General features: G+C 55.1%; 89 protein-coding genes and 4 tRNA genes (1 of these 93 running past the window's edge). 44 read left to right on the plus strand and 49 right to left on the minus strand.

Annotation, left to right across the window (positions count from 1 at the left end; translation table 11 throughout):
* Positions 1-399: 399 nt before the first annotated feature.
* A complete protein-coding gene (locus FYC48_RS25600) occupies positions 400-2,184 on the plus strand; it encodes an ABC-F family ATP-binding cassette domain-containing protein (RefSeq protein WP_149499656.1) in 1,785 nt (594 codons plus the stop codon).
* Positions 2,185-2,762: 578 nt separating this feature from the next.
* Positions 2,763-3,398, plus strand: a complete 636-nt coding sequence (locus FYC48_RS25605; RefSeq protein ID WP_149499657.1) for a proprotein convertase P-domain-containing protein — start codon at positions 2,763-2,765, stop codon at positions 3,396-3,398.
* Positions 3,399-3,574: 176 nt separating this feature from the next.
* Here FYC48_RS25605 and FYC48_RS25610 read toward each other — a convergent pair whose 3' ends face one another.
* Positions 3,575-5,152 (minus strand): aldehyde dehydrogenase (NADP(+)), encoded by a 1,578-nt coding sequence (locus tag FYC48_RS25610; protein WP_149499658.1) that lies wholly within the window; start codon positions 5,150-5,152, stop codon positions 3,575-3,577.
* Between the two features lie 94 nt (positions 5,153-5,246).
* Entirely contained in the window at positions 5,247-6,101 is an 855-nt protein-coding gene (locus tag FYC48_RS25615) for a fumarylacetoacetate hydrolase family protein (RefSeq protein ID WP_149499943.1), read from the minus strand.
* A gap of 1 nt (position 6,102) precedes the next feature.
* Here FYC48_RS25615 and FYC48_RS25620 point away from each other — a divergent pair, with 1 nt between their 5' ends.
* Positions 6,103-9,993: a CRTAC1 family protein gene (locus tag FYC48_RS25620; RefSeq protein ID WP_149499659.1), complete on the plus strand. Its 3,891-nt coding sequence runs from the start codon at positions 6,103-6,105 to the stop codon at positions 9,991-9,993.
* 455 nt (positions 9,994-10,448) lie between these two features.
* Here the strand turns inward: FYC48_RS25620 and FYC48_RS25625 are convergent.
* The 6 genes from FYC48_RS25625 to FYC48_RS25650 all read right to left on the minus strand — a co-directional run bounded on the left by FYC48_RS25625 (position 10,449) and on the right by FYC48_RS25650 (position 13,664).
* Positions 10,449-10,530 (minus strand) — tRNA-Leu (locus tag FYC48_RS25625).
* Between the two features lie 95 nt (positions 10,531-10,625).
* Positions 10,626-11,162, minus strand: coding sequence for a 50S ribosomal protein L9 (gene rplI, locus FYC48_RS25630; protein ID WP_149499660.1), 537 nt, complete (start codon positions 11,160-11,162; stop codon positions 10,626-10,628).
* Positions 11,163-11,244: 82 nt separating this feature from the next.
* A complete protein-coding gene (gene ssb / locus FYC48_RS25635) occupies positions 11,245-11,739 on the minus strand; it encodes a single-stranded DNA-binding protein (RefSeq protein ID WP_149499661.1) in 495 nt (164 codons plus the stop codon).
* Positions 11,740-11,983: 244 nt separating this feature from the next.
* Positions 11,984-12,379 carry a 30S ribosomal protein S6 gene (gene rpsF / locus FYC48_RS25640; RefSeq protein WP_149499662.1) on the minus strand — a complete coding sequence of 132 codons (396 nt, stop codon included), beginning with the start codon at positions 12,377-12,379 and terminating at the stop codon, positions 11,984-11,986.
* Positions 12,380-12,391: 12 nt separating this feature from the next.
* On the minus strand, positions 12,392-12,982 hold the full coding sequence (gene pth, locus FYC48_RS25645) for an aminoacyl-tRNA hydrolase (RefSeq protein ID WP_149499663.1): 591 nt from the start codon (positions 12,980-12,982) through the stop codon (positions 12,392-12,394).
* A gap of 88 nt (positions 12,983-13,070) precedes the next feature.
* Positions 13,071-13,664 carry a 50S ribosomal protein L25 gene (locus FYC48_RS25650; RefSeq protein WP_149499664.1) on the minus strand — a complete coding sequence of 198 codons (594 nt, stop codon included), beginning with the start codon at positions 13,662-13,664 and terminating at the stop codon, positions 13,071-13,073.
* 853 nt (positions 13,665-14,517) lie between these two features.
* Here FYC48_RS25650 and FYC48_RS25655 point away from each other — a divergent pair.
* The 4 genes from FYC48_RS25655 (at position 14,518) to FYC48_RS25670 (ending at position 19,252) form a co-directional block, all read left to right on the plus strand.
* On the plus strand, positions 14,518-15,351 hold the full coding sequence (locus FYC48_RS25655) for an MBL fold metallo-hydrolase (protein ID WP_149499944.1): 834 nt from the start codon (positions 14,518-14,520) through the stop codon (positions 15,349-15,351).
* 158 nt (positions 15,352-15,509) lie between these two features.
* On the plus strand, positions 15,510-15,776 hold the full coding sequence (locus FYC48_RS25660; protein ID WP_149499665.1) for a DUF485 domain-containing protein: 267 nt from the start codon (positions 15,510-15,512) through the stop codon (positions 15,774-15,776).
* Positions 15,773-17,704, plus strand: coding sequence for a sodium/solute symporter (locus FYC48_RS25665; protein WP_149499666.1), 1,932 nt, complete (start codon positions 15,773-15,775; stop codon positions 17,702-17,704). Before FYC48_RS25660 ends, FYC48_RS25665 begins: the two co-directional genes overlap by 4 nt.
* 54 nt (positions 17,705-17,758) lie before the next feature.
* Positions 17,759-19,252, plus strand: a complete 1,494-nt coding sequence (locus FYC48_RS25670) for a PQQ-binding-like beta-propeller repeat protein (protein WP_235034436.1) — start codon at positions 17,759-17,761, stop codon at positions 19,250-19,252.
* Positions 19,253-19,322: 70 nt separating this feature from the next.
* On the opposite strand, the gene FYC48_RS25675 is transcribed toward FYC48_RS25670, so the two are convergent.
* The 3 genes from FYC48_RS25675 to FYC48_RS25685 all read right to left on the minus strand — a co-directional run bounded on the left by FYC48_RS25675 (position 19,323) and on the right by FYC48_RS25685 (position 23,205).
* Positions 19,323-20,510, minus strand: coding sequence for a cysteine desulfurase family protein (locus tag FYC48_RS25675; protein ID WP_235034437.1), 1,188 nt, complete (start codon positions 20,508-20,510; stop codon positions 19,323-19,325).
* A gap of 527 nt (positions 20,511-21,037) precedes the next feature.
* The gene (locus FYC48_RS25680) at positions 21,038-21,649 is read right to left on the minus strand and encodes a phosphoesterase (protein ID WP_149499667.1); all 612 of its coding nucleotides are present in this window, start codon (positions 21,647-21,649) and stop codon (positions 21,038-21,040) included.
* Between the two features lie 194 nt (positions 21,650-21,843).
* On the minus strand, positions 21,844-23,205 hold the full coding sequence (locus FYC48_RS25685; RefSeq protein ID WP_149499668.1) for an outer membrane protein assembly factor BamB family protein: 1,362 nt from the start codon (positions 23,203-23,205) through the stop codon (positions 21,844-21,846).
* A gap of 212 nt (positions 23,206-23,417) precedes the next feature.
* On the opposite strand from FYC48_RS25685, the gene FYC48_RS25690 reads away from it, so the two are divergent.
* On the plus strand, positions 23,418-26,381 hold the full coding sequence (locus FYC48_RS25690; protein WP_149499669.1) for a tetratricopeptide repeat protein: 2,964 nt from the start codon (positions 23,418-23,420) through the stop codon (positions 26,379-26,381).
* Between the two features lie 296 nt (positions 26,382-26,677).
* Here the strand turns inward: FYC48_RS25690 and FYC48_RS25695 are convergent, their stop codons facing one another.
* Positions 26,678-27,664, minus strand: a complete 987-nt coding sequence (locus FYC48_RS25695; RefSeq protein WP_149499670.1) for a DUF502 domain-containing protein — start codon at positions 27,662-27,664, stop codon at positions 26,678-26,680.
* 484 nt (positions 27,665-28,148) lie between these two features.
* Entirely contained in the window at positions 28,149-29,153 is a 1,005-nt protein-coding gene (locus tag FYC48_RS25700) for a ComF family protein (protein ID WP_149499671.1), read from the minus strand.
* Positions 29,154-30,233: 1,080 nt separating this feature from the next.
* Between FYC48_RS25700 and FYC48_RS25705 the strand changes: the two genes are divergently transcribed.
* Entirely contained in the window at positions 30,234-30,815 is a 582-nt protein-coding gene (locus FYC48_RS25705; RefSeq protein WP_149499672.1) for an RNA polymerase sigma factor, read from the plus strand.
* Positions 30,816-31,073: 258 nt separating this feature from the next.
* Here FYC48_RS25705 and FYC48_RS25710 read toward each other — a convergent pair whose 3' ends face one another.
* Positions 31,074-31,811, minus strand: coding sequence for a UvrB/UvrC motif-containing protein (locus tag FYC48_RS25710; RefSeq protein ID WP_149499673.1), 738 nt, complete (start codon positions 31,809-31,811; stop codon positions 31,074-31,076).
* A 611-nt stretch (positions 31,812-32,422) separates the two neighbouring features.
* Between FYC48_RS25710 and FYC48_RS25715 the strand changes: the two genes are divergently transcribed.
* Entirely contained in the window at positions 32,423-32,656 is a 234-nt protein-coding gene (locus FYC48_RS25715) for a carbon storage regulator (RefSeq protein ID WP_149499674.1), read from the plus strand.
* Between the two features lie 142 nt (positions 32,657-32,798).
* Here the strand turns inward: FYC48_RS25715 and FYC48_RS25720 are convergent, their stop codons facing one another.
* The 3 genes from FYC48_RS25720 to FYC48_RS25725 form a co-directional block, all read right to left on the minus strand.
* Positions 32,799-33,584 (minus strand): ThuA domain-containing protein, encoded by a 786-nt coding sequence (locus tag FYC48_RS25720; RefSeq protein ID WP_149499675.1) that lies wholly within the window; start codon positions 33,582-33,584, stop codon positions 32,799-32,801.
* Positions 33,585-33,996: 412 nt separating this feature from the next.
* The gene (locus FYC48_RS28025; protein WP_160149770.1) at positions 33,997-34,161 is read right to left on the minus strand and encodes a hypothetical protein; all 165 of its coding nucleotides are present in this window, start codon (positions 34,159-34,161) and stop codon (positions 33,997-33,999) included.
* Positions 34,161-35,618 carry a YeiH family protein gene (locus tag FYC48_RS25725; protein WP_149499676.1) on the minus strand — a complete coding sequence of 486 codons (1,458 nt, stop codon included), beginning with the start codon at positions 35,616-35,618 and terminating at the stop codon, positions 34,161-34,163. The genes FYC48_RS28025 and FYC48_RS25725 overlap by 1 nt, the downstream gene beginning before the upstream one ends.
* Before the next feature lie 401 nt (positions 35,619-36,019).
* On the opposite strand from FYC48_RS25725, the gene FYC48_RS25730 reads away from it, so the two are divergent.
* A tRNA-Cys gene (locus FYC48_RS25730) sits at positions 36,020-36,090 on the plus strand.
* Between the two features lie 224 nt (positions 36,091-36,314).
* Here FYC48_RS25730 and FYC48_RS25735 read toward each other — a convergent pair.
* Positions 36,315-37,370: a hypothetical protein gene (locus tag FYC48_RS25735; RefSeq protein WP_160149771.1), complete on the minus strand. Its 1,056-nt coding sequence runs from the start codon at positions 37,368-37,370 to the stop codon at positions 36,315-36,317.
* Positions 37,371-37,476: 106 nt separating this feature from the next.
* On the opposite strand from FYC48_RS25735, the gene FYC48_RS25740 reads away from it, so the two are divergent.
* Positions 37,477-38,715: a hypothetical protein gene (locus FYC48_RS25740; RefSeq protein WP_149499678.1), complete on the plus strand. Its 1,239-nt coding sequence runs from the start codon at positions 37,477-37,479 to the stop codon at positions 38,713-38,715.
* Positions 38,716-38,888: 173 nt separating this feature from the next.
* Here the strand turns inward: FYC48_RS25740 and FYC48_RS25745 are convergent, their stop codons facing one another.
* The 3 genes from FYC48_RS25745 to FYC48_RS25755 form a co-directional block, all read right to left on the minus strand.
* Positions 38,889-40,304 (minus strand): arylsulfatase, encoded by a 1,416-nt coding sequence (locus FYC48_RS25745; protein WP_149499679.1) that lies wholly within the window; start codon positions 40,302-40,304, stop codon positions 38,889-38,891.
* A 97-nt stretch (positions 40,305-40,401) separates the two neighbouring features.
* Complete coding sequence (locus FYC48_RS25750; protein ID WP_149499680.1) at positions 40,402-40,668, minus strand: (2Fe-2S)-binding protein; 267 nt, start codon at positions 40,666-40,668, stop codon at positions 40,402-40,404.
* Positions 40,665-41,852, minus strand: coding sequence for a M20/M25/M40 family metallo-hydrolase (locus tag FYC48_RS25755; RefSeq protein ID WP_149499681.1), 1,188 nt, complete (start codon positions 41,850-41,852; stop codon positions 40,665-40,667). Before FYC48_RS25755 ends, FYC48_RS25750 begins: the two co-directional genes overlap by 4 nt.
* Before the next feature lie 219 nt (positions 41,853-42,071).
* Between FYC48_RS25755 and rlmN the strand changes: the two genes are divergently transcribed.
* From rlmN to FYC48_RS25805, 10 genes are all read left to right on the plus strand, one after another.
* On the plus strand, positions 42,072-43,166 hold the full coding sequence (rlmN, locus tag FYC48_RS25760) for a 23S rRNA (adenine(2503)-C(2))-methyltransferase RlmN (protein ID WP_230775983.1): 1,095 nt from the start codon (positions 42,072-42,074) through the stop codon (positions 43,164-43,166).
* Between the two features lie 327 nt (positions 43,167-43,493).
* Positions 43,494-43,979 carry an Hcp family type VI secretion system effector gene (locus FYC48_RS25765; RefSeq protein ID WP_149499683.1) on the plus strand — a complete coding sequence of 162 codons (486 nt, stop codon included), beginning with the start codon at positions 43,494-43,496 and terminating at the stop codon, positions 43,977-43,979.
* Between the two features lie 163 nt (positions 43,980-44,142).
* Complete coding sequence (locus FYC48_RS25770) at positions 44,143-46,107, plus strand: type VI secretion system Vgr family protein (RefSeq protein ID WP_149499684.1); 1,965 nt, start codon at positions 44,143-44,145, stop codon at positions 46,105-46,107.
* 114 nt (positions 46,108-46,221) lie between these two features.
* The gene (locus FYC48_RS25775) at positions 46,222-47,325 is read left to right on the plus strand and encodes a DUF2169 family type VI secretion system accessory protein (RefSeq protein ID WP_149499685.1); all 1,104 of its coding nucleotides are present in this window, start codon (positions 46,222-46,224) and stop codon (positions 47,323-47,325) included.
* Between the two features lie 24 nt (positions 47,326-47,349).
* On the plus strand, positions 47,350-48,822 hold the full coding sequence (locus FYC48_RS25780; RefSeq protein WP_149499686.1) for a DUF2169 domain-containing protein: 1,473 nt from the start codon (positions 47,350-47,352) through the stop codon (positions 48,820-48,822).
* Positions 48,819-49,238 (plus strand): hypothetical protein, encoded by a 420-nt coding sequence (locus FYC48_RS25785; RefSeq protein WP_149499687.1) that lies wholly within the window; start codon positions 48,819-48,821, stop codon positions 49,236-49,238. The genes FYC48_RS25780 and FYC48_RS25785 overlap by 4 nt, the downstream gene beginning before the upstream one ends.
* 5 nt (positions 49,239-49,243) lie before the next feature.
* Positions 49,244-50,008 carry a hypothetical protein gene (locus FYC48_RS25790; RefSeq protein ID WP_149499688.1) on the plus strand — a complete coding sequence of 255 codons (765 nt, stop codon included), beginning with the start codon at positions 49,244-49,246 and terminating at the stop codon, positions 50,006-50,008.
* Positions 50,009-50,044: 36 nt separating this feature from the next.
* A complete protein-coding gene (locus FYC48_RS25795) occupies positions 50,045-53,650 on the plus strand; it encodes an RHS repeat-associated core domain-containing protein (protein WP_149499689.1) in 3,606 nt (1,201 codons plus the stop codon).
* A 10-nt stretch (positions 53,651-53,660) separates the two neighbouring features.
* Complete coding sequence (locus tag FYC48_RS25800) at positions 53,661-53,912, plus strand: hypothetical protein (protein WP_149499690.1); 252 nt, start codon at positions 53,661-53,663, stop codon at positions 53,910-53,912.
* Positions 53,913-53,958: 46 nt separating this feature from the next.
* A complete protein-coding gene (locus FYC48_RS25805) occupies positions 53,959-54,858 on the plus strand; it encodes an Imm26 family immunity protein (protein WP_149499691.1) in 900 nt (299 codons plus the stop codon).
* Positions 54,859-54,894: 36 nt separating this feature from the next.
* Here the strand turns inward: FYC48_RS25805 and FYC48_RS25810 are convergent, their stop codons facing one another.
* From FYC48_RS25810 to mnmD, 5 genes are all read right to left on the minus strand, one after another.
* A complete protein-coding gene (locus tag FYC48_RS25810) occupies positions 54,895-56,730 on the minus strand; it encodes a trypsin-like peptidase domain-containing protein (protein WP_149499692.1) in 1,836 nt (611 codons plus the stop codon).
* A gap of 377 nt (positions 56,731-57,107) precedes the next feature.
* Positions 57,108-58,289: a cysteine desulfurase family protein gene (locus tag FYC48_RS25815; RefSeq protein WP_149499693.1), complete on the minus strand. Its 1,182-nt coding sequence runs from the start codon at positions 58,287-58,289 to the stop codon at positions 57,108-57,110.
* An 8-nt stretch (positions 58,290-58,297) separates the two neighbouring features.
* Complete coding sequence (locus FYC48_RS25820) at positions 58,298-58,921, minus strand: hypothetical protein (RefSeq protein WP_149499694.1); 624 nt, start codon at positions 58,919-58,921, stop codon at positions 58,298-58,300.
* A 200-nt stretch (positions 58,922-59,121) separates the two neighbouring features.
* Positions 59,122-60,759 (minus strand): methyltransferase regulatory domain-containing protein, encoded by a 1,638-nt coding sequence (locus FYC48_RS25825; protein WP_149499695.1) that lies wholly within the window; start codon positions 60,757-60,759, stop codon positions 59,122-59,124.
* Positions 60,760-60,767: 8 nt separating this feature from the next.
* Positions 60,768-61,520, minus strand: coding sequence for a tRNA (5-methylaminomethyl-2-thiouridine)(34)-methyltransferase MnmD (mnmD, locus tag FYC48_RS25830; protein WP_149499696.1), 753 nt, complete (start codon positions 61,518-61,520; stop codon positions 60,768-60,770).
* Positions 61,521-61,709: 189 nt separating this feature from the next.
* On the opposite strand from mnmD, the gene FYC48_RS25835 reads away from it, so the two are divergent.
* Both FYC48_RS25835 and FYC48_RS25840 read left to right on the plus strand, forming a co-directional pair.
* A complete protein-coding gene (locus tag FYC48_RS25835; RefSeq protein WP_149499697.1) occupies positions 61,710-63,086 on the plus strand; it encodes a hypothetical protein in 1,377 nt (458 codons plus the stop codon).
* Between the two features lie 249 nt (positions 63,087-63,335).
* Positions 63,336-64,967 (plus strand): outer membrane protein assembly factor BamB family protein, encoded by a 1,632-nt coding sequence (locus FYC48_RS25840; RefSeq protein WP_149499698.1) that lies wholly within the window; start codon positions 63,336-63,338, stop codon positions 64,965-64,967.
* A 164-nt stretch (positions 64,968-65,131) separates the two neighbouring features.
* Here FYC48_RS25840 and FYC48_RS25845 read toward each other — a convergent pair whose 3' ends face one another.
* The 7 genes from FYC48_RS25845 to FYC48_RS25875 all read right to left on the minus strand — a co-directional run bounded on the left by FYC48_RS25845 (position 65,132) and on the right by FYC48_RS25875 (position 72,936).
* The gene (locus tag FYC48_RS25845) at positions 65,132-65,545 is read right to left on the minus strand and encodes a hypothetical protein (protein ID WP_149499699.1); all 414 of its coding nucleotides are present in this window, start codon (positions 65,543-65,545) and stop codon (positions 65,132-65,134) included.
* A gap of 437 nt (positions 65,546-65,982) precedes the next feature.
* A complete protein-coding gene (locus FYC48_RS25850; RefSeq protein ID WP_149499700.1) occupies positions 65,983-68,334 on the minus strand; it encodes a transglutaminase-like domain-containing protein in 2,352 nt (783 codons plus the stop codon).
* On the minus strand, positions 68,331-69,503 hold the full coding sequence (locus FYC48_RS25855) for a DUF58 domain-containing protein (protein ID WP_149499701.1): 1,173 nt from the start codon (positions 69,501-69,503) through the stop codon (positions 68,331-68,333). Before FYC48_RS25855 ends, FYC48_RS25850 begins: the two co-directional genes overlap by 4 nt.
* Positions 69,504-69,727: 224 nt before the next feature.
* On the minus strand, positions 69,728-70,870 hold the full coding sequence (locus FYC48_RS25860; protein ID WP_230775914.1) for an AAA family ATPase: 1,143 nt from the start codon (positions 70,868-70,870) through the stop codon (positions 69,728-69,730).
* Positions 70,871-71,230: 360 nt separating this feature from the next.
* Entirely contained in the window at positions 71,231-71,569 is a 339-nt protein-coding gene (locus FYC48_RS25865) for a rhodanese-like domain-containing protein (RefSeq protein WP_149499703.1), read from the minus strand.
* Between the two features lie 53 nt (positions 71,570-71,622).
* Positions 71,623-72,492 carry an ATP phosphoribosyltransferase gene (gene hisG, locus FYC48_RS25870; protein ID WP_230775915.1) on the minus strand — a complete coding sequence of 290 codons (870 nt, stop codon included), beginning with the start codon at positions 72,490-72,492 and terminating at the stop codon, positions 71,623-71,625.
* A 102-nt stretch (positions 72,493-72,594) separates the two neighbouring features.
* Positions 72,595-72,936, minus strand: coding sequence for a phosphoribosyl-ATP diphosphatase (locus FYC48_RS25875; protein WP_149499705.1), 342 nt, complete (start codon positions 72,934-72,936; stop codon positions 72,595-72,597).
* 275 nt (positions 72,937-73,211) lie between these two features.
* Here FYC48_RS25875 and hisH point away from each other — a divergent pair, with 275 nt between their 5' ends.
* The 6 genes from hisH (at position 73,212) to FYC48_RS25905 (ending at position 80,712) form a co-directional block, all read left to right on the plus strand.
* A complete protein-coding gene (hisH, locus tag FYC48_RS25880) occupies positions 73,212-73,844 on the plus strand; it encodes an imidazole glycerol phosphate synthase subunit HisH (RefSeq protein WP_149499706.1) in 633 nt (210 codons plus the stop codon).
* 420 nt (positions 73,845-74,264) lie between these two features.
* Positions 74,265-74,882 carry a CAP domain-containing protein gene (locus FYC48_RS25885; RefSeq protein WP_235034439.1) on the plus strand — a complete coding sequence of 206 codons (618 nt, stop codon included), beginning with the start codon at positions 74,265-74,267 and terminating at the stop codon, positions 74,880-74,882.
* 32 nt (positions 74,883-74,914) lie between these two features.
* A complete protein-coding gene (locus FYC48_RS25890) occupies positions 74,915-75,748 on the plus strand; it encodes a hypothetical protein (protein WP_160149772.1) in 834 nt (277 codons plus the stop codon).
* Positions 75,749-75,982: 234 nt separating this feature from the next.
* Complete coding sequence (locus tag FYC48_RS25895) at positions 75,983-78,403, plus strand: hypothetical protein (protein ID WP_149499708.1); 2,421 nt, start codon at positions 75,983-75,985, stop codon at positions 78,401-78,403.
* A gap of 49 nt (positions 78,404-78,452) precedes the next feature.
* On the plus strand, positions 78,453-79,454 hold the full coding sequence (locus FYC48_RS25900) for a hypothetical protein (protein ID WP_149499709.1): 1,002 nt from the start codon (positions 78,453-78,455) through the stop codon (positions 79,452-79,454).
* A 295-nt stretch (positions 79,455-79,749) separates the two neighbouring features.
* Positions 79,750-80,712: a GyrI-like domain-containing protein gene (locus FYC48_RS25905; protein WP_160149773.1), complete on the plus strand. Its 963-nt coding sequence runs from the start codon at positions 79,750-79,752 to the stop codon at positions 80,710-80,712.
* Positions 80,713-80,856: 144 nt separating this feature from the next.
* Here FYC48_RS25905 and FYC48_RS25910 read toward each other — a convergent pair whose 3' ends face one another.
* Complete coding sequence (locus FYC48_RS25910; protein ID WP_230775921.1) at positions 80,857-81,108, minus strand: hypothetical protein; 252 nt, start codon at positions 81,106-81,108, stop codon at positions 80,857-80,859.
* A gap of 317 nt (positions 81,109-81,425) precedes the next feature.
* Positions 81,426-82,496 carry an FAD:protein FMN transferase gene (locus tag FYC48_RS25915; RefSeq protein WP_235034440.1) on the minus strand — a complete coding sequence of 357 codons (1,071 nt, stop codon included), beginning with the start codon at positions 82,494-82,496 and terminating at the stop codon, positions 81,426-81,428.
* A 226-nt stretch (positions 82,497-82,722) separates the two neighbouring features.
* Here FYC48_RS25915 and FYC48_RS25920 point away from each other — a divergent pair.
* Positions 82,723-82,811 (plus strand) — tRNA-Ser (locus FYC48_RS25920).
* A gap of 190 nt (positions 82,812-83,001) precedes the next feature.
* Positions 83,002-83,074: transfer RNA gene (locus tag FYC48_RS25925), tRNA-Lys, on the plus strand.
* A 257-nt stretch (positions 83,075-83,331) separates the two neighbouring features.
* On the opposite strand, the gene FYC48_RS25930 is transcribed toward FYC48_RS25925, so the two are convergent.
* Both FYC48_RS25930 and FYC48_RS25935 read right to left on the minus strand, forming a co-directional pair.
* On the minus strand, positions 83,332-83,787 hold the full coding sequence (locus FYC48_RS25930; RefSeq protein ID WP_149499712.1) for a hypothetical protein: 456 nt from the start codon (positions 83,785-83,787) through the stop codon (positions 83,332-83,334).
* Positions 83,788-83,869: 82 nt separating this feature from the next.
* Positions 83,870-84,412: a hypothetical protein gene (locus FYC48_RS25935; protein ID WP_149499713.1), complete on the minus strand. Its 543-nt coding sequence runs from the start codon at positions 84,410-84,412 to the stop codon at positions 83,870-83,872.
* A 115-nt stretch (positions 84,413-84,527) separates the two neighbouring features.
* On the opposite strand from FYC48_RS25935, the gene FYC48_RS25940 reads away from it, so the two are divergent.
* The 5 genes from FYC48_RS25940 to FYC48_RS25960 all read left to right on the plus strand — a co-directional run bounded on the left by FYC48_RS25940 (position 84,528) and on the right by FYC48_RS25960 (position 91,226).
* Positions 84,528-84,932, plus strand: coding sequence for a DUF2294 domain-containing protein (locus tag FYC48_RS25940; protein WP_235034441.1), 405 nt, complete (start codon positions 84,528-84,530; stop codon positions 84,930-84,932).
* Between the two features lie 565 nt (positions 84,933-85,497).
* The gene (locus tag FYC48_RS25945; RefSeq protein WP_149499714.1) at positions 85,498-87,102 is read left to right on the plus strand and encodes a proton-conducting transporter transmembrane domain-containing protein; all 1,605 of its coding nucleotides are present in this window, start codon (positions 85,498-85,500) and stop codon (positions 87,100-87,102) included.
* Positions 87,103-87,166: 64 nt separating this feature from the next.
* A complete protein-coding gene (locus FYC48_RS25950) occupies positions 87,167-89,827 on the plus strand; it encodes a YbcC family protein (protein ID WP_149499715.1) in 2,661 nt (886 codons plus the stop codon).
* A gap of 148 nt (positions 89,828-89,975) precedes the next feature.
* Positions 89,976-90,584 (plus strand): carbonic anhydrase, encoded by a 609-nt coding sequence (locus FYC48_RS25955; protein ID WP_149499716.1) that lies wholly within the window; start codon positions 89,976-89,978, stop codon positions 90,582-90,584.
* A 120-nt stretch (positions 90,585-90,704) separates the two neighbouring features.
* The gene (locus tag FYC48_RS25960; RefSeq protein ID WP_149499717.1) at positions 90,705-91,226 is read left to right on the plus strand and encodes a DUF4240 domain-containing protein; all 522 of its coding nucleotides are present in this window, start codon (positions 90,705-90,707) and stop codon (positions 91,224-91,226) included.
* 54 nt (positions 91,227-91,280) lie between these two features.
* Here the strand turns inward: FYC48_RS25960 and FYC48_RS25965 are convergent, their stop codons facing one another.
* The 6 genes from FYC48_RS25965 to FYC48_RS25990 are packed head-to-tail and all read right to left on the minus strand — an operon-like array spanning position 91,281 to position 98,385.
* Positions 91,281-92,885, minus strand: a complete 1,605-nt coding sequence (locus FYC48_RS25965) for a permease (RefSeq protein WP_149499718.1) — start codon at positions 92,883-92,885, stop codon at positions 91,281-91,283.
* 1 nt (position 92,886) lies between these two features.
* Entirely contained in the window at positions 92,887-93,357 is a 471-nt protein-coding gene (locus FYC48_RS25970; protein WP_149499719.1) for a hypothetical protein, read from the minus strand.
* Positions 93,357-94,325 carry an AAA family ATPase gene (locus FYC48_RS25975; RefSeq protein WP_149499720.1) on the minus strand — a complete coding sequence of 323 codons (969 nt, stop codon included), beginning with the start codon at positions 94,323-94,325 and terminating at the stop codon, positions 93,357-93,359. The genes FYC48_RS25970 and FYC48_RS25975 overlap by 1 nt, the downstream gene beginning before the upstream one ends.
* The gene (locus FYC48_RS25980; protein WP_149499721.1) at positions 94,322-96,565 is read right to left on the minus strand and encodes a transglutaminase-like domain-containing protein; all 2,244 of its coding nucleotides are present in this window, start codon (positions 96,563-96,565) and stop codon (positions 94,322-94,324) included. Before FYC48_RS25980 ends, FYC48_RS25975 begins: the two co-directional genes overlap by 4 nt.
* Positions 96,546-97,781 (minus strand): DUF58 domain-containing protein, encoded by a 1,236-nt coding sequence (locus tag FYC48_RS25985; RefSeq protein ID WP_149499722.1) that lies wholly within the window; start codon positions 97,779-97,781, stop codon positions 96,546-96,548. Before FYC48_RS25985 ends, FYC48_RS25980 begins: the two co-directional genes overlap by 20 nt.
* Before the next feature lie 52 nt (positions 97,782-97,833).
* Positions 97,834-98,385, minus strand: a complete 552-nt coding sequence (locus FYC48_RS25990; RefSeq protein ID WP_149499723.1) for a hypothetical protein — start codon at positions 98,383-98,385, stop codon at positions 97,834-97,836.
* A gap of 345 nt (positions 98,386-98,730) precedes the next feature.
* Between FYC48_RS25990 and FYC48_RS25995 the strand changes: the two genes are divergently transcribed.
* The 3 genes from FYC48_RS25995 (at position 98,731) to FYC48_RS26005 (ending at position 103,470) form a co-directional block, all read left to right on the plus strand.
* Positions 98,731-99,909 (plus strand): DUF1611 domain-containing protein, encoded by a 1,179-nt coding sequence (locus tag FYC48_RS25995; protein WP_235034442.1) that lies wholly within the window; start codon positions 98,731-98,733, stop codon positions 99,907-99,909.
* Complete coding sequence (locus FYC48_RS26000) at positions 99,906-100,952, plus strand: dipeptide epimerase (protein ID WP_149499724.1); 1,047 nt, start codon at positions 99,906-99,908, stop codon at positions 100,950-100,952. Before FYC48_RS25995 ends, FYC48_RS26000 begins: the two co-directional genes overlap by 4 nt.
* Before the next feature lie 133 nt (positions 100,953-101,085).
* Positions 101,086-103,470, plus strand: coding sequence for a serine hydrolase (locus FYC48_RS26005; protein WP_149499725.1), 2,385 nt, complete (start codon positions 101,086-101,088; stop codon positions 103,468-103,470).
* An 844-nt stretch (positions 103,471-104,314) separates the two neighbouring features.
* On the opposite strand, the gene FYC48_RS26010 is transcribed toward FYC48_RS26005, so the two are convergent.
* From FYC48_RS26010 to FYC48_RS26020, 3 genes are all read right to left on the minus strand, one after another.
* A complete protein-coding gene (locus tag FYC48_RS26010) occupies positions 104,315-104,950 on the minus strand; it encodes a hypothetical protein (protein ID WP_149499726.1) in 636 nt (211 codons plus the stop codon).
* Between the two features lie 167 nt (positions 104,951-105,117).
* On the minus strand, positions 105,118-106,557 hold the full coding sequence (locus FYC48_RS26015) for a multiheme c-type cytochrome (protein ID WP_149499727.1): 1,440 nt from the start codon (positions 106,555-106,557) through the stop codon (positions 105,118-105,120).
* A 509-nt stretch (positions 106,558-107,066) separates the two neighbouring features.
* The gene (locus FYC48_RS26020; RefSeq protein WP_149499728.1) at positions 107,067-107,348 is read right to left on the minus strand and encodes a hypothetical protein; all 282 of its coding nucleotides are present in this window, start codon (positions 107,346-107,348) and stop codon (positions 107,067-107,069) included.
* A gap of 177 nt (positions 107,349-107,525) precedes the next feature.
* On the opposite strand from FYC48_RS26020, the gene FYC48_RS26025 reads away from it, so the two are divergent.
* Positions 107,526-108,278: a sulfite exporter TauE/SafE family protein gene (locus tag FYC48_RS26025; protein WP_149499729.1), complete on the plus strand. Its 753-nt coding sequence runs from the start codon at positions 107,526-107,528 to the stop codon at positions 108,276-108,278.
* A 112-nt stretch (positions 108,279-108,390) separates the two neighbouring features.
* Here the strand turns inward: FYC48_RS26025 and FYC48_RS26030 are convergent, their stop codons facing one another.
* Positions 108,391-108,954: a DUF4416 family protein gene (locus tag FYC48_RS26030; RefSeq protein WP_149499730.1), complete on the minus strand. Its 564-nt coding sequence runs from the start codon at positions 108,952-108,954 to the stop codon at positions 108,391-108,393.
* A gap of 79 nt (positions 108,955-109,033) precedes the next feature.
* Here FYC48_RS26030 and FYC48_RS26035 point away from each other — a divergent pair, with 79 nt between their 5' ends.
* The 3 genes from FYC48_RS26035 (at position 109,034) to FYC48_RS26045 (ending at position 113,417) form a co-directional block, all read left to right on the plus strand.
* Entirely contained in the window at positions 109,034-110,146 is a 1,113-nt protein-coding gene (locus FYC48_RS26035) for a pyridoxal phosphate-dependent aminotransferase (protein ID WP_149499731.1), read from the plus strand.
* Between the two features lie 111 nt (positions 110,147-110,257).
* Positions 110,258-111,478, plus strand: a complete 1,221-nt coding sequence (locus tag FYC48_RS26040) for a cofactor-independent phosphoglycerate mutase (RefSeq protein WP_149499732.1) — start codon at positions 110,258-110,260, stop codon at positions 111,476-111,478.
* A gap of 148 nt (positions 111,479-111,626) precedes the next feature.
* Positions 111,627-113,417 carry an aspartate kinase gene (locus FYC48_RS26045; protein WP_149499733.1) on the plus strand — a complete coding sequence of 597 codons (1,791 nt, stop codon included), beginning with the start codon at positions 111,627-111,629 and terminating at the stop codon, positions 113,415-113,417.
* A 131-nt stretch (positions 113,418-113,548) separates the two neighbouring features.
* Here FYC48_RS26045 and surE read toward each other — a convergent pair whose 3' ends face one another.
* Together surE and FYC48_RS26055 are read right to left on the minus strand one after the other, a co-directional pair.
* On the minus strand, positions 113,549-114,307 hold the full coding sequence (surE, locus tag FYC48_RS26050; protein WP_230775953.1) for a 5'/3'-nucleotidase SurE: 759 nt from the start codon (positions 114,305-114,307) through the stop codon (positions 113,549-113,551).
* Positions 114,308-114,416: 109 nt separating this feature from the next.
* Positions 114,417-115,343, minus strand: the 3' portion of a protein-coding gene (locus tag FYC48_RS26055; protein ID WP_149499735.1) for a flavodoxin/ferredoxin-dependent (E)-4-hydroxy-3-methylbut-2-enyl-diphosphate synthase. 219 nt of this gene lie beyond the right edge of the window; 927 of the gene's 1,146 nt are visible here — the last part of the coding sequence; its start codon lies beyond the right edge, outside the window; the stop codon is at positions 114,417-114,419.

Raw genomic sequence — 115,343 nt, forward strand, 5'->3', positions numbered from 1 at the left:
GCACCCTCCCCGGCCGTTTGCTCGTCCGACCCTCCCGCAAGCGGGAAGGTGTTATCCAGATGTTTAAACCCAAAGACTCGTGTTTGCCTGCTTACCGGTCGCTTACGATTCTCGGGCGACCAGTGGTTTCGTCGATATCTGAAATGGGGATCCGCCGGATGGATTTAGCACTAGTTTCAGCGCAATAACCGGGACTGATACCAGTTGGCGAACCGATCCCAAGCCGATGGATCACAATTGGTTTGCCAATTGAAACAATGCACTCGTCGCCGTGGCTTTCGCTCGCAGTGGACGAGCAAAACAATGGATGATGCACCCAGACGAGCGTGCACAGACGAAGGAACAAGTAGACACCGGCCGACGGTATCAGTTGGCCGGCAGACAAGGGACCAGACCGACATGGCAGTTTTAATTCAAGTACGCGACGCTCATAAACGCTTCGGAGATCAAGTTCTCCTTGATGGTGCCGAAGTCTCTTTGGTTGACGACGTCAAAGTTGGGTTTATCGGCCGCAACGGTGCGGGAAAGAGTACCTTCTTGCGAGCAATACTCGGTGACGAAGAACTCGAACGCGGTGAGGTCACCCATCACCCTTCGCTACGAATCGGTTACCTGAGGCAGCACGATCCCTTCAAGGAAGGTGAGTCGGCACTTGATTTTTTAATGCGCGAAAGCGGCCAGCCGGATTGGAAGTGTGGTGAGGTTGCGGGCCAGTTTGAACTCAAGGGCGATTACCTGGAAGGTCCCGTCAAGGCGCTTTCGGGTGGTTGGCAAACACGGGTCAAGCTTGCCGGCTTGTTGCTCAACGACCCGAATCTGTTGATGCTCGATGAGCCGACAAACTTCTTGGACTTGCGGACTCAGATTTTGCTCGAACATTTTTTGAAGAGCTTCAACAAGGCCGCGTTGATTATCAGCCACGACCGGGCCTTTCTGAAAGCGACCTGTTCCCACACGTTAGAACTGTCTCGCGGCAAGCTGACGATGTTCAGTGGTCCGATCGACCGATTCTTAGAGCACCGTGAAGAGCGGCGTGAGCACGATCGTCGTGTGAATGCGACGGTGATCGCCAAACAAAAACAGTTGCAGCGATTCATTGACAAGAATCGTGCGAACGCATCGACCGCCAGTCAAGCACGCAGCAAATCGAAACAGCTTGAACGACTTCAAACGACTGAGGTCGAAGTCGACGAACCGACCGTTCATATTCGTGCGCCGTTGGTTCCGAACCCTCGACAAGGGACCGTGATGCGTTGCGAAGAACTCGCGATCGGTTACCCAGGACACACCGTGGCCGATCAGATCTCCCTCGAAATCGAACACGGCCAGCGCGCCGCGATCGTCGGAGACAACGGCCAAGGTAAAACGACGTTGCTAAGGACCCTGGTCGATTCTCTTTCGCCGATCGAAGGACACATCAAATGGGGGCATGGAACTGAATTGGGGACTTATGCGCAGCACGTCTACACCAGTTTGGACGAACGACGCACGGTCCTCGAGCATCTTGAGTATGAATCCAACGCAGACACCACGCGGCAAGATTGCTTGAACATGGCCGGCGCTTTGTTGTTCCGTGACAGTCATATCAATAAAAAGGTCAAGGTGCTGTCCGGAGGCGAGCGAGCTCGCTTGTGCATGGCCGGTTTGCTACTGGGGACGGCCAACGTGTTGGTCCTTGATGAACCGGGCAACCACTTGGATGTCGAAACGGTCGAGGCGCTTGCCGAAGCACTGCTCGAATACAAAGGTACCGTGATCTTTACCTCACACGACCGTCACTTCATGAGTCGTGTCGCGACAAACATTATCGAAGTCCGTGACGGTACGGTAAAGAATTACTTTGGTGACTACGATTCGTATTTACAAAGTGTCGAATCAGAAATCGATCAAGGCGAACGAGATCGAGCGTCCGGCAATCAAACGTCATCCTCCGGACCGCCTCCGAAAGGCAAGACGCAAAATTATCGCGAGAATCAACGCGAGTCGCGAAAGGCCGAGAAAGAACTCAAAAACCTTGAAAAGAAAATCGCTCGCTTAGACGACGAGAAAAAGTCGATCAATGATCAGTTGATGACGGAAACTGATCCCAAAAAAGCTGTCGAGCTGCACGAAGAATTGACCAAGCTGGGCGAGGAACTGGAAGCCGCCGAAGAACGCTGGTTGGAACTGAGTGACTTTAGTTAAGCAGTTGAACATGAATGATTCAGCTTAAATCATTTCACTCTCCCACTGGGTGAGTCGGGCTTTCAGGCCCGGAGAGCGCAACGTCTCCGGCCGTTTGCACGACCTCCGAGCGGAAGAAGGTTATCCAGATGCTTGAACCCAAAGACTGTTGTTTACCTGCTTAGCATCGATCACAAGGTCATTCGATGCCGGTTCGTGGGCCGATGCCACGCGGCAAGAAAATCGTTTTTAAAGGAGGGGGACGGGAACCGATTAGGCCCACCGATTAGGCGCCACGACAGTGCGTTCCGGTCACGCTCTTCTGATCTGTATTTCGACCTGTGATCACGAAACGGCGATCAAATGGCAATGACTTTTAATGCTACAAACGGCCGCAAATGCTGATTCGGGACAGCGTCGGACCCAAAAAGGCATCGATTCGACGCGTTGCAATCGATACGACCCTTACGTCTGGATTTTCAGTCGATCATTCAGTGCTAATCGACTCGATTCTACTGGAAAACGCTCAACTTCAATGAGGGAAATCCCTAACGTTTGCCGCTGACGTTTTGAACGTAACTCAGCACGAGGGGAACCCAGTGAACAGACTCTTGATTGGCGCATGCGCGATTGCGTGTGCCTTGACCGTCCAAAGTCAATCGCACGGCGACGTTGTCGTTGCGAACGGTGATGGATTCTTGATACCGGACGACTCGCCGGCCGGAATCAGTTCGGTGATTACGATCACGCAAAATGAAATGGTCAGCGACATTCAAGTCGACTTGGTGGGGCTTTCGCATTCTTGGGCGGGAGATTTGGTCGCGACATTGACTTCGCCCAGTGGTACCAAGGCCGACTTGTTTTATCAAATCGGTGTCGGCGTTTACGGCGACGGTTCTGACTTTAGCGGCGACTATAGCTTTGCCGACGGTGGCGCGGATCTCGATGCGACGATGGCGGGACTTAACGGCGGGACGGCCGCACCATCGGGGCTCTATCAAGCCGCCACGGACAACGGTAACCCGGTGTTCTTGACGGCGACATTCGCTGGTGAGACCACGGCCGGCGATTGGATACTCAATATTCGTGACGATGCGTCGGCCGACACAGGATCGCTCGACAGTTGGGGATTGCGATTCACATCGACTCGTATCGCTGCCGTACCGGAACCAGGACATGCGTCTTTGTTGATCCTCACGGGATTAGCGGTGTTGAAACGTCGACGCCGTCGGTAGATCAGCGACATGGCAATCGGAAACAAAAAAGCCGCTCGCGATGATTCGCGAGCGGCGGATGCGAAATGGCTATTTCGATTTCGCAAGCGGCCTAGCGTTAGCCACGGTTAATGCGAAGTAAAGATGCCGCGACCAACACCGTTCGGTAGGTCGTTGGGGCGAGAGGAAACAGTCCGCTAGGACACATCGTTGGTCGTCCATGATCCGTCAATCCGTCGTGGTGTTGATCCGGTCGGGTTCTTGTCGGCAAGTAACGCCGGCAGACGCCCCGGGCGGACGTTGTCATAGCTAGTTAATTTGGCAAACCGAATCAAACTTGCCGGAATCCCCACGGCAGTGAAACCGGGATGGCCGGTCGAAGGGTACGGACCGCCATGGTTCATCGCTGCCGACACGGCAACGCCAGTTGGCATTTTGTCGTTCAGGATTCGCCCTACCTTGGGCGTCAGTTCGAAGGCGACTGCGTCATAGGAATCGTCATCACTGCCGTTGGGATCGCTGTAGACACAGCCGGTCAGATTGCCTTCCAAACTTGCAATCACCTGGCAAAGCTGATCCAGGTTATCTGCGACGACTACCAAGGATGCATTGCCAAACGCTTCGGTTTGGAATCCTTCCGGATTGGCAAGAAATTGCTCGGCGGATGCACGCAGCAGCGTGTTCGCAAGTGCACAGCGTCCCGATTCAATCTCGCCGCCACCGACCAAAAGTTCGGCGCCGAACCCACAAAGCGTTTCTACGCTGGACTTCAGGCTTGTCGCCACTGCCGGAGAAAGCAAGGTTCCGGCGGCGGTCCCACCGAAGCGTTCCTTCACCTGTGAGATGAAGGCTTCGGATGCGTCGTCGGCGAGCAACAAGACCAAGCCGGGGTTGGTGCAGAACTGGCCGGTTCCCATCAGCGCGCTGGTAATGAATTCATCGACCAACTCGTCCTTACGAGCCGCCAAGGCACCGGGCAGAATCACGACCGGGTTGACACTGGAAAGTTCCAAGTAGATTTGCTTTCCGGCAGCATCGGCGGCGGCTTTAAGCTTCAGTCCCGCGTTGCGACTTCCGGTGTAGCCGGTTGCCCCGACGCGTGGATCGGCGACCAAGCGTTCCCCGTCGGCATGACTGGTTCGGTAAATCAACTGGACGATTGAAGTCGGCACACCGGTTTCTTCGGCCGCGGCCAAAGCCAACTCAGCAAACAAGCGAGTGGTCTCCGGATGCGAGCTATTCGCTTTTCCGATGACCGGGTTTCCGGCAGCGATCGCGGCGGCGAAGTCGCCACCGGAAACGCTTCCGAAGGCAAACGGAAAATTGTTGGGGCCAAACACGCAAACCGGGCCGAGAGGTTCGTAGCACGAGCGGATACCGGTTGCGGTATCGATCGTTGCGTGGGCCCAATCACCGGATCGGCAGGATGCTGCCGCGGAACGGAGTTGGTTACTGGTTCGAGGTAACTCAACGTCCGCAAGTCGAGGTGACTTCGCAAGTCCGGTCTCTGCGAACGCCGCTTCGGAGAGCGAATCTTTGGCCGCATCGATCTTGTCCGCGTAGCACTCCAGAAACGCGGCGATTTGGTCGGCCGAAAGTCGACGCATCGCAACGGCCGCTTCCGCGGCGGCTTCAAGTGCGGCATCGCAGTCGGCCCATGAGCTAATCGGAAATTCGGCCGGCAGCGTTTCGGCGGTGTTGGGGTTGGTCGCTTGGAAGGTTCCGGTCGAATCGGCGTCTCGCCAGGTACCGGCGATTAGGACTTTGGCTGGCATAAAATCAACGTTGTATGGGTTTAAGTATTCTGAAGCAGATGGCGAATGATGGGATGGCACGTCAACCTGTTACGGGGCATACCCGTTGGCAAGCTTAACCTTGCACGATGGGATTGCTAAGCGTGCCGATTTCAGCGATCGAAATATGGACGACGTCGTTCGGCCGCAGTGTAAAATCGCTCGTGGGAACGATTCCGGTGCCGGTCATTAGGAATGCGCCCTGGGGAAAGGAGTTGTCTTTTCCCAGCCAGCCGACCAAGTCGTTAAAGCTCCGCGCCATCTGGTCGCCCGAAGTTTGCTGGTCAAAAACCGTTTCGCCGCTACGCTCAATTTTCAAGTCGACTTTCAGGGCTTCCGGTGCCGGAAGTTCGTCAAACAATGCAACCCAAGGTCCTAGCCCCGCGCATTGGTCGTAACATTTTGCCTGAGGTAGATAAAGCGGATTTTCGCCTTCAATGTCCCGTGAGCTCATATCGTTGCCGACCGTCAACCCGACTATTTTCAGCGATGGGCTGAGCACGAGTGTAATTTCCGGTTCGGGAACGTTCCAAGTCGCATCGGTGCGAATTCGTAGTGGTTGAAGGTGGCCGGCAACGCGGTGTGGGGTGGCTTTGAAGAACAGCTCTGGTCGGTCTGCGTTGTAAACTCGATCGTAGCAGGAGGCGGCGGCCTCAGACTCTTCCATTCGGGCCGTTTGGCTGCGTTTGTACGTCACACCGGCGGCCCAAACCTCTTGCCGGTCGATCGGCGGTAACCAGCGAACGCTAGGAGCGACGGCGATTGCCGGTTCGGATTGCAAACTTCCGGCAGCCTCGATCGGTGACGGAGCCGCCAGGATTGCGGCAAGCGTTGGGTAGGTATCGCTAGCAACCAGCGGAATTAATTCACTTTCAACCACGCGACCGAACCGTACCGAGTCGGAAGAGTCGATAAATTTTGCTAACTTCATCATGAATCGATTTTCAATTCTTTTCTTGCGGGACCTGACCGAGATCGGATTTATGCACCGAAGCCACATTGCCGTGTTCGCGTTGTGCTTGTTCACCGCCTTGGGGACCAGCAGCGGTTGTCGCAAAAAAACGGCAAATACAAACGGTACCACGCCCGGCCGCTCGGGTGAATCCGAGGCAACTTTGGTCAAATTGAATAAGGCGCTGGCCGCGACAGAAAATCTGGAAACCGATCAGGCGATTACGCTCTGGCAACAGCTCGGCCAACAGCTACCCGAGGATCCCTCGGTGGAACTCAATCGTGCTTTGGCTTCGGTATTGCAAGTGGACGCACTGACCTCGGTTGCGACCGATTCGGTCAAGACAAAAGATGAACAGCGCGCCGCACGCTCGCAACTTCCCAACGCCATCGATGTGGCTCGGTCGGCGATCGAAGCCTACCAAAATGTCTCCGGTGATGACGTCACCAAGCTGTGGTTGGCTGCCCGGATTGATGCCCATGAGGCTGCCCTGTTGGGAACAACGATTGGCAAGTCACTGCGCCGTGAATTACTTAGCCGGCTTACGCAGGCGATGACCGGGGCGATCGGTCAAGATCCTAACGCTGTGATCCTTGGCGGACCACTGGTCGAATTGCTTGACAAAATGTCCGATCCCGTTGATGGCTTGCCCGAACAGGTTCGGCGTCCTGCGACGGTTGCACTCAAACAGTTGTCTGACACCAATCCGGACAACCTATTCGTTGCGATGCAGGCCTTGCGGCTGGCAATCGAAAGTCAAGAAAAGACTGCCGCGGCACTGGTCGATCGAACGTGGCAACTCGCTGCGGCTGTCGAGCCGACATTGCGAGCCTACACTAAACCGATCGGAATCGAACCCAAGGAACTTGCCGACCGCATCAAAGCGGCGATCGAATCCGGGGATTGGGCCAAAGCGAACCAGTCGTACGTGCTGTGGTCGAACGTCTTGAACCCTTTGGAAATCGTTCGGACTGATCGTCGTCGTGCGAACCCACACCCGCTAGATCGACTGAACTTTGACGCCGTTCGTCGTCTGTCGACAGAGATCACCAAGACGGCACCTTTGGCCGCTTCCCGGGATACGTTGACGTTTGATTCCGACGATATCGCACTTGCGGGCACTGTCACGACGGTGCTGGCCATCGATTTTGATCTCGATTTGGATTTGGATCTCGCTGTGGTGACCGCGGACGGAAAACTGCAGCTGATCGAAAATGCTTCCGATCAGTGGACAGCGTTCGCAACACTCGACTTGGGCGAACAGGTGTCCGGCATGATTGCCGCCGACTTATTTATGGTCGATAGCAGCGATACCGATCGGATCAAGCAATCGCAGCCTCCGGCTAGTGATCAAAATGGCGACGCCGGCAAAGCAGCCGTCTCCAAGGCTAGGCACAATACGTTTCAGGGGATCGTCGTTTTTGGCGAGTTCGGATTGCAAATGATCGGCGTCGACGCCCGTAAGTCATCCGATTCCAGTCAACGGTTGCGCCGATTGGAGATCGAAACGGGGCTCGAATCGGTAGGGGCGGTGACGGCTGCAATCGCTGGTGATCTCGAAGGCGACGGTGATCTCGACCTGATCGTCGCGACACGAAGCGATGGTCTGCGAACGTTTATCAACCGCGGCAATCGAACCTTTTTTGAAGCTCCCGTTGCGACGTCGACGGTTCCCACTGACGACCCAATTGTCGATATGGCGATCGGTGATCTCGACCGAGACATCGATTTGGATGTCGTCGCGATTCATCGTTCCGGTCGAATCAGCCAACTCGAGAATCTGCTGCACTTGCAGTTCCGTCACCGCGAACTTAGCGAAGTCCCCGCCTTGCCGGTCGGCGATGACCAGCATGCGCTTTCGATCGCGATCGAGGACATCGACGCAAATGTGGGTTGGGATATCGTCGCAACAAGTGATCAGCAATCTCTGATTGCCTTTGCCAACTCATCCGATATCGGTGTGTGGTCGGTAGATCGGGTGGAAACCGGCCCGGGCTTTTCGTCACAGCCTGCACTGGCTGATTTGGACGGAGACAGTTACTTCGAATTGGTTGCCAAGAACGCGTTCACTCGGCTTGGGCCTTGGGGGCTCGCCAGGCTTGACCAGGCTCCGAACATTCCGGCAGGGAACTTGATCGCTGGCGATACGAACAACGATGGCGTCGTTGATCTGGTTTCCATCGACGGCGAGTTAAAAGTACATCGGAATCGAGTCGGAGGTCAGGGCAAATCAACCGCGGGTGGCTTTGTCAAAGTTCGTTTCAAAGGCATCGCAGACAACGCTGCGGCAAGTGGCCGAGTCAATCATTATGCGATCGGATCGGTGTTGGAGCTACGAAGCGGTCCGTATTATCGAAGCCGGATCGTGACGAGCCCAGAGACCTACTTCGGTTTGGATGGTTTGAAGTCGATCGATAGCATCCGTGTGATCATGCCGAACGGTTTGACGCAAACGCTAAGGGATCCAAAGATCAATTCGGTGATCGAAGAAGAGCAGACGCTCAAGGGGTCGTGCCCCTACTTGTATAGCTGGGATGGTGAAAAGTTCGCCTTCCAAACCGATTGCCTCTGGGCGGCACCGCTGGGATTGCAGGTCGCCGCCGGTGTGGTCCAGCAGGATCGCCCTTGGGAATACTTGATGCTCGACGGCCAATCAATCGCCAAGAATGCTGACGGGAACTACGATTTGCGATTGACCGAAGAACTCTGGGAGGTCGCTTATGTTGATCATGTTGAACTGATCGCGGTCGATCATCCGGAGGATATTCAGGTCTGGACGAACGAAAAAGTCGGACCGCCGACGATCGCGACACCGACCGTGTTCGCCTTTCAAGAGGATGGGCGTTTCGCGTTAGAAAACGCAGTCGGAACGACCGGCCAGGACATCACTTCGCTGCTTTTGAAGTCAGATGACAACTATGTCAAAGGGTTCGACCGCCGTATTCGTCAGGGACTTTGCCCGCCGCATTGGATCGATCTAGATTTTGGCGACCGCGGTGCTAAGGGCGTCCAAAAAGCAAAGGCAGAGCAGCGTGTATGTCTGATCTTGCGTGGATGGATCTTGCCGACGGACACCTCTCTGAATATCCAAATCGATCAGAATCCGGAATTGCCACCGATCGAGTTTCCGTCTGTCTGGGTGCCACAAGAAAGTGGCTCGGATGAATGGACCGAGGTGATCGAATTCATGGGATTCCCTGGCGGCAAAACAAAGACGATCGTCGTCGATGTTACCGAACACTTATTAAAAGATGATCCCCGGTTTCGTGTTCGCACGAGTGCGCAGATTTACTGGGACAGTGCCGAACTCGCGATCACCGAACTCGGCGCCGATGTCATCCAGCAGGCCTTGCCACTACGTCAAGCGTCGCTCGCGTATCACGGGTTTAGCGCCCGTCAAAAAACGAGTGACCTACATCCGGAAACCTATGACTATTCCAACGCATCGCAGGTGCCCCGTTGGCCACCGCTGCGTGGCGCTATCACAAGTTTTGGTGAATGCACCGACAAACTACAACAGTGGGACGACCAGATGGTGGTGATCAGCGGAGGCGACGAGATTCAAATGTTATTTAAAGCGCCACCGAACGACCCTCCCGAAGGCTATCGCCGCGACTTTATTCTGCACTGTGTCGGCTGGGACAAGGATGCGGATCTCAACACGCTCACCGGGCAAGAGATCGGTCCGCTTCCGATCCGCGACATGCGATCCTATCCACCAACGTTGGCGTCGTCCGATCAATTCGAAGCGGTGCGTAGCAGTCATCAGGACTCACGTCGCCGCCGTCAATCGTTTCGAGCGTTCTGGAGACGTCCCCAGCAAACGGGAGCACCATTCCTTCCGCTGAATGCCCCACCCGCCCTGCCATGATCGAAAGGGCAGGAAGCGAAAGAGCGCGATCTATTTCGGAGATTTGGAGTTAGAGCGGATCTATCCACCGATTCACTAAAACCCAACCCTGAGTGTGCCGGAGCAATTCGGTACATAGATGTCGCGATGTGCTACCCGACCGACGTACTTACTTTCGCGATCAGCACAGGATCGAGATCCGCTCTTAAGGCCGTCTTGCCCAGTTGATAGAGATCGGGTCTCACAAGAGCAGGGGCCGCAACGCTTGGAACCGGTTGGCTACAAGGGGAAATAGCAAGTGACCGAAACCTTTCATCCCAGTTTTTCGGAGCCAGCGCTCGACTTCCATGATCGAGTTTCGGCGGCTGACCGAAGTCCACTTTAAGCGAATCTAGGCAACAGAAATGGGGAAATCGGTAACCCCGAGGTAACCCGGCGCATAAAAAAAAGCCGTTTCCCTTATAGGAGAAACGGCATAGGGCTGACAGGAGTCGAACCTGCACTTCCGAAGAAACTGGAACCTAAATCCAGCGCGTCTGCCAGTTCCGCCACAGCCCCTTGTTAGTCGTTGATTGTCTACGCGGCATCGGTGGGTTGCCGCAAGATGTTTACTGGGCACCCCAATGCTATCGGGGTGGCCGTGTCAAGTCGCTCTAGCTGGCAGCAGGAGCGTCTTCGGTCGCCGTCGGGACAACCCAGACCTTAAGACTCGCATCGACTTCACTGTGAAGGTGAATTTTGACCGTGTAAAGACCGAGTTCACGCAGTGGCCCGTCGAGGCGGATCTGATCGTTGGCGAGGCTGAAGCCGGCTTCCTTGAGTGCGCCGACGATCTCATGTGGGCCGACGCTGCCGTAGAGATGCCCTTCGTCGTTAGCGTTCGCTTCGATCGTGATCGATTGCTTACCGAGTTCGTCGGCGAGGTCACGGTAGCTCTTGAGTTTTTCAAGCTCGATCGCACGAAGTTTTTCGCGGTGCTTCTCGACCATTCGCTTGTGGTGCTCGGTCGCGATCGTCGCCATGCCTTGTGGGAGCAGGTAATTACGCGCGAATCCGGGCTTCACTTCGACGATTTCACCTTGCTTTCCGAGGTGTTCGACGTTGTGAATCAGTAGCAATTGAATCCCGCCATTAGGACCTTGTGGAAGCCGTTTGAAGGGTCGTTTGACGGTGCGTCCGTGACGTGGCATCGTTCTGTATCTGGGCGAGTGGTTGGTGGAAGTTCAGTGGATCGTCGTCGTCCGGTGCGAACTGCTTCGCAGTGACGCTCGATCAAAAAGGAATGTTTGGATCTTCGTATCCGGCTCCGCCGCCGGTGGGTTGGGCATCGCGGGCACCGGCGTCACGCTGTTCGTGCTCGCCGGAGCCGTAGCTGCTTTCGTATTCGGCCGTGTGCTGTCGTGAAGATCCGGATGACGGAGGTGAGCCCCCCGATCCAGATCGGCCGCCGAGCATTTGCATTTTTTCGCAAATCACACGGAGTTTGCTGCGTTTTTGACCGTCGGTTTCCCAGCGATCCAGTTTCAATCGGCCTTCGATCAGCACCGGAGAACCTTTCGAAAGGTACTCACTGGCGACTTCGGCGTTGCGACCCCAGAGGGTTACATCGACAAAACAGGGTTCCTCGACCCAGTCACCGTTGGCAGTTTTTCTACGGTCATTGACCGCGATCGTTACATCCGAGACGGCCTGACCGCTTGGAATGTACCTCAATTCAATGTCGCGTGTCAGATTCCCGACGAGAATCACTCGGTTGAAGCTGGCCATGACGATCTCGGTTATCCGGGCGAAGTCGGTTGGGTGAGCACGCTGTGCCGGCTGTCATCGTTAAACCAGCGGTAGCGAAACGAGGGATCTATTCTAGGCATCAAATCCGATCTGAACAGACCCTTCATCGAACTCCCATGTGCCAAGGCGTCTTGACTGGATTCGCGAGGTCGCCCGAGCATGGTCGTTCGCTCAAACTCTCGCGTTGCCAGTCGGTGTGACGCAGGGCGACAATAGTCTCGATTTACTCGCTCTCTTTTTCGTCGCCTTCTTCAGCCGCCGCAGCTTCTCCGGCGGCCGATACCGGCCCGGCTCCACGTGCGTTCGCCAGGATAGGCTCGACCAGACGAGGGTCCAGTTTGATCGTCATTTGACGCAGGACTGGCTCGCAAAGCTGAAATGCGCGGTCCAACTTCGGGACTTCGCGACCTTCCATTTCGAAGTAGGTCAACCAATAGGTTCCCTTCTGGTGACCTTCGATGGGGTAGGCCAGCTTTTGCTCCATCCACAATCGATTGACTTCGACCTTGCCACCAGCTTCGGTGATCAGATCTTCGATTTGTTTGCTGACACCACCGGGATCCCGGGCGTAATGGTTGCTATCCAGGATGCACAGTGTTTCGTAAGTATTCTTCGCCACGACTTTGCTCTTTCACTTTTCAGGTTGCTTTGGAGAAGCCTGTGCCGCATTGAACTGGCTCATCGTTGAATCGACTCCGTCGGTGACAAAGCTGATCGCAGCATGAGCCGCCCGGGTGGTGGCTGCTTCAAAGGTCTCTTGTTCTTGCTTGGAGAATTTCCCCAAGACGTAGTCGGTTACTGCCCAGCCTTCGGGAGGGCGTCCGATTCCGACTCTTAGCCGTGGAAACGACTCTGAGCCGAGGTGTCGGATGATGTCCTTCAGTCCGTTTTGGCCACCGGCACTACCCGACGGCCGCAATCTTAGTTTGCCGCTGGGGAGATTCAGGTCATCACAGACAACCAATAAATCCGACAGCGACAGCTTGTAAAAGTCCACTGCCTTTCGAACGCTTTGCCCGCTGGCATTCATGAACGTTTGCGGCAGGAGGATCGCCGCCTTTTGTCCTCCGATCGAAGACTCGTTAAGTTCGCCTTCGAATTTTGTTTTCGCTGTCCCGGCCGAGGTCAACACCGCGACCTTGTGGGCAACGATAAAGCCGACGTTGTGTCGAGTCATCTCGTATTTCCGGCCTGGGTTACCAAGCCCAACGATCAGCTTCATTGTCTCTTCGCTCGTCTTGGCGGTGTTCGGCAGACGAACACTAAGTCGCCTGAGAACCCGTCAGTGAAGGCAAATCTGTGAAGGCAGCTTATTCGTCGCCTTCGCCTTCTTCGCCATCAGCGTCGGCCGCAGTCTTGGCGCCCTTAGGCTTTTCGATGTGGAACACGACAGTGTCCGCAGGGGTGACCAGCTCGACATTTTCCGGAAGTCCCAGATCGCCAGCGGTGCGATTTTCCCCTGCATTGACCGATGTGACGTTCAGTGCAATCGAATCGGGAATCGCAACGGCTGGGCAGCTGATTTCGACTTCGTGAGCATTCTCGATCACGATCCCGCCTTGCTTCGCCCCTGCCGGGTCGCCCTTGAACTGAATCGGGACCGTCACGGTGACGCGCTCGTTCATGTCGACACGCTGAAGGTCGATGTGAAGCACCTCGATTCCCAACGGATCAAATTGCAAGTCGCTGACCAGGGCGGTTTCTTTGACCGCGCCCTCGAGCTCGACAATCTTGCTGTGATGGCGCAAGATCAATTCGACAGTCTTGCGATCGATCGAGAGGTGTTCGTTCTCTTGTTTGTGCCCATACAAGACTGCGGGCACTTGGCCGCTCTTGCGCAGCCGCTGCGATGCCGCCGTGCCGAGCTTGCCATCTCGTTTTTGGACCTGTACCACTTCCGCCATCGCGGATCACCCTGACAAATTGGTCTGTTCTGTTGATTCCATGCCCACCGCCGAGCAAACTCCATCGGATCGGTGCCGCCCATCAGGCAGCTCCACAATCCGTTATCTCCGGCTCAACGGGGCCCTTATCCTCGCCGCAACTCGCAGCGAAGCGGGTAAGTATGTCACGGTTGCGATTCTTCGCAAGCCCAAACGGCACGGAGATTGCCGTCATTGTTGAATGCGGCACTCCTCGGCGAATGATCAGGCACGTTCGAGGCCCCGGATTGCCAGCAAACCAACTTCAGATTGCCAATTAATCCAATTGTCTGCGGGGTCTGTCCCCGTCCGCTCGGTTATGCCATCAAACGGTGGGCGGGCGAAACGTGAAATCTGTTGCTATGTCCCCGGGATTTCAGGTGCTATGTCCCCGGGAGTTCAGGTGCTGTGTCCCCGGGAGTTCAGGTGCTGTGTCCCCGGGAGTTCAGGTGCTGTGTCCCCGGGAGTTTGGGCAGGGCGAAGTTCATGTGAGCTGTTGCCGGTGGTCTGCTCTGCCATGAAAGCAAATCGGCAAGCCAACGCTATGCTCTGGCCCCCGGCTGCAACGCTCTGCTCTGGCCCTCGATCACCCTGGCCCTCGATCACCGGTGCCGCTCGGTCCCCGGTCGCCCATTGACCTTGTTCCCCGTGGCGTTATTCCACGTTAGCCAGCCCCAGTTGATTTTGGGTGCCCCGTTTCACTGACGGCTTTGCTTGCTTACGCTTCCAGTGGGGCTGTATTCATGTGACGGAACCGGGTGATTGTTCCGCAGCGTGTCAGTGAGCCGCCGGGTGTCAATGCGGAGAAGTGTGCGACGTGACCGTAAATGCGGGGATGCAAATGGCGTTTGTTCCGGAAGCGAGTGATCCAGGTCAGGGCGTGGCGACATTTCTGGGGACCGGAACCAGTGTCGGCGTTCCGGCGATCGGATGTGATTGCGAGGTTTGTCAAAGCAACGACCCGAAAAATAATCGTACTCGCTGTGCCATCACCGTTCGATTGCCCGGCGGAACGTTGCTGATCGATACGCCCCCGGATCTGCGTCACCAATTGATTCGCGAGCGGATCCGTTTGATCCATGCGGTGCTTTACACCCATGAGCATGCCGATCACCTGTTCGGTCTCGATGACTTGCGTCTAATGCCGTTTCGCCTGGGGCATCCCGTTCCGATGTACTGCACCGAGGTGGTTGAGCGACAGATTCGCGCCGCGTATAGCTATGCATTTAGTGATCGCGAGGACACTCATCCCGGCGCCACACCGAAACTTGAGCCGGTTCGCATCGATGAGTCTCCGCAATCGATTTTAGGTGTCCGTGTTCTTCCCATCCCCATGAAACACGGACCGCATTTCGATGTGTTTGGTTATCGAATCGGTGACTTCGCTTACTGTACCGATACCAATTCTATCCCCGCAGCCTCGATCGAACGACTTCGCGGCGTACGGACATTCGTCGTCGGTGCGCTTCGCGACGAACCACATCCAACGCACTTCAATATCGATCAAGCCATCGAAGTGGCCCGTAAAGTCGGCGCCGAACGCACATTGTTAACCCACACCGGGCATCAGCTCGAATATTCAGTGACGAACAGCCGATTACCTGACGGGATCGAGATGGCATTTGACGGATTGCAGGTGCCGATCGTTCTGGAGTCAGCGTCGGCGTAGTCCAGGTCGTCTGTTGCCAGTCGTCAATCGTTCCTTTTGCTTTCACGATTTTGGGTGAACACATCCGCAGTCCACATCTGCTATACTACGCGTCCCACCGCTTCGAGTTCCCCACCTTTTTTCATCTCCCACCTTCCTCTTCCCCGCCTGAGGTTTCGATGTCATCGCTGCCTGATGCCAGTCGTTTCAATGCACGTTTGGGACTTTGGTTGTTCGCGATCTACCTGGCGTTGTATCTCGGCTTTGTTCTGCTGAGTGCGTTTGCAGCGTCGGTCATGGAACGGCCCGTGTTGGCCGGATTGAATCTCGCGATCGTCTACGGTTTTGGATTGATCATTGGCGCGTTGGTGATGGCACTGATCTATGGTGCGTTTTGCAAACGTGAATCCGAATCGACAACAGGGACGGTGGGAGACAACGAGTGATATATGATCCTTCTTGGGTTGCCGTTTTCGTTTTCTTTTCTTTTGTCGGGGCAACGGTCGGCCTAAGTTTTTACCTGGGGCGAAAAGCCAAGTCATCGGAAGGTTACTTCGCCGCACACGGGCAGATTCCTTGGGCGGTCAACGGCATCGCGTTTGCCGGAGATTACCTTTCCGCCGCGTCATTTCTTGGCATCTGCGGCATGATTGCCTCGTACGGTTACGATGGCTTCTTATATTCGATCGGCTTCTTGGCTGGCTGGATCGTCGCGTTGTTTGTGATCGCCGAACCGATGAAGCGAATGGGGCGATTTACCTTTGCCGACGCGCTCGATTCGCAGTTTGATTCGCGTGGTATCAAGGCCGCAGCGGGAATCAGCACGCTCGTGGTCAGTGTGTTTTACTTGATCCCGCAAATGGTCGGCGCCGGGTCGCTCATCCAGCCACTGCTCGGGTTTCCGCATTGGGTCGGTGTCGTTTTGGTTGGGATTGTGGTGATCACGATCGTCGTCACCGCCGGAATGGTCTCGACCACATGGGTTCAGTTCTTAAAGGGATCGCTGCTAGTCGTTTTTAGCGCGATTTTGGTATTCCTGCTGATTGGACGCGGCTTTGTAGCCCAACCAGAAGCGTTCGACTCCATCGGCCCACTCAGCGAGTCAGAACTGGGTGGCGAGATGATTGCGGGACGTACGGTCATCGCGGCAGCCGATGGTTGGGAAGAACATCCCGACTTGGTCCGGTTCGTTGACCAGCAGGGAGGCGGTTTTGATGTCTATCAAGCTCAGCCGACCGAAGTTGAGGGGCAAGTTATTCTGCGTCAGGCCCAGGCAATTCGAAAAGCAGATGACGGAACCTTCGTCGACGGAGCCCCGCTAGGACGTGAAGCCGGGGAAAAGCAATTCCAGCCGGTCGGTACGATCCACTCACTTCCCGACGGCAAGCAGGAAACCGGTGGGCTTGGATTGGTCAGTTTCTTTACGACGCTTAACGATAGCAAGGTCGTGTTGTGGCGAAACAAAACGGTTGCCCATGCCGATGGGACAAAGTCGACAATCCACTTTCAGAAGTTGACGCCGGGTAACGAGGTTCTGCGTCCCGGTGAGCACCCCAAGTTTGCGGGCATCCGAGGCACCGAAATGCTCGGCAAGCTGAACTTCTTGTCGTTGATGCTGGCCTTGTTTTGCGGCACGGCATCGCTTCCCCACATCTTGATTCGGTATTACACCGTCAAGGACGGCGCCGCGGCTCGTAAGAGCACGATCGTGGGAATCGCCAGCATCGGCTTTTTTTACGTGCTCACGCTCTACATCGGACTCGGCGCGATGACCAGCGGTTCGATGGATTTGACCGACAGCAACATGGCCGCGCCCTTGCTTGCACGAAGCATCAGCACATGGTTGTTTGCGATTATTTCCGCGATCGCTTTCACGACGGTGCTCGGTACCGTTAGCGGGCTGATCCTTGCCAGCAGCGGCGCGGTCGCTCACGATTTGTTGGTCGGCGTCTGCGGTATCAATCTCTCCGAAGATAAGAAAGTGCGGATCGCTAAGATCGCCGCCGTCGTTGTCGGTGGCATTGCGATCGTCCTCGGCGTGTTGTTCAAAGAGATGAACGTCGGCTACCTGGTCGGCTGGGCATTCAGCGTGGCGGCAAGTGCGAACCTGCCCGCGCTGGTGATGCTGTTATTCTGGAAAGGTACAAGTAAGCAAGGAATCGTAGCAAGCGTTTTGGTCGGTATGATCAGTTCTCTAGGATGGATCCTTGTTTCCAGCGATACCTACAAATCGGTTTATGGTTGGGATCCCGAGACCGCGATCGCCCCCTTCAGCCAACCCGGAATTGTCACGATCCCGTTGGCGTTCGTGACACTGGTCGTTGTTTCACTAATGACCAAACCTGCTTCGGCGAACGAACCGGCAGCGACTTAGGTTTCTGGGTTCGTTCGTCATCGGTCACTTTCGCACCACGGTCCAGATACAGCGATGCGTCACCAAAAGACATTCAGGTCGATCGTAAGTCTATTGATTGGCTGCGTCATGATCGGCTGCGAGGGTGCCGATTCTCGCTCGGAGGATTCGGCAACGTCTGATCCCATTGCGGTGCGGTCAACAGTGACCGCCGAACCCGTCGTGGCGCAGGCCGAGCAGCAAATCGTCGATTCTGACAAGGCTTCCACAAGCGAGGTAAGCGACGGCCAAACGATCCCTATGCGAGGCACCGAAGTAAGCTGGCCTCGGCTGTTAGGAAGTCATTTCGACGGGGTCGCGCCGGCGTCGCAAGTTAGCGTTGATTGGACCTCGCCACCGCAGGTGACGTGGACGTTATTTGTCGGCGAGGGCTACGGCCTGGGAAGTGTCAGCGACCAAACATACTATCACTTTGATGCGACGTCGTCGGGCGGTCGGGCCGTGCAGCGAATCAGAGCGATCGACTTGGAAACAGGAACGGAGGATTGGTCGGCCGAGAAACCGTTCTCCTACAACGACTTGTATGGCTATGAAAACGGTCCGCGTGGAACTCCGGCAATCGCCAATGATCGGCTTGTGTCGTATGGCGTCGACGGCGAATTAACGTGCCGCAGACGAAGTGATGGCAAAGAGCTTTGGAGTGTTTCAACAAGCCAGACGTACGGTGTCGTGCAAAACTTTTTCGGTGTCGGCGCTTCACCGCTGATTCTCGACGGCCGAGTCATCGTGACCGTCGGTGGTAGTCCGCCGGAAGACCAGCAAATCGCACCGGGGCGACTGGACCGTGTGATTTCAAATGGTTCGGCACTCGTCGCGTTCGATCTCGAATCCGGTGACGAGCTTTGGAAAGCCGGCGAGGACTTGGCAAGCTACAGCAGCCCGCGTCCGATGATGATCGACGGAAAGCAAGCGATCCTGGCGTTTTGTCGTGACCATTTGATGGCGATAGAACCAAGCGACGGGACTGTGCTTTGGAAATTCAAGCATCGGGCGGACAAGCTGGAAAGCGTCAACGCGATGATTCCAATCGTTAACAACGATCAGGTTTTCATCAGCGAATGCTATGACATCGGCAGTGCCCTGCTGAAGGTAACTCAAAGCGACGCGTCGGTGGTTTGGAAAGATGAGTCGCCCAGCCTACGCGATCATTCGATGCGATGTCATTGGTCGACACCCGTGCTGATCGACGGTCGCCTTTACGGGTGCAGTGGACGCAATAACCCAGATAGTGATTTCCGGTGTGTCGACCTGGAATCCGGAAAAGTGCTGTGGAGTGACGGGCGTCGGCGACGGAGTTCGGTGACACAGGTGGGCGACGTCTTGTTGGTGATGGGGGAATTCGGGCGACTGCAGGTCGTGCGACCTAATCCAGAACGCTTTGAATTGATCGCCGAATACGACTTGCGTGATCGTTTGACATCGCCAAGTTGGGCAGCCCCAGTCGTGATCGGTAACCGAGTGTTGGTCCGCGGCAATCACCGCGTTTTATGCCTCGCGTTCAAGTCCTAGGACGCCGTTGTGCTAATAATGACTCGGGCAATAGTTCGCGATCGTGGCTAACGTCATTCGGCAAATCCTGTCAGCGGATGCGTTCGTAGGCTTCCGATAGAAGGCGGATCGCTTGTTCGAGTTCGGCGGCGGTGTTGAACTTTCCGATCCCAAAGCGAACACTGCGGCGTGCTTCGCTTTCGCTGCGTCCAAGTCCCATGATGACATGGCTGGCGTTCGCATCGACGCTACTGCAAGCCGATCCGCTGCTGAACGCAACGTCCCGGCAGGCCGCCATCCACGCTTCGCCTTCTACATCGGGAAGAAGGATGTTGAGGTTTCCGGCGAGTCGATCGGAGTTAAGTTCGCTACCGTTGAGTTCCAGCGGATCAATCGCATCGCAGAGTGATTCGAAAAGTTGATCTCTTAGCTTCCGGGTCACTTCGGTTGTGGCTTCTATCTCCGAAGTTGCCAAGCGTAGCGCGGTTGCCATTCCAACCACGTTTGCCGGCGACATGGTCCCACTGCGCAAGTTGCGTTGTTGGCCGCCGCCGACCAGCATCGGCTTCAGACGCACACGTCGTCGTTGGACGCCTCCACCAAAGGTAAGTAGTCCAACACCTTTGGGGCCGTAGAACTTATGAGCCGACGCGCTGATCAAATCAACATCCGTCGCATGTAGGTCGACCGGCAATCGACCGACAGCTTGTGTCGCGTCACTGTGCAGCAGTGCTCCAAAACGATGAGCTAGTTTCGCAATCGCGGCGATTGGCTGCAGTGTCCCGATTTCGTTGTTGGCCCAGTGAATCGAAACGAGAGCGGTATCATCGTCGAGGGCTGTTTCGAGTTGCACGAGATCGACTTGACCGGCCAGGGCGTGTCCTTGAGGGTGGACTCCGATTTCCGTCACGCGAAAGCCGTCTTTCCTCAACCGTCTGGCAACGTCAAGCACCGCGGGGTGCTCGATGGTCGAGGTGATGAGGTGGCGACGTTTTTGTCTTGGGTGACGGCAGATTCCATCGATCGCCAAGTTATTGCTTTCGGTCGCGCCGCTGGTCACAACGACGGTGTCATCGGGCACTCGAAGTGTTTCCGCGATGACCGAAAGCGAAGCTGCGACGGCGTCCGCGGCTTGTCGTCCCATTTCGTGCGATGTGCTGTGCGGATTGCCAAAGCGTTCCACTAACCACACCATCATTTCGTCGGCGACCCGCCGGTCGCACGGCGTGGTGGCATGATTGTCGAGGTAGATCACCGTTGTTAGCTGCAGAGGTTTCAAGCTGAGGATGGATCACGACAAGGGCGAAATGCCAATGGAAATGGACATCCCGGCTGCGAGTGCCTTGGCGGCAGCCTCGATAGCTCCGTAGCGAGGTTGCTCGAATTGCCGTAGCTCTAGTACGGCCTCTTGTATAGCTCGGCAGTTCTTGCTTGGGCAACTCTAAAAGATGGATTTGCAAGGCAATCAGTGAGACGCTCGTCAGTCCTTGCTCGAAGCTGAAGATCGAGGTGCAGGCTCGCCGACTCTCTGAAAAGCAGCGCATCGAGAATGCAAATTCCGTGTCGAGGGACGCAGGTCTCGGTCGCAAAGATGTTCAAAATCGACAGCGTGTCCTCATCGAATCGTTTGCCGGTGATCGTAATGCGGATCTGCACCTGAGCGATTTTTGGCTCACCTCCGAGAACGGCGGTGAGAAAGTGGATTGTGATCGCCGGGTGGTCCGGGCTACCGAGCGAGCGATAGCTTGCACGCAAAGTCGACGTGGGGGGCGATTCCCAAGGCCACGACTAAGCAACGTGAAAGCGTTATGCGAACAACGCATCGAGCGCGAGCTGGCTCCAGGTTTCAAGCTCGGCTCGTTCGGCACGAAGTGTTTCTACGGGGACGAAGCCACCGTCGGCTAAATCCTCTTCGTTGCTTGTGACATCTGGTGAGTGAAGAACGAATCGATGCACGACCCCAAGATGGACTTGGCCGACTTCATTCGATGGATCGTAGATCAGGCCCTCGCGGGTTTCGGTGTAGTCGGATTCAAGGCAAATTTCTTCGTCCAGTTCGCGTTGCATGCCGGAATCATAAGCCTCTTGACCTTCACCGGCGTCTTCGCGACTGATGTGGCCGCCGATTCCGATGCTACGTTTGGCGTGCAAGCGTTTCTCCCCGCCGCCGCCACCGCGAGTGTAAGTGAAGACGCTCGTTTGTCCGCTATCGTCGGTGTGTTGTAGCACGACGTAGGGAATCAATTGTTTAAAGCTTGGGTCAACTTCCATCGCACCACGCGGTCGATAGGCGAGTTGTTCGCTGCGCAAGATTTGATCTAAGTAGCGTTCCGCGTCTGCTTCGAAGCCTTCAAACGCTCCGATGGAGTCGATCACAGACGCCGGGATGACGAGGACGTGTTCTTCTTGTTGGGGCATTGCGGCAGAATCAGAAAGTTAATCGTTGCGTAAATTTGAATAGGAATGGATGCACAGCAAATGTGAGCAACCATAATTAACCGACGGTACTCAGCTCCGGAGAGACGGAGCCCCGCCTTGGGCACGGCGGGGCAACTAGTCGGTTTCAGCGGCCTGGCATTCAATTAGCGCAGGCCGCTATCGGCATACGCCGGTTATTTGCCGAACAAGTAAAGCATGTTGCGAGTTCGCTGCAGCAATGCCGTACCGTTGTAGGGCACCATGCTGGAAACGGTGAACTGTGCGTCATCCCCAACGGGATTGGTGGAGACAAGCCGCGGTTCGGTTCCGCTCAGTGGCCCGACCACAAAGGTCGTGCCGTTTTCGGCGGTGATGTAAAGGTGGTCCTGCGCAACCAGAGGCGAACTGCTGAAGTCGATTCGTGACTTGTCTAATTCATATTCCCAGATGGTCTTGCCGGTTTTTAAGTCCAAGGCGGTGATGATCCCACGGCGTTTTTTGTCACCGGCGACATACACACGGCCGTCTTCGATGGCTGGCGTCGGGACATCGCTGCCAAGATCGTCTCGTTCCCAAACGATGCTGTCACGGCCTTTGCCGGCGATGACGTCGCTAATTTTGCACGCGGTGATCGTTTCGCCGCGAGCATAAGGGCAGACGACGATGTCACCAGAAACAACCGGCGATGAAATCGATCGGAAGTATTGGTCTTGACCGGGGTTGAAGCCACCGACGCGTCCGAGTTCATGCCCGTCTTTAGCAGAGTGGATCGTCAGGTGATCCGCACCCATGACCGCGATCAAGCCTTGGTCTTCGATCGCGATTGGCGTGGTGTAACTTTGTGCCGCTTCGCTCGGAGCTCCCAATTCGCGGCTAACCTTCCAAGCTTCCTCACCCGTCTTTCGATTAAACGCAACGAGATAGCTCGCATCGCCGGTGCGATTGGCTGCCGAGCCATCTTTTTTCTCCGGAGACTGCATGACGGCGATGACGATTAAGTTGTCAATCAACGTGGGGCTTGATCCCAAATCCCACCACAAGGTGTCATCACCATAGCGTTCTTGGAGGTTGATGTGCCAAACCTGTTCGCCGTTCAGCCGCGCACAGCCAAGGTCACCGCTGCGATAGTACGCGAAGACAAATTCGCCATCGGTTACCGGCGAAGGGTTTGAGCCGCTGCCCTTTTTATGTTTACCTTTCGTGTCTTCACCGAACTCGGTTTTCCAAGCAACCTTGCCGCCTTCGTTAAGCTGAAAAGCCAGGAGCGAATTGTTTCCGTCAATTCCCGATGTCAGAAAGGCCAGGTCGCCCGCGATGACCGGTGTGCTTCCACCACGCCCCTCGACTGGCTGCTTCCAGCGGACCCCGGCGTCCTCCGCCCACTCGGCCGGGTAGGTACCAGCCGGGGCAACGCCATTTTGGTTCGGACCACGCCATTGGGGCCACGATGCGGGGGGAGCGGCTTGGAGTGTTGCGACGCAACACAGTGTGGCCGCGGACAGTGCTGCGACGGACAGTGCGGCGGTGGAAAAAGACAAAAATCGAGTGAGACGCATGGCGGGATTCCTGCAATGTGATTCGCCGGAAATGGCTGACGGCTGTCGTTCTGCCGAACGGACGATTCGGGTCGCCAAACCAACTTCACGGGGCGGCAATTGAGTAACCAGTCAGATCGACAACCAGTCGGTGGGTTGAAGCCGTTATGGTATGATGGATCAACCCGAATGATAACACCGCAGTGGGCATTCCGTTGTTCGAAGAAAGAAAAATGAAAAGGCTGCTCTCCCGTGTCGTCAAGCTCGGAAAAGTTCCTCGCTCAGCACGACGCGTTTGCCCGCCGGTCAACTCGCAAGCGATGCGGCCGATTGTCGGAACGATTCGCGGCATCGTGTTGCTTCTCCTGCTTTTTCAATCGTCCGTTGATGGCCAAAGTTCCGCCGACGCCTCGCAGAATGAGGCTCAGACAAACAATGTTCCCGCGAACCGTTCATCATCGCCGTCTTTAACACAGTCATCTGACGCCGCCGCGGAGCAACGAATGGGCTCCGCTCGATCGTTGACGCCACAGCGTTTGTCGACGGGAAGCTACTCGGAACGACAGCGTGCGACGCTAGAGATGTGGCGCCAGCGGACGTTGTCGCGACAAATGGTTCAGGACGCGGCACGCGACGAAGATCCGGAGATCGCCGAGCGGGCCCAGTGGATTTTGCGTCAATGGCGAAGCGGCAACCTTCCCGGACCCCAAGGTGAAAAAACAAGGCCGACCGGCGGCAGTCGCCCCACGGCGCTTGCCACGGTGCTTGAACAAGGGGCGTTCGAAGCGGTCTTGATCGCTGTCGAGGAATCCGCCGGGACGATCGAGTTCGAACAGATTAAACGTCGTGTGGCGAAATCCTTGACCGAACGATTTCCAATCTATATCGACTCCGCCATCGCCGACGGCACACTACCGGATTTTGTCGCTCTGATCGATGCGGTCGCCGACAACCAGGAGATGGCGACATCGTCATGGGATTTAAAACGTCATCTTGGACACGCACTCGATCTATCGAATTGTTTGCCTAAAGGGGCGGAAACATGGGTTGAATCCGAGCGTTTGATTGCCAAGTCCCTGTTCGCATCGATCAACGGAGATGCGATGAACGCGATCGAGCTTGCCGGCCAAGCTGGTGATCTTGATACAGGTCGGATGACCAAAATGATTAACGACCGCTGGGATCTTATCTTGGAATCTGAGCGTCAACGAATCGATCAATCGACCGACGTGCAAGATCGCGTGGAAGCATACGCATGGATCTGCGCGGCAGCGTATCGACTTGGCGATGCCGAATCTCTCGAACAGGCGAAGGCGTTTCTGGTGAAGGCCTCGGCCAAAGAAGCCAAAGCGATCAGCGAGTTGCGATGGCGGATCTTGGCAATGCATGACGCAGTCGACGAGGCAATTCGTGTCGCCGCCCAGGACGATCAAGCGAGCGCCGCGAAAATCGCAGTCGCATCGTCAAGACACGAAGCTGCGATCAAGCATACGGGTTTCGATTTGAGTCTGCTGACAAGCGATCTTGAATCTTGGGTTGACGAGGCGTTGGCCGAACAAAGCGAGCTTTCCAGAGAAGGCGTTGGACAACTGGCTCCTACGGTTGAACGACTGTATGCGCTCGCAAGATTGTTGGTGCGACTGCATGACACCGAAAATGCAAAGGAAATTTATCGTCGTTTGGATAGCCGCGAATTTATTGTGACGCCGTGGGGGCACTCGTTGCTGGACCTGACACTGACCGAGTTGTCTTGGGCCAAACAATACGATCTCGTCGGTGAGATCGCGGTCAAACGAAGAGATAACAACACCGTCGAACGTACGCGTCTGATCATCGCAAAAGCCGCTGGGACCGATAAAGAAACGTTCGACATTGTCGTCGCACAGATGCAGCAACTGTTTCCCAGGACGTCCTATTACGATCGCTTTCGGATGGCGTTCGAATTGTTCCGTGGTCGTGTTCCAGATGGATTTGATTCGGAGCGAGACTTCGAAAGGTTGTTTGTGACGCTGCCCAGTCAGGCCGCGCAGAGGGAAGCACTGAGCTGGAAAACTTCCGAAAGAACGGAAGCGTTCGGCGAAGGTCTGCTCGATTTATTTGCCCTGCACGGCAAGTTGGACTTGGTGCAACGAGGCGATCGGTTGCTGGCCGAAAAAGGTGATCTCGATGCAAAGATTCGTCTCGCCGAGGCATCCTACTTAGAAGGCGACTTTCGTACTGCTCTAGAACGTTGGGAAGAAGTCGCGATTGAATCGTCGCGATTCGATGCTTCGACGGCATTGATCACGCTCGACCATGGAGTGAACTACGCGAAGTCGCTCGTCGGACGTTGGCTTGTCGCACGCCGTTCGGGTTTTACTGAGTTGGCGGAAGACTATGAATTACGGCTGCGTTTGATGGCGATGTCGCCTTCCCTGAAACTGCGCCATGAACTCGCCGAGTACATCAGCGACCAGGGGCAATCGCAACTCGCCGTCGAAACCCTTGGGCAGTTGGTGATTCAAAACAGTTATGGCGGGCCTGAAGCACCCGATCAATTTAACGTCGCCGTTGCATACGTCACAGCGATTAGTCGGCTCAAGGAGGAGCATCCAAAAGCGGTCGCCGATCTCGATCGCATGAATGCAGAGATCATGAAATGGAGTGATCTGGCGGTGCTCGGGATCCTCAACGAGCCATACTTGGAACGAACGTTTGTGGGGTTACCACTAAGTGTTCGGACGACAAAGTTGCAATACGCGATCGATACCAAACAAGGCTCGCTCGCCGAGCAGGCGATCAAGCAGATCGAGCACTACGATCCGCTGAACATCGATTTTGGCGAACGGCTGATTCCGAAATTGAGGGAAGCCGGCTTCGAAGAAATCGCGAACCATTCGATCGATCAATTAATGGACCGCGGACTCGTGTACGCATCGCGTTATCCATTCGATGCGACATCGCTGAATAACTTTGCTTGGACGGCCGCGGTCAACGAACAGCGACTCGACGATGCGCTCCTGCTCAGTCGCCGAGCGGTGATGCTGGAGCCGGATAGCGTAGTTTTTCGGGATACGCTTGCCGAAGTGTTGCACTGCCGAGGCGACGATCAACAGGCCTTGGCGATCGAATCGGCATGTCTGCTCGACCAGCCCGATGAATGGCATCTGCACCAGCAGATCGAAAAGTATCGTCAAGCAACGGTGCAACAAGAATAGTAGACGGCGCCTGAACGCAGCGAGGTGCGATCAGAACACTCTTACCTGTGCGACCGTCAATCCGTCTGAGGCCCCCTCCTTTTCCACAACGGAAAACCCCGTCCATGCATCGCCAAGACTAACTCGCTGGTCGAAAGATGCGTTTTTGGGCGGAAGCGGATGCCAGCGGGCTTCCTTCAAACCGAGGGGCTTAAAAAGGCAACGATGGACGCCACGTGGGCGAGCACCGATACATTCGGCGAATTTCGCTACCTTACAACAATGAAGGTAGGTTGAGGTCGACGGCAGACGAAGTGTCAGACCGTCGAAGGGTCGCTTTCGGTGGGTGTGCTACTTGGGAGGACGACCGCCCCATCGCGGTACTTTGCTTTCGGACGTTTTGCCTCATCGGCGTTGGTGCGTACGATGCGTTGACCCGGCGGAACGACGACGCCACAACTGACGACAAACTGGATGGCTTCGTCGACGGTCATATCGACATCAATGGTGTCGCTTCGCCGAACGGTGACAGTGAATCCTGTCATCGGCATCGGGCTGGTCGGCATCAACACACTTAGCATCGGCTCCCCTGTTGCGTCAGTGAGTTGCCTGATGCTATTGCCGGTAACGAATCCAAGAGACCAGATACCTTTGCTGGGGTACTGGACTGCAACGACGTTATTGAATTCGATCTCTCGTTCGCTGAAGGCAAAGTCTGTGACTTGTTTCACGCTTCCGTAGACTTTGTTGACAATCGGAATACGTAAAATCGCGGCGTCAAACCCACGGACAAACCAGCGTCCGAGGCTGAAAGTGAAGAGACGGCCGACGAAGTAAAGGACGGTGGCGAAGAGAATTAAGAAGATCGGGATGACAATTCGCCGCGGCATCCATTGCACCTGGATGTAGCGATGCCAATAACCGTTTGCCGACGTTAGCGGCGGTGAATTGGTGTCGAAGTAGTCGGCGTTTTCATCAACTGTATCGACCACGTAGGCAGGGAGGTACTTACGACCCGTAGGTCCAGGAACGTAGGGGACACCGTCATACGTAAACGAATTGTCACCCTGGGTGATCGCTTCCTTGGGGATCTCTTCTAAAACACCCTCGCCCCAACTTTCTTGGTACCAGACGACACTCTTTCGAACGGTCGATTCGATGGGCCGCAAGACATAGCTTTCGATCGTATTCCACGCCCAAATCAGCACCACGATCGTCAACAGTGGAGGTAGAACGACCCCCAGTCCGCGGAAAATGAAACTGCGGAAGTGCGCTGATCGGGAAGTTGGTGATTTCTCTTTCACGGAAGACCTGGCAAATCAATTCAGCCCATGCGGCTGTCGAGGGCTCAAAAGCTGGGAAAATCTACGCTATTGCTTGCGATTTGGGTCCAAATTCTTCATCCGTCTTCCAACGGTGCAGGACCAATTGATAAGTCATCGCACGACTGCGCTCATCTTCACCGTAGGCGCAATCGGCGTAATCGCAAACATCTTTGCATTTGTTTTGTTCTGATCGAGACGTTTTCGTGCAATCGACGGAAATTTCCAAGGGCCCCGCATTGATTTCTCGGTCAACAAACCAGCACCGATACAGTTCAATTGAATCTGTTTCGGCTTGTGGGGCGAACTCCCAATTCGAACGCCGCTGGCGACGATGTTGAGATTCATTGGTGGAAATCCACCTTACATCACACAAACTATCACGTTCGCTGGAAACCTGTCGGTGCGAATCTGGTGCCAATGGACGTAATTCACGGAAACAACGCGATTCTTTGCGAGCGTTTGTTCAGTGCCCGGTGGCTCTGGCGACGACACCGATCGTGACACGGCGGACGCCATCGCGTTTAAGGGTCTTGGCGATCTCGTTCGCTGTCGCACCTGTGGTCATCACATCGTCGATCAGTAGAACATGCTTCCCCGATAGGAACGGACGTTTGCGGCTTCTCCAGCCAGGCGTTGTCGTTTTGAAGGCACCGCGAATGTTTTCGATCCGCTCTTTTTCGCCGAGCCAAGCTTGTTTTTCAATTCGCCGCGTTGTCGCAAGGCATTCGTGGAATTCCGCTTGCTTCCATTGAGAACGAACGGTCTGGTACACCGCGGAGGCGATCACTCGGCTTCCGCCACCACCACGCGAAACCCGACGAAAGAAATGCGAGGGGACACACGTGATCACATCGGGGGAGTCAAGCGCTGGAGCTGATGTAGGGGAATCATCGAAGGGCGTTTCCACCGTCGGGGAATCCGTGAATCCGGGGGAAAACGCAACGGTTTCTGTAAGCAAACGATGTCCGAGACGACGCCCCAGGGCGTCAGCGAGCGCGACCTGACTGCCGTACTTCGATGCGACGACGGCTTCCCGGACAAGGTCGTGGTAAACCCAAAGGGCGATGCAACTGTCAAAGTGCAGCGTTTGTGATTGGCATATCTGGCAGTCCTGCACGCAAGGCTTGAGATTCGCCGCACCTGCCACCGTCGCGGCGGACTGTGGGGGGGAGATGCCGTCTTCGGTGGGGGCCGTTTCAGGATGGACAGTTGGCGGGTCTTGGCTGGAACCATCGTGGTTGCCTCCTCCGGCGCCGGGACGACCGCAGCGTCGGCAAGCGGACTGCATCACACGTTCACTCGAGCGGAATTCCCGGTCGCATTTCGGACAAAAATCTACGCCTTCGCGGACGCAGCGATCGCAGACTCGGCAGGTCGGGGGAAGCAACAGGCCTAACACGTCGTCCCACAAATCGCCTGGTTTTTGGCGATCAGGCAGGTAACGACGAAGGGTCTGCCGAAGATTCATTCCGTTGCATCTCAAAAAAGAAGAAAATTCCGGCGAACCTTTTTTTAGTGGTCGAGTCTGTACGATCAACTAGAAACAGGAGCCGGCGATTTTCGCTAGCTTTTCTACAGCACTTGCGTTACGGTTAACGCAGGTGAGCGAACCCTCCTCTGGTGGCATCCTAACGGATTTCCCACCGGGCGTCAGTGAAAGCGGCGGGCGTGTTGCCCGATTGCACATCAAAACAGATGTAAAAAATTGACGACGCCTCCACAGGCGGACTCGCTTTTGTCCAATTAACTTTTCTCCACGCCGCACCGTGAGAGGTGCCGGGAGGTTTGAAATGCGTTTTCAACAAATCATCGCAGATGTCGCACGCAGCCTGGTCATTGCAGGTGCCCGTGAGGTCAAGAGCGTTGGTACGTTTGTACGCGTATCAGACCTTCATCTCTGTATGGCGTCTGTATCAACCGGGACCGGCACATGTCCGAGTTCTCCGCCCACGATGTATTCGTGGCAGCATCATGAGAACTGGAATTTGCCAACCGACGTCCCGGCGGCCAAAGCCATCGGCAGTAAACGGAAACGTCTGCTATCCGAACGGCTAATAAGCCTCGCTGGCTTCGGCCCGAAAGCTCTGCATTGCAGAGACTGCTGAATCGAGTCCGCAGCAACGCTGCTACTCCATTCGAATTAGCTTTTGCCGAGAACTGGCGTTGGCCGTCGTCGCCTCCTGTGGAGGTGTATGCGATTGGTCGCGTTTAATGGTTCGGTGACTGGTTTCGCCGCGGTTTGTCTTGCTTGAGTCGGGGACTGTCCTTGCTCACATACCGCACTCGCGTCGCCTGTTCCCGCCAACATTGACCGGCATTGCGATTGATACATGACCCCTGATTGCGTGAACCGACCCGGCTCAGCGATACCGCTAAGTCTCGATCACCCGCTCAGGCTTGCTTCATCCCGTCGAAAACGTGGTTGCGCGGCCGTCCAAACCCTGACCTGGGCGACGGCTCCAATCCAACACCGAAATCACTGGCATTCATCCGGAACCAAGTGGCTCTAACGGCCCGTTTCCCGTCAGTCTTCGGAAGGAACCGAGCAATGAAATTCAATACTGAGATCCAATTTGATTTACGAGAAATGACCGTCGCAGAGCTTGTCGTTCGAGCTCAAAATGGCGACCGGGACGCGTTCGGAGAGCTGTTCGATCGATACCGACCGGCGATTGTCGCAGGTGCGATGAGCCGGGTTCGAAACGCCGATGAAGCCGACGAGTTGGCTCAGGATGTGTTCATCCAGGCGATGCAAAAGATTGGTCAATTGCGGGTCCCCGAAGCATTCGGTGGATGGTTGCGACAGATCGTGCACCGGATGGCGATCAATCGAGTGACGCGAAACCGCGGTGCGGTCGCTTGCGATCCGGAAACGTTGGCGGCGACTTGTGCCGATGATGACGCGCCAGAAGACGTTGCCGAGAGTCGCGAGCAGGCTGAAGCGATTCGCAACGGAATCGACCGCCTGGGCTCGCTCGACCAAGAAACGTTGACCGCGTTCTACTTGCGTGGGCGTTCGTTGATCGAAATGAGCAACGATTTCCAGGCTCCGGTCGGAACGATCAAGCGTCGTCTGCACGTCGCTCGAAAGCGATTGGCAAAGGAAATGGACCTACTGCAAGCCGTTTGAACGAAAGGCTCGATACGCCATGGACCTGGTTCGGGAATCCCCGGACCAGGTTTCTCATGGTGGGACGCTGCCTATCACGAGGCCCTCGCGTTTCGCCGCGACTTAGCTTTTCGGGGCAGACCTCTTACGCTTCGTTGGCACCGGAAATCAGGATTGGCCGATTGGCGGTGACCACGGTTTCGTTGAAATCGACGGGTAACGCCCGACGGCTGATGAGCCGAACCCAATCATTCGGTCGAGACGGAGTACTCGCGGTGATCAATCCAGCTCACGTCGGTTAAGTTCATCGCGCAGTTTTGCCGCGAGCTCGTATTGTTCTTGCTCGACGGCCGCGCTCAGCTTTTCGCGCAACGTTTGGCCGACTTCGTATTCACTTCGGAGCGTTTCGCGAAGTTCGACAAGTCGAACGACTAATTCGTCCTCCTCGAAGTGCTCTTCCGCTTCGTGTTTGGTGAAGAACTCACGGATGGTTTCTAGGCCACTGTTGATTGCCTGAACGGCTTCTTCGCCGGATTCATCGTCTTCCAGGGCTCCAAGTGCGGCCGCTTGGGTGCGATGGAAAAGAACGAAGGGACGATACTGTTCGTGAGAACGGGTCCATTCTTCGTCCGGGCTGACGCGTTCACTGACGTCCATCAGTCGCAACGTGTGGTCTGCGTCCATGACTGCGCGGTTGTAATACTGCAGTCGCAGCCAGCAAATTCGGCGGTGGTAAAACTGCATGAATTCGCGGTCGACTTCCATGCACTGTTCTTCTTCGAGCACCATCTCGGGTTTTTCCAACAGCGCCTCTTGTAAGTACAGCAGGTATGAAGAGTGTCCTTCGACCGTTTCGCCGTCAGGTCGTTCGGTCGTTTCCAGTTGCAAGATTCCCATGTCCACTCGCATCTGGATGACATCCCGCCCGTCGCTTCCTTTGACCATCCGTACGTTTAGCGTATGGGGATCAAATTCCCAGTCCTTCAATAAGTCGTCTAGATGCATTGTTCGTTTCATCGGTCCAATCTGGAGCGGCGGGGCACGAAGCACGCCTCAGCAGGAGTATAGCACTGGACTATCACAGGGCGAACGCGACGCACCGCGTGAGTCGGCATCGCTTCGAATGCCAAACACCTACGTCAATCACGATCCCATTCGCCAGAAAACCGCCGGACTGTCTGCTGCTGGCCGGATCGATCCTGGCATGTGAGCTGCCATCGGTTGTTCCTGCACGCCTTACTGCGAGCTCCCCACCGTGTACCGAGGGCCGTCCTCAGTCGTCGAAATATCGTTTCTTTCGGACATCGTTCCGTGGTCTGACCAGTGGTGTCACTGAGCCCCGGATAACTATGTCGGTGAAGCGTTGAAAGGTCTCCGCGAGAATACCCGCTGAGTCTCAAAACGCGACACGGGTTCCATGTTGAGTAGGATTGCTTGCGTTTGCTATCAAACGTTCATGGCTTGCCGGAAGAACAAAAACAGGTTTTCTCCCGGTTTTCCTCAAGTTCCCTGTTAAACCTGGTCCTTTCAGGCGTAGTTATTACCGGATTGGCATACGGTTTGTACCGGTCTTACCGAACCGTTTGACAAAATTTTTCGATCCCCGAGGAATCAAGGAAGTTAAGCTAATGTTGGTTTTGAGTCGCAAAGCAGGTGAGAAGTTGATGATTGGTGACGATGTTGTCCTGACCATCAATCGTATCTCTGGCAACCGAGTGGCGATCGGCATTGAAGCGCCCAAGGATGTGCGGATTGTACGAGGCGAGCTAAATAAGGCGGAACTGGCACCTGCCGGTGCCGCCCCAAATACCGCTCCCATGGGTGATGCCCGGATCGCAGTCGCGAGCCGAGCGGAGGCCTAATTCAATCGCCCACGAGTTTGGCGGGGCGCCAAGCGTTCGATGATCAACTTGAACGTTGCGCCCCCAACTCGGGCATTTTGCGAACATGAATCGTTCGCCTGAAAAATCCACGCCAAAAAAATTCTTCGGCGATGGCTTGCCGCTAACGCTTGGCGGCGGCCCATGTGGTGCCTCTGACGACTAGGTCCATGAATTGTGGGTCATCAAACGTCGAATTCGAATGCCCGTACGTCGTGCCGAAGACTCGCGCCTTCCCGTACTGGTTCGTCCAAATCACGGGATGGTCTTTTCCCGTCTTCTCGCTTTTGCTGGTTGCCAATACCGTTGTGTGCGGCCAGACCTTTTCGATGATGTAGAGTTCGTCGTCCTCGATCGTGTGTCCGTCCGGAAATGTTTCCATGATCGGATGGTCTTTTTTTGTCACCTTGACGCTGTACGCGCTGCGGTGGTCGTGTCGCCGGCTAGTGACACCGAGCAGTTGCCGCCAATTGTCGATTTCTGCGCCGCGATAGGTGTGCATCGCGCAGTGAATCACGACGGCATTTAGCCCGTCATAGTGTGGTTGCGTGATGCTGCGGATGTATGCAGGGTCGGTGGTATTGGCAAAGCATTCGTTGTGAATGCAAACGTCGAAATTCTTCGCCCACGAGGCGTCTTTATAAAAATCAATTTGTGCTTCGGTACCGTTGCCGCCTTCGTTGACGACGGTCCATTGAACCGGGACACCGTGTTTCTCGAAGGCCAACTGCAATTTCTTCGTTTGAAAGTCGTAGTCATGGCAGCAGCCGCTGGTGATCAATAGCACGCGAATGGCTTCATTTGATTGACTCGCAGTTGCTTTGGTGGCGTTTAAATCCTGGGCCGATGCGTCGAGCGATACGAGTGCGATCAGCGCGAAAGCGAGCGGGGCGAGTCTGAAGTGTTTCATCGGGGTGTTTAACTGAATGATGGTACGTTTAACGAAGCTCGGCGATTTCCAAACTGACGAAGTCGACGTCGCTGAAGTTGATTTTTCCGCGCCGGAACCGTGAGTTGCCTAACGCGGGGGCTGCGGCGAGGGGCCGCTATGGTTTGCGTGCCCCATGATCTTAAACCACCGTTCGGCAATTTGCTATCAGCAACGGTTTACCATCAGCAACGCGACCACGGCGGTTCTCGTGCTTCGTCAACCTTCGAAATTAGGATTAACCGCATGGCGTTCGCCACGGTTTCGGTGCAATAACCCGGGCAAGAGCCCGTCGCCTGATGACTCGAAACCTTATTTTCAGATGGAACGCATCACTTTGGCAATCGGACGAGGGGGGATGGAAATGCTCTCGCCGGTGCCAGTGCGGTGTGTCTCAGTCGAGCAGCGGCAAGTCCGTATAAAACATCGCGGCTGGATCGATGCCCTTTTGTTCCAGCCACGCTTCGCGTTGGCGGACCGTGGTCGTCTGGGACAGTCGTGGTAAGACGATCCCCCAAAGTAAGACAATCACAACGATAATCGCCAACAGTCGTCGCATCAGTTTTCCGCGAATAGGATGCCGAACATCAAGTAACTCATCAACAAGGTCAAGACTAGGTTCAATGACTGACCACAAACGTAAAGGACCATTGGTTTGCCGCCTTTGAAGTACGGCAACAGTTGGCGAAAATTGGTTTCTAAGCCGATGCAGACGAACGCCAGACAGAAAAACCAACCGCGAAGTGTTTTTGTGGACCCTTTGATCATCGCATCGGTCAGCAAGTCACCTCCGGCGACTTGGCCATGGATCAACGAAAACACGATCGATGCGATGATAAATCCCAGGACAAACTTGGGGAATCGATACCAGATTTCACCCACGCCGACCCGCTGCGATGATTCGTCCTTTTCCACGTAAGTCACCCAGTACGTCGCGACCAAGAAAGCGGTCACGCCAATCAGAATGTTTTGAATCATCTTGACTGTCGAGGCGATTTCAAGTGCCTCGTCGCCTAGGACTGCTCCGGCCGCCGCGACGGCGCCTGTGGCATCAATCGTCCCACCTAGCCAAGCGGCCCCGACGGCCATGGGCAGGTTCATCAGCTCGATCAATATCGGCAACACCACCATCATCACCACCGTGAACGATAACGACAGCCCGATCGCCAGTGACAACTCTTCTTTCTTGGCCCGGCACGAGGCCGCCGTCGCAATTGCGGCCGACACACCACACACCGACATGTCCGCGCTAATCACCATGTTCAACGACCGGGAAGGGATCTTCAACACTTTCTGTCCGAAGAGATAAGTGCTCACCAAGACGATCGGCGTCACCACCCAAGCGACTCCGATCCCAGGCAAGCCGAGCGCCATCAGCCGACTCATTAAAACCCCGGCACCGAGTAGGACCAATCCGGTCTTGATAAAAAACTCCGTCAGAATCGCCGGTCGCAACCAAGCCGGCGTTTCGATCGTATTACTGATAATCAAGCCGACCAAGAGAGCCCAAAGTGCGTATTCGAGGTTGTACGCTTTCACGGTGCTTTGGCTGGCCAAGACATACGCAATCGTGGCTAACACAAATATCGCAGGGAACGCGAAAGCGAACCCCATCGCGTCCTTGCGTCGCAATTTCATCGCGACCGTGAATAGCACGCCGATGGTGATGAACGCTCCTAAGATGCCCGGCCAGGTGGATTCAAAAGCGGTCAGAGGGGACGAAATCCATTTGCCAGGTTTAGCCAAATAAGGCTTCAGGGGGCTGGTTAATTTTTCTGCTCCCTCGGCATCGAAGCCGGTGGGCGCTGTTAGCAACACGGCGAAAAATGCGATGGCAAGAATCGTAAAGCCGACCCAGATCGCCCACCAATCCTCGCTCGTCGCCATGTCGCTTCGCAGTGACGGGCGGCTCGCGTCAGGTTTCACTCGACCGTCTTCTGTGGCAGTAGCAGCTCCGTCCTGCGAGGCAGCAGTGATTGGCTTGGAAGGGTCGGTGGGAGTGTCAGCGTCAGACATCGTGGTGGCGAGAATGAAAGGCGGGAAGGAGTGGCGTTACGGATGATACGCAACGCGGGCTCATTTTTTATCAGTCAACCATCGCCAAGTCGACTGCGACACCGACTACATGCCGCTACGGAGTGCGTCGAGGTGACGACCGAAGTGATTATCCAGGGCGTTACCGTACGTTTCCGGGTGGGCGAGAAGATCGCAACGATTTTCGATCGGGCACATTTCTTCTCACAACGAACTGTCCGGCTGCGAACTTTTTTAATTCTTCAGATGTCCCTCAAGAGACCACCAGCGAAGGCCGATATCCCATTGCACGCAAGTCAACGATTCTGGTGAATTCCCCAAATCAACCGTTTGGAGTCTTCTTGACGATCCGGAAAAGTTTTCCTAGGCTGACAAAATAGTCAGGCGACTTGGCCGAGTGGTTAGGCAGCGGATTGCAAATCCGTCTACAGCGGTTCGACTCCGCTAGTCGCCTCTTTTCGAAGGCCCCTGTGAGCGTAACGTTCGCAGGGGCCTTTTTTGCGTTGACGCTCGCAGACAAATCCAACTTCCGACGACTCAGCTTTCATGCCACGCCTCGGGGCGATGACTGCGAGTCGGCCCATCTTGAATTTCTCAGGCCGAAAACGAATGCGGTCGACCTGCTTGGTCGCTTCACTTTCGTTGCGCCGCCCCTTTGGTCCATGTCAGGGGGCCATGTCAGGGTTCGTCATCACGCCGATTGACAAAATATTCGCGTACCTCGCGATGAAGCTCTGGTTTGTCGCTGGCCCAACGCAGCAATCCGTTCGGGTCAATGGCGATGTCTTGGGCGGGGTCAAAGCAATGCCGTTTCAGGATTGCTTCTCGCGAAAGGTACTGTCGGTCTTCTTTACGACCATGCCAAAGGTGATAGGCGAGCGAACGGACGTGCCGGACGTTCGGATCGAGCGAGCGTCCTTGGGCAATGTAGTCTTGATAGCTGGCAACCAGTCCAGGCGAAGTATCAAACAGCGTCGACTTTAGTTGTCCATCGGCTGGTGGGCCGAGCAACGCCTGGGCAAAAATCTCGTCACCCGATCCGACAACGTTCGTGATCGGCAATCCACCCATTGTTTCAAGTAACGACCGCTTCGCGATCCAAGCCCCGCCGGGACATCCGCCGCCTCGGGTTGTCTTCAGGCCGGCGACGCGTCCGCCTCGCTGGTGGATCTCGCGATGATTCATGTCTAAAAAAATCACCCGTTCGAATAATTGAACGGCATCGGCTCCTTTTCGCAGCAGTTCGATTGCATCAACAAGCCAGCTTCGTCTGGTTAGGCACAAATCATGATCGATCCAGCCCACCATCGTGATATTGGGAGGCAAGTTCGCGATGACCCGGTTGATCATCGCTTCTTTCTGCCACATCCAATGTTGCGGTCCGCCTTCGATCAGCCGCGCGAACTCAATCGACCTTGTAGATTTCGGAAATGTGACCTCGACGACCTGTAAAACATCACGCAGCACGCCCAAGCTGGGTAACCATTCCCAAAACGTTTCGGAGAGGCGACGTGAACCGGTTGGATTGAAGTGAACCGTGACGAGTGCCACCTCGCCGATTTCATCGGGGACGATCGGCGTGACAGTCGAAAAGTCAAACTCGATATCCAAATTTAAGAATTCGTCCAACGGTTGCCTCGGCACGGTGCATTTTGTCACTTGAAATGTCGATCTGCGGACCATCATGTACCGTCGGACGCTACCAGGCAATCGCTGATCAATAGACAACGACACCGGACTGAGACCGCTACAATCAACTACCTTCGCATGTAGGCGCGTCTGCAGGTTGTCGGTGTCCTTCAGATCGATCGATGGTGTTCTTATCAAAGGGGAGTCGCAGATGAGATCTTGGCTACTAACACCTTGGCTACAGGTTTTGATTTTCATCGTTTGTCTCTCTCGGCCCGGGGCAGCTCAAGACGCATCGCCGCTCTTTCCTTTAATCTCTGATAGCGAGGCGAAATCGAAGTGGGTTCTGGTTGTGATTACGGACGAGGATCCGCTCACCAAATCAATCGAGAAGGCAAACGCCAATCATGTCGACGCTCTCTCGAGCCATGACCTCTGGTGCTTACCGCTGCTGCGACATTCAATGGAGGAATTGATCGAACAGCGTCCCGACTTGAAAGATCGTTTCGTCGTTAACAAGCTCGCCGTGGGAATCCCAAGCTCATGGCAAACGACTCAGACTGCAAACTTACCGTCGCGATCGATGGTAATTCTCTGTGATGGATATCAGCGGGTACTCAGCTTAGCCGCCGGCGTCCCCGACAAGCGCGAACTGATCCGCATGGTCGAGCAGGCCGAGGAGGTCTCCACTTTACTTTCGCTCTACAGGGACAATCCACTGCGGCTGAGTGAAGAGCTGCTTTTCCGTGCAAAGGAACGTGTCGCTCGGCAGTATCAACAATTCATCGATGAGCAATCGATTGAAGATTTTGTCGGACAGCGCGTCGAAGACGAGCAAACCTGGCGGCAAGCGTTTGGCAGCTACGTTGCAAAGCTGCAGCCGGTCTATCGGATCGATACAGAGCTTCGATTTTCCATTCCGTCGGATGCGAACACTCCTCGAATGCGAGTGCTTGAACAGCACTGTGAAACGAGGCAGGATTGGTGCGAAAGCATCCTCCCTTGGTTGCAAGGAAAGTCGCTTGTCAGTGTGATCGATTCGGCGGTCGATGCGACATGGCAACAACCACCGGTGATCGATGTGACCGAGGCAAGCCATCACGAATTGTTGCAATGGTTTCAATCACGCCAAGCCGTTTCGACAATCGTCATGGCAGTTCGGCCAGACTTGATCGCCGGACAAATTGCTTGGCCACCACCGAACGTCAATCTGAAATTACGTGGGCGCACTTGGAGTGACCTCGAATCAGCAATGTCAAAGCACGCGTATCGCAAGGTCGCACTCGAAGAACTCGTGTTTTTATTTCGTGAATTTAACGTGGAACCGATCGTGCTAAACCAAGGCAGCCGAGTTCGCTATGTGTTCTTCGAACACGGAAAGAAGAAGCCGGCGATCGTCCGCGAGTCCGACCTGCCGGGCAAATATATTCGGCGTTTGAAAATAGACTGATACCATTACTTCCCCGTAGATCAAAATGTTGCGACGGCGACCGATCAAATTCAAGTTGCTGATAGGACGAAACCGCACCGTTCTGCGGTGAGAGAAGCTGAAGCTGTGGTCGGTCAATGCATGTGCCCGATAGGCGTCAGTCGCAATGGTCTGACGCACGAAGGTCAATCCGATTAGTTGCGATTGGCGATTAACGGTAAATCGTCGTTCTTGAGCAAATCGATCAGTTCACGAACGGTCTCCGGGTGTTCCTCGGACACGTCGTTTTCTTCGCCGACATCGTTGCGTAGGTCATAGAGTCGCCAGTCCGCGCGGCCATCACGATCTTTGCGGTAACGGACCAGTTTCCAGTGTCCCTTTCGCACGCCGATGGTTGTCTCTCCCTCCTGGCTCGCCCAATAAAGGTACCGGTGCTTTGGTTGGTCTTGTTGAGACAACAGTGTTGGCAAGTATGAGAGTCCATCAATGCCATCGGGAGCAGCGACGCCGGCGAGTTCACAGGCGGTTGGCAGGTAATCCCAGAACGCCGATGGTAAGTCGGTTGTCACGCCCGGTTGTACTTTGCCAGGCCAGCGGACGATCATCGGAACCCGGATGCCGCCATCGTGCATCGAGCGTTTGTAGCCTTTTAGTGGGCCATTGGAATCAAAAAATTCGTGATCATGGTTTCCTTCGCGGTGAGGGCCGTTATCGGAAGTAAAGAAAACGATTGTATTGTCATCGATCGCCAATTCTTTGAGCAACTTAAATAGACGCCCCATGTCGGCATCCAGGCGGGTGACCATCGCGGCAAACCCTTTTTCCGGGTTTGGCCAATCACGATTCGCGTAGCCACCGTAGCTAGGAATTTCCATGCCGTCTTTCAACACGCGACCGCCTTCGTTGTTGGCATGCGGGACTGTCCAGTGAATATGTAATAAGAACGGATCGCGATGGTTGCGGCGAATAAACTGCATTGCGGCATCGGTCATCACATCATGTGAATACGTTTCTCGCTTCGATGACACGCGCCCTCGGGCTTGCGGATGATCGAGCAACTCGTTGCCCGGAAGGAGCACCTGGCGATCATTTTCCCACAGGTGCAACGGATAGTAATTGTGGGCTTGGCTTTGGTTCATGTAGCCGTGCCAATAATCGAACCCATTGCGATTGGGATGCCCGGGGTTGTCGATCTCACTCGGATTTTCGACGTGACCGAGCGCCCATTTACCGACTCCGCCACACACATAGCCCGCGTTTTGAAGCAGTTTGGCGATCGTCGTCTCGGTTCCCGAAAGCGACCGCGGTCGATTGCCCATCAATCCGGTGTTGCCGACGTGTTTTCCGGTCCAAAGCACAAGACGCGATGGACGGCAGACTGTGTGGCCGGCGTAGTGGTCGGTGAATCGCATGCCTTCAGATGCCATGCGGTCAAGGTTGGGCGTACGAATGACCTTTTGGCCGTAGCAACCAAGATCGCCGTATCCAAGATCATCGGTCATGACGTAGATAATGTTGGGCCGCTCGTTCTCCTTGGCATTTCCGAGCGCGGACCAAGAGCACAGCAGGACCACCGTGAAACACAAGCGATAAACGCTGACAACATTCATGAACTAGTATCCGCCATTGATGGGGTTCGATCAGAAAGTCTTGATCATACCCCGCGGCAGGGCATCATGGGCACCCGTGCATCTGAAGTGGCTAGGTCTACCGTTGACGTTCTGCCTGACGGCGCTGGCGATAGGACGCTCGCTGTTGGGCGTACTGTTCCGGCGAAGGTAGTGACTCGTTGGACGGTTCCTGCGCCTGCCATAGGCGTTTGAGAAACGGTCGACACCAACCACAACCGGTGCCTGCCCCGTAACACTCTGACAGTTGCGATGCCGCCTTCGGTTGGGTCGTCCGGATGAACTTTTCAAGTTTTCGGCGCGACACTCGAAAACACAAACAAATCTGTTGGTCGTCGTCGGTCATTTCGATTTTCCGCACAAGAGTTGTGTGGCGATTTGACAAGCAGCGATGTAATCGTTGACGTCGAGCGTTTCTTTGTCGGTGTGGATATTCTGTTGTCCGCAACCGACCGTGACGGCGGGGACCCCGTGATGATTCAACCAGTTCGCATCCAGCCCACCGCCGGCCAGCATCCGATAGGGTTCGCGTCCCATCGCCTTGAGCATCGATTCCAGTTCTAGGATCGACGGATCATCTTCGGGGAGTGCGAATGAGTCATAGTCAACGCGTGATTTGAATTCGCAAATTCCCGAGTTGCCGGCGTCATTGCGGGTTTCTGCGGCGGCCCACTGAAAAGCCTGTTTCATCGTTTCGACGATCTTCGTTCGAAAAGCGGAATCATGGCTACGGGCCTCGGCGCGGAGTTTGACCTCGGGGGTGATGACATTGGTCGCATCGCCGCCGTGAAAGATGCCGACGTTTGCGGTGCCTTCTCCATCGGGTTGTTTGACGCGTCCCAACCAGCCTTCTTGCTCCAACACCGCGATCGCTTTGGCTGCGATCACGATCGCACTGATGCCAGTCTCCGGCGCAACCCCGGCGTGGGCTGGTAAGCCTTTGAGGGTGATGTCGATCCGTTCGCCGCCGATCGCCCCGGTGGTGATCTTATTGACCGACCCGCCGTCAAAATTAAATGCGAGGTCTACCTTTCCGATCAGCGACGCATCTAAGGCTTGGGCACCTTTGAGTCCGATTTCCTCTTGAACGGTAAAGAGCAACGTCGCCGGGGGTAGCGAGCTATCTTCTTGACAGATTCGCTCGATCGCGGCCGTCAGAATCGCCGCGCATCCGCTGCGGTCATCGGCGCCTAGTCCCGTCGCGGCCGAACTGGTGACGGAGTCACCTTCGATTACCGGTTTGCTTCCCAGGCAGATCGGGACAGTGTCCATGTGGGCGGATAACAGCACGTGGGGGCCAGGACCGCCGCCGGGGAGCTTGACCACCAGGTTGCCGCAATCGCCCTTTAATTCGGTCCGTTCGTCTGCCCCATCAAACTGGCAGCATTCCGGATCCAGGCCGGCACTGACAAGCTGGTCGATGATCGCCTCGGCAACATCGCGTTCCTCGCCGCTACGTCCTGGGATCGCGGTCAAAAGCGTGAAACGGTCCAAAGCTTCCTGTCGATCGACGATTTCTGGCGAATTCATGCGAACCTGTCCTTGCAATTAGCGGCTGACAACTTTCCTGATCGGCCATAAACTATGACGGTCCGCGACGGCGGTGAAAATAGCGGAGGATCGCGTCGCGATCACGAATGCCAGGTTTGTCTCGGATTTGGATCGACGGTGGCGCTCACATCGCAATCGAATCCGATGACGAATCAGTGCCGCACCTGAACTCATTTTCTCTCTTACCGACGATTGTCATTGAACCTTCCCGTCCTCCAATCCGATTCTCGACTCCCCGATGCCGCGGCTAGCGATGATCGACAGCACTTGCTCGATCTGTCGCTTGAGCAATTGCAGGGTTGGCTAGCGGAAAAGAAGCAACCTAAGTTCCGGGCCAAACAGATTTTTCATTGGCTGTACCAAAAGCGGGCGCGTTCGTTCGATGAAATGAGCGACCTGCCCAAGAAACTGCGGCATCAGCTCGAAGAGTCGTTCGTGGTCTTCCAGGCTTCCGAAGCGGCGGTGCAATCCAGTCGCGACGGCACGGACAAGCTTCTCGTTCGACTGCCCGACGGAGGAGAAGTCGAATGCGTTTTATTGCGTGACGGACACCGACGCAGTATTTGCGTGAGCAGCCAGGTCGGCTGTGCGATGGGGTGCGTCTTTTGTGCCAGCGGGCTCGACGGCGTTGACCGAAATCTCACTCGCGGTGAAATCGTCGAACAGATGTTGCGTTTGCAAGCCAGGCTTGATGACGGTGAGCGTCTCAGCCATATCGTGATGATGGGAATGGGGGAACCGTTGGCCAATTTGGATCGTGTGCTCGGTGCCCTCGAAACAGCACGTTCGGCCGATGGCTTAGGGATCAGCCCACGGCGGATCACGATCAGCACGGTCGGCTTGCCGCCGGCGATCGATCGGCTGGCCAACAGTGGTGTTCCTTACAATTTAGCCGTCAGTCTGCACGCACCGAACGAAGAACTGCGTAGCCAACTTGTTCCCGTCAACAAAAAGATCGGTATCGACGCGGTCCTCGAAGCAGCCGATCGTTACTTCGATGCCAACGGACGACGACTGACATTCGAATATGTCTTGCTGGGAGGCGTTAACGATGACATCGATCATGCGCGGCAGTTGGCCCGACGCCTTCGCAACCGAAATGTGATGTTGAACGTCATCCCCTATAACGCCGTCGAAGGTTTGCCCTACGAGACGCCCAGCAAACAGTCGATCTCGCAGTTCCGAGAAACGCTGGAGTCGGCGGGGGTCAATGTCATGTTCCGGCAACGCAAAGGCGATGAAATCGACGCCGCCTGCGGTCAACTACGTCGCAATCGTGGCGGTAAACAGTGATCAACCGAAGCGGTTGTCATCACACCGCCGCGTTACCCGAGCCGGGGGCGGAGGATCAGAACGCTGTCTCTCTAGCGCTTGACGTGCCAGTCAGGGATTCGTTTTCCATCGAATTTTTCGTCTGAGCCTCGCCGCATCGGAGCGGGAGTCGTGTTTCACTGCGGAAAAAACGTGGTTTTCGTGAGGCCGAGAAAAAGTCAGGATTATTTTCCGGAGGGACGAAACTTTCCAGCCTGTTGAGCGAGAACGGTAGTGTGCATGGCGGCGAGATGACTCGCCAAGCAAACTCCACTTTCACTTTCTGACCTCTCTTGCGAACAGGATTCTATGATGGCTGCTTACATCAAATTTGACGGTGTCGATGGCGAATGTCGTGACAAAGACCACAAGAGCTGGAGCGACTTGCTGTCGTTCGGCCAGGCGGTTCATCAGCCCGGTGGAAGCTCGACCGGTGCTTCGCGTCGCCGCGGTGATGTGATCATGGAAGACATCACTTGCACGAAAGAACTCGACAAGGCCAGCCCAAAAATTGCCGAGTCGGTCTGCAAAGGTAAAGTCTATCCCAAGGTCGAAATCGACTTGACCGCGTCCTACACCGACGCCGGCCGCGTGACTTACTACAAGTACACGCTCAAGAATGTGCTGGTGACCAGTTACAACATCAGCGGCGCGGGGCAAAGCGAGTCGGTACCGGTGGAAGATTTCTCGCTGAACTTCGAAGAGATCAAAGTCACCTACACCGAGAATGATTCGAAGGGCAAGAAGAAGGGCAACGTCGAATACAGCTGGAAGGTCGAAGAAGGCGAAAGCTGATCCGACGGCCAGTGGCTTTTCAACACAACGGTCCGTTCGCCGACTTCGGGCGGACGGGCTTGTTTTGTTTTGGGATGATTGATCGTCGCGGCTCAATGCCGGACAATTAGCGAAACCAAGACGTTCTTTTTCTTTTCCTACCAGACGCACCGACGACGTAACGATGGCACTGCAACAACAAAACCGCCTGCTGAATCTCAACACGATTCTTGGTGACGATGTGTTGTTGCTAACGTCGTTTTCTGGCAGCGAAGAAATGGGGCGACTGTTCAATTACCAGCTCGAATTGATCAGTGATGATCCGTCGATCCGTCCCGAGGATATCGTCGGCACGCCAGTCGGTTGGAGTATCGAGTTGCCCGATCAGTCACGCCGTTACTGGCACGGCTATGTCAATAGCCTTTCACGAGGCGACGTCGATTTCGAGGATCGGCGGAATTATCGAGTCAACGTCGTTCCCTGGTTGTGGTTTTTGACCCAGACAAGCGACTGCAAGATCTTCCAGGAAAAAAAGGTTCCCGACATCATTGATGATGTCTTGGGCGAGTACAGCTTCGCGGATTTCGAACCAAAATTTCAGCAGGATCACAAGGATTGGGAGTATTGCGTTCAGTACCGTGAGACAGACTTCAATTTTCTGTCTCGTCTAATGGAGCAGGAAGGCATGTTCTATTTCTTTGAACATTCCGACGGCGCGCACAAAATGATCATCACCGATCACAAAACCGCTTATTACAACCTGCCCGAAAATACCGTCGATTACCCCGATGATGTCGGGTCCCGTGCGATCGAAGACCACTTCACCAGTTGGGAGCGGAAGTACCAGTTCATTCCTGGAAAATACGCCCAAACCGACTACAACTTCAAAACACCTAGTACCTCGCTGGCGAGTGACAGTAGCAGCGTGGTGAACTTGAAAGACATCGGTAGTTACGAACTATACGACTATCCCGGTGAATACGATGAAAAAAGCGTCGGCGATACCGAAACCCGGGTACGGATCGAAGCGGAAGAGACCCGCTACGATATTGTCTCCGCGACCAGTTTCTGCAAAACCTTCCAAGTCGGCGGGCGGTTTACCGTCGGCGAACACCGCGATTCTTCCGAGCAGGGTGCGAATTACGCAATCACCTCCATCCAGCACATGGCTAGCGAGCCGATGGCTTATGAAACCGGTGGTGATAACGATTTAATCTACCGTAATTCGATTAGCTGTATTTCCGCCGAACGGGTCTATCGGACCGCGCGGCAAACGGCGAAGCCGATCATTAGCGGAATCCAAACGGCCGTGATCACCGGCCCGCCCGGCGAGGAGATTTACCCGGATGAATATGGCCGGGTCAAATGCCAGTTTCACTGGGATCGGTATGGCGAGAACGACGACAAAAGCAGTTGCTGGATTCGGGTCTCACAAGGGCATGCGGGCGCCGGTTTCGGAGCGATCAGCATTCCTCGGATCGGCGAAGAAGTTGTGATTAGCTTCCTCGAAGGTGATCCCGATCGTCCGCTGATTACCGGTCGAGTCTATCACGCGCAGAACATGCCCCCGTTCGGCCTGCCGGATTCGAAAAATATCAGTGGCGTGAAAACCAACAGCACCAAAGGTGGTGGCGGTTACAACGAACTGATCATGGACGATACCAAGAGTAAAGAATTGATCCGGCTGCACGCCCAGTACGACATGGATTCGACGATCGAGCATGACGATCGTCAAACCGTCCACAACGATCGGTCAATCCAAGTCGATGGCACACATACCGAAACGATCAAGAAGGACACTACGATCACCGTGACCGAAGGTAACTGGAGCCGAACGATTTCCAAAGGGATGTCGGCAACGACAGTCAAGAAAGAAATCCTGGTCGATTCTGAAACTCAGCATATTCACGTCACCGCTGCGACCGAAATCAAATTGGAAGTCGGTAAATCGAAGTTGGTGATGAAGGCGGACGGAAGTATCGAGCTAAGTGGTATGAATATCGCAATCGACGGAAAAGAATCGGTCAGCATTCATGGTGCCGCGGTGACTTCGAAAGCGGATAACAACAACGTGATGGAAGGCGCGATGGTGTTGTCAAAAGCGAAAGCGAACAACATGATCAAGGGCGGCATGATTATGTTGAATTAGAAGATGTTGACTGTTACGAGATGACTCCTGTGGTCGCCCAATCGCGTCAGGCCTCATTCGATCAGGCCATGAATCGAGTACCTTCCGATCGCCGACTTTGATGCCAACGTTACTGTGACCGAATCCACCGCGGAACCGATGCAAACGATGATCCTGCCCAGCGTGAACGATGCTGGGCAGTCGTTGTTGGCGGTGATCACCAAGCAGACCTTCGACATCAATGACGGGGGATGCCTCGAACGCGCAGAACGAGATGCTCCCCTCCGCGAAGCCGACGAATACTACGGCGAAGGTGATCCCGAAACGTGTTCGGTTCGCTACGAGGCGGATCTGGCTCCCTTCAAGATCGGTACCGATGTCATCGTCATCGGTTCGGCACATGCCCCCGATGGAAAAGCGATACGACAGCTTGAGGTGGCGGTCGATGTCGGCACACAACGCAAGTTAATTCGTGTGTTTGGCGATCGTCACTGCCGCTTTCGCGAAGGTGGCGTACCCGAGTTTTCTGCACCGGAACCGTTCGTCAAGCTGCCGATTCAATACGAGCGTGCTTATGGAGGCGTCGATCGAATCAGTGAACCGGGCCTGGAGTTTCCCTATCCGCGGAATCACGTCGGAAAAGGCTTCGTTTGTAAGAATACTCGTGAAACGATCGAAGGGCTCGCGCTGCCTAATCTGGAAGATCCAGCCGATTTGCTCACCCCGGAACGACTGTGTCTGGAATCGGTCGGGTCTTGGAATCAGATGCCCTTGCCACAAGGATTGGGATGGTTTCAAAAGACATGGTACCCACGATGCTCCTTTGTCGGGGCCGTGCCTGGTTTTGTCGGCCCGGACGAAGTGATGAAGGAAGAGCAACTTGGTTTGGTGCCGCGACAGCAAATTTCGTTGGCTCGCCAGTTCAAGTTGCCGAGCTTTGACGTTCGGTTTAACAGCGGTGCTTCGATCGGACTGTCGTTCGCACCGATGCGCGGCGACGAAGTTCTAACATTGCACCACATGACACCGGATCGCATGCTGATCATTCGGTTGCCTAATCAATCGCCAACGCTCACACTGGACATTGGTGACGGGCCACAACCCCTTCCGCCGGTGCTACATACGGTATGTGTTCGCGTCGAAGACCGGCAAGTCGATCTGGTTTGGCGGGGGGCGATCGCGAAAGAAGATCGGCACTGGATCACCAAGCTGGAAAATTTGGAGGCGAGCGCGACTTAGAAGGCGGACCGCGAACGCGGGCCGATGACTTCACTTTCTCTGTCGATTGAACACAACATGCGCATCGTCTTGACCGTCATCGCGGGACCCGGAACGGGGCAAAAACATTGGCGACGCGATCGTGGAACCATGACGATCGGGCGGACGGAGTACGCAGACTTTGTCATCCCCGGCGATCCCGCGTTGTCTTCGGTCCATTTCGAGTTGCGGTTCGACTCGACGTCGTGTTCGCTGCGTGACCTGGAAAGCAGTAACGGAACGCAGGTCAATGGCGAACTCGCAACACAGGTTGCACTTCAAAACGGTGACCGAATTCGAGCCGGCGGGAGCGAGTTTCTTGTCACCCTTGAAGGTCTTTCGACAAGGCAAACGCAGTCGCTTGCAAGTACGTCGCCGGCAAACACCGGAACCGACGGACGCGAAGAGCAGCAGATCGTATTGCCGGGGCAATCGCCGGAAGGCCAGCACCTTTTGTCGATCCTCTTAAAGCGAACCTATGACCTGCGGCGGGGATCGGCGTGTGTGCGTTCGGAGAAAGACGAGCCGATCAACCCGGCCGATCTGTTTTACGACGATCCAATGAACACATCGGTCAAGTTCGAGAGCGATTTCTGTCCGTTTAAGTTGGCAACCGATGTGGTGCTTCTTGGAAAAGCGTACGCACCCAATCAAACAACGACGCGGCAAATGATTGCTTCGCTAGCGATCGGAAGCTACCAAAAGAGTCTCTTCATCGTTGGCGATCGGCGCTGTCAATACCGACGTGGACAAGCACCTGCGATTTCAGATCCGTTGCCGTTCGAATCGATCGACTTGCGGTACGAAAACGCATACGGCGGCGTCGATATCCAGACCGACCCCGCGCTTTCATACCCATATCCACGCAATCATTTGGGCAAGGGGTTCATTGTCAAGGCGACGAAGAAGACACTTCAAGATTTGTCGCTGCCCAATATCGAAGATCCCAACGATCCGTTGACGCCGGATCGGTTGGCGATTGAGGAATACGAGCACTGGGAACGACAGCCCCAGCCGCAGGGATTTGGCTGGTATTCAAAGTATTGTCAGCCAAGGGCGAAGTTGGCCGGGATCATGCCCGCCGACCGCGCCACCGAACAGGAGCTGCGGGCGATGTATGCCGAAGCGGTACCCGAAGAACAACGGCAACAGTATATCGAGGCACAAATTCCCGACATGGATTTTCGCTTCTTCAGTGGCGCGTCACCGGGATTGGTACGCGAATTCCTGCGAGGCGACGAAGTGATCTCGACACAAGGGGTGACGCTCGAAGGCGAGTTTCAATTTCGATTGCCGGGCGAACGTCCCGTGATGAGCCTGGACATCGGCGGCGGTGATCAACAGCCCGAAGTCGTATTGCATACCGTTCAAATTCGAATGGAAGACCGCCAAGTGGACTTGGTCTGGCGAGGCGCCATTCCCTACCCCGGACTCGACTGGCTTCCGGAGATGCCAAAAATGGAGGTCTTGATCGGATGAGCGACACCGTAGCGGGCGAAAATGAATTCCAACCGCAATCGCCCAACAAATTTATCTACGTCTTTTCAGCACTGGTGCTCGGCTGTGTGGCGTTCTATTTCCTGTTCATGACCGTGAACACTGCCGGGCTGTCGATCAGCCATGGTTCGGCGACCGTGGTGGGCAAGCGTTTTCAGGAAGGCGGGACCTCTTCATTCACGCAACCGGTTGGCAATCAACGGATCGTTCGTGTCCAAGAGACACCGAGTGCTTATGTGGTGAAACTTGAAATTAGCGAGCAACAAACCGAATTCCCGATCGATAAAGAACTCTACGACCGAGTCTCTGCCGGTGACCGATTAGCTGTGGAATACCAAACGACACGGCTAACCGGCGCGATTCAGGTCACCAGCGTTTCACGCCCAGCGGCAAACTAACGAACATGGCACACTATCCCGCAGCAAAGTTATTCGATTCGGTGGTCGGCGTCGACGTCCACGCCGTCGTCGGTGTGCCCGTGCATCCCTATTTCGGTCCGATTTACCTTTGGCATACACCGGCATTTCCTAAAGCAGACGTGTTGATCAACGGGATGCCCGCCTGTGGGGTTGGCGCGATGGGCTATTTTTTTCATATCCCTCAAGGTGCCCCGGTCCCACCGACACCGACAAACATGCCTTACTGGAAACGCTACCTGACCAATGTCGCGATGGGCATGACGCTAATGACGTTGACAATTTTTGCCAACATCGCGATCGCTGCCATCGCCGCGATGATTCCAAAGCCGAAAAGCGTCGAAAAATTTGTCAAAGACGTAACCGGGATCGACACCACCAGCACCACGACGACACTGACAACGATTAGTAGTAGTTTTGGTGCGTTCACGCAGTGGATGACTTGGGTGAAATTACTGATGCCGCCGATCCCATTTCCCGGGGCTCAAGGATCGACCGCCGTCGGCAGTCCGACGGTCACGGTCAATGGCGGTCCCCTCGCATTTGTTTGTCCATTGATGGCGACCAGTTGTAGTGATATCCCTGTCGTCCCAAATGCGGCGACGATCGGGTTTTCAAACGTTCTCGTCGGGATGTCGATGGCTCAGTTGGCGCGACAACTGGCGGTCAGCACGGCTCAATCCGCTGTCAGTGCTAGCGTCCAAGCGGGCGTCAAGCGGATGCAGGGGCGAAACGATTGTGGATGCCGCTAGTACAGCTCTTGTCTCGTACGATCGACGGAACACGACATGACTTCAATGCAAGGGATCGTCAGCGCAGGTCACCCCGTCGATGTCGCCAGTGGCGTTCTGTTTGAAGCCAATACTGATTTTCGGCTCGACGGTCGCATGCCGCTGGAATTCAAGCGACATTACTCCACGGCCTTGTTGGATTCGCCCGCCGGCATTCTCGGCCCTGGCTGGGCTGCGTCACTCGATTGCCTGTTGCGATGGAGTGACGAATCGATCGAATTCGTCGATGAATCGGGTGGAATGATCCGCTTTGAAACTACGCCGGAGCGATTGCGCACCGGTGAGGTGGTTCGAGCACTCGGCGCTTTCCTCGAGCTGCGTCTCGAATCCGACGGAACCATCGTGGTCACGTCATGGAACACCGAGACATTCCTTGTCACCCGGTATTTGTTCGAAAGTCCGACGCGGTTTGAAACGGCTGTTACCGGCCCGGCGAACGGTACGGCTAAATTAAAAGGAATCGAAAATACGGCCGGCTACGGCGTCGATCTGTTCTACAACGAAAATGAACAACTTGTCCGCGCCGCCCAACGTCGTGAACGCCGCGCCCTTTCGTTCGATTACGACGCCGCCGGACGACTCGTTCGACTCGGATTTCAGGGGAGCGACGGCGAAACTCAGTCGGCGATGCACTACGAGTATGATCCCAATGGACGATTAAACGCGATCCGCGATCCCGTCGGTGCCTCCGAACAATACGAGTACGACTTGAACGGCCGGCTAACGCGGATCGTTCAAAAGGACGGTGCCGTTTGGTCGTTCCAATTCGACGACCGAGGTCGATGTATTGTCGCGACGGGACAGAATAACTTCGACTTCAAGAGCTTTCGCTATTTCGATGCGACGCGCACAACCGAAGTCACCGACAGCCATGGATTCGTCACCAAGTACCATTGGCTTCCAACCGGTCAAGTTTGGCAACAGGTTGCTCCCAGTGGCGCGACGACTTTTACCCGTTACGACGAGTTCGGACGGATCACCGAATCGGTCGACGCCGTTGGCGGAGTCGAAACGAACGAGTACGATGACGTCGGTAACCTTGCCAGTTCCGCCAATGCCTTGGGGCAAGTCACCGCGTACACTCACAACGATCGGCGACAGATCACTTCGGTCACACTGCCCAACGGAGCGTTGATTGAGCGTCGATATGATCAACAAGGGCGCATCATCGCGGTCGAAGGGCCCTGCGAATCGTCTGGACAGTTTCGTTGGAACCGAAGCGGCGACCTGGAAAGCTTCACCAATGCTCGCGGTGAACAGCAACACTTCCAATACAATGCCTTCGGTGATGTGATCCGCACCGAAGATTGCGACGGAACGATCGTCCGATTTGAATATGACGCCTTTGGAAAAAAGACCAAACGGATCAATCACATTGGCGTCGAAACCGAACTCGCCTATGACGCGATGTTTCGGTTGACTCAGATCAGCGATTCGAACGGCAAGACCACTCGCTTTCGATACGATCGGGCCGGCAATCGAATTCGTGAATCTGGATCAGACGGCTTCGTGCGTACCCATACCTACGGCACTTGCGGTCGCTTGACCGAAACGGTGGAACCAGACGGTCGCCGCTTGCGATACCAGTGGGATACCGAGCCGGGACGCTTGCTGAGTCTTTCACTGAACGGTGATCAGACCTATCGCTATGAATATGACTCCGATGGACGGACTCGCCGCGAAATCAGCTATGACGGACGGACCTTAACTTTCGAACGCGATCCTGCCGGTTTGATCCGTTCGGTGACCAACGGTGCCGGTGAAATCACCCAGTTCGATCGAGATATTGCGGGGCAAATCACCCGGATTACTAATGCCGATGGCGCGATCAAGGAGTACCAGTACGACGCGTTGAACTTGATGGTGGCTGCCGTCAACGAGGCGAGTGAAGTTGAATTCGAACGCGATCAGCTCGGACGAATCGTTGTCGAATCTCAAAACGGCGTCGCGGTAACCAGCACGTACGACGGTTTCGGAATTCGCACGTCGCTGAAATCGGACATTGGGTTGGATGTCGTCTATGAATATCAATCGGCGCTAACTCCTAAGTCGGTCACGGTCAATGGAACATCGACCTTCAGATTCGAACACGATTACGCGGGCCGCGAGCAACGACGGGTCCGTGATGATAGTTTCGAAATGCAACTCATTTACGGTGATGCCGGGCAACTGACCGAACAATGGGTCGGCCGCAACAATGCTCAGCCCGGCGCGCCCGAGCGGTTGCAATTGTCCGATACCGTCATGGCCCACCGACGGTATTCGTATGACGATGCCGGAGAGTTGGCTCGCGTCGAGGATGCTCGTTTTGGCACTTCGGAATATCGATACGATGAAGCCGGGCGATTAACTGAACAACGTCGCGAGAGCGAGACGTTCGAGCAATTTAGCTATGACGCACGGGGGACACGATCACGGTGGGCCATAGCCGGAGCAAAGACGCAAGCCGATGGTCAGTTCGGTGTCGAAGTCGGCTTGGCCAATCAAGTGCTAACGCAAGATGATGCCGAATTCGTCTATGACTCCGATGGTCGTTTAACTCACAAGATTGTTCATCGTGGTACCGATAGCGAACAGACTTGGGACTACCACTGGGACAGCGAAGGCTTCTTAACGTCCGTTGTTCTGCCGACAGGGCAGGAATGGTTCTACGACTACGATGCCCTCGGACGGCGCGTTTGCAAACGCGGCCCCGATGTACAATTGCGGTACATCTGGGACGATCACTTCATCCTTCACGAGCTCCGCGAAGAATCAACCCAAGGCACAGACGCCGCGCAGACAATTGAAACATGGGTTTATGAGCCTGACGGACTACGACCGATCGCAACCGTCCAAAGTGGCGAATGTTTTGGCGTGATCACCGACCAAGTCGGCGCCCCACGCGAGCTAATTGATGCCGATGGTAAAGTCGTTTGGTCCGCACGATACCTGGCGTGGGGCAAACTCGACGAGCAAACGATCGCGACGGAGGGCGTCGGGTGTGATTTGCGTTTCCCCGGGCAATGGTTTGACCCCGAATCAGGCTTACATTACAACCGCTTTCGGTATTACAGCCCGGACACCGCGACTTACATCTCTCGCGATCCGATTCGATTGGATGGCGGACTGCTGGAATACGCTTACGTACCCAATCCGTGCTTGTGGATCGACTTCTTTGGGCTCGACGCGGCAGGTGTCAAATCTGGCCCCGAAAATGAAACCGTCTATGTGGTCCGGGAGGGCAACAAGCCGGACGGCGATGTGCTATACGTCGGGATCACCAAGCAAGATGTCTCCGATCGTCAGTCGCAGCACCGCCAAGATCCGTCGCGGAAAAACTGGGTTTTGATGCCGCTAACGGATACCGAGGGAAATGAAATTCGGGTACGTCACGGAGTCGCGAAGGGAATTGAACAAGGATTGATCGATCACTATGGTATCCAGAACCCCGGGCCGACTCAGGGACTGAAGAAGGGGCCGTTGGTGAACGAAATCAACAGCATGTCGCCCAACCGAGATTCGAAGGTTCGAAAACCACGGATGAAGGCTGGCAAGCCGTACGTTGATGAGTTCCTCGAAAACGAAAAGACAAGCGACAAACGCGGACAGTGCACCAAGTAGGTAGGAAGAGATGGCAGACAAAGCATGGACGAACGTCAAGAAAGGCAAGCAGGTAATTCAAACGAGCGACGCATCGAAGCGATTGACGGAGGAGTTTCTTTCGAATTTCTCCGTCGAGTACAACTCATCGGAATTGCACCGTTTGCCTCGGCTCGACGAATTATTGCTCAGTCTGCAAATGGTCCTTGGGGCCGCACCGGAGCGGTATTGTGAAGAAGGCGACGAAAAAGATCTCGTTTCGATCGTGACTAAAACGAAATAGCATTCGCCCAAATTTTGAACGAAGGATCATTCAATAGGAGCCTCCGATGGGATGGTTATCAACTAACACAAATGCGGCCGGTGACGGCAGTGACCAATCACTGTTCTATAGCGACAGTGGACTCGACGCCTGTTCCGATTATTTGGGAAAATTGGCAGAGCTTTATCGTGACGAGTTCGATCGACGGCCGACGCTGAACGAGATTTTCTATCATGTCGAAACCGGATTAAACGAGCGACTCGACGAATTGGTCGCCGATTCGATCGACTCGGTATCGTCGCTCACGGCCAAAACAAAAAAACGCCCGGCCAAACCGAAAGCGGTACTCGGTGATATCGTCGCGATTCCGTTGGCCCGCCATGTGTTTGTTTACGGTCGGGTTGTCGAAGTCTTGAAGCGAGATGATGTCGTGGTCGAATTATTCGATCTCGTCACTTCGACGCCGGCAAACATCGTTAGAGTCGTCGAGGCTTCCGCTCTCGCTCAGTTTCGACTTGAGCAAACCGGGGTGCACTGGCAGCATTGGAAGGTGATTGGGAATCAATCCGTCGCCGATGATTATGTTGTCAAAAAGGTCGCCTACAGCTTGCCTTGCTTCGTCGCCGAAATCGAATTTACGGAGTGCTTGCAAAAAGCAGGTCAGCTTCCCGAATCGTTCCGGCTTTATGCGGATGTCAATGCGTCGCATCCCAAGCTACGCGAAGACGAACTGGCATCGCTTGCGACAATCATGCAGTTCTTGCAAGACAAATCGCTGTTGACCGATGAAGGTATCGCCGAGCTTGAATCCGGAAAACTTCCCAATGACTTTTCGCTGCATTCGGGGTTGCTAACCGAGGCCGGGAATCAGTTCTACGAAAAGGTCTTTAAAAAAGACTATCAATCAGGTTACTTCTTGACCGACACAGCGACTAAGATCGAACAATTCTGGAGCGAGAACCAGTAGCGACGGTGTCGACCGGCGAGCAATTTTCTCTTCGAATTAGATACGGCCTTTCGAGCAGATTTTGCATCGTAGTTTGCTCTTACCGCTGCAAGTACTGCATTTCTTTTTCTTGACGACGGTGCCGATAATGTCTCCGGCAATCGCGGATCGAGCGATCACGTCCTTCGTTCGGTAGCTCTGCATTCCTCCGGTGCAGGAAGGGCAGTCACAGAGTCCCGTTCCGCCACAGGCGAGACACCAAGAGTTTTTGATCAGCAACGACTCGCTCGGCGCCGATCCGTCCGCCACTTCGCTGAATAGTTTCCCACCGCGTCGGGTTTCCCAGATGAAAACAGGGACAACTGAATCTTCGACGTTAATCTGTCGGCGCGAATCGTTCTCATCAGGCGTTTTTAATGATGTCGTTCTGACATGGCGATTAAACCAACCGCGAATGATTCTGGCACCAAATGCCTGACCACCTTTGTCGAGTGAATTGGACGGAAGTCCGAATACCATTCCATGAACGACGTTGTTGTCATCAACAAGTGGACCCCCACGGTTTCCGTTGGTCGTATCGTGACTGACAACCTGAATACCGTTGGGCGTCGGCGATGACATGACTTTCCCTTCATATTGTTGAACGCCCTCGGCGACCATTTGCTGCCCTGGTTTGTAACCGTAAAGCTTCAGTTCGGAATCGACCTTCGGCGTGTCATCGGCGATCAGCAGTGGCTCGGCATCTAATCCCGGTACGTGCAACGCCATCAAAGTTGCATTTGCAGTTCCACTTGCCGGACGCACCACGCGAAAATTGGTGAAGACGGTTGAAGCTCCGCCTCCGCTATAAGACTGCAAGCGATTGACATAACCGTAGGTCGATTCGAGCAGACAGGATTTGCAAAGAAGTGATTTGAATGCACCTTGTTGCGTTGTACCAACGGTGACAATCAAGTTCGCCGAACGCTCATAGTCCTTCAGTAGCTGTTGTGATGTGACGACGATGCCCGGTGCGACGACAAAACCCGTTCCGATCGCCATCAGCTCCGAATAAACACTTGGTGCCTCGAGCCCTTCTATTTTTCGACTCGCCGCGCCGGCCTCAAGTGGTAGCTCAAAATCCAGCATGTAATAAAAGGAATTGTCTAGTCGTGGCTTGGTCGTACTGACATTCGCAGAAGCAAGTGATGTGAGCAACTCGCTTCTTAGTCTTGGTGCGAGTTCGAAAAGACTGATCTGTTCGGTATCACCTTGCGCGACCAATTGAGCATTGTGTTCAAGGATCGGCGAAACGACTCCGGAATGACGAATCGCATCTGTAAACGACGCAGCAGCTTGGTTTCCGCCACGATCCTTCAGGGCCACCACACCCAAGTTGTTGTAAGCCGATGCTAGCGTCATTGAATGACGCCCCGGTAGGTGCTCTTGTTGATTCTCGATTCGCTCAATCGATTGTTGTAGCAGGCGTTTAGCAAACACGTTGTCATTCTCGCCTTCGGAAATTCCGGCGGCAGCCCAAACCCCGGCGTATGGGCTTTCCGGGATGACTTTGTGTATCTCCAGCAACAAGCGACTGACCGCTCCCGGGCGTTGCACCATTCCCTCAAGGTGCTGTCGAATCATTTGGAATTGCTTTGCATCTTGGCGATTGAACCAGATTTCATACGCTTGGTATCGAGATTGCTCCGTCAACTTATCCAGTCCGACAACCAGCGGTGCAGGGCGCCCGTTGATCTTTAACGTCACTTGATCCGAGTCGATTTCAACCAAATCAGCGTCGATCTGCGAGCCGGTTGTGCTTGTCCAGGAATGTTCTTGTGCGTGGGAGGGTGCCCAGAAGGCAAAGATGCTACCGAGGCATATCAAATTTGAGACAATTCGGCGAATAAGCATGGAACAAATCTTTGCGTTGATGGACTAACGTCACCCGTCTATTGGCGGGTGCCAGGGTAATCTTAGAGGTCTGCGGGGTTCGTTTCAATCCTTTTCAAAACCCACGACGCGATTACACGTGTTAATCTTGAGGTTTCGTGTCCCCGATGCTTCTCAAAACCTGTTGACGGACTTGACGGGTGTTTCGCCGCAAGCATCCAGCCCTGACCAACGTTTTCGAATCGCTCCGTCACTTGCTTTGTGGCGGTCTTCGATTGGGACCGACCGATCACCTTGGCATGTTGATTGCCGGAATTCTGGTTTCACCCTTCGTAGCCTTGCGGCAAATGTTTCGGGCTGGGGAGAAACGATTGAATTGGACCGGTGGCCTGACCCGGCTAATGCCGCAATAGCGATACCGCTGCGGCAATGTCGCAGGCAAGTTTTTGGGCAGACGGGAGCGAGGCATTGGCCTGGTTGGTGAACGATTTTCCGAAGCTGATTCTAATCGCTTGCCGGCACTGCGGTTCGGTACGCCCCAAGGCTTGCAGGACATGGCTGGGTTTTGCCGCCGAAGTCGCGCACGCAGCCTGACGACTAAACGCGTAGCCGCGAAGTTCCTGGATCAGCTCTTTAGATTCGACACCCGGAAACGACACATTGCTGATCGAAGGCAAACGCTTTGTCTGATCGCTTAAAACTACGACATCGGGGTGCAACGCTTTCAACTTGAGTTCGAAATCACGTTGATAGTCCCCCAAGGCTTCGGCGTGCTGCATTTGCTCTGCCATCGTGATTTCGCAAGCCTTGCCGAATCCGACGATGGCGGCAACGTTCTCGGTACCGCTTCGCAGCCCATGTTCTTGGCCTCCGCCGACAATCAACGGCGATAGTTCTTGCCGGGAAAGCCCGCCTCGAATGAACAACGCTCCGATGCCTTTGGGACCGTAAATCTTATGAGCCGAAAATGCGAGTAAATCAACCTGGCTGGCGCGGACATCGACGTTCGCTTTCCCAACAGATTGAGTCGCATCGGTCATCAATAAGGATCCCGATCGATGGGCGATCGATGCGAGTTCGTTGATCGGGTAGAGCGTTCCGGTTTCGTTGTTAGCGTGCATCACTGACAGCATCGTGCTCGCATTCGCCGCCATCGATTCTTCGACTTGATCAAGATCTAAGCACCCATCGCTATCGACGGGCAAATACTCGGTCGTGGACAACCGCCATTCTTCAAGCTGTCGACACGTCTGCAACACGGCGGAATGTTCGACCGTTGTCGTCGCCAAGCGATGATGTTTCGATCGATTTGACAAAACGATCCCTTTGATAGCCAGATTGATGGCTTCGGTCGCACTGGATGTAAAGACGATTTCGTTTGGCGACGCATTGATCAGCATCGCGACTTGGACACGTGCCCGTTCGATGGCATCCCTTGCGTCCCATCCCAAACGATGATCCAGGCTATTGGGGTTTCCAAATTGTTCCACGAAAAATGGATGCATGGTATCGACAACGCGCCGATCAACGGGGGTTGTCGCTGCGTAATCCAAGTAAACAGGGGCCGATTGTTGGGACATCTCCGTGCCTAACCTTTGATTCGCATTATCAGCCACAAGATGATCGTGATCCCCAGTGAGATCATGATCGGCATCGTCGGGCTCGTTATCGCAAGTGTGCCGAGGGGCAGTGCCGTCGCGACGAGTAAAGTGCCAGCTAAGATTCGAAAGCAGTCTCGACTTCCTGATTGACGAATCTGATTTTTGATGTTTGTGTAGTCCTCGTCATTCTCACAGGAATCGATCGCCACCAAAGAATCCTTCACCAGCATGAGCATCGATTCAGCGGTCTCGTTCGGAACGTTCGGATTCGTCTCGATCGAATCACACAATACCGTCACTTCGAAACGTTCCGACTGGTGAGAATTTGCCAGTGATTGCAGCCAGCGATGGAGTAACAAACAGTCATAAGACAAGTGAACCCCCACGGCAACGATGATCAAGTTCCAGGCAAGTAACGCATGCCAGGACGAGGCGATCACCGCAACGATTGGCACCGTGAAAAATAAAATGACGATCACCACGACAAGATTGCGATGACGACGGGAACGTTGTTCAATCGTCGTGAGCATCTCGCGGATAGCATCGGTCAGAGAACAAGACGCGTCAGGTGATCCATATTGCACATTCCCTGACACTTGAACGTTGGACATCGGCGTTTGTAGTTGGGCGGGTTGGCGGAAAGTTGATCGTGGTTAGAAACTGCGAAGCGATCAATGAAATGATGGGGAGTTCGTCTTGGTGAACAACGAAGGTCGGTTGAGTCGTGGTTGGGAATTGTCTCGCCGATTTTACCGGCGGCCAACGTCTTGCTGGCAAGGATGGATTTGGGCGGTCGCTAATAGGGTGTTGGTTAGTTTGGGGAAGACGACGAAGAATTTCGAAACGACGCGACGAGCAGGAATGCCGATCGAATTTGATCGAGCGCCCATTGCACTTCGCGGGATGTTTTGTCCAGCGGCAACTCGTTTAATTGTGACCGACTTTGTGCGGAATCGTCACCGTGGTCGGTGTAACGTAGTTGCCCATTGCTGATCATTTCGTGTATCTCGTTTGTCAGCTGCGAAATCGTTCGAGTCCCGTCCAAGCGTTCGGCGATACAGCGACAAAAGGCATCGAGTTGGACGACTTCGTGTTTTTGGTTGGTCACATATCCGAGGGTCTTCGCTTGGTATCGTGTCAAGTCAGTGACTGCGGGGCGATCGTTGAGCACTGTTTCGAAAGTGGGCGGTGCCGAGTGGACCACGACGGCGCGTGACGCGAAACATCGGATCAGATGTTCGCCCAATTGCATCGATCGGCGTTGACGCTGCGGTTCGTCTGTCGGGTCGATCGAAGCAAGCCGCATCGCTTCGTGAGTAAGCTGATCAAACGGAATCCAGACAGGCCAAGCTCTCGACATCAATACATGTGCCGCCTTGATCATAGGGTTCGATGAATTCACTGCGATTCCGGATGCGGCAAACCTTTCCACAACGCCCTCGGCTAGATCAACCGAAGATGATTCGGGGGCCAGTGGAGAAGCAAAATGCAGAGTTCGGCAGTACTTCGGATTCAAAGTGCGATCCAACGCATGCTCGCGATGACACAACAATGTTTGCCGGAACGTTCGGTTTCGCAAAAAGTCCATGTATTGTTCAATCTGAATTAAATCTTGTGAGAGACGTTGCAACGTTTCATCGATATCTTTGTTGAAATTGCATGACGCCATCGATGCAAGATCGCATTCGGACAAGTATTGCAATCCGTGTGACTCGGCCCGGTCGACAAACTCATGAAACAACGTTGGCTCATTGATCCCCGCTAAAAGATCGTGGTAGAGATACGAATCGTCAGACTGTTCGCACCATTCGAGCTCTTGTTGTAAGTAGGCTCCGTAGGGATTGCCTTCTGTGGGAACGGAATGGCTCAAGAACTTAAGCAATCCACGCGCCTGCTCGATTTGTTCTCTCGGCTCTGAAAACTGGCGAGTGTGATACGTCAGCATGCTGCGAATCATGCCACGCATATGCCAGCCGGGGTACGTGTTGAAGCTGATATAAGCGACTCCATGGGGGCGAAGGAGTGCCTTGCACAAACGAAAAACATGTTCTTGGACTTCCGTCGGGATCCAACTGAAGACGCCGTGAGCGATGATGTAGTCAAAGGTCCCAAAGGATGCATCGACATCCAATATATTTGCTTGCCGCAATTCGATGTTTGAAAGCGATAGCTGATCGAGCGATTGTTGGCCGTCGCAAAGTTCTCGTGCTGAAAGATCGATTCCGACGAATTGACTGGCAGAATAAGTTTGAGCGAGTGGAAGCAGATTGCCACCGGCCGCACATCCAAGTTCCAGCACTCGTGACCGATCGATACGAGTCGGATCGAGTCCAAACAGTTTGGCCATCACGGCAAGTCGATCAGGATGGCTCTGCGCGAACGGCCAGCTTTGATAGGGGACGACATCGTAGGCGGTCTCATTGGTGTCGTTTTTTGAGGATGCTGACATCGATCGGATTATAGAGGACTTGGTTCGCCAGGATTCGCAACCAGTACTTCACGTTTACCACCTGCCGGACCGGGGACACGCGTCACGTTCCACCCGCCTGCCTCGAGCGCGTCACGCACCGGACGACTGCAACTATAGGTCGTCAAGCTTCCGCCTGAATCGATCAGGGATCGCATGTGTTTAAAACAATCCGGTGTCCACAATTCGGGGGCGTTTTCCGGACAAAAGGGATCAAAATAGATGGCGTCGAATGGTCGTGTATCCTCCGGTTTCCAACGCAGCACATCGACAATTTCGATCCGCACACGACGCTTCGAATCGAAGGTCCACGGGTAGCTTCCGGGGGCCACGGCGGTCGATAGCGAGTCTCTGTAGGCTAAGAAACGATCGACCAAAACGTGGTGCTTCGTCCATTGATAGGGACGTAACATTCGAACGATCGATGCAGACACCCAGTCGGTTTCCAACGCCACATACTCGAGTTCGCAATCATGATCGATCGCATGGGAAAGCGTCGCGATTAATCCCATCGCGGTGCCGAGCCCGACTTCCAAAACCCGTGTTGGTCGACGATGACGGAGTCTATCTAAGACGCCACTGTTTTTGATGTAAACATGCTCGGTTTCGCTCAATGCCCCGCAACCGCTATGGAATGAGTCTGATGTGCCGGTTCGGACCAGCGTTCGACTGCCATCATCGGTGACTTGAATTTTTAAGTCGGCGCGATCAGAGTCAAAAGTGTCGCGAACGGGGATCGGCATGAGCAAGCGGTCGGAATGAAATCGTGAAACAGCAGTGAAATCGGCCTCATTCTAGCGGATAAACTGAGATCCGGCACCGATCGAAATGATTGGTGGTTCGATCTGTCATCTGGTAAAGTAGGAACAGTCACCTCGATTCACCAATCATGAGCAGTGGTAATCATGAGCAATGGTGTGGGCACTGATCGAATGCCATCGAAAGAAAGTGATCTCGTTTCAGGCGTTGCCGACTCGCGAAGTGAACTTGAGCGTCATCTTCACCGAATGGATGTCTTCAAGGTCAGCTTGCGGAACTCGTTTGGGTTGGATTTACGCACCCTGCGGCACCGCACGATGACGTCTGTCGGAATTTCGCAGGTGAAACCGTTTCAGTATCTGCCGGAACTGCTTCCGTTTCTCGAACCCCGCGTGAACGTTCTCGGACGCTCGCAACGCGCGGCGTTTGAGACTATCAAAGAACATGCGATCGAATCGTTCTGGAAGCTCTATGCGGACTTCCTCCCACTCACAACGATGGTGGCCAAAGACTCTGGATTAAGCCAGTTCAACACAGAATCAAGCATCGATGGCGATTGCCTGAGTGTTTATCTTGCTCGCGCGATTTTGTTGTTTGATTCTTCACGCGGCACCAAGTTTATCACTTACCTCGACAAGTGCCTGCGAGAAGCCGTCAAGAACATTCGCGGCGAACGGTTGGCTAGGCAACTATCGATTCCGGTGTCGGCGGGGCGAATGGTTCACCAAATCACCTGGCTATTACAGCAAGCCGAATTCGAATGTAGACGAAGACTTTCGGCGGCCGAAAGCGATGGTTTGGTGATCGCGTTTTTGACCGAACAACGGGCAAGGTTTAGCGAAGCGACGATGCAACGCGTCGCCTTCGCGATCCGACAAGGCAGAACCGTACAATCGATCGAACGATGTCGGCCTTGGCTGGATCCGGCTCACGATGCTCGCCGCCCCGATAACGCGGGCAACGATTGCTACGTCGAGGAAGCGGAGGAGCACGAACGGCAGCTTCACGAAATTGATGAGGCAATCGCGCGGGCCCGGTTCACGGCATCGGAACGAGCGATCGTACTTCATCGGCTTGACCTGCCCCATGACGCGAATTGTTTGGAACAGCTTTCCGACAAGATCACGTCGGCAACCCTTCGCAAGCGTTCGACGCGGTTGCTGTTGCGACTAGTCGCTGCCCGGTTTGCACCACAGGCCCCTCATTTCGGTTGGCTGGTCGAGACGTCTCCAGCTGCGGCGCGACAACCGCTTCGGCAGGTGATCGAAGCGATCGCAAGACGCGACCATCCCACTGATTCGGTCGCGCCGCAACAATTCGTCTCTGACTTGTTGAATTCGATGGCGATCAGCGATTCGATCTACCGCATCACCATTTCTGAACGCGGTCATCTTGAACGGTACTTGCTGCCCGATACGGCGGTCGCCGCAGGATCGGACCGATCGGTGGCTGCCTCCGAGCGACGAAGGCTATCCACGTTACTGTTTGGCAAACTGAAGGCAGCATTGATTGAGCAGGAGCGGCACGGGTTTCCTCTTCGCTCGGATTAGTCCGATTGGGTGAATTCGCCCGGAAAACCGCCCCCTCCGTTGGTCGGTGGGCGTCGAATGGTGAGGGTGATGCGACTGGAAAATGCTTCCTAGCGACAAAAACCGCAGCTTTCATTGGTCAACCGTGACGGACCGACTAGAATTCAAGGTGGAGCTTTGCTTCCTGGACACCCCGTACGTGGGCTAGCGGTGTGCGGAGTGCCACCGAAACACCTTCCTTCTCTTCATTCGACGCCGAATTCGTCAATCATGATGTATCGCGCCAAAGTCCTGCTGGGCTGTTGCTTCTTCCTCTCCAGCACCCTCGCGGTCCCCTCGATCAATACCGGCCGAGCCGACGAATTAATGTCGTCTTCGGCGGCCACTCGCCTGGGGCTCGAGCAAGCCTGGCGGCGACAATTGCGTGTCGCCAATGGTGCGCAGTCGATCGTTGATTTCCAAATCTACATCAGTAAATCAGAACCTCGCGAATACATTGAGGTGGTCGGTGTTGCCGAGGGGGACAACGACGCGCCGGTGTATTTTCGGATCGCGACGGACCAAATCGGTAGCAACGGAGAAGCGATCGGGAAAAAAGAAGCGGAGCGGCTTGCGGGGCGCGAAGTGGTCCGAATGACTCGCCGCTTGCCTCAAAAACCCACGATCCGATCGACTACGGTTCCCAAGGTTTTTCTTTACACGCTTTCCAGCAATGGCACGGTCGATTGCCGTGATGCTGAATCTGGTAAACCAGTTTGGGTCTCACAAGTCGGCAATTCTGATCTCGGATACGGTCGATTGGGGATCGACGACCAACTGGTTACTGTTACCAATGGCGGCAACATCATTTTGCTGGACGCCAAAGACGGCTATGAGATTGATCAAAAGCCAACCGTCGACGTCCCACTTCACGGTGCTATTCACTGTGGCGGCTTTGTGATCGTGCCCACGATTCGTAACGGGATGGAAGGCTACCGTTTAGACGATTTGGCCGCGAGGGAGCCCACATCGCGGTACATGCAAACAGTCGAAGGGTTGGCGATTGATACGCCTGCCAAGTCGCCGACGTCGCCGACCGTTTCTTGGGGAACCGACGCCGGGTTTGTTTACTTCATGGATGTCACCAGCACACCCTCGGTCACGTTTCGATTGAATACCGTCGGTATCGTGACCGGTCGCCCCGCGACAGCCGTGGGGGATCGGTTTTTCTTCGGCAGTGAAGGCGGACAAGCTTACTCTGTGAAGGCGACGCGATTGGGGCATGTGTTGTGGAGCCAGCCACTTGGCGAGCCGTTCTACGACACGCCATTTTTGATGGAATCGAAAGTGTTCCTGAATTCCGCTTACGGCAACCTGTTCGCGTTGGATGAGCAAACGGGGGCTCCGGTATGGGAAACCCCGACGGCTAGCGTTGCTGAAATATTGGGTGGGCTTTCGGGAAGCCTCTTTGTCCGATTGATGAGTGGCCATTTCGCTACGGTTGATTTGAAAGATGGTCGTATAAGTCATGTGCTACCGATTTCGAAGTCAGACTTTGTCGCCATCAATCGCAAAACCGATCGGTTATACCTGATCGATTCTCGCGGAGTCGCCCAGTGCATGCGTCCGGTCGGCAGCATCGCGCCAACGATCTTGCAACCTCATGACGCCGAAGTCGAAGAAGCGGTCGAGGAAGAAAAGACGCCCACCAAACCGGAAACGACCGAACCCGGAAGCGGTCCGTTTAACGATCCCTTCGGTGGAGGTGGAAACGATCCATTTGGCGCCGGCGGGAATTCCGGTGGAGGTGACGCGAATCCCTTCGGCGGCGGCGATGCCGGAGGTGCAGAGACGATGGATGATCCCTTCGGCGCTCCGGCAGGTGGCGGCGGTGACCCGTTCGGCGAAAATCCGTTTGGTTGATCGCACTTTTGGCTGATCGCACTTCGTTCTTCGTCTAGCGTTGAGCGAGCTGCGAGTGACAGGATTGGGAACAACACGCGCATAAAAAACCCCTTCGTCGTGACCGGCGAAGGGGTTTTGTTTGATTATTGTCGCCGGGATATTGTCGACGCCGGCGAATCTACTCAGTCCGCCGATTCTTGTTCGTTCCAGGCTTCGTCAAATTCAACCGCGTCGTCTTCTTCGCAGCAATCGAGTCCCAGCGTTTCGATCTGATCGTCGCTGAGTTTGTAGTAACCGAGTTCCTTGATGACTTCTAGGACTTCGCTGCAGGTCGGGAACATACGTCCGCTACGACGTTTATAGTCGTCCATCGCCCGCATGAATTCGATTTCAGGGTTGGAGTAATCGCGTTCGCAGGTCGTCGGATCAATATGACGACGGCGTTGCTTTTTTCGGCGTGGATTGGTCATCGCGCCGACGTCGGTTGCATTCGGGTCCCCGCTACGTCGCTCGGAGTCCGGTCGACGGCGGTCAATGGTCACGATCTCGTCCGAGGTGCTATTGACTGTTTGATTCGAGTCAGCGGTCGAGGGCATGCAAGTGTTCCTTGTGATTCATTCAAACCATCTGGCCCCGTGCGGTTACCAAGATCGGCGTGGTCAGTGAAACCGGTCTGGTAAGGTTTAGCGATGGTTTGTGCTGGTTGGCGGATGAACGCTGGGCCACAAAAAGTTAGCACGCGGATTAGGTAAGAAACTCCGATTGGCGATGGTTTTCGGTCTAAAGAAAGCTTGATGGTTGTGAAAAAGGTCCGCTCCTATCGATTGTGCCGGGACTGACGCGGTTTAGACATCGCCGGCAAACTTTGCGCAAGCATGATTCCCGCCCAGGAACGCTAGCAGATTGCCTGAAATGGTCCCACATGAATCAAGATCCGAGCCTGGAAGAAAGGTCTGCCCGGATAGCGCAACAGAACCGGAGTTGGCTTCGTGCGGCTGAACTGAAGTCCAAACCGGAAAGCGGTGTTCACTCACTAGAACGCAAGCGGCTCTGGCATTTGCCCCTGGTAGCGACGGTCAGCGAATTGCCGGTACCAACGGGCCGCCATTTTCAGTAATTCAGGATCCGTAGACGCTTGAGCCGCACTATCAATTCGACGTGAGAATTGGTGCAACGTTTCTCCGGGAAGACGCGTCAACGAGAACTTACGTACCTGTCGATCGACCTTGGCAAGCATCAGTCGGCTTTCATATTCCATTGGATCACCGCTGGCGAGAGCACGGCGTCGATACCGCAGCCAGAGCAGGATCACGACCATACAGAACAACGGCAGCTGAGCGATTTGAAAAATAAACGTCAGCGAGTCTGAGGTACGAAACGACAATACCCATCCGATCAAGCGCCCCAGTGCGGACTGGTCGTCTTCGTCGTTTAAAAAAGCGTCCGCCGAACCATCACCATCACCGACCAAGGAAACGTTGTCGTTGAGTGTTCGGTAGCGTCTTCCGACCGTTGCTTCGACCGGGAACCAACGCCCGCTGATTGCGTCATAAGCTTCCACCCATGCATGAGCGTCACGATTGCGGGCCACGTAGAATTCGCCGCTTTCACTGAGTTCATTGGCAACGTATCCGGTGACATAACGTGTTGGGACACCGACGGATCGCAACATCATCGCCGCCCCGGTTGCAAAATACTCGCAGTGTGCGGGGTGTTGTGTTTCCAGAAAGTGAACAACGGGATCGATCTCACGTGGGGCCGGGTGGCGATTGAGTGAGTAGCGGAAGTTCTTTTGAAAATGTTCTTCGATCGCTTTGGCTTTCGACTTGGGAGTCAAACGCCCATCGCAAACCGAAAAAGCAATCTCCTCGATGACCGGTCGAATCGACGGTGGGATTTGCATCATGATTTCTTTGCGGATCGGCGACAGTTGTTCCTGAGGTGGCCGTTCGCCGATTCCTAGCACGTAGGGCATTTGCGTATCGACGCCTTGAGCCACCGAATCGTGATGCGTTAGGGAGACGCCGAAAACAGAAGCCTCGATCCATTCGGTCGAAAGCGAAGAAAATACAAATTGGCCTTTCAACGGAACGTTATAGATCTCGACCGTTCCGATAATGTCTTCGTCGAGGTTTTTCCGTACGGGAAAACGACGACGATCCGGATCGTCCGCGCCGACTCGAACCTGAATTTCGGCCGGGGTTTCTGGGTCAAGAAAGCGAGGTTGAATCGATTCGACACCGACACGATCGAACCCGTACGCTCGGTCGGACATCGGCGACCAAGCTCCTTCGCGGTACGTGTCGAACACCGTCCCACGCAGGTACCCCGGCGCGTTCTCGGCGATCGCACGCAACGCAACCTCGGTCGGCTCTCCCATCATGTGGCGACGAATCTGTCCGAGTCGGCTACCACGGACATAACGTGAGCTACCGATCATGCTTCCGCCGGCAACTTTCTCCAACGAGTCGCTTAATCGATCCAGAAAGTCGATCCTGAATCCCGGTACCATAATATTGGCGAGGTGCCCGGCTGCGGTTGTCGACATCAAGAGCAGGGAAAACGCCAACACATAAAACAGCATTGGCCCGCGTACGTCACCGGAATTTGTCGACACCGTTGATGTGGGCAACGGAGCCTTGGCTTTATCATTCAGTCCCCAAACAAAACGTTGTTCGCGTGATTGCAATCGTTGTCGAAAGACCTTTTGGCGACGACGAATGGCGGTGTACAGTTGCCAGCGGCCGAGGATATGTTCCGATCCGATGACATAGCCGACCAGGGTTGCCAATGCCGCGACCAATTGACCGTTGATCGTATGGCTGACACCACCGCCGGTGACGGCCATTAACATCGCGATCAAACCAAAGGCCAGCATCGACGGATGACCGTGATAGGGGTACAGCGCCCAAAGGGCAAACGAAACGAACAGGGCACCGTGGGCGACCGCATCGACGATCATCGCCACAAAGTTCAAATTCGCTGATACATGAGCGTCGACGCGGGTCAGGATTCCGAACAATGTGATCAGCACCAACAAGATCGGTGCCGAGATCGCACGGATTAGCCGAAATCGTTTTTTGCGTTGCTGTCCTGGGTCGGGCCGCTTACCGGCGGAATTGTTCTTAATCGAAGCTGCGTCAGCCACTGAAACAACCTCACGTGTGATCGCTTCATAACCGCCCATCAATTGGACAATCGCGATCACCAACAATGCGGCACAGCTATAGGTCAGCAGCGTCAATCCGATCGTATTAAAAGTCGATCCGACAAAGATGGATTCCAGAAGCAACAAAATAGGCAGCACCCAGATCCGCCACCGTTGAACTCGAATATCGTCTGCCGAAATCATCTCTTTGCGACGATGGATCGCTTTGGACGTCATGACTTCAACTTGGCGTTAGAGGTATCCGCGTTCTGTTCCGGCATCGTTTCGATCTGCAAGTACTTGGCCGACGAAGGGAGCTGGCTTGCCAATTCGGACCGTTCAGGACTATTCAAATCAATCAGCGAAAGGATCAGTACCGGCTGGCGACGGCTTGCTTCGAGGACTTCAATGATTTCCTTCTCAGCCCGATGCGGTTCGATCGGTTCTGCCGCCGCCAGGCGGACCAGCATCGAATCGGAAGGCTCGATCGCCGATCGATTTCCATGGAATCCGTCTGGATCGGGTTGATCGGTCACGTGCAGAGCGAGTTGTACCCGGCGACTAGTAATTTCATTGATCGCCGTGGTCGCGATCGACATTAATCGTTCGAATTGCTGTGCGTGAGCGCTTAATTCGCCGGGCGATGCGTGTCGCGACTGCGCGGGTGGTTGCGACGTGTCGACGATCAGTGTGACCGACTGAATCGATGGCGATTGATACTCACGAACGATCGGACGGCCGAGCCTCGCCCAAGACGCAAAATCCCAGCGACGTACCGGAACGCCCACTTGATATTCACGATTGCCGATATATTCGACGGGTGCCCCGGCGACAAGTTGCTGCGTCCAATCGCCGATCTCGGCAAGCATCAATCGTGACGTCGGGTCATCATTTGGGTTCGCGGGAACCGGTGTAATCGCGATTTGCGTCTGGCAAGGAATCTCGGTTCGGCTGTGATAAAGGTGAAACGGAAACGATGACGAAACACGAAACGGTGGCAATTGATGGATGCCACGGGTGTCAAAACGCATCGAACCATGCCATTGGATCTGTCCGCCGCTGCGAAGGATCTGGACCGATACCGGAGGTGACGCGTCCCATTGGCGTAAGATCAAAGCACGATTGATCAGTCGCAAGCCTTCGCGGTGAAATCCGACTCTAAGATTAATCGCGGGAAAGTAGCGTGGATTGGTCAAGCGAACACTGAGCGAAAACGGTTCTCCCGCGATCGCGACCCGCGGCAACGTCACACTCAATTTAAGCTTCGGTGACATCGCGCGATTGATGGCGAACCCGATCAAGAGGATTGCCAAAAACAATCCCATCATGCCGCTCCAGGGGAAACCCCAGATCACATTTAGTGTCAAGAAAATACCAAGCAACGCGAACACTGACGCGTAGGTCATGCTATTGCGAAGCGAAAGGTAGCCTCGGAATGGCGCCAGGAGAAGTTGTAAGGTGCGGCGCCCGGCCAGGCGAAGGCGGGTTTTCAAGTGTCGCCGAAAAGCGTCCGGTCCCCCGTTCCGCAGACCCGCAGAGCGAACGTCATTCGGTCGAAGGTCGTTTGGTGAATGCAGACGCTTCGCGGAGGTGTCGCCTCGATCGGCTGCTTCTTGAACGCCGTCTCTGCTCACACAAGCACCTCGGTTTGACGTAAGATTTCATCGATCACCGCCGCCGCATCATTCCACGACGCGGACACCGATCGCATCGAAACACGGTGGGCGAGGACCGCGACGGCGACCTCTTGAATGTCGTCAGGTAACACGTAGTCACGCCCCCCCAAGACCGCCCGTGCCTGTGCCGCCCTCAGCAACATTTTTGATCCTCGCGGGCTACAGCCGACACGCAAACGATTGTCTTGCCGAGTGGCGCTGACGACATCAACCAAGTAACGCGCGACTTTTGGATCAACGCTGACTTCACGTACCAAACGCTGGAGTGCGGCCAGTTCGTCGCGATGCATCACCGGTGTTAATTCGCTCGACGGATCCTTGGCCGCTTGGTCGAGTAACAACTCCACTTCACTCTCGACATCGGGATAATCCATCGACAATCGGAAAAGGAAACGGTCGAGTTGCGATTCTGGTAAGGGATAGGTGCCTTCAAACCCACTCGGGTTTTGCGTGGCGATCACGATGAAGGGTCGCTCGAGCTGATACTGAGACGAATCGATGGTCACCTGTGACTCGGCCATCGCCTCGAGCAACGCGCTTTGTGTTCGCGGTGACGCACGGTTGATTTCGTCGGCGATCAAAAGGTTACAAAAGATAGGCCCCCGACGAAAATGAAACTCACCGCTGGTCGGCTGAAAAATCGCACTCCCAAGAATATCCGAAGGCAACAAATCGGGCGTGCATTGAATCCGTTGAAACTCAAGATCGATCAGTGACGCGATTGACTTTGCCAGCGTCGTTTTCCCCACACCCGGGACGTCTTCGAGCAGCACCGAACCCTCTGCCAGAATACAGGTGAGCACCGAGTCGATCACATCCGCTTTTCCACGGATCACCGACTGCAATTTCTCACGTACCAGTTCGATTTGGTTGAGTAACAACTGGGCTGTTTCGGGATCACGTTTCGAGCCATGGTCGCTGCTTACTTGCGGCCCATTCGAAGAGGGCTGAGATTCGTTCTGACTGGCTGATTCCATTGCTTCGCTGGTTCGCGTTGTGGCGTCATCATGAGGTGGATCCGATCGCGGCGATGCCCGCTTCGCGGACGCGGGACCGTGGGGTATCTCGGCACCGGAGTGACTTTGTCGAGTGAACACGGTGGTCCTCCGTTCGAGCTGGACACGCCACCATCGTACCGCCGTGAACAGGTCACCGCGACTCGATAAAAGTTGGACGTGATCGGATTTCAGAGAAGTAAGAAAAGTTGGCTAAGTAAGATGCCAAAGCACCTCGCCTTGTCAGCCGGCGGCACTCGCCACGGGACGTTGATTGTTTTGCTCGGTCGACTGCCTTGTCCGTTTAGTCGTTCGTAATCAGGCTCGCCGCATTAACGTTGCCTCGCCAGCGGCACCGATTGTGGTTGGTCGCGGATTCGGTCGGCAGCAAACGCGAACCGCCCATCGAAATCAGGATGCGATTGGTAACGTTCACAGTCCATTTTTCGGGATCGTTTGTTTTCAATAACGGGGGACTTCTGCGTCCACCTCAAGGCTCCAGGCGTCGATACCGCCAGCCATGTTTTGTGTCTGACCGAATCCCCTGCCGCGCAGTGCCTGTGTGACTTGCATGCTGCGGCCACCGTGATGGCAATGGACCACGATTCGCGAATCGCGATGCGGTTCCAATTCCTCGATACGATCGAGAATCTCGCCCATGGGGATCAGCGTGCTGCCTTCGATCTTTGCCGTCGCGTACTCTTCGGGCTGGCGGACATCGAGCAATAGGAAGTCTTCATTCGCTTGACGTAAAGCCTTTACGGATTGGACATCAATTTCGATCGGCAATTCTTCAGACATTTTTTTATTCGGGCTCGAGAGATGGATTGGCAAGACACTGATAGTCGGCAGTTTTACAGTCGGCAATTGGAAATCGTCGTCTGGAAGATCGCCGTCGCGCCAAGACGTTCGAGTTTTTCCATCACGTCGATAATCTCGTCTCGGCGGACCATCACACGAACGCTGCGCAACGTTTCGTCTTCGAGTGTCCCGATGGTCGGTGAATTAAATCCTGGCGTGATCTTCTCGGCGTCGGCCAGTTTGGCAAGCGGGACATTGTATTCCAACAACGCGAAATCACGGGCGATCACGACACCTTCTAATCGCCGGACGACTCGGTTTGCCATTTCCACGTCACGGCAGCGATCGTTTTGGATTAACACCGTTTCGTAAGAACCGATTTCTTCCAGGACCCGCAATCGGTTGGCCGCCAACGTGCTTCCCGTTTCGACCAGGTCTACAATCGCATCGGCGACCCCCAATCCGATCATCACTTCGACGCTGCCCGAGAGCGACACCATGTGTGCGAGCGCATTGTGCTGTCCCAAGTAAGCTTTCGTGACCGACGGAAAACTTGTCGCGATACGTTTCCCATCCAACTCGTTTGCCGATTTGATCTCGCTGTCTTCGGGGATGCAGATCGCTAACCGGCAGCGGCCGACGCCCAGCCGCATCCGAGTGGAGACATTCGCGTTGGCTTCTTCGACTAAGTCGCTACCGGTGATCCCCATATCGATTGCACCTTCGGCAACGAGCGTGGGAATGTCATCGGTTCGCAGAAAAATCATGTCAATCGGCAGACCTTTGACTTTGGCAAACAGGCCGCGATTCTGGCGACGAAAATTAAGCCCCGCTTGGGCGAGAAGTTCTCCCGAAAGTTCGCTCAGTCGACCCTTGCTTGGAATCCCGATTCGCAGGTTGTTATTGAGTAATCCCATCGTCATTGCTTCATTCTACTCTGTTCTGTTATTTCAATTTCGTTCGCACCGATTCGCAGACGTTTGAAGTCGCTTCACCGAAGTTGAGTTGCGATCGGTGGCGGTGTTTTATTGCGAAGGTTTGCGACTGGCCTTTTCGCTTAGCCCCGAGGTGCCTTCGCGCCGCGCTAATTCGGCGGCGACTTCGTCCAGCTCAACACCTCGGTAAGCCAGCATGACGAGCGTGTGATAGATCAAATCGCCCGCTTCGTAGACAAAGTGATTGCGTCCTTCGTCACCGGGTTCGTCGGCCGCCTCGATCAATTCGGCAGCCTCTTCGAGAATCTTCGCGCCAATTTTTTCACTGCCGCCGTCCATCAACTTCGTCGTGTATGACCCGGCGGGACGGGTTTCGGCTCGTTCGGCAAGCGTTTTCATCAGGCGATCGAGCGGCATTAATGAGTCGGGCATCAGGCGTTCCGGTGCTCCAGTTTTTCGTCAGATCGGTTCATTCTGGTCATTGTTTTGCAGCGGATCGTAAATCAGACGAGCGATTCCGTCCACCTTCCCACCGGGTCGCTCCGTTTTAGGACGGACCAGACCAGGTCCGGCGAGGGGCATCTCAAGTCGATCAGGCCTTTTCGTGCGACCGCTCAGTGCCAATCCCCGTACTGGGCGGCGAACGGGTTTCGGTTTAACGTGTCCTAAAATCGGGTGGCCGAAATTCTTCTTTCGAGACTTGAACCATGATCACAATCGTCGACTACCAAATGGGGAACCTTCGCAGCGTTCAAAAAGCGGTGCAACGCGTCGGCGGCGAGGCCAAGATTTCATCAGATCCTCATGAAATCGCAACGGCCGATCGGTTAATCCTGCCCGGCGTCGGTGCATTTGGTGACGCGATGGCGGAAATTAATCGACGTGATCTCGCGACACCGATCCGCGATTTCTGCCAGACCCGGCGTCCGTTCTTGGGAATCTGCCTCGGCCTGCAATTGCTTTTCGAAGAAGGCTTCGAGCACGGAACCCATCGCGGACTGGGCATTCTTTCCGGCGACGTCGTTCGCTTTGAACTGCCCGAGCACTTGAAAGTCCCACATATGGGGTGGAACACAGTCAAGAAGCAGAGTGATTGTGAGTTGCTCGAAGATATTGGCGATTCGTCCCACTTCTATTTCGTGCACTCGTTTTACGTGCGGCCCTCCGATCCATCGGTCGTCGCCCTGACCTGTGACTATGGCGGCGACTTTTGTGCCATGATCGCCCAGGGTAACTTGTTTGCCACCCAGTTCCACCCCGAGAAGAGCCAGTCGAATGGGCTGCAGCTTCTCCGTCGCTTCACCCAACTCGCCAGTCATTCCGGAGCACCGACCGCGTGATCGCGGGGGAAGCATCGGCTTTGAGCAGCGACATCGTGTCGGGATGAATGAGCGACATCGCGAGACACCATTTTTCCACATCTCGGAAACTCCGCGATGGCTACTGCGGATAAGGCTGCCAGGTCGACCCATTTTTCCTGGTCTAACAAACGGCATTAAAAAAACTTGCTTGTTGTGAGCCGGCGCAACTGCTGTTCACACCAAAAGTTCTGTCGTGCCAAACAAAATCGGCCGCAAAACTTTCGCAGGTCTCCCAGCTTTCCCCCTTCCCGTTGAGCGAAGTATCGCAATCCTTTGCGGCCGCTGATGGCAAGCGTCAGTGGCTGACGCGTGTCGGGGCGGTGTTCGAGCTTCGTCGCGACGATTTTCGCGAGTGTCGAAGGCCGGCTCCCATTCCGTACTCAACGATGGAGACTGTTTGTGTTCCTGTATCCCCATGTAAGAATCCTCAACCTGTTTGCAGCTGCGATGGTCATGCTGCCGATGTTGACTACGTCGGCGATCGCACAAGACGTCGTAGCGAATTCGCCTCGCTCGGCCGGGCGTGCGACCACGTTAACGAATTCAACGGTTGTGACTCCGGGGCGATATTACTGCTCGCGGTGCCAAACGTGGCACCAACGTCAAGTGTCGACCAGCGTTGCGCCGCAAGCGACCGCAATTCCGCAAACCGCCGGCAATGCGGTGAGGCGGGTAGCTGCGGGGTCGGCGGAGGTGTTGCGGTCGTCAGCCGGCATCCAAAATGTGCTGTCGGTCTTGAATCGTCAGCGATCACGTCAAGGATTGCGTAGCCTTCGACCCGACCCGGCTTTGCAGGCGGTTGCCGAACGCCGTGCTCAGCAGATGGCGAGCATGGGGACGAAGTCGCATCCACCGGGATCGTTTTCGCCTGGCCGATACGAGGGTGTCGGCTGGTCCAGTTCCTACTCGCCCAACGGGGTTTATGCGTGCTATACAAGCGATCCCAGCATGAGCGTCGCCGGGGCGGCAATGGCGACCGGACGAGATGGCGTCTATTTCGCAGTGGTTTACCGCTAGTTGAAACTGGGGGCATCGACCGCCGCGAATTGATGGCTTGGGTGTCGGCGATGTTCGCAGGAATCCAAGTGGTGGGCATGAGATTCGATTCGCTGGCTGCCTCGCCGCCGATGGCATCGGCGATGTCGAACGATCAACCGTTCATGTCTGCCGAGCAAGCTCGGCAGACGGTCCAAGAATTAATCGATTCGAGCTTGCAGTATTGCCCTCGAGCTTACGAGGGCGATAAGCACTGGGGCGACACGAAGAAGGTTTGGGCGGGGATTCGCGTTGGACGTGAGGGGCTGCGGATCACGACGCATCGGCGTTGGAAAGAGGTCAAGCATGGCCTGCAAACTAAGTACGAAGTCTCGCTACCGGGAGACCCGAATGCCGCGCCTCCGATTTATGTCCAAGTCCATTCGGTCACTCCGAATCGTCCGCTCGACGGTGGTCTTTGCCACGGTTGGAAAATCCACACGGATTTAATCGCGCCGCTGGATTTTAAGGCCCGTATTGAGCGTTGGACGCGAGGCCTTCAGTTCTACAGTGTTGAGGTGACTGGCAAAGTCAAACTCGGTTTGAAACTGGTAGGACGACTTGATGCCTATCCCGATTACGGGGAGCTACCGCCCGCAGTAATCATCGATCCATCGGTAGAGAAGGCCGATCTGACCTTGATGGCCCTGGACGTTGATCGGGTCAGTAAGCTCGGTGGCGAGGTCGCTGAGCAATGGGGAGAACTGGTCGAAAAGATCACCCGGGCGGTCCTGCTGGATGATTTCAATGAGCGATTGCCCGACAAATTGAACCGAGCGATCGACAAAAAACGTGATCGATTGCGACTTTCTATCACGGATTGGATTCGCAAAATCCAACCGTCTTAGCAGGGAGAGCCCGCTGTTAACGGCGGATTTCGTAACGCAAGGCGGCGACAGGAAACATTTGTGCCCGCTTGGGAGGACCATTCCGGACCACCCCGCGGCCGAGATTTTCCGTCGGTCCCCAGGTACGAAGCGGGGGAGATCGAGGTAGACTCTCGTCTGGACCTGCTATTCTTGTGGTGAACGATGGATATAACTGCTTGCCCTTGCTGTCACGAACTCGTCCGTGTGGCCTCCATGAAGGTGCCCGCCGACTGTGCGATTCAATGTCCTTGGTGCGACGAGGTTTCTGCCGCCGAACGATGGCTGAAACAATTGCCGCCGATCGCGACGATCGTTTATCCCCAGGGTGGGGAGACCGGCCTGGCATTGCCTCCCGACGTGTCGGGTATGGACGAACACCTACAGGGTACTCAGGGGCAAAGCCCCCTCGGATGCGACCTCGCAGGACCTGAAGCCGCCAGCCCCGGCGCTTTTTGCCACGGTTCTGGCGAACAAGAGGCCGCCGTCGCGAACGGGGCGGATCGCTCAAGCCGGCGACTCGCCGCTGACTCCAGCAACCTCACCCTGGATGATCTTTCGGCGACATCCCTTCGTCAGGATGAATTGGTCGAGAAGGTCCACCAGGAGCTCGAAAGTCTTCGGCATGATGGGCCGCCCAAGGACGGGCCCAGCTGGACAACGCCTTCGGGCGACCAGAGTGATGCGACGTTCGAGTCATCGCCGAGCCACGATGCGATCGCCGGAGACACTGCCGCCGGAGACACTGCCGAAGGGGACATTATCTTAAACGACACCGCCGATAGCACTTCCGTCTCATTTGCCGAACCGATCGCGATCACCAAAACGCCGGCAGAACATTCGCAAGAAGATCTCGTCGCGGATCCTGCACCGAGCGAAACGCGACGGCCGACGTTGGAAGAAATCGAAGAAGCTTGGGCGGAAAGCGAGTCCTATTCGAAAGCAGATGACGAGGATGGAGACGGCGAGGATGTCATAGAAGGCGACGCGTTCGGATCTTCGGACGATGATTTTGATGCAACGGTGTCAGATGAGGATCCGAGCTTTGATGACGAGCTTGAGCAACTTGCGCTACGCGATCGACACCAGGCGACGCCGTTTACCTTCGACGAAGACGATCGTCCATACTATCGTCAGAACGGTTGGGGGAAGCGCCGGCAGAGCGCGATCCGGTTTTTCAAGATCGCCGCGCCAAGCCTGATGGCTTTACCGATCTTAGCCTACATCCTGATCCTCGCCAAAGTCGATCTCGGATTCTATCCGTTCGATGGCTCCAGTCACTCAGCGATGGTCCAAGGGAACGCGTCGTCATCCGGTGCTGATGATCTTCCAGTTGCGACATCCGCTAACGATGATTCAACGGGGGCGTCAGTGTCAGACCATGATTCTGACATGGAAGCCGCTGATACTGGCAAAACGAAGGATGACGAAGTCGACTCCCCGGCGCCTATGTTGACCACATTATCAGACACGCGCGACAACGTGTCCGGCGCGACGAACGAAGACGTGGGTGATGGTTGGATTGCGAGTGACAAGCAGGCAACTTCGATCAATACCGATCAGTTTCAACCAACCAATGATTCCGTGGTTGCCGTATTGCCGTCGTCGAGTTGGGCGGCTTCATCGATCGACACCGACAATACGATCGCCGGTGTGACCGACAACGACGATGGCTCCATCGTAGAGCTGATACAGTCGATTAAGACGGACGTCGAGCCGGTCGATGACTTGGACGGTCAACCAAGAAGAACCATCGAAATGATCGCCCGCGAGCAAGCGTTGCAACGTCACAAACGTCTTCATCAACCAACATCGCCAGATCGAATCGAAAGTGACGCCTCGGTTGCGGCCGACCAATCAGATCTTGCCTCGGAATCTCATTCGCCCTCGCCCGAGTTGGTCATCGATGATGCGGTTCCCCCGATCACGTCCGAATTGACCAACCCTGTCCGACAAGCGAGTGCGGAAGCGACGGTCGGCATGAGCTTTCCGCCCAGCGAAGCGTTACCTTTACCCGAGCGAGCAGATCCGATCGAGCCGGCCGAAGTAGACACGCAAACCACAGAAGCGACCGCACCGGATGAGCTGGAAACGAGTGAACGAGCCCACGGCGTTTCCGAAGGCGGTACGTCTGAGGGCAGTACGTCTGAGGGCAGTGGAGCCGAGGTTGTTTCGGTCAGCGGCGACGCGGCGTTGCTCGCCTGTCAGCAAGTCGTTCGACAATTGGAAGCCATCGGTGCCGATCACCTGTCGGATCGTGAAGCAACGATGGCGACGGTGAAAGCCTACCGAAACGTCTCGCGTTTGGCTGATTTCGTTGATGAGGCGGATACTCCCAAGCTTGATGCCGTATTCGAGGCCCTCGCCGACGAAGGAACGCTTTCTGAACTGGAATCACTTTGTGCCGCTTGGATCGACTGGCCAAAGCGGCAGACAAAAGGAATCTTGTTAATCGGAACGCTAACCACCAACGGTAATTCGCGAGCATTTGTCTTGGGTGATAAGACACGCCTGAGCATCGTCGGCGAAACAAGTCTGGAAATAAACGACGACGAACGATGTATTGCGCTTGCTGAAATTGTTTCGGGTGAATCTCCGGCAAGTGTGCGCCTCATTCGAGTCGATGCGGTGCCATAGATAAGCCGGCTTGCGGATGAACCTCGAATGAAACTGGACTTGAGTCACGATGAACAACGATGTGAAGCCAGAGCCACTTTCCGGCTCTGACAGTGAGACATCGCTGCTGGGCACGCTCACCTATGGCTTATCGTTGCCCGAGCGTACCGCGCGAAGTGCTTCGGCCGTCGTCGGCGGGTTGGTGAACGAAACAGCTGGCTGGCTAATTCCGGTGGCCTTTCGTTCGTCGAAGACTTATGCCGCATTCATCGGACAAGCACTCGACATGATGATTCACGATGTCGGTGGGGTCGCCAAACAGCAAATTTCTCCGCAGCAGAACGAAGAGGCCGCACTGGCGCAAAAAGCTGTCGGCGGACTGCTCGACTTGGCCGGAGCGGCAACGCTGCACCTTTCTCCGCTCACCGTCTTGGCCGTTTTCAATGACGTCGCCTACGGTTCCAGCCATTACCTCAAGCGACTCAGTGAAGAACTCAAGCGTGAGGGCATCATCGACGAATCTTCAAGCATCGACCGAGTTTCTGATCTCGTAGAAGCCTTACAGAACACCGGCCTACGTGCCTCCAAAGCAGCCGAGGCTCCGCCGATGAGTTTGGAAGCGATGACCAGCACCATCAGTGAGATCGCGGCCCAGGTCCAGCAAGTTGACCCCAGTCAGCTTATTCCGCAAAGCGAGGTCACACGGATGTGGCAAGAGATGGAAGTGGCGGCGGGCCAATCCGGCGTCGGGATCTGGGATGTCAGTACCACAATGACCATGTTTGCCATCGACCGTCTGTCGCTTTCGACACGCGGTGCACTTTCGACGGTGCGTGTGGCAGGTAGCTTGCTTGATGAACACCTGTTCGCACACTACAGCGATGCCTTGGTGTCGATCCATGAAAAAGGGTTTTATGAAACCCTTTCTGCTTCCTCGGCGCCTTACCTGGACGCGGTTTGGCATAACTTCGATACCGGCCGAGAAACGTGGACTGAAGAACTGGTGACCGGACGAATTCCAAAGCGACTTTGGTCCAAATTTGTGAGTTGGTTCAAAAGTCCGGCGGAATAGTGTCCCACCCACAGCGTTCGCCGACAATCACGCTACACTGAATATCGCTTCGGACCGTCACCTCAGAGACCTACCAAGTGGTGATTTGAAACAGCCGTATCGCGTCTGGCGGCGTGTTTTTGCCAGGGTTTTCCTGCCAGAGGTCACTCGTGAAACTTCCGAGTGAACGGACGCTGGCTGATCATTCGCACGTGAAATGCCATTTGGTAGGCGATGCCGGGCGATCCGCAGCAAGCTTCCAATCCAGTTCGTCAACACGTTGACGACCTCCCGCCTCGAACTTCGCGTCCCCGCAATGCCTGCCTTTGAAGTTTCTCAATCGATCGACATTAACTCCGATCCGAATACGGTGTTCGATCACCTTCGTGAATTTAAAAACTGGAAGCAATGGTCGCCTTGGATCCTCGCCGATCCGAAGTGTGAATTGAGCTATACCGAACCGACCGATCAAGTCGGTGGCGGCTATCGTTGGCACAGCCAAATTATTGGCGAAGGCGAAATGAAGCATCTGGAAATCGCCGAGCCCGTCGATCAAGTCGCCGGAAAGTTGCAAGCCGATTTGCAGTTCATAAAGCCATGGAAATCGCAAGCCGATGTCCAGTTTATCGTCCGCCCGACGACTGATAGCGAAGGTAGCATCGGGACGATCGTGACCTGGAACATGAAAAGCACCTTGCCAATCTTTATGTTCTGGATGAAACGGCTGATGGTGTCCATGATTTCGATGGATTACGACCGTGGCCTTAGGATGCTCAAAGCGTTGATCGAGACAGGCAAGATCGAATCGGAAACACAAGTCCACGGCATCGAGACCGTCGGCGAGCGCCGCGTAGTGGGGCGTTCCACGAACGTTCGGCTACAAGAAATCGGCCCGGCGATGGAGCGAGACATTCGCGAGATTCATCGTCAGCTCTCCGCCGCCGGGATTGCGACCGACGGCACTTGGATGGCCATCTACAATCAGATGAATCTCAAAACCCAAGCGTTGACATATTTTGTCGGAATGGAGGTCGGAGCCGATGTCTCGATTCCCTCCGGCTTGCAATCACAATCGGTGGAGACAGCGAAATACATGCATGTTTCGCATCATGGTTGCTACCAACACCTTGGGAACGCTTGGTTCACCGCGCATCAGCGAATCCGCTCGGACGGCCATAAGTATGCCGCCCGAAAACCATCGCTAGAAGTCTATCGCAACAATCCGGACGAAACGCCATCGGAAGAACTGCTTACGGATGTTTATGTGCCCGTGAAGTAGCAGTGGATGACCATTGCCATTTGCACGCTTTGATTTCAAGATCGCGGGAATCGCTGGAAGTCTCAATTGGTCCCCGCAAATCGCGAAAACCCATGGTGACGTCCGCTTGCGTCTGAACCAAGATTTTGAAAACAGTGCGAACTGCTAGCTGGTTGAGTTCATGTCTTTGAGCGATTTGCCCAACCGCTTTCGGCTAGCAGCGGTGGTGGTGGCCTTTTTGCGGGTTCGAGTCGCGGTGCTCGTCGACGACGAACCGGAATCATTGGACAGAAGGGCCGCTAATGTCGGTTGTGAATCGGGAGCGTTGTCGGGAAGTCCAATCTGCTCGACCGCATCGCTGACGCCCATCAGCACTGATTTGCGAACGCCATCACGCAGCCATTGAAAAAAGTTCATATCCATAGTCGACTGACTTTGCCATTTTTCGGGGGCGAATTAAACCGCCAGCGTCGCCATGTCCATCGATGGCAACGTGACACTTCCTTTCTAATTCGGCTTCTAAAAAGATTTGACAGTCGACGTCCAGCCTAATTTTCCACGCACCGATACCGTTTGCCCAGCGAAGCGACTGAGGAAGCGGCGTTTGCTTAGTGCGCCGGCTGGACCAAACAATTTAGGTTCGACTCATCAGCCGACGGGCGTTCGCCTCGGCCATTGCACCGAAACCATGGCCACGCCATGTGCTTACCCTGATTTCAGATGATGACGAAGCATTAGGCATTTGAATCCGGGCGATCCAGCCAATCAATTTCAGAGAAAGCGATGACTTCGACCGCGTCTTGCCTGCTTTGCGCGACAGTTCCGATCAGCTTTGTTGGCAATTGGTCTTGTTCGGCAAGTCTTTTCAGATCAGCGATCGGACTCAAGAAAAATGCCGTGCTGCACGCCTCTGCATCGGTCGCCGAGTTTGCAATCGCGGTCAAAGAAAGCATTTCGCCGGCCGGATACCCGGTCCGCGGATCAATGACATGCCCATAGCGACGCCCCCGATGATGGAAAAATTGCTTGCCAGACCCACTGGTGGAGAGCGACTCGTCGACCAAACGTAATCCGGCCAATCGAACGCGGGGTTTGGAAGGATGCGCCAACCCAACGGCCCATCCCGTTCGTTCGCTTCGTTCGGTCGCCAGTTGATGCGATTGGGGGGCTTGTTGGGATTTTGCCTCGGGCTTGGTTGAAGATGTTTTGTCTCGCGGTGGCAACAAGTCACCCGTCGGAGGCAACGGGAATTGATCTCCGCGAGCCAACACGCTGCTTCCGCCACCGTGGATCAGAAAGTTCTTTAGTCCCGCTTGGGAAAGACTGTCGGCCAAGCAGTCGAGCGCAAACCCTTTGCCAATCGCCCCCAAGTTGATCTCCATCGACGGGCGATCAAAACGGACGGCGCAGTCATCCTCACGAAGCCTGACGGCATCGTAACCGACGGCGCTGAGCGCGCTATGTACTTGATCCGCCGAAGGTTTTTTGCCCTGACGATCAAGAAACCCCCAGGCCCGGACCAGTGGACCTGCGGTGATGTCGAACGCTCCTTCGGTGACATCGCTCCAGCCGAGCGAGCGTTGTAACAACCGGAACGTCGCCGGCGAAACGTTCACCCATCGGTCGGACGCGTTCCGGTTGATCCGCGAGATCTCGCTATCTGGCTTGTAGACCGACAGCGTCGCTTCGATCTCGTCGAGGCATTCCAGGGCGGTAAAGGCTGCGTCAATTCGGGGGGCGTCGCTGGGCGGTAGCATCACCACGAACTCACAAGCCATCGCGCGGTGAGTGAGTGTTGTCAGCATGAGCAAGAAAAAAATTTTGAAAAAGATTCGAGAACCCAGCGGCGATTTGGCGTCTCCTAGACACCGAAAGCGGAATTAGAACGCTGTACACCGGGTTTTTCGCAGTCTTCGCCAACTCTGGAAGCAGAATGATTAGTTCGGCAGACAAGGGTTGCCAAAATACTTTTGATCCAGCACAATCTCGCCTCAAGGGTAAGCATCAGTCTTACCGAAAGCCGAAGGTAACGGAGCGGTGGCTGAGTGGTCGAAAGCGCCGGTTTGCTAAATCGGTGAACCGGGAAACTGGTTCCGCAGGTTCGAATCCTGTCCGCTCCGCTTGACCGACCACTGTTGTTCGAAGTCCATCGAACGGCAAGTCGAGTCAGCGTTGTCCTTCGGAAAAAAATTTGGCCCGGGCACCTGTTGCTCTGCCACGCCGTTAACGGTTTGGCAAAGGAACGGTCATCGAAAGATGACGTGGAGCATTGATTGTTCCAGGGTGATCGCGATTGCCTTTCATTCAAACGAGAGTGTAGCTCAGTCGGTAGAGCATTCGACTTTTAATCGAATGGTCCTGGGTTCAAGTCCCAGCACTCTCACTTTGATTTCGTCCGGTAAATTACGGTGCGATGGGATCCCGGCGACGCCTCGTCGGTGCGGCACTTCGAGTTTTCCAAGCGGGTATATAACCGCTTGGCGACTTGGTGATTCGCCGTTCTTCTTCCCTCTAATCACGCACCAAACTTGGGGCTTCGTCAGCCCCGTTGGTAGTGCAGGTATTGGCCTCTAATCTAAACCAATTCACTACAACTTGAGTTGAATAACCTGACGAAGCCGAAGGATGGAATCAAACGATTCATCCTTTGATTGTCTCTCCGTCGTGCTCTTCGCGCGCACGTTCTCTTTGCCGGCATTCGCCGTCATTCTCGGCTGAGCACACTTTTCTGGAACGGCCTTGTGTCGCTCGCATCAGCCACCGTGACGGAAAAAGATTCCATTCGGTGTTCCTCTTGAGTCGAACATCGATTGGGATCCAAGTCGAAACATTGCAGCCAAGGATCTCACAAAGCATTCCTGATTCGAGAGCTGACTCGAAGAGTTCGAGCACTAATTCCGCGTCGGCCAAGTCTTCGCTTTCGTATTGAGTCGACCAGTATGTTCCACCGCTTCGCCAGAAAAACCACTGCACCTGCACGCGATGTGTGGTCGTATAAAGCGGCACGGAAACTTGGGCCTGAGCTTGGTTCTGGGATGCAGTACCAAATGTCACCAGGAAGGCGATGATGGGCAAAAGTCGTTTGACAGGCGACATGGTTCGATCCCTTCGTGCGATGGGTGGGGTGAAGTCAGTTTCAATACCCACCAAGCGGACCGAATTGAAAAGTGTTACTCGGCTAGATCCAGCCAAAGAATCGCATCACGATGAAATTGGTCAATGGGTTTGCGACCGCGCAGATAATCCAACAGACTGCGACCAGAATTCCGGCGACATTAATCCAGTCCGAAGGTGGCGTCTCTGATTCCGATGCGCGTATCGTTAGCCAACCGCATATGGCGACACAGGCAGGTACGGATGGCGTCTCGGCGATCGAGAGTGTCCAGTAAGTCATGCGAACAAGCGGTGAACTGACCGGGGCAAACAGCATTTCCCAGTTCATCGCCATCATGAATACGCTTGCAGCGGTGATGGACAAGACTGCAAGTCGGCCCGGTGATCGAACGGAAACCGGCATGGGCTGTCGGTCCTTGAGGACCAACGCACCCAATGTCCATGTAATGGTGCAGAGAGTTAGCAAGATCAATAGGCGTATTTCAAAGACCTTTGCAAGCGTACCTCTGGGCCCGATTGGCATCGATTGAATCCAACGATGTAAAGCTAACGCAATCGCGATGCTCGTGGTTAAATACAAAGCATCGACGATTCGAAAGCGACGCATGGTGGTTCCTGTTCAAAAACCGTGGCAGTAGCAGAATGGTTCAGCGCGAACCAACTCCGCTTCACAAGCTTGCCGTTCATGGTAATGTCTTTACAGCAAGAGCATGGCTTTTTGAATGTCCAGATTGCAAACTGCGAGTGAGCAAACGATGCCGAGTAAAAAGGAAACCGAACGGGCGATTAGTCAGGCGATCATTTGTTTTGAGAAGGAGTTCATGGGACGTGGCCCTCTGGAAACGAAATCCTTCATCGTCGAAGACATGGTGCTGGTACGATTGAAAAATGTGCTTACGCCTGCCGAAATGAAGCTGTCCGAAGCCGAGGATCCACAACGCGGTCGCTATTTGATCAAGCAAATGCGCCAGGAACTGATCGAGCGAGGTCGAGCACTACTCGACGCAGCCATCAAGGATATCCTGCACATCGATGTTATCAGCTTGCATACCGACATCAGTTCAAAGACCGGCGAACGCGTCATTGTGTTCACGCTCAGTGAAAAGCCCGTCTTTTCCGGCACGTAATTGGTTTGGTCCTCTAGCCTTGTGGTGATCATGTACCAGTTGTCTGGCGCAAGCTTGAGATCTGCGATAACGCGAACATTGGCGGAGTCGTGTACCGCGACTTGCCCGACTCGATTGCCAAAGGTCGAAATTTGCCGAAAACTCGCTTGACGTTTTCTCAAGCTGGCGCTAGTATCCACCGATGGAATGAAACACACGAGCTCTTGGATTTACATGAATCCGGAGACGTGGTTTCGACCGCTAGGTTTCGTTTCCCCGAACAACGTGTCGGGGTGAAAAAGCCGGACGACTGCCAACCGCAGTCGTCCGGCTTTTTTTGTGCCTTCACCCAACCCGTTGCCACATTCGCCCGTGGTTGACGAGGGCTCCCGAGATCATATGGGCGGGCACGTGCCTGCTTGAACAAAACACACTGACAGAGACCGCTCAGCCACCACGGACAGCATGCGCCGTGGGGACAAGCCGGATTCGGAGCACGATTGAAGTGTTCCGCATCCGGCTTTTTTTATGGGATCTGCAACCACATCGATCACCACCCGAGCTTCCAAACTTGAGGAGAACATCCGTGCTAGAAATTCCTGAGGCAGTGATTGCCATCCCAATCGCATGTCTATTCGCTTTGGCCGCGCTGCCGCCCTCCTGGTCAAACAATCATGTGCTGCTGGTGCGGCGGTCGGTGACGATGATCCTCGCGATTCAAACCGTAGCCGCGCTAATGGTCTTGGTCAAAAGCTATTTTTTCGGTCCGGTTGCGATCAAGAGTTCAGCAGTAAGTCTTTCAGGGGCAGCGCCAATCGACCCAGCGATTATCGAACTGTCTGCGTATCTTGACGGTGTTTCATGTTTGATGTTTTTGATGGTCAGCCTTGTCGGGTTTGTCGTCAGTCGTTTTTCGATCCGTTACCTCGACGGTGAAGCAACACAAGGTCGCTACTTTCGTTGGCTGGGATTCACGATCGCGGCGGTCAGCACGATGACGATTTCGGGCAATCTGCTGATGTTTTTTGCCGCTTGGGTCATGACCAGTTTTGGCTTGCACCAATTGCTCCTGCATTACCGACATCGAGCGGCGGCCCATCGAGCGGCATGGACGAAATTCACGATCAGCCGTATCGGGGACGCATTTCTTGTCGCGGCCTTAATCGTAACGTTTCAGTCGTTCGGGACGTTCGACTTTGTCACGTTATTCGAAAGGGCGGCGGAGATCGCCGACGGAGGCCGGGTGACGGTAAACCAGATGGCAATCGGTTGGCTAATTGTTTTCGGTGCGATGACCAAGTCGGCTCAATTTCCGTTTCATACCTGGCTCCCCAATACGATGGAAACGCCGACTCCCGTTTCGGCGCTGATGCATGCGGGGATTGTTAATGCCGGAGGTTACTTGGTCGTCAGGACGGGATCGTTGGTCACGCTCGCACCCACTGCTCTCGCGGTACTTGCGGCGATCGGAGCCTTCACGGCATGCTTTGGCGCGATCGTGATGATAACGCAGCCTAGCATCAAGCGTGCGTTGGCATATTCGACGATCGCCCAAATGGGCTTCATGATGCTGCAGTGTGGATTGGGAGCGTTTGCCGCGGCAATGCTACACATCGTAGCCCACTCGTTTTACAAAGCTTATGCCTTTTTGAATTCGGGCAGCGTGATCGCCGAAAGCCGATCGCTGGATGGAACCGCTCAACACGTTGCTCAGTCGACCGAACGACGGTGGGCCGTGCCCGTGGCGTTTGCTCTCTCGGCGATCAGTCTGGCTTGCGTACTCGCGATCTTGGGGATTGATATCACGGCGAAGGTCGGCGGATTAACGTTCGCACTGATTATCTGCCTAGCACTCACGACATGGGGATGGCGGTTGCTGCAATCACCCCAACGCAATCTCTGGTGGGTGGCGACGTTCGGCATTCCGATGCTGTGTTTGCTCTACGGAACCAGCTACGCCGGGATCAGCATGATTGTCGCAGGGGCGATTCCAACCGTAAGTGGGACGGCATGGACGACGATCTTAGTCGTCGATGTGGCACTCGCGTTTTGCCTGCTCTTCATGCTGCATGCGGCACTGCGAAATGATCGCAGCCCAATTTGGTTGGAATCCCTTCGGATCCACGCGGCAAATGAATTCTACATCGATGTGATTTACCGGCGTGTGTTCGGATCACTCGCCAAGTCCTGACTCATCCGTTCGAAACTCGTCAACGATTCGCACTCCCGACACGCCGAACAATCGGAACACTTTCATGCCCTCTGAAGATATGTCTCAAATCCAACAAGCTTTGCACTCACAGTCAGCCTCTGCGGTGCCAACCGACAACGCTGGCACGTCGATGGTGTCCGCAAAAATCATGACCACCATTGAACGCGTTCGTGACCGGATCTCTCCCGTGTGGCCGCTGCGAGACTACGTCGCCGTGAATCCGTATGCGGGATTTTCCGATCAAGGATTCTTGCAAGTCCGGGAGACATTGCGAACGTTATCGGACTTGGAATTGCTGATGCCGGTCGATTATTACCGCAGTCAATTCCAAGATGGTGCGATCGCTCGAACGGATATTTCCAATGCGGTCGACGAATTGGTCGCAGATGGGGTCGAAGGTGCCGAACGCATCGATGTGAATCAGGTCATCGCATTGCTCCGTGAACGACCCACGCCGGGGCCGACGTCAGATTCAGAATTTCGTAGTCTCGGCAACCCAGATCGTACTTTGTATCGATTCGTTGAAACACTCGATCGGCATACCGACTCCGATTGGAGTCGGCTCGTTGATGATGAGATTTCTAAGCAATGCGCGACGCACTACGATCAGGGGCAAGCGACGTGGCGAAGTCGCGGACGCGGTTTGCCACTCTATCTGGCTTGGCGAACAGAAAAGCTTCACGACCGAACTTTCGAATTGATGGGCATCGCCGACTTTCGAAATCTTGTCGGCAGTCTTCCGCATCAGGCTGAAACGGCGATTGAACTGTTGCTCGGCTTGCTGGGACTCCCCGAATGCTTGTGGGAAGACTATTTACTCTGTGCCGCGTTGGCGATGCCGGGCTGGTCGTCTTGGACTAGTTATCAAAACCGCGAGGCATGCTTTGCTGGCAGTGAAAGCTCTGATTTTGCCGCCCTACTTGCGATGCAGCTTGCATATGAAGTGGCGTTGTCCAGGCATTTGAACTTTCACATCGATTGGAATTCGCTGGCATTGCGTCACCAGGCGAATCGCGCCCGAGCGAAATATCCGACGGACCATGACTTACTTCGTTACGCCTTGCTGCGAGCTTCGGAGATCGCGTGGCGAAATCGATTACTAGGTCGGTTGCGATGTCCCCTTCGTATCAAGGAGGCCGAGGTTCCATCATTTCAGCCCTTCGATGATACAATCCATAGCACGCCACCGGCGACGCCGAAACTCGCCCAGATGGTTTTTTGTATTGACGTTCGATCCGAGCGTATACGACGCAATCTGGAATTGGCCGCGTCCAACATCGAAACCTATGGATTCGCAGGCTTCTTCGGACTTCCGATCGAACCCGTCGAGCTAGGTTGTCAGACTGGGGTACCAAATGTTCCGGCTTTGATTGAGCCTCAGTTCAAAGTCCACAACCACATCCATTCGGATCCCGAAGGTACGAAGGAGGCGACCGAGAAACGCGGTGCTCTTCGCTGGATGCGAAAGGCGTGGAAGGAGTTTCAGACGTCGGCGATCAGTTCGTTCGCATTTGTCGAGTCGACCGGTTTGTGGTTTGGTCCAAAGCTGATCGCACGAACATTCGGTTGGAATACACGCAGCAATTCGCGGTTCGATGGTGTCAAGCGATCTCAACAGACGTTGCTTGCCCCGTCGCTTGAAAGCCTCACCCGTCAGGGGATCTCGCTGGATCAGCAAGTCGATTTGGCGGAGTCGATTTTGCGTGGGATCGGGATCACCCGCCATTTTGGGAGGTTGGTTGTCCTTTGCGGACATGCATGCCAAGTCGAAAATAACCCGCTCCAGGCAGGCCTCGATTGCGGTGCCTGTGGTGGTCATTCCGGTGAACCAAACGCACGTCTGGCTGCCAAACTTTTGAATGATACGAAAGTTCGCGAAGGACTGGCGGGACGTGGGATTCAGCTGTCCGATCAAACTCACTTTTTGGCCGGGGTGCACAATACCACCACCGATCACATCGAGTATTTCGACCTCGATTCGTTGCCGCCTTCTCACACCGACGATTTCGAGTCGGTGGTTGATGCCACTGCAAATGCCACCCGTCAAACACGACGCGATCGACTGCCGCTATTGCCAGGGCCTAATCCGAATGATTTGGACCGACGAAGCGTTGATTGGTCCGAAGTGCGTCCGGAATGGGGGCTCGCTGGGAACGCCGCATTCATCGTCGCCCCCCGCTCGCGGACTCGGGGGGGCTCGCTCGATGGCCGATCGTTTTTGCACAGCTACGACTATCGGTCGGATGAAGGTTTTGATGTCCTGGAACAGATCATGACGGCCCCAATGGTCGTCGCGAACTGGATCAATCTGCAGTACTACGCCTCGACCGTGGATCCGTTGCATTTTGGCAGTGGCAACAAGACCGTCCATAACGTCGTCGGACGATTCGGAATCCTTTCGGGGAACGGTGGCGATCTGATGACAGGTTTGCCATGGCAGTCGGTCCATGACGGAACACAGTACCAGCATCATCCCATGCGATTGCTCTCCGTGATCGAAGCTCCTTGTGAAGCGATCGACAATGTGATCGCCAAGCATGACACGGTAGCCAACTTGATCCGTCACGGGTGGTTGCAACTGGTCGCTTCGACCGAAACCGGGTTTTACCGCTATACCGAAATCGGACGCTGGGAGGCGGTGTGGACCCACGATACGAATCCTGTTGACCGACCTGTCTGCCAGGACGAAACGCCGACGAACTAGTCGCTTAATGCGGCGATCAGCACGTTGTAATCGATCGAAGGCGTGTTGCCGTTGGTTGGGATTGCCCCGTGGGGGCTTCGATCGGTTTGGACGATGATCGCCACAAAACCAATCCTTCAAATATCACTTTTGTCTTGGAGATTTTTCGATGAGTTCTGTGACTGACTACACCTCGGACGCGACGAATGTTTCTAACAATCCGTATCTGGGTGATTTGAAAGAAACGTTACTGGCTGCCGATCGCCCCATTCAGTGGCTTGTCATCGCTGATGACGATCCGGCGATGTTGCGTGCCTTGCAAGTGGCACTCCAAGGAGAGACGGCTGCGACATTGAAAAAATCGTGGGACTTGCCAATTGAACGCGACAATCATCTTCGGACATCCATCGAGTGGTCTCTGCGAAACAGCTCAATCAAAAATGTATTGCTAGTCGGGCATTCGGAGGCGATCGGAGCAGCGTGTCAGTCAGTGCTCGCAAAATCACCGTCCGAAGGACCGCGTCTAAATTTGCAGCAAGACGCTCACCCGAACGCGTCGCCCTTGTTGGATCGGATCAATCGTAACAATGCTCGACAGCAGGCTGCGATGCGATCGTATGCCGAACAATTTGGGCTGTTTGCCAAGATCCCGACAGTTAAGCAGCGAGCCGCAAGTGGAGATCTGACGCTGTACGGTTTGTACTACCGAGCCGAAAGCGGTGTTTTTCTGGCCTACGATGTGATCGAAAACCGGTATCGTCCGTTAATGGAATCCTAGCGGGCGTCGCCGTCGCACATTGGCGTCAAGCGATCGGCTACGATAACACTTGTTGTTTGGTGAAAACCGGTTGTTTGAGCTTCCGAGAAGGCGTCTGATCTTGCCGCGGAGAACGTCGCGATGAATGAAACAAAGTTTTGGAAAATCGTGTCTTTGTTCGATTGGAATCAAACCGGCGATGACGATGCGGTCTTGGAACCTGCCGTCGCCGCACTCGCCGAGGAAGGCGCCGATGGGATTTGTCAATTCGCGGAAATCCTTGCCCAAAAGCTTCACGCACTCGACACCCGTCGTCACTGCAAAGCTTGCTATGTCGGTGAAGCGGATCCGGACAACGGGGATGACTACATCTCCGCCGATGATTTTTTGTATCAACGCTGCGTCGTGGTCGCAAACGGAAAGGACTTTTTCGAGGAAGTGCTCCGCGACCCGAGTGAATTTCCGCAAGATCTTGAATTCGAAGCGTTATTGTCGCTCACCGACTCGGCGTATGAGCGGGCGACCGGCGAAGAGTTTGATCACTGCACCGCAGTCAGCTATGAAAGCTTTCAAAATCACGAAGGTTGGAAACCGACCGACCAAACGCAGCCAGGCTCCTTTACCGGCGATTCTGTTCCGCTGCTCAATCGACGTCCGACTTAGGGAGTGTCATCCGATCCCAGGACCAACGTTTGCCAGCGTTCAGACAACATCAGGTTAGCTACGAAAACTTTTGACCCAGCGTCGATTGGTGTCCATGATCCCTTCAACAATCGTCATCACTTCCTCTCGCTCGAACGGATCATGTTCAAGTTCATGTTCGAGTAGCTCGAGCTTTTTGCGGATGAGATGACCTTGCATTCGTTGATAGGGACGCACGGTGCCTCGTCGTAGAAATGTTCCGACCTCCAAACGACGGCTCCATTCTTCGACAATCGGGAGCCAATGAAGTGCGTGTTCGGTGTCACCACTCATAGATGCGGATAAGCACTCCGCCCTGGCCAGCGAGATTTCCTTCAGGCATTCTTCTGGCGGCGGATAATAGGCGAAACAAGCGACCACACTGAGCGTGATTAAGCCCAACAGCAGTGCCGCTCCCATCACCCCGCGCGGGACCACGCGATCGAGTTGTCGCGCGACGTGTCCGCCGGCAACCGCGTTCGCAGAAACCAACGTGGCTTCATTCCATCGCAGCGCTCTGACTAGGATCCCGAGAGAGATCAGCACGCCGATCACAGCGGCAGCGACGGCTTCGGCAATTCCGATGCTTTTAAGCAGGGTATCCTTCGTCGTCGCGACCAGATTTTCCTGGTGGCTAGAGATGGGATTGGTGTAAATGTCGAAGGCATGCGTATGGCCAGCCGGTTCGATCCCTGGAGGAATCAAGGGTTCGTTCATCGCATAGGCCAACCCGAGCACAATCGTCAGCAAAGAGGTAAACCAAATTGCCGTCGGCCGCCACCGGTAGTGTCGCCCGAACCAAACGATCGTTGCCAAGTTGACTCCTGTGCCTAGGATCAACAGCGAAAACGCGGCGCCGGGCGAGTTCCCATGTTGGAACATCATCCCCAATTGGCTCATCGCCAGCATTGGTGTCGCATAAACGGGGACGGCGACAACGGTCATCGTTAGCGGGGCCAAGAAATTATCTTGTTCGACGCTGGTTTGCATCGCGCCGAATGGCAAGGCTGCCGCGACAACCGTCAATCCCGAAAGAGCGATCAGGGTCAACAACAGTGTCGCGCCGGATGCTTCACGGCCGAGATAGACCGCCATCGCCCCGAGGCGTCGGAGGCCGATCACTTCGGATTCTTCGATCACATCGGATGACTGACCGGCGGGCGTAGGAGGGTGCGTTACGTCTTCCGATGAAGATTGCAGTTCCGCGCCAGCACGCCGGGCCTCAATCAAATCCCAAATGATTCCGAGGGTTGTGACGATCAACAGTGACCCAAACGCAAACAGGATGATGACCAATGGGCGACTTAGTGTCAGTCCGTACAACAAAGATAGCGGGTTGAACAGCGGTGCCGAAAGTGCGAACGCTGTCATCGCGCCGGGCTTGATGCCTGCCCGACGCATCTCTCGTAAAATGGGAATGACACCGATCGAGCAGACCGGCAACAACATCCCAATCAACCACGATTGCGGAAGTCGGCGAATCGAATCACCGCCAAATAGACGCTGAGTTCCTGACTTGCCAAGGTAGTAACGCAAGATTGCGGCGATCACAAATCCGGTCAAGAGCGTCGGCGCGGCGGCAAAGCATCCTTGAAGCAGACGGGTGAATCCGCCAAGCAGCATTTGGGTTGGCGTATTCATCTTAAATCGCGTCGGGATGAGTCGTTGGTTCAGGGATTTTGCGGACGGCTTCGTCGATCAAATCGCAAAACTGCAAGGTTTGGGCGCTGACGTCCGAAGAAATCATGCTCATTCGGTCGACGTACTTTTTTCCGAGTGACTCCGATGAAAGGAATAGCGGCAACCAGTCTTGTTCGGACAGATCCGTATCCGCCGCGATCTCTGGGGTCCAGCTGATCACATCGCGGATCTTCTCGATCGTTTCTTGCGTTTTACCGTTGGAATCAACGGCGAGCGATAAAAACTTGCGGATCTTCACCGCAGCGTCAGGTAAGTCATCGGGACGATGTTCGGCCACAAAATGATCGTGATCAAAGTGCGAGTGTGGATCGCCGTCATCATGGTCTTCGTGTGAACCAGCGGTGCAGCCGGTCAGGGCAACGGCGGCAACTAGCACCGACAGCCCCCACGTATATTTATTTGCTGAACCCATCACTTGTACTCCGGCGCGACAACCGATTGAAGGATCCGCTCGATGGCATCGTCGACGTTTTCCCCCGAGGTCAAAAGACGAACTGACAGGACCGGCCTGGCCACATGGACGACGTCGGTAGGAGTCACGAAGTCGCGTCCTTGGAGCATTGCCCAAGCCTGGGCGATAGCTTGCCAATGCAGCATCCCGCGCGGGCTGACACCTAGTTCGACCGAAGCGTCTTCACGCGTCGCTTCAACCAAGTCGATCAAATAGTCACTGACCCGCGAATGCACTTCGATGCGTTGTGCTTGTTCTTGAAGCTCGCGTAGTTCTTGTAGTGACATCGCGTCGCCCGGGGAACTCGCGTCTTCGGTCGTCGTCTGTTCCGTTTTGACTTGACGCATCAAGATCTGTCGTTGAGCGTCACGATCGGGGTAACCTAGTTGAAGCTTGATCGAAAAACGATCGAGCTGAGCTTCCGGCAGTGGATAGGCACCGAGTGAGTCGATGGGATTCTGAGTCGCGATGACAAAGAACGTTGACGACAGTGTGTGGGCGTGACCGTCGATGGTGACTTGTCGTTCTGCCATCGCTTCCAACAGCGCACTCTGAGTCCGCGGCGTGGTACGGTTCAACTCGTCGGCAAGCAAAACGTCGGCAAAAACTGGCCCCGGATGAAAATCGAATTCGCGTGTTTTCTGATTAAAGATACTGAATCCAGTGATATCAGCAGGCATCAAATCCGGCGTACATTGGACTCGGGCCAATCGGCCGTGCAGGCCATCGGCGATCGCTTTGGCAAGCGTCGTTTTGCCGGTACCGGGAAGGTCGTCGAGCAACAGGTGACCACGCGCCAAAAGGCATGCGACGACCAAATCAATTTGTTCATCTTTGCCCAGAAGCACCTGCCGCAAATGTTGTTGCAATCGATGCAATCGAGGATACCGCGTTGTCGATGCGGCCGGAGAGTTAGTCGTCACGTTCATGAAGGGTTATGGGTAAGTTTCAATAGAGTGCGCCGATCGAGTCGCCGGACGAGCCGCGTCGCGACGCCGGCACTGCCTGCCTGCCGGTGTCCGAAGTAGATCGCATCGGCCATGTCGCAAAACTCGATCGCCGTTTTGTGACAAGCCGGATCGGTTTGAGTCAGTTGCTGTATCCACTGTCGTTGTGTATCGCCCCGGGGACGCCGAAGTCCGAGCAATCCAGCCCGCGCCTCGACGACTCGAATGGCTAATCCGCAGCGGCGTTTGGGGGACATCCAGCCTGCGGATTTCCAAACCAATACAAACAACCAATCCAGCCACATTCGCCGGCTGAGGTAGCCGGCACCTGCGACCAGGCCGGTGATCAATGCGTACGGCCAAGATGCGGCCACGAGTTTTTTTGTTTGAAGCCACAACGAAGGACGATAAAGTGGCTCTACAAAACCTGGCGTCGGTTCGACTTCGAACCAGCGACCATCGTTAAGTTGCACCTCGACCCAGGCGTGGACATCCGACGGCAAGACCGAAGCGTGACCGGCGGCAAAGTCGAACGAATTTGGTCGCACGTAGAATCCCGTCACCAGTCGAGTGGGCAGTCCGAGTTCACGAATCATCATCGCTGCGGCGGTCGCAAACAAATGGTCGCCACCGCGACGGGAACGTAAAAATTGCTGGACAGGAACTTCCGACTCGTCAGTCACTTCCTGCGGCGTCACTTGGCGGTCGAATTGGAACTTAGTACGCAGGTGATGAACGATCGAATGAATTTGGTCGAGCGGTTCTGCGGTTTCGTCTACGATGCCCCGGGTCAAGCGTCCCCACTCGCTATCATTGTCTCGCATGGCGAGCTGCGGTGAGTAAGAATCAAACAGCCGATTCCGCAGATCATCTTCACGTAGGTTTTCACTAGCCACGTGCACCACGGTCATCGGCGGGACTTGCTCGCGCCCGGGCATGAACATGCAGCCGTCTTGATCGATACGAAAGAAGTCGACACGATCGATGTCTTTCAAATGAATCGCTTGTGTCAGCATCGGAAGAGGCAAGCGAACCGAATCCAGACGGAGAATTTTTAGTAGCCCCACTGATATGGAATCCTCTTCGGATGCCCGGTTGAGGTTCCGTCGCGGACTTCGGAATTTTGGGTCGAAGAACCAGTGGTTGCCGCCGATCTCAACGGATTTCAGCTCGTCTTGGTGGTAATCGGCTGTCTGTGTCCAATCGATTCCGTCAAAGGTATCGTAGCGGTGCAGAGCGAGACGAATTCCAGTCGGGCCATCCCACTGCAACACGTCATCCGATTTTGCGTCATCAAACTTTTGATGCTTCTTCGGAGCGATGCGATCGGTCGAAAACGAGCCACCGCCGCGTTCCGTTTTCGCAGTCTTTTGGTGCGACGGAATTAGATTTTGATTGGCGAGTGCTTGACGTTGTTCGTACTTCGTCTTTCTTGGTTCGCCGACCATGTCATTGAACATGTCAAACAATGATGACTGTTTCGATTCGATAAAAACGTCCGAGTCGACGGCACCAAACGATTCGGCATGGTCTTTCGCAGCGATCGCCGCGTCACCGGTCCCCACGCCGCTTCGCGCCGCAGGGTCAGACCATTTTGATCCTCCACTGACGGGCATAAATCCAGATTTCAGAGGGTGCGTCTTCCAGGCATGATCTTTCACGCCCCAGACGGTCCCAATTAACAACAGGCCGGAGAACACGATGACTGCCGGGCGATTGGTCCACGTCGAACTAACCGATTCGGGCATCGCCAAATCCAGTTTTTCCCACCGGCTGGCAACCAAGTGCCAAACGCAGCCGACCATCCAAAGGACGGGCGCGACGATCGCCAGCGAACTATCCGAGATCGCCGCCGTGAATAGGACAAGGAAACCGCTAATGACCAATGACAATGCCAACACCCGTCGATCCTTGGCAAGAATCGCCAGGGCGAGTGCGGTGACTCCGAACGACGTTAGTGTCGATAATTCGAACGCCGATGGTTGGCCGATTGCCCGCGCGATCATCGCAAACACGATGGGGCAACAGAGGACACCGGCGATCGACGCGACTCGTCGTCGGCCATGAAATCCCATCGCCAACCCACACAGGATCGCCAACGTTACAAATTCCGCGGTCAGCACCGCGGCATGTTCGGCAGGCTTGCGAAGCAGGTAAACTGCTGACAAAGCCAACACCGACAACGCTTGCGGTTCGACCTTTCTAAGCGACGTGCTTTGCATCACGTCCTCCGGTCCAGAACGACGCCAGTTGGCAACCTAAATCGATACTGCGATCCAGCCGGCGGTGCCGGTGCGATGATGACTGGCGAAGCTGAGTTGACGGATCAACGGAGCAAACGATCGGATCACCGTCTTTGTCCGAAGAAACGGTCAAACAAGCCGCTTCACTGCGTGCCGCTCCGCGAAGCGGCTGTTCGCTACCTTCAAGGGGAACGTCGGCCAATGCATCGAGGAGTTGTCGAAGACCTTCGGGACCGCGACGGGGGATGATCGAACGAGTCCCAATTTGAACGCGAGTCGGGATGGCGGATTGATGTAAGTTCACGAGCAAACTTGCCGCGACGCGAATGCGATCGCTGATCAGTTGCTGATTGACTTTTGTCGGGAGATCTGATCGTCCTCCTGTGTCGATCCAAACATCGATCGTGGGGCATTGCGGCGCGTTGCGTTCGGTAACGATCAAGCGATCGGCGCGAGCGGTGGCGACCCAGTTGACGTGCTTGATCGCGTCTCCGCTACGATAGTCCCGGACACCGATAAAGTCTCCGTTAGGCCCACTACGGTTGCCTTCACCGAGGTCCGCCCAGACGCGCCCGGACATCGGGCATCGTCCGGCAACAGGGTAAACTTTGGGCCAGACAGTCATTCCCGAAACTTCTCGCATTTGCTTTTTCGCCGTCCAGATTCCAAATGGGAATGAGCACGTGATCAGCGGCAGCGTTTGCGGGTAGTGACCGCGAAGACGAGGGCGAACGGCAAACCGGTAGGTGCTTTTCGAAAGCCCTTTCACAAATGCGAGTGCAACCGTCGGCGGTGTCTCTTCATTGCCCGTCTGCGTCTGGCGGTCCAAGTAACCTTCGATCGCTAGCCCCCAGACCGGCAACGGAAGTCGATTGAGCACGGACAACTTGAAATGGCAGGCGTCATCTTCGTGGACCCGGTCTTCCTCCGGCGTCAGGGAACACGCCACGGCGCGAACCGCAATCCAAGGCCATGCCATCCCAATGACGATCATCACCGACAAACTAGCCGCCATCGTCCAGCCGATCGGTGAAACGGAATACCCGATGATCGCACTGGCAACCGCGGCTGAGATGAACCAACCCACGGGTTCTTTGAGCCAATAAACAAAACGATTTGCCCAAGGACAAAAGTCGGAGGTAAGCAATCGCGCCCACCAACTTTTTTCTTGGGACGCATCATGGACCATGGCCATGACAGCGCACCTCGAAACAGGAGACGAAAACGGAGATCAACAACGCGGGTCGTTAAACCTGCGGTGGGCCCCGTGCCGAGATATCGTCAGAAGTCGAGAGGGTTCCATGCAGCGACGGTAATGCGGTTACACGGCCGGTGACTTCCGGTGTCGGCGCTACCGGAAGCGTCGCCGGGGCGATCGTCGCCAATCGCGCGGTATAGAAGTGTTGGCAGAGACTGCAGTGATTCGAATCGTGCTCTTTGGCGGGCGTGCCACTGCACGGTTGGTCGCCGCACCGTTGATCGTCACAACAGCTTCGATCGCAGTCTTCGGCAACGGAAGACGCCAATCGGGAACGTTGCGTCGACGCAGAATTGATCGACGCTGACTGAGAAGCCAACGATGCTCGCCGACGATGCAATGCACACTCGCAAGACTCGCCAGCAACTTGAACATCTTCCTCATCGATCTGCGTCGGCGCACTGGCGTCTTGCTCATGAACCGAGACGGTGCAACATGCGGACGAATCGACGCACCCCACATGAGCGACACTGGCAAGGTTGCTCAATAGCAACGCAATCGCCGTCAGGTAAGTCGCAAATTGGTGACGTGAAGCGTACAAAAAGTCGATCCCGCGGCCCGGTATCGGGCGGCTCGTGCGCAGCGTGAAACGATAGATGGTCCAAATAATAAAGGAACCACCGTATTTTCATGAAAGACTACGCCGAGTCAATGTCGAAGGTTCGTTCGCACACCGTGATCATGCAATTTTCACGTTTCTGGACGAGGTTTGGTCAAGTCTAGAAGGGCGGAAAATACTTTTGACGCGGCGAAATTCGATCCACAGTCCGCGCGATATTCGCGAATTCTCTATGACTGAAGTGTCGTTTGTGAAGCGGTCCTGCTTCGGACAATCAACCGCGAACACGTCCGTTGTGGCATTGGTTTGATTGACGTTGGCTTCCCGATGTTGAGAACTGGCGAAGCCGCCCGCCGTTTGGCTGGCCGCCTTCGCGAGAGTCCGCTTCTGCTAGAATCTGCCCAGATTAGGCTCCCCTTACTGGGCTACTTAGGATTTATGGAGATCATCGTGACGCATCCGGCTCAATTGACGAGCTACCGTCGTATCTTGTTGCTCACCGACGGCTACTCAACGCCTTTCCTCGCCAAGACGGCGATCAGTTTGCTGCGGTATCGAACGGACGATGTGATCGGTGTGCTCGACGCCGAACATGCCGGTCAAGACGCCGGAGAGCTTTTTGGTGCCGGGCACGGGATCCCGGTTGTCGATTCGATTGTCGAAGGCACCGATGCGGTTTTCATTGGAATCGCACCTCCGGGTGGCAAGCTGCCTGCCGCATGGCGACCGACCATTATTGAGGCGCTGACTCGGGGGATCGATGTGGTCTCGGGACTGCACGATTTCTTGTCTCTCGATCCCGAGTTGACGGCAATTGCCGAGCAGCACGGCGGCACGCTGATCGATGTTCGCAAAAACAATGAAAAGGAAACCGCGACGGGGCAACCGTTTCGTGAAGGCTGTTTAAGAATTCACACCGTTGGCCAGGATTGCAGCGTCGGCAAAATGGTCGCGTCGCTCGAGATTCAGCGCGAGTTAAGCCGTCGAGGCCACGACGCGAAATTTCTGGCAACCGGCCAAACCGGCATCATGATTTCGGGCGAAGGCGTTCCAATCGATTGCGTCGTCGCCGACTTTGTCAACGGAGCCGCCGAACGGTTGGTCCGTCAAAACGATGACCACGACATCGTATTGATCGAAGGACAAGGGTCGCTTTCGCATCCCAGTTTTTCCGCGGTCACGTTGGGATTGCTTCACGGAGCGGCTCCCCAGGGTTTGATTTTTGTTTACGAGGTCGGTCGTCGAGAGGTCAAAGGACTCGATGGGATCGAGTTGCGGCCGTTCCGACAGTTGATCGCGGCCTATGAAAATGCCGCCGCCTTACGTCACCCTTGTCGAGTGATCGGGATCGCCATGAATGGGCGTAAGGTCAGCGACGAAGAAGCCGCGGCGGAAAAGGCGCGGATGGAGTCCGAGTTTGGTTTGCCGGTTTGTGACGTCTTTCGTGATGGGCCCGGGGAACTTGTCGATGCGGTGATCGCATTGCAACAGGAGCTGCAGCGATGAAGATCTGCTTGCACCCCGTCGAGCTTCCCTTGGAATATGAATTCACGATCGCTCGAGGGTCGACGTCCGTCCAACGATCCTTGATCGTCGAGCTTCAACACGAGGGCCAATCGGGGTACGGCGAGGTCACCGAGAATTCTTATTATGGTCACACGGTCGATTCGATGTCGAAATCGATCATCGACTGCCGAGGCGACATCGAAGGCGTCGCCTTGAAGAGCCCCGAAGAGCTGTGGCAACGTCTGCGGCCCAAGCTTGCCAACGACTTCTTTGCGCTCTCGGCGATCGACCTCGCCGCTTACGATCTGCTGGGCAAACTATCGGGACGCTGGACCTACGAAATGTTAGGCTTGACTTGGGAAACCATTCCGAAGTCGAGCTACACGATCGGGATCGATTCGATCGAAACGATGGTCGCAAAACTCACCGCCCGGGCCGGATGGGACATCTACAAAATTAAACTCGGCACCGATCATGATGTCGAAATCGTGCGACGTTTACGTGAGGTATCGTCCTCCATATTCCGGATCGACGCCAACTGCGGTTGGACCGTCGAGCAAACACTGGACTATGCACCGCAGATGAAAGCCTTAGGAGTCGAATTCATCGAGCAACCGCTGCCCGCCGATGCGCCCAAAAAAGATCATCAAGCGATTTTCAAGCAATCGGTTCTACCGATCATCGCCGACGAAAACTGCTTGGTCGAAGACGACGTTGCCCGATGCCACGGATCGTTTCACGGGGTGAACGTCAAGTTGTGCAAGTGCGGTGGACTGACACCTGCAGTACGGATGCTGCGTCAAGCCAAAGAGTTCGGGATGAAAACCATGGTCGGCTGTATGGTCGAAAGTACCGTCGGAATCTCAGGCGCCGCCCAACTGGCACCACTGCTTGACTATGCCGATCTAGATGGCGCGAATTTGATCGCGAAGGACGTTGCCGAGGGAGTGTGCGTTGACCGCGGCAACATTCAACTGGCCGAAGACTATGGCAGCGGCATCAAGTGGCACACCGAAATGACTCCGCCGTCAACGGAAACCTGACGCCAGGTTAAACACACCAGGATTGCGGTCGAGTCAAAGTTTCCAGCGGAGCAAAATTTGATCGGGGGGGCAACACGCGCTACAATCAGCACCCTTCTTGAGGCGACCACGTTTTACTTCGATGAGTATCCCGATGTTACGATGTTTGGTTCAGACCGCGGTTTTGATCTGCGTTAGCGTTTCGCTTGCTCTTACGTCGCCCGGAGTTTCGGCGCAGCAACCGGGCACGCCGGCAGCTTCTCAAACAGACTATCAAAAAGCGATCGGCAAGATAGAAGAAGCCATTCGAATCGAAGTCGAACAAAAAGGTCTGCCCGCATTTTCGATCTCGCTTGTCGATGGCGATCACATCGTCTGGGCCGATGGGTTTGGCTATCAAGATTCGGGAAAGGAAACGAAGGCGACCGCGGAGACGGTGTATCGAGTCGGCTCGGTTTCAAAATTGTTCACCGACATCGCCGTCTTGCAATTGGTGGAACAAGGGAAGATCGATCTCGACGCCCCGGTTGAAACCTATGTCCCCGGTTTTGCTCCCGGCAATCCTTACGGCGTACCGCTGACGCTACGCCAAATGATGTCGCATCAATCCGGCTTGGTACGTGAATCGCCCGTCGGAAACTACTTTGATCCGAACGAGCCTTCGCTGGCCGATACCGTTACCAGTTTGAATGACACGACGTTGGTTTATCGGCCCGAGACTAAGACCAAGTATTCCAATGCGGCGATCGCTGTCGTCGGTGCCGCGTTGGAAAACCAACTCGAAGTGTCTCACCCGGAGCAAGTCAGGAGATCCATTTTGAAGCCTCTGAAGATGCAGGCCAGCGGGTTTGTTGTCGATGCGGCGATGGAACCGAAAATCGCCACGGGGTGGATGCGAACGTATGACGGTCGTCGTTTCGAGGCACCGACGTTCTTATTGGGGACCGGGCCGGCAGGAAATTTGTACTCCAGTGTGTTGGACCTATCCAAGTTCGTTACCTGCTTGCTCAACAACGGCGTGACCACGAGTGGCAAAATTCTTGAACCGGCGTCATTGGAACTGATGACCACCCCGGTCAAAGATTCCGATGGGAACGAGCAAGGTTTCGGTCTTGGCTTTCACATCCAGTCGCTCGACGGACACAAGAAGATCGGTCACGGAGGAGCGGTGTACGGGTTCTCGACACAATTGGAAATTTTGCCGGAACGCCAAGTGGGCGTCGTCGCAGCATCATCACTCGACGGTACCAATGGCGTGGTCCGGCGACTGTCCGATTACGCGCTCCGATTGATGCTGGCGACCCAAGACGATCAGCCCCTTCCAGAGTATCGAACCACGATTGCCGTCCCACCCGCGCGGTCGAAAGCGATGGTGGGGACCTATCGAGAAGAAAACGGTGACCGGTTCACTCAGATCACCGAGCTTGAGGGGGACCTGTACATGTACCGCGGGACCTTTCGAAATCGATTGCGTGCCGCGGCCGATGACGGAAGTATTCTCACCGATGATGCGATCAGTTTCAGGGTACCCGTCGATCTTCGCGACAAAGATGAATTGAATGTGGGTGATGTCAGCTACCGGCGTCTACCCGATCAGCCACCGGCGCCGGCACCCCGGCGCTGGCAAGGGCTGATTGGTGAGTATGGATGGGATCACAACACGCTGTATATCTTAGAAGACCACGGCCAGTTGTACGCCTTGATCGAGTGGTTTTATTACTATCCGCTGACGGAGATCAATGACAATGAATTTGCATTCCCCGACTATGGGCTCTACCACGGAGAAGGTTTGAAATTCACTCGCGATGATCAAGGAAGAGCGACAGAAGTGGTCGCGGCGGAGGTTCGTTTTGTACGCCGTGAGGTTGGAACCAAGGACGGCGAGACATTCAAAATCACGCCGGTTAAACCGATCGATGATCTTCGCGAAGGGGCGCTCGCGGCGCGGCCTCCCGAAGAAACCGGCGAGTTTCAATCCTCCAACCTCGTCGAACTGGTTTCCCTTGATCCGACGATCAAGTTGGATATCCGCTACGCGACCACCAACAATTTTACCGGAGCCGTGTTTTACAAACAGCCGCGTGCGTTCATGCAGGCTGACGCGGCGGCGGGCGTCGCCAAGGCGAACAACATGTTGGGCGAACGTGGATTGGGGCTACTCATTCACGACGCCTATCGGCCGTGGCACGTGACGAAAATGTTTTGGGATGCGACACCCGGCGAATTCAAGGACTTCGTCGCAAATCCGGCCAACGGATCGCGGCATAACCGAGGTTGCGCGGTCGATCTCACGTTGTACGATCGCTCGACCGGCCAACCGATTCAAATGGTCGCCGGCTACGACGAATTTTCCAACCGCTCGTTTCCTTTGTATCCCGGCGGTACCTCTCGCAAACGCTGGTACCGCGATTTTCTGCGCCGGACGATGGAGTCAGTTGGGTTTCATGTTTACGAGTATGAATGGTGGCACTTCGACTACAAGGATTGGCGTCAGTACCGAATCGGCAATGCAACCTTCGAAGAATTGCTCCAGGACTGACGGCTTATCCAAAACATTGCGGCCTTCACTAGAGTGATTTGTTTTGCTGCATCGGTGTGTATCCGCCGAGACGATCCCGAGCGAACTTTGACTGCCACAAAACACACAGTGGGCCATTGAATCCCGGAGACACACCGAGTGCAATTAGAGTGATTCGTTCAAATAGTCGGTCGCGTCGTTCGACGTAAATTTCATCTGACCGAAACTCGCGTTGACGCAGTTGATAAATACTGACCGAAGCGAATCGGCTGTCAATAAAACCCCCTTCCCCTTTTCGCGAGCAGGTACCTTGCTAGACGACACTGATCTGTTCGGCGATGTAAGTGGATCCAACAATTCCCTTGGCTGTGGAGGGTTGGTGGTCGTGCTCGTCATCGCTACGTTGCTGTTCGCTATCCTGATGGCTTGGATGCCGTGACGGAGGTTTTACCTTGCTTCGGTTGCATCGATGTCGGCGAAGGAGGTTGTCGAGTTTCCATCGGTTTGATGAGCGAAGGGATCTGATGCCGCGGACTGTTGCACCGATTTCGATTCAGTCGCCGCGCGAATTGTTTCGTCTGGACTACGGTGCAGAAACCGTGGCTAACGCCAGTCGGCTATTCTAGTTGTCGATCGTTGATGAAACGTTGGGGCTTTCAAAGCGATTGTAGGCAAAGCGGGACCGGACAGAGTGGGATATCTGTCGGCCGGTGAGCCATACCGAAACATATCATCTAGACGGAGCGATCGCAGTTTTTGACAACTCAGGCTTCACGATAGCGAGCGAACGTTCGATCAACTTGACGCATAGTGCGGCGCGCGTTTGGGTCAGCTTGACACGGAATGCAACAACTTCCCCGTCGGATCACTGCTCAAGTCGTTTCCGTAACAAGTCCATCGAAATACCATCTAAGAGTGTTGCACCAAGGCGACCTTCTTCGGACGCGTCGAGGGACTGCACGACGAAAGATCCGATTTGAACGAACTCCTTCAAATAGGGTACCGTACCGAGAAGGTCGCCAATCGGCTTGCAGTGCTCCAGCGTCGTCTCATCATCCAAGCTCGCAATGAAGCTGACGATACCTTCCGGCTTCCTGTCGGCCCCAAACAGTCTTTCCATCGACTGTTGGTGAGTCTCCTCGCCGTCTGCGTGTTCGAGCGTTCTGCAGAGTTGGTCGGTCGCATCGATCGGGTCTAGTGATCGGAGCTGCGACTCTTCGATCGCTTCTGCCACTTTTACCGTCAGATCGATGATGACCGACATGCCTTTGACCGCTCCCTGAGATTGCGGGACCAGAGTTTTGAGCGTTTCTTCCACGATGCTTTTGATCGGGAAGATGAGAGCCCGAAGTTGAGGCTTAGAGTAGGCTTGCTGAGTCAAAAGAAGATCATGAACACCACTAGGAGTCCGGATCACAATGGACGGCTCTTCGACTGTCCCCTCCGAAAGAACCGACTTCAGTTCCGGACGCTTCCGTATCGTGGACTTGATCTTCATCATGAAACTCGCCGCTCGTTCCGATCCATTTCATCGTTCGTGATTCGTCGTCACGATTTATATTTTGACCGTTGTGCGGTGTCAAATAATGGAATTTCAATCGCCGGCATGCGAATCGGTGATATTCGGCAAGAGGTTGCGATCGAACCGTGATCGACCTGATTGGTAGATCACCGAGTTTTCAGAAACTCGGATGTCGCTTCGTCGTCCACGCGAATGTAGTGATCCCGAAGCGGCGGGAAAACATCGCCGCTTGCTGTTTCGATGGACATGTTTTCGGTTGCTCGTCGTGGCATGTGGCAATCGATGCAGTTTCCCTCAATCCCCTCTCCGACTCGGTCAGCGGCTCCGCAATGCGACACTTCATGGCATTCCAAACAACGCTTCGAGAAGACGTCGAGTCGTCCGCGATCATTTTGATGGGGATTATGACAGTCGACGCAAGCCATCGATGTCTCGGTGAAGCAGCGACTTTGCGATAGACGTTCCATTTGATTGCTAGTGTGCACACCGTTCGCACCGCTGCTGCTCGCGGTGAGTTCGTAGTGATCTTCCAGGCGGTCACCGGGACGGAACTTGAACCCCAGCGGATCGAGTAGTGGCTTCACACCGGTGTGACACTGCCCACAAACTTGCATTTGTTGATCACGTGTCAGGTTGGAAGGCACCGTGATCTGGTAGCCCTGGTCGCTAGTTGGATTCGACTTGTGAAAATCGACGTGATCTTTTCCCGGGCCATGGCACCGTTCGCAGGACACACCCAGGATCAGCGAACCCGGTGTGAAGTGTTCATCGTCTTGGCGGGCATCGATATACGTGGCGTGGCACTCAAGACAAGCGGTGTGGATTTCGCGTGAGAAAACGGCATCACCGTCGACGTAGCCGGGACTGTTGGCCCATACATCTGATTCGGTTAGGTACGACGCGTGCAATTGATAAAGCTTGTCCCCATGCCAATACAGATACGATTCACCAAGTAAATTCGATCCGACGGTGATGTCGATCGGGACTTCGAACATCCAGTCAAAGAAACGCACCCGCTGAAAACTTTTTTGATCACGCCGGATCATCTCAAACCAGACTTCAGGATCGCGAGTGAATAGCTCATTGTCGGGCGTTTCAAATGAACCGGCGATATTATCCGGAGTTGCCTTACGCGAGGTGCGATGGTGAGCGGTTTGGATAAACGACTGATAAATCGACTCGTGGCACTCGCGGCAAGCCTGAGCACCGAGGAAACCTGGGTTCTGATGAATCGGATCCAAATCGGGCGGTGAGGTTGGAACATGACCCGGTTTAAAAGGAATTTCGACCCCCACGTCATGCCTTTCGCGACCGACGAACCAGGTATTGGTGTCCGGCATGGGACGGCTGATCAACGTGCTGGGGAGCGACTGGCCGCGGCCTTGGCGGGCAAGCTCGTCGATTTGCTTGATACTTAATCCGCCGATCAAGCCCTCGATCTCGCGCAATGATTCCCGCTGGGATTGTCGTTTGACGAGTGCGTTTAAATCGACGTCGTCATTGGGTTTCGTGAGGCCATACCAGAGGTATCCGCCGACGAGCATGAGGATCGCGAAAACGAGAAGGACGGCTGGCGATTTCGGCATTCAATCCAGACCAAGAATGCAGAGATAGAAACATACAGGCACACGGTCGTCGCATCAGGTGCCTGGTCCCGACTAAGACTCGAGGGCGGTCCAACAGCCAACGGGCGTTGTCGCCGCATCGATAGCGGCTGACCCATGCGACGTTATCCAAACACAAGTTGGATCAATGTAATAGTCTAATCAAATGTTCGCGGACCCGGTGACATCGTCGTTGAAGGGAGGGGCGACGCGATCACAGACGCCGCAGATGGTTTCCCCATGCGGTATCCGATGCGGGCCATTTCGTCTGTCGATGGGAATTGGATTTGGTTGTCGCGGCGAAACCGTGGCTGACGCCATTCGAAAGAAACGTATTTGAACTGCTGACGAAACCGTATCACGTCTGTCCCACGGATTTTTGTTTCGATTCTCGAGCACCCTGGCTTCACGGAACGGAGGGCGACTTGGTCGCGATCAGCGAAACGGTTTCGGCGAAGTCCCGCGTCTTCAAACTGCGAATTGATGGATCACTAGGCAGATCGCCGTTGAAAAATCTGTTTTGCGACAATGTGCTTCGTTGAAGTTCGCTGCTGATAGGCAACTTGCGACCGCGTTTGGTTGCCGGCGGTGCTCGTCGCGATCGGATTTTCGTCGGCGACCAACCCGACGAACCAATCGGGTAAATCGAACCCGCGCCTGGTTGCCAAATCGCAATAGAAAAAACGCTCGTTGGGGCCGAGTTGCCGCAACTCGGTTTCGTCAAGCGGACGGTTCGTTGCGACTGCCTTGCGATAAAGTTGAAAGTTGAACATCGTGTGTACTCAATGAACGGACGCAAAGCGACTGGCACAATTGCTCCGATCGGCCAGAATAGAACGCAGTACCGTCGATCATCGGTCGGCACCACGCGGTGGTGCAGTTAATCCCTAAGATTGCGGTGTGAAACTGATTGCCGCCATCACCAACCTGCCCTGCGACAAGTAAAAGCATTGGAATTTGCCACATATGGACTGTTAGTTGCCGCCGGATTCCTTGCCGGGATCATCAACACGATCGCCGGTGGCGGATCATTTTTGACGCTGCCCGCCCTGATGGCGTTTGGGTTAGATCCCAAAATGGCCAATGGCACGAACAGGGTCGCCGTGTTGTTTTCCAGTAGCGCAGCAGTGGCGACGTTTCATCGGCACGGGCATTTGGACCGGAAGCTCGCCAATCGGTTGACATGGCCGACGATGCTGGGGGTCCCGGTCGGCGCGTTGTCTGCGGTGTACCTTCCGCCGGATGCATTCGAACCGGTCTTCGGCCTGATTTTTCTGGGGATGGCGATCGTGCTTGCGAAAAACCCCAAGCGTTTAGCACAATCGATGAAGCCGACGAAAAATACTGCAAGCTGGATCCGACCTGCGTTTTTCCTGATCGGAGTTTATGTCGGGTTCATCCAGGCCGGTATGGGGATCCTGGTGCTGTTGGCGATGAGCTGGACGACGGGTGGAGATTTGGTCGGCAGCAATGCCGTCAAGAACTGGATCGCATTTTTGGTCACGTTGACCGCGACGGTTGTCTTTACGATTTACGGATTAGTCCAATGGGCGCCAGGGCTGTCGATGGCGGCTGGCAACCTAATCGGTGGCGTTGTCGGGGCGAAGTTGGCGATCAAGAAAGGCAACCGAATGATCTTTTGGTTTTTAATCGTCGTGATGATCGCCACAGGGACCAAGTTGATCGTCTCCGCATTCCTCTGAGGCGTCGTCCTTCATGAAACGTCGAGTGTGATTCATTCGCCGACGCGTGTTGGCATCGATCGTCGGGGCTAATCCGCTGCGAACACGATGCCGCAAGACGACTTCGTTTGAATCAGTTCGCGTCACGTTGTCGAAAGCCAGTGGATCGTTTCAAAAAGGCACGCAGGCTGTTGCGGCACTCAGTAGCGAACTTGGCGACTTCATCGGTGCGGTAATCCGGATAAGTCCAGCGGTGGTGGATCCAACGCTTGGCGGTGTAGGTCAACGTGATTTCGCCGAAAATTCCATCACGTAGGTACACGCGATGGTCACGATCTTTGGTGGTTGCCAACACCAGTTTGGCCTGAGTGATGTACCCCGGGTCAAGATTCAGCGGTCTTGGTTGTTGGGGATACTTTTTGGCGAACTCCAACTCGACGTCGTTTGTCCACAGTTTCCAGTCCGCCATCGAGCCCGCATCGAGCGGATCTCCCAATGCCACGAGAACTTTTCGAAGCCCATCGCCCATCGAGGCCGCGTAATAGCCGCCGGCGACAAACGGTAATGGTGCGCTCTGATTGGTGATCACGCCCCAGTGTTGTGAGAGTCGCTCGATAGCTTCGGAGCGAACCTGATCATCTTGCGAAATCACGGCACAAAAACGGACGACCGGTTCGACATACAGCACCTCTGCCACAACGCTACTCTTGTGTAAAATCCGGCTCTTGAAAATTTGCTTTTAAAACTTCGTTCACTCCGGCCAGCATAGCAAACCCATGCATCCTTGGATCGCCCAACGTACGACAACATTCGATGCCAGCGGAATTCGCAAAGTCTTTGACTTGGCAGCGAAGTTAACCGATCCGATCAATCTGTCGATCGGGCAGCCTGATTTCGATGTCCCCGAGTCGATCCAGGAGGCGGCGATCGATGCGATTCGCGGCGGCAAGAACGCGTATTCACCGACGCAGGGAATCGGTCCTTTGCGAGAGGCTCTGTCGAAGGAAATCGCCGACCGATTCGGTCACGCCGATCGCGACGTATTTGTTTCCAGCGGGACCAGCGGCGGTTTGATGTTGTCGATGCTTTCGATGATCGATCCGGGAGACGAAGTCATCTATTTAGATCCGTACTTTGTGATGTATCCGGCGCTACTAAAGATGTGCGGTGGTGTTCCCGTTCCGATCGACTCTTATCCGACGTTCGAGCTAGATCCGGACAAAATCGCAGCCGCGGTGACTGACAAGACCAAGATGATACTGCTCAACAGTCCCGCCAACCCGACCGGAGTCACTGCGACGGCGGAACAACTCGAAGCCGTCGCAAAGCTGGCTGCTGACAAAGGAATCGCGTTGGTCAGCGATGAAATTTATTCGCGATTTCACTACGACGGCGACTTCGTATCACCGACATCGTTTAACCCCGACACGATCGTGATCGACGGATTCAGCAAAAGCCATGCGATGACCGGTTGGAGGGTGGGCTATGTCCATGGGCCGCGAGAAATCATCGCAACGATGTTGAAAATCCAGCAGTACTCGTTCGTTTGTTCTCCCCAACCGGCTCAGTGGGGGGCACTCCGTGCGATGGAGGTCTCACTTGACGGGCATATCGAAGACTATCGGCGCAAACGCGATTTGATTTGCGATCTGCTCCAAGATGATTTCGAATTTACGCGACCCGGTGGAGCGTTTTATCTGTTCCCCAAAGCTCCGGGTGATGCGGGCGGAGAAGCATTTGTGCATCGGGCTATCGAACGCGGGCTGTTGATCATTCCAGGCAATATTTTCAGCGACAAGGACACGCATTTCCGGATCAGCTTTGCCGCCACCGACGATACGTTGCGGCGAGGTGCGGCGCTGCTGTGTGAATTGGCCAAAGAGGCCTGAGCGAGGCGGTGATTGATCGCCCCTTCCGCATTTTCCATCCGCGCGGGACACTGTGCGGTCAGAACCTATTCGCCCTACCGGCCTGATCGCCTTTACCCCTGCTATTTTCCCATGAAGTACGTCATCGTAATCCCGGATGGATGTGCGGACGAACCGATCGAAGCCCTCGACGGCAAAACGCCTTTGCAAGCGGCGACGTTGCCGAACATGGATGCCATCGCCGCCCGCGGCGCACTCGCCTTGTCGAATAATACGCCGGCTCATTTTCCTGCCGGCAGCGAGGTGGCTAATCTGTGCCTGTTTGGCTATGACCCCGATCAATACTTCACGGGGCGGGCACCGCTGGAAGCGGCGGCAGGTGGGATCACGCTTGGGCCACACGATTTCGCGGTCCGCTGTAATTTGGTGACGATCGAAGATCAGGTGATGATTGACTTCACGGCCGATCACATCAGCACCGACGAAGCGACCGAATTGCTGAAAACCGCCGGAGAAAAGTTGCTGGGGGACTTCGGCGGCCGCTTCGAATTCGTCCCCGGGGTGAGCTACCGAAACCTGCTGATTTATCGTGGTGACGCGTCGGTGCCGGCTCCGTTTTCAAAAGAATCCCGTTCGCGTGCTCCACACGATTTGACCGACTTGTCGGTGGCCGACGATTTTCCGCGGGGCCCCGGAAGTGATCTATTGGTCAAATTAATGAACGAGTCGGCGGAGGTCTTTGCGAACCACCCCGTCAACGTGAAACGACTGGCCCAAGGAAAGCGGCCGGCCACCAATGTCTGGCTTTGGGGACTCGGCGGTGCTCCGTCGATGCCCAGCTTCGAAGAGCGGTTTGGTGTCCGCGGTTCGATGATCACCGCCGTCGATCTACTCCGTGGTATTGCCGCGCTCGCCGGTTGGCCTCGAATCGAGGTCGAAGGGGCTACCGGTTACTTGGACACCGATTATGCTGCGAAAGGCCAAGCGGCAATCGAGGCACTTGGTCAATTCGATTTGGTTTGTGTCCACATCGAAGCCCCCGATGAGGCGTCCCACGAAGGCCGTCATGATGCGAAGATCGAAGCACTGGAGCAAATCGACCAGCACGTCGTCGGCCCACTCGTCGAAACTCTGCAAAAGTACGGTGATCATCGCATTCTGGTGATGCCAGACCACCCAACATTCTGCAGTACCAAAAAGCATGCGCATGGGCTGGTGCCGCTAGCGATGGCGGGGACGGGTATCGAAGCGGATTCCCAAACCACCTACGACGAAGTAGCCGCGGAAGCCGCCGGCAAGGTATTCGAGAAAGGCTGGGATCTGATGGATGCGTTCGTGATCAGTAACGACTGATCATTCGTCGCGCTCCCCTTCCCCGTCAGATGCAAATCGATCATCTGCCATTGTCATACCTTCCGGCTGACGTTGCTTGCTGTTTCGCAGACGCCAATCGGTTTTTCACCGCTCAATCATTCCCCTTTCGGCCTTCTAGTTAAATTCGATGTCATTGATCGTTCAAAAGTTCGGCGGAACCAGTGTCGCCGATGTCGAAAAAATCCGCGCGGCGGCTCGGAAAGCAATTCGTGCACAGCACCAGGGCCACCGGGTGGTGATGGTGGTCAGTGCGATGGGGAAAAACACTGACCGATTGCTTGAGCTTGCCGGTGAGTTCGGCCCCAACCCGCCGGCGCGTGAAATGGACATGCTGCTCAGTACAGGAGAGCAAGTCAGTGTGTCTTTGGTCGCGATGGCGATCGCTTCGCTGGGCAGTCGAGCGGTTAGCCTAACCGGCGGACAGATCGGACTGCACACCGATAGCAGTTTCAGCAAGGCTCGCATCCGTTCGATTTCGACCGAGCGAATCGAGAAGCTGCTCGATGATGGCAACATCGTTGTCGCGGCCGGATTCCAAGGGATCGACGACGACCTGAACATCACCACGCTCGGCCGCGGCGGCAGCGATACCACCGCGGTTGCCTTGGCTGCGGTTTTGGGTGCCGAAGCATGCGAGATCTACACCGACGTCGATGGGGTTTACACCACCGATCCTCGATTGCTTCCCGAGGCTCGTCGCGTCGACGTGATCAGCTACAACGAAATGTTGGAACTGGCCAGCCTGGGCGCCAGTGTGATGCACAATCGCAGTATCGAATTTGCTAAAAAGTTTGGCGTGCCGATCCATGTCCGAAGTAGCTTTTCGGATTCCCAAGGCACGATGATTGTCGCCGAACAAGAATCCGAATCGGCCCCGGTCAGCGGCGCCGCGATGACTCCCGACGAAGCACGCGTGACGGTCCTTGGGGTGCCTGACATTCCCGGAAAAAGTCTGCAGATCTTTTCGGCGATCGCGGAACGCAAAATCGCCGTCGACATGGTGGTCCAAAACATCGGCGACGGCGGCAAGGCGGATGTCTCGTTCACGGTGCAACGCAACGAACTTGAGACCACCCTCTCGGCACTCGAGCCGATTTTAGAATCGATCGGTGCCGACGGCATCACGCATGATGATCAGGTCAGCAAGGTTTCGGTTGTCGGTGCCAACATGGCCAACCAAGCTGGTGTGGCGAGTCAAATGTTTCGTGCCTTGGCTGACGCCGGCGTCAACATTCACATGATCACAACGAGTGAAATCAAAATCAGTGCCCTCGTCCGGCGCGACCAAGCATCCGATGCCCTGCGAGCCGTTCATCGATCTTTTAAACTGCACGAAACACCGGACGATGCAAAATCATGGAGCCAGATCAAAGCCGACCGCGAAGCCGAGGGCGTCGAAGTCGAAACGCTGATCAGTCGGCTGCGTGACGACGCGCTCGAAGCCCTCACGCTAACCGGAATTTCGTTGCTCGATGGACAAGCTCGCGTGACCCTCTCCGGTGTGCCCGATCAACCCGGCATCGCCGCCGACATGTTCGAACGAATCGGTGCGGCCGGGATCTTTGTCGATATGATCGTCCAAGGCTACGACGGCGAAGACGGATCGACCAGCGTTAGCTTTACCGTCAATGCGGAAACACTCGAAGCGAGCCTGAAGGTCGCCAACGAAATTGCCAAGTCACATGGGATGCGAGCCGTGCAGGGCGAAGCAGGAATCGCTAAAGTCACCGTCAGCGGAATCGGCCTGCGGAGCCACACTCACGTCGCGACGTTATTGTTCCGGACGCTGAGTGACAACGACATCAACGTAGAAATGATCGGAACGAGCGAGCTGCAGGTGAACGCCGTCATCGACAGCAAGTCTGCCGAGGCTGCGAAACAAGGACTCGAGAAAGTTTTCGCCGGCTCGCTGTATTGATCATCGCAGTGATGCCGATGATGTGATCCTCTCGGTGCCTCAAACGAAGGCCCGGCAGATTCATCCCGGAGGGTCTGTGCCGGTGGCGTTCGCCGAGAGAACTTGTCGCAATCGTCACACGTTTGACGCGGTCAGTCACCGAGCCCAAAATGTGGATCGACATGACTGACGGTGATCGATCCTGAAAAACAATGATCGACGTCACGCCCGCTTTCGCGTGGGCGAGCGTGGAAGTCCAGTTCGAACTGGACGCTACCGTCTTCGCCGATGCGCCCTTGGCGATCGAGCGGTTTTCGATCGACCGCACAATGCACACGAGGCGGGACCTGATCACCCGGCATTTCAGTCGCGGGCAAGTTGACGTTCCAAAGTGGTGCGAGTCCGAGTGAATGATTGCGTTCGAACAGAATCGCCGTATCTAAAAAGTCGCCAATTGTTTGTTCCAGCCACTGGGGCGTGTGCGCCCATTCCTTCGGAACACCCGGCCGTCGATAGTGGGACACTGCCATCGCGGGGACGCCCTGCAGACTCGCTTCACGCGCGGCCGCGAAAGTTCCGCTGACCAAAAGGTTGACGCCCAGGTTGGCGCCCGCGTTGATTCCAGAGATCACAAGGTCGGCGGGGTAGTTCATCGCTTGCAAGGCAACACGTACACAGTCGACCGGCGTCCCGTCGACGCAATGCCAGCCATCGCGAACCTGTTCGACCAGAAGCGGACGTTTCGCTTCCAAGCTATGTCCGCATTCGCTGCGACAACGATTGGGAGCAACCACGCGAACTTCGCATCGAGATCGCAAGTCGCGAAGACCGAGCACATGATCGAGACTTTCCGAGAGGGCCTGTAAGCCGGGCGCCTCGACACCGTCATCGTTCGTCAACAATATTTTCACGATGTGCTCCATGCAGAAAAATCGTCGGTGGCGCAGGCAATGATGTGACCCGTGGCGGCTTTGGCGTCCGTCAAGAACGGTCGAGGTAAAGACGTTGAGTTGATACTGGCTAAACCTTTGCTGTTTTGACCGTGATCAGTGCGTCGAGTTCTTTTTGAAGTCGCGGTAGGATTTCGTCGTATCCAAATGCACCCAATGGCTCCGGCCCGCGTTTCAAGTTGACTTTGGCCGGTCCACACCAGAGTCCCAAGTCGGCATCATCCGTCTCACCGGGACCGTTCACGCGACAACCCATCACGGCAATCGTGATGTCGTAGTCCTTGGCATATTCAGTCATCTGTTTGACCTGTTGGGCCAAATCAATAAACGCCTCGTTTTCGACGCGTGAACAACTAGGGCAACTGATGATGTTGAGCGCCTTGTCGTTTAGTTTGACGACCGTGCGAACCCGCCCCGCGTAAATGTCGTCGACGATCTGGCGTCCGGCATCGATTTCTTCTGGCTTGCGATCGTTCGGCAGTGTCAACGAAACGCGAACGGTATCACCGATACCACGACCGATCAGTTGTTCAAACGCAATTCGAGTCTTAATGACGCCTTCGGGGGGCATTCCTGCTTCGGTCACGCCGAGGTGCAGCGGGACATCGGGGCGTCGCTCGGCGAACTTCGTGTTGACCTCGATGACTTTTTGTGGGTCGCTGTCTTTCAGGGAAACCACGTAGCGAGTGAAACCAAGGGAGTCGACGAAATCACAGTGTTCGAGCGCACTTTCAAGCATCGGCGTGATCGAATCGCTGGGGTCATAGCGTTCCTTTTTGTCCGGATCGACGCTGCCACAGTTGACACCGATTCGGATCGCACAATCATGCTCAAGTGCCTGATCGATGATAAAGCGGACTTTGTCCTGCCATGGTTTTGACCGTTGGTGATGATACAAGTGTCCCGGGTTGTAACGAATCTTGTCGACATAGGGCGCGACCGCTTCGGCCAGGCGAAAGTTCTCTTGCAAGTCGACCGCCAAGTTCGCCTTGGTTTG

This window comes from Roseiconus lacunae (assembly GCF_008312935.1).
In the GTDB taxonomy this organism is placed as follows: Bacteria; Planctomycetota; Planctomycetia; order Pirellulales; family Pirellulaceae; genus Stieleria; species Stieleria lacunae.

Excerpts from the sequence above, each read along its gene's own strand:
- hisH (WP_149499706.1), top strand. The coding sequence starts at position 73,212 with ATGATCACAATCGTCGACTACCAAATGGGGAACCTTCGCAGCGTTCAA.
- FYC48_RS25900 (WP_149499709.1), top strand. The coding sequence starts at position 78,453 with ATGAACAACGATGTGAAGCCAGAGCCACTTTCCGGCTCTGACAGTGAG.
- FYC48_RS26015 (WP_149499727.1), bottom strand. The coding sequence starts at position 106,557 with ATGCCGAAATCGCCAGCCGTCCTTCTCGTTTTCGCGATCCTCATGCTC.
- FYC48_RS25950 (WP_149499715.1), top strand. The coding sequence starts at position 87,167 with ATGCCCTCTGAAGATATGTCTCAAATCCAACAAGCTTTGCACTCACAG.
- hisG (WP_230775915.1), bottom strand. The coding sequence starts at position 72,492 with ATGACGATGGGATTACTCAATAACAACCTGCGAATCGGGATTCCAAGC.
- FYC48_RS25690 (WP_149499669.1), top strand. The coding sequence starts at position 23,418 with ATGAAAAGGCTGCTCTCCCGTGTCGTCAAGCTCGGAAAAGTTCCTCGC.
- mnmD (WP_149499696.1), bottom strand. The coding sequence starts at position 61,520 with ATGCCGATCCCCGTTCGCGACACTTTTGACTCTGATCGCGCCGACTTA.
- FYC48_RS25650 (WP_149499664.1), bottom strand. The coding sequence starts at position 13,664 with ATGGCGGAAGTGGTACAGGTCCAAAAACGAGATGGCAAGCTCGGCACG.
- FYC48_RS25600 (WP_149499656.1), top strand. The coding sequence starts at position 400 with ATGGCAGTTTTAATTCAAGTACGCGACGCTCATAAACGCTTCGGAGAT.
- FYC48_RS25765 (WP_149499683.1), top strand. The coding sequence starts at position 43,494 with ATGATGGCTGCTTACATCAAATTTGACGGTGTCGATGGCGAATGTCGT.
- FYC48_RS25890 (WP_160149772.1), top strand. The coding sequence starts at position 74,915 with ATGGCTTGGGTGTCGGCGATGTTCGCAGGAATCCAAGTGGTGGGCATG.
- FYC48_RS25715 (WP_149499674.1), top strand. The coding sequence starts at position 32,423 with ATGTTGGTTTTGAGTCGCAAAGCAGGTGAGAAGTTGATGATTGGTGAC.
- FYC48_RS25685 (WP_149499668.1), bottom strand. The coding sequence starts at position 23,205 with ATGCGTCTCACTCGATTTTTGTCTTTTTCCACCGCCGCACTGTCCGTC.
- FYC48_RS26000 (WP_149499724.1), top strand. The coding sequence starts at position 99,906 with ATGAAGATCTGCTTGCACCCCGTCGAGCTTCCCTTGGAATATGAATTC.
- FYC48_RS26045 (WP_149499733.1), top strand. The coding sequence starts at position 111,627 with ATGTCATTGATCGTTCAAAAGTTCGGCGGAACCAGTGTCGCCGATGTC.
- FYC48_RS25965 (WP_149499718.1), bottom strand. The coding sequence starts at position 92,885 with ATGAATACGCCAACCCAAATGCTGCTTGGCGGATTCACCCGTCTGCTT.
- FYC48_RS25855 (WP_149499701.1), bottom strand. The coding sequence starts at position 69,503 with ATGACCTACGCGTCAGTGTTCGCGTTGCTTGGTATTTTCTTGACACTA.
- FYC48_RS26040 (WP_149499732.1), top strand. The coding sequence starts at position 110,258 with ATGAAGTACGTCATCGTAATCCCGGATGGATGTGCGGACGAACCGATC.
- FYC48_RS25820 (WP_149499694.1), bottom strand. The coding sequence starts at position 58,921 with ATGTCCAACGTTCAAGTGTCAGGGAATGTGCAATATGGATCACCTGAC.
- FYC48_RS26010 (WP_149499726.1), bottom strand. The coding sequence starts at position 104,950 with ATGATGAAGATCAAGTCCACGATACGGAAGCGTCCGGAACTGAAGTCG.
- FYC48_RS25985 (WP_149499722.1), bottom strand. The coding sequence starts at position 97,781 with ATGGCCATGGTCCATGATGCGTCCCAAGAAAAAAGTTGGTGGGCGCGA.
- FYC48_RS25995 (WP_235034442.1), top strand. The coding sequence starts at position 98,731 with ATGTTGAGAACTGGCGAAGCCGCCCGCCGTTTGGCTGGCCGCCTTCGC.
- FYC48_RS25720 (WP_149499675.1), bottom strand. The coding sequence starts at position 33,584 with ATGAAACACTTCAGACTCGCCCCGCTCGCTTTCGCGCTGATCGCACTC.
- FYC48_RS25975 (WP_149499720.1), bottom strand. The coding sequence starts at position 94,325 with ATGAACGTGACGACTAACTCTCCGGCCGCATCGACAACGCGGTATCCT.
- FYC48_RS25955 (WP_149499716.1), top strand. The coding sequence starts at position 89,976 with ATGAGTTCTGTGACTGACTACACCTCGGACGCGACGAATGTTTCTAAC.
- FYC48_RS25660 (WP_149499665.1), top strand. The coding sequence starts at position 15,510 with ATGTCATCGCTGCCTGATGCCAGTCGTTTCAATGCACGTTTGGGACTT.
- FYC48_RS25815 (WP_149499693.1), bottom strand. The coding sequence starts at position 58,289 with ATGTCCCAACAATCGGCCCCTGTTTACTTGGATTACGCAGCGACAACC.
- FYC48_RS25845 (WP_149499699.1), bottom strand. The coding sequence starts at position 65,545 with ATGCCCTCGACCGCTGACTCGAATCAAACAGTCAATAGCACCTCGGAC.
- FYC48_RS25755 (WP_149499681.1), bottom strand. The coding sequence starts at position 41,852 with ATGAATTCGCCAGAAATCGTCGATCGACAGGAAGCTTTGGACCGTTTC.
- FYC48_RS25935 (WP_149499713.1), bottom strand. The coding sequence starts at position 84,412 with ATGCGTCGCTTTCGAATCGTCGATGCTTTGTATTTAACCACGAGCATC.
- FYC48_RS25785 (WP_149499687.1), top strand. The coding sequence starts at position 48,819 with ATGAGCGACACCGTAGCGGGCGAAAATGAATTCCAACCGCAATCGCCC.
- FYC48_RS25895 (WP_149499708.1), top strand. The coding sequence starts at position 75,983 with ATGAAGGTGCCCGCCGACTGTGCGATTCAATGTCCTTGGTGCGACGAG.
- FYC48_RS26035 (WP_149499731.1), top strand. The coding sequence starts at position 109,034 with ATGCATCCTTGGATCGCCCAACGTACGACAACATTCGATGCCAGCGGA.
- FYC48_RS25825 (WP_149499695.1), bottom strand. The coding sequence starts at position 60,759 with ATGTCAGCATCCTCAAAAAACGACACCAATGAGACCGCCTACGATGTC.
- FYC48_RS25910 (WP_230775921.1), bottom strand. The coding sequence starts at position 81,108 with ATGAACTTTTTTCAATGGCTGCGTGATGGCGTTCGCAAATCAGTGCTG.
- FYC48_RS25620 (WP_149499659.1), top strand. The coding sequence starts at position 6,103 with ATGAATCGATTTTCAATTCTTTTCTTGCGGGACCTGACCGAGATCGGA.
- FYC48_RS25750 (WP_149499680.1), bottom strand. The coding sequence starts at position 40,668 with ATGACCGACGACGACCAACAGATTTGTTTGTGTTTTCGAGTGTCGCGC.
- FYC48_RS25940 (WP_235034441.1), top strand. The coding sequence starts at position 84,528 with ATGTCCAGATTGCAAACTGCGAGTGAGCAAACGATGCCGAGTAAAAAG.
- FYC48_RS25840 (WP_149499698.1), top strand. The coding sequence starts at position 63,336 with ATGATGTATCGCGCCAAAGTCCTGCTGGGCTGTTGCTTCTTCCTCTCC.
- FYC48_RS25615 (WP_149499943.1), bottom strand. The coding sequence starts at position 6,101 with ATGAAGTTAGCAAAATTTATCGACTCTTCCGACTCGGTACGGTTCGGT.
- pth (WP_149499663.1), bottom strand. The coding sequence starts at position 12,982 with ATGAAGCTGATCGTTGGGCTTGGTAACCCAGGCCGGAAATACGAGATG.
- FYC48_RS25810 (WP_149499692.1), bottom strand. The coding sequence starts at position 56,730 with ATGCTTATTCGCCGAATTGTCTCAAATTTGATATGCCTCGGTAGCATC.
- FYC48_RS26020 (WP_149499728.1), bottom strand. The coding sequence starts at position 107,348 with ATGTTCAACTTTCAACTTTATCGCAAGGCAGTCGCAACGAACCGTCCG.
- FYC48_RS25770 (WP_149499684.1), top strand. The coding sequence starts at position 44,143 with ATGGCACTGCAACAACAAAACCGCCTGCTGAATCTCAACACGATTCTT.
- FYC48_RS25710 (WP_149499673.1), bottom strand. The coding sequence starts at position 31,811 with ATGAAACGAACAATGCATCTAGACGACTTATTGAAGGACTGGGAATTT.
- FYC48_RS25960 (WP_149499717.1), top strand. The coding sequence starts at position 90,705 with ATGAATGAAACAAAGTTTTGGAAAATCGTGTCTTTGTTCGATTGGAAT.
- FYC48_RS25835 (WP_149499697.1), top strand. The coding sequence starts at position 61,710 with ATGCCATCGAAAGAAAGTGATCTCGTTTCAGGCGTTGCCGACTCGCGA.
- rplI (WP_149499660.1), bottom strand. The coding sequence starts at position 11,162 with ATGCCACGTCACGGACGCACCGTCAAACGACCCTTCAAACGGCTTCCA.
- FYC48_RS26005 (WP_149499725.1), top strand. The coding sequence starts at position 101,086 with ATGTTACGATGTTTGGTTCAGACCGCGGTTTTGATCTGCGTTAGCGTT.
- FYC48_RS25680 (WP_149499667.1), bottom strand. The coding sequence starts at position 21,649 with ATGCCCCAACAAGAAGAACACGTCCTCGTCATCCCGGCGTCTGTGATC.
- FYC48_RS25655 (WP_149499944.1), top strand. The coding sequence starts at position 14,518 with ATGCAAATGGCGTTTGTTCCGGAAGCGAGTGATCCAGGTCAGGGCGTG.
- FYC48_RS25905 (WP_160149773.1), top strand. The coding sequence starts at position 79,750 with ATGCCTGCCTTTGAAGTTTCTCAATCGATCGACATTAACTCCGATCCG.
- FYC48_RS28025 (WP_160149770.1), bottom strand. The coding sequence starts at position 34,161 with ATGCGACGACTGTTGGCGATTATCGTTGTGATTGTCTTACTTTGGGGG.
- FYC48_RS25670 (WP_235034436.1), top strand. The coding sequence starts at position 17,759 with ATGCGTCACCAAAAGACATTCAGGTCGATCGTAAGTCTATTGATTGGC.
- FYC48_RS25850 (WP_149499700.1), bottom strand. The coding sequence starts at position 68,334 with ATGACGTCCAAAGCGATCCATCGTCGCAAAGAGATGATTTCGGCAGAC.
- FYC48_RS25700 (WP_149499671.1), bottom strand. The coding sequence starts at position 29,153 with ATGAATCTTCGGCAGACCCTTCGTCGTTACCTGCCTGATCGCCAAAAA.
- FYC48_RS25745 (WP_149499679.1), bottom strand. The coding sequence starts at position 40,304 with ATGAATGTTGTCAGCGTTTATCGCTTGTGTTTCACGGTGGTCCTGCTG.
- FYC48_RS25980 (WP_149499721.1), bottom strand. The coding sequence starts at position 96,565 with ATGCAAAGCACGTCGCTTAGAAAGGTCGAACCGCAAGCGTTGTCGGTG.
- FYC48_RS25725 (WP_149499676.1), bottom strand. The coding sequence starts at position 35,618 with ATGTCTGACGCTGACACTCCCACCGACCCTTCCAAGCCAATCACTGCT.
- FYC48_RS25800 (WP_149499690.1), top strand. The coding sequence starts at position 53,661 with ATGGCAGACAAAGCATGGACGAACGTCAAGAAAGGCAAGCAGGTAATT.
- FYC48_RS25610 (WP_149499658.1), bottom strand. The coding sequence starts at position 5,152 with ATGCCAGCCAAAGTCCTAATCGCCGGTACCTGGCGAGACGCCGATTCG.
- FYC48_RS25705 (WP_149499672.1), top strand. The coding sequence starts at position 30,234 with ATGAAATTCAATACTGAGATCCAATTTGATTTACGAGAAATGACCGTC.
- FYC48_RS25740 (WP_149499678.1), top strand. The coding sequence starts at position 37,477 with ATGAGATCTTGGCTACTAACACCTTGGCTACAGGTTTTGATTTTCATC.
- FYC48_RS25780 (WP_149499686.1), top strand. The coding sequence starts at position 47,350 with ATGACTTCACTTTCTCTGTCGATTGAACACAACATGCGCATCGTCTTG.
- FYC48_RS25915 (WP_235034440.1), bottom strand. The coding sequence starts at position 82,496 with ATGCTGACAACACTCACTCACCGCGCGATGGCTTGTGAGTTCGTGGTG.
- ssb (WP_149499661.1), bottom strand. The coding sequence starts at position 11,739 with ATGGCCAGCTTCAACCGAGTGATTCTCGTCGGGAATCTGACACGCGAC.
- FYC48_RS25865 (WP_149499703.1), bottom strand. The coding sequence starts at position 71,569 with ATGTCTGAAGAATTGCCGATCGAAATTGATGTCCAATCCGTAAAGGCT.
- FYC48_RS25790 (WP_149499688.1), top strand. The coding sequence starts at position 49,244 with ATGGCACACTATCCCGCAGCAAAGTTATTCGATTCGGTGGTCGGCGTC.
- FYC48_RS25875 (WP_149499705.1), bottom strand. The coding sequence starts at position 72,936 with ATGCCCGACTCATTAATGCCGCTCGATCGCCTGATGAAAACGCTTGCC.
- FYC48_RS25930 (WP_149499712.1), bottom strand. The coding sequence starts at position 83,787 with ATGTCGCCTGTCAAACGACTTTTGCCCATCATCGCCTTCCTGGTGACA.
- FYC48_RS25970 (WP_149499719.1), bottom strand. The coding sequence starts at position 93,357 with ATGGGTTCAGCAAATAAATATACGTGGGGGCTGTCGGTGCTAGTTGCC.
- FYC48_RS25805 (WP_149499691.1), top strand. The coding sequence starts at position 53,959 with ATGGGATGGTTATCAACTAACACAAATGCGGCCGGTGACGGCAGTGAC.
- FYC48_RS25795 (WP_149499689.1), top strand. The coding sequence starts at position 50,045 with ATGACTTCAATGCAAGGGATCGTCAGCGCAGGTCACCCCGTCGATGTC.